Below are 115343 nucleotides of genomic sequence, written 5' to 3'. Positions count from 1 at the left end.
TTTTAGTTATCTTCAAAAATATCGGATTGCGGAGGTGACCCCCCATGTCCCGTCTTTCAGCAAACCCTTTTTTAATTCTTATCTTTGGCCTGGCGGCTTTGGGCTTTGGGTATCAGTTAATAACAAATCCTCTGGGGTTATTAACGTACTTAGCAGTTGGGGCTGCTGTAGCGGTCGGTATGTATTTTTTATTCACGAAAGTTATCTTAAAACGTATGGCGATGAGCCAATACAGACAATCAGCCCGACCCGGCCCCTCACCAAAGAAACCATCGTTTCAGAACAAAAACCTAAACACTAAAGCCAATAAACACAAACCACAACGCTCTCGTCAATCACCACTAAAAAAACGAACTTCCCGCCCTATTGCAAAGAAACGAACAGATCATAATCTTACTGTTATTGAAGGGAAAAAAAACCGCAAAAAGAACAGGGCTCTTTTTTAGATGGAGCCCAGTTCTTTTTCTTTGCACTGATTGGCCAAGTGAGTATGCCATCATCGACATCGTCAGCATGTCGTGAAAAGCTGTATACGTGCAGCGAAACCATCATCTGTACTTAAAGGCTTGGCATGCGGCCCAGTTTTCTTTATTTCATTTTCCAAAACGAAAGAAGGGAATACAGGATGGAATGGGCGATGAATACAGCAGCACTTATAAGTAATGATTGGTTCTTTTTACTCCTTATTGCCCTTGTTTTTTGGTCAGTGGATAAACATCTCAGCATCAAGCTGCTGATCATTTTTGCGTTATCCACATACACGAACCATTTTTTGCACCATACCATCCCCACGCCATCATCAGACGCAGTTAGTTCTGTTCTCCCTCCCAAAGACGTTCAAATTGCCACAGCATTTTGGGGATTTTTAATACCAGAAATATCTGACAAGCGTTATACGCTGCTTGCGTGTTTATTAATTGCCGCTCTTTCGTTTACGGAAATGCAATATGGAGGGTATTCCGTACAGGATGTTATCGTTGCCATCCTTTTAGGATCTTTCTTTGTTTATCTGATTTATCGTTCTGATTGGATTAGCAGCGTGCCTCAACCCATTATTTTCTCTTTTACGATGGTTATCCCTTCGGCTTTATTGCTTTTATTTCCAGAAGGAGCGTATTATGCCGGATTATTGTTAGGCGGGGGGATCGGCTACAACATGGAACTTATTAAAAACAGAATGCAATTTGCAACCGTTATGTGGAAGAGGGGGATCACCTGTATTATTGGAATTAGCGGGCTGTTTGTTATCGCTTATCTGAACATCTTTTTCGCTCCTACGACGTTGTTTTCATTTGTACACGCTATTTTGATTGGACTATGGCTGACATTGCTTTTGCCAATTCTTTCTGTAAAGACCGGTTTATACCGCCAATCCCATGTTACCAAACATCTCATGCATTGATTTGTTAACACTTCCACGTTTTTAAAAACTTTTTTGTTTCTGTCCGTCCAATGTTAATAAGCTTTTCTTTCTGCTCTATCGTTAAATCAAAATTTGTCGTTTTTACATCTTCAATGGGAAGAAAGACAACGTTTTGAGCGTCGTTCTCTGCCATATAACGCAAGTCATGTGCTTTTCGCATCGTATCAAATAATGATTGATATAACTCTACCGCATTGTTTATTTTGTGCTGTTCCATCTCTTTTAGTGATGGGGACAGCTGAAAACCGATAACAGGTCTTTTACATAAACCAGAAACTGGATCTCTGTAAAGCCATATAGGGAAATTGCTTAAAATACCACCGTCCACAATAATATGCTTTTTCCCTTGCCTGCTCTTTAGTTTAACTGGCTCAAAAAAATAAGGCAGCATACAGCTCATCCTTACAGCCAGCGCCACAGGAAACCTGTCTGGATTATAGCCGTAGTCTTCAAGGTCATCTGGCAAAACCATCATTTTTCCTGAAGAAATATCTGAGGCAACAATTCTTAAACTGCCTTTTGGTAAATCACGAAATGTATAAATGTTTTTTTCCGCCAACAGCCCTTTCACCCATTGTTCAAACGTATCGCCTTTGTACAATCCTAACTTCCAATACACAGACAGCCACGAAAGCCATGGAGCACGCCGCATCCATTTCGTTTTTTGCAGCAGGTCGCTAACTTCTAACGACAATAATATCGACTTTAGCTCTTCTGCTGTGTAACCTGCCTGCACAAGAGCAGCCATTAGTGCACCGGCACTGGTTCCTGCTGTCCGTTCAAATTGAAACCTCCGTTCTTCCATTACTTCCATTGCCCCTAAAAACGCAAACGCCTTCACACCACCACCAGCAAATACACCATCAATCCTCATAAACCCTCTCCCCACACCTATTGTTTCTTTATACTATGGCCTATATGGAATGGATGTGTTTGATTTTCCCAGCAGCTTTACCAATATGATTCGGATGATGAAGACACACATTTGTATCAGCCAATGGATACTCACTTTGTGATCAATGCTTGAACCGCTGAATGCAACAAGAAAACACTCAGCTGCTGCACGTATATTCTTTTTTCCTGTCTGCACATTTCCTTCTGATGAATCATAAGGCTCTCATACAAATGCGGGATGGATATAGGGGGGATTTTTTCCTCTTTGAGAAAGGATTATTTCAGAAAAAAAGAAAGGACGAGAAAAACGGCGGCTGCACTCTACGGACTTGGGGGATAGAGATTAAGAGAAGATGACAATAATTCCAACAAAAAACCTGCCTTTTTTGGCAGGTTACGTTTCTTCGATTTCGTTCCATTCATTCCGCTTTTGGATATCTCTTAATAGACGAATGCGCTCTTCTTTTTCTTGAAAAAATTGTACGACGTCTCCGATTCGATCAATGGCATCCCAGCTAAGATGATGCTCAATCCCTTCCACATCCTCATAAATATACGCTTTATCAACACCAATAATATGTAAAAAGTCTTCTAGCAGCTCATGCCGGTAAACTAAGCGTTTACCTACTTTTTTCCCTTTTGATGTTAAAACAAGCCCCCGGTATTTTTCATACACGAGATAATCTTTTTTATCGAGTTTCTGTACCATTTTTGTTACCGAAGAAGGGTGCACTTCTAACGCTTCGGCAATGTCAGATACTCTAGCATATCCCTTTTCTTCTATTAATTGATATATTCGTTCTAAGTAATCTTCCATACTTGGCGTAGGCATCCTGGTTCCTCCAATACGGGACTTACAAAAGTTCCTTTCTTTATCATCAATCGAATCATGCTTTATTCAGTGTACAATATATTCTGTTTTTCCACAATCACCAGAAGCTTCCTTTTCTCTGCAAAAAAAGAGAGGGATACCCCTCTCTTTAGCTCTTTCCATTACAATCCGCATTTTAATTGTGCTCCGCAATTCGTGCATGTATTACAGCCACCAATATCTTCTACCGTTCCTTCACGACATACTGGACACGTATCCCCAATTTCGTTACCAAAATTAATCGTGGTCGAACGCACATCTTTAATCGTATCAACAAGCACCACTTTGCTTTCTGTCGTATCCGCTTCTTTGGCTTCATCATATTGTTGGTGTTGTTGTGTATCATCCAAATCGTTCTCTTCGGCTTTCAGCGACAATACTTGGGCATCACGGCTGCCATCTACATATACCGTTCCGCCCTTGGCACCCCCGCGATACAAGCGCTCGTATACTTTTTGTACTTGTTCTACCGTATAACCACGCGGTGCATTCACTGTTTTAGAAAGAGAACTGTCTACCCATTTTTGGATGACACACTGTACATCTGCATGTGCTTCCGGAGGCAAATCCATCGCTGAGACAAAGAAATCCGGCAGATTGTTACTGTCTGTTTCTGGATGCTGCTGCAAATACTCCTCTACAATATCCGCATGTACTTCAATAAATTTACCGAGACGTCCGCTGCGGTAATACTTGAAGGAAAAGTACGGTTCAAGACCGGTGCTGACTCCGACCATCGTTCCTGTACTCCCGGTCGGTGCCACAGTAAGAAGATGAGAGTTGCGGATGCCATGCTTTAAGATAGACTCACGAATATCTTCTGGCATATTCTTCATATAACCCGTATTAATAAAGGCTTCACGCAGCTGTTTGGTCTCTTCTTCTGTGTCCCCTACTAAATAAGGGAAGCTGCCTTTTTCCTTCGCTAACTCTATACTCGTACGATAAGCAGTTGTAGCAATGGTTTTAAATATCTCATCAATCAGCTGACTGCCTTCTTTGGATCCGTATTTGGTTTGTGCATAAATCAGCAAATCATGAAGTCCCATCACACCCAGGCCGATGCGTCGTTCTCCTTTTGCTTGTTTGGTGTTTTCTTCCAAAAAGTAAGGAGTAGCATCAATGACGTTATCTTGCATCCGCACACCTGTTTCTACTGTTTGTTTCAGCTTGTCAAAATCGACGGTGTTATTTTGTTTATCTGCCATTTCTGCCAAGTTGACAGCGGCTAGGTTACAAACAGAATACGGGGCAAGCGGCTGCTCTCCGCATGGATTTGTAGCAACAACTTTTTGACCATAACTTTGCGCATTCGTTTTATCGTTGGCATTATCGATAAAGAAGATACCAGGCTCTGCTGAATACGTTGCACAAATATTGATAAGCTTCCACAGCTCTTTTGCTTTGATTGTCCGATATGTGCGAATTCCGTAGCCTTGCTTCTCCCATTCTCTTACATCACCGGTTTCCTGCCAATATTGGTTGTATACATCCATCTCTGCTTTCGTGTAATTTTCAACATCTGGAAACCGCAGCTCGTACTCTTCATCATTTTCTACCGCTTCCATAAAGTCATTAGTCAAGCAGACGGAAATATTAGCTCCAGTAAGAAATTCTGGTGAATTAACCGAATACGTACCACCGTTTCTTAATTTTTCTTCCGCTTCTTGAATGACTTTGGTGTCAAACCCGCCTTGTCCAGGAATATGTTTGTAGTTTAAAACACCTTGATACAGCGCTTCTTCTGTTTCCGTTAACGGCGTGAACTTTAACTTTTCCTTTACCAGCGACTTGATTTGTTCATCTTCTGTATTTTCCAGTAAAAACCGTAAGATGCGCGGATTTTGCATTTTAGAAATAATAAATTCAAGAATATCCGGGTGCCAGTCTGCAAGCATAATCATTTGCGCTCCGCGGCGTGATCCACCCTGCTCCACTAAATGAGTGAGTTTTGCAATATCATCAAGCCAAGACACGGAACCAGAGGATTTTCCGTTCACCCCACGTGCTAATGTATTACGCGGGCGAAGCGTGGATCCATTCGTACCAACACCGCCTCCACGGCTCATAATTTCCATTACTTGCTTACGATGTTCTGAGATTCCTTCTCTCGAATCTTCAATGAACGGCATCACGTAACAATTGAAATACGTTACGTCTGTCTTTGCGCCAGCCCCATATAACACACGTCCAGCCGGAATAAAGTTCATGCTTACTAATTCGTCATAAAAGCGTTCAAAGGACTGCTGCTGTTTTTCTTCGGTCGTTTCTACTTCCGCTAAACCTGTAGCATTACGTTTTGCAATTTGTTCGTAAAAGATTTCCAGCGGTTTTTCTATCACATCTAAAGAGCGGTTTACAACCCCGGACTCTCTTTCTTTCTCATCATCAAGTACGTGACGAAAACTTTCATCCACCAGTACTTCAGCCGCACTTGCATCCCAATTCAGTTCTTTAACAAACCCGTACCCGCGTGCTGGAAATTTTGGATCTTCTTTTACGGTAAGAACAACGAAGTCCCCTGCCTTGAGCGTTCTTTTCTCTGTGTCTTTAAATGTATAACGATCGAGCATGACTAAGCGTGATACGCCCTTTTTTGTCATGTGCATATCATCTGTTACTGGATGAACTTGGGGAAATAGTTCAATATCTCTATTCAACGATTCCTTATCTACTTTCATTTCCTTTTGTACGGTAGCACCCATATATTCTTCCTCCCCGTTCTTATGTTTGGTAATGTACAGCTTACCATAATTTTTTCTCTCAAATCAATATATTGTGTTTATATTTAAGTAAGTAATACTATATATGGATATATAGAAAACACGCAACTACCAGATTATGCGATAAAACGAGAATAATGAAGCAATGTTGTATCTGTTTTTTCTCACTGCTGAATTTGAAGTAATTTCTTTCTTGCTATTTCTTTTACTACCTGCGCTGTGTCTGTCCCTAGTATCGGCTTTACAGCAAATTCTATGTTACAGTTTAAAGCGGAGATAATAAAGTACAAAAAGGAGGTTATAAATGATGGAATATGTATGGTTAAAAAATCACATTTTGCCAAAAAGCGACGCATATGTCCACTTTGACGACCGAGGCTACTATTTTGGAGACGGTATTTATGAAGTCATCCGCATATATAACCACCAGCCGTTTTTACTGGATGCACATATGGAGCGTTTTGCCCGAAGCGCTCATGAGCTGGACATGCCGCTTCCATATTCGCTCTCTTCTATCAAAGACAAAACCAAGGAGCTAATAACAAAAAACGACATAAACAACGGATACGTCTATATCCAAATGACAAGGGGCGAACAGCCGAGAGATCACTTATACTCTCGGGACATCACGCCTGTCATGACAGGATTTACGAAAAAACGCGAAGACGGCAGCACACAAAAAGAAGGCATATCTTTGTGGACAACCAAAGATATACGCTGGTTACGTTGTGATATTAAAACCATCAATCTGCTTGGCAATGTGATGGCCAAGCGCCAGGCAGAAGATCATGCCTGCCAAGAAGCATTGCTGCATCGCGATGGCATCGTCACAGAAGGCTCCTCTTCAAATATATTCATGGTAAAACGAGGTGTGCTGTATACGCATCCAGCCAACCATTACATTTTAAATGGTATTACAAGACAATACACCATCGCACAGGCAAAACAATTAGACATTTGTGTGAACGAAACGGCCTTTTCTTTAGAACAGCTTCAAGAAGCGGATGAAGTATTTGCGACAAGTACATCCCTTGAAGTAACCCCTGTGCATCAAATAAAAGGAGATATCGACATGAAAATAAAAACCGGTCCTGTTACCGAACAGCTTCAACAAGGTTTTTCATTCAGCTGTTAACATCCATAACAAAGCGGTTCCATAGCAGAGGAACCGCTTTGTTATCGGCGAAAATTCCATTCATCGTTTCCATATTTCTTTTCCGCTAATTCCCAAACTTCTTGTTCTTGCTGCTGTGTTAATTGATACGGCTCCCAATCGACATTTAACCCCTTGGCAAAACCTTTGTGAAACGCAGCCGAGACTTGTTCGATGTCCACAGGGGTCTCTAGCAGCTCGTTAATAGCCACGGCTTTGCTTTTAAACGCACGCTGCATTCTTTGGCGAATACGCTCGTTTTTGTAAAGAAACAGATCAAACAGCTTATCCTCATCTATATCTAGTATGATAGAACCGTGCTGCAAAATGACACCTTTCTGTCTTGTTTGCGCGCTCCCTGCAATTTTTCTGCCTTCCACAACAAGCTCGTACCACGATGGTGCATCAAAACAAACGGCTGAACGCGGATTTTTCAATTCATTTTCCTCCGCTTTCGTGCGTGGCACAGAAAAATACGCATCCAGGCCCAGATAGCGAAATCCTTGTAAAATCCCTTCTGATATCACTCGATATGCCTCTGTCACCGTAGCAGGCATCTGCGGATGTTCTTCGGAAACAATGACGCTGTATGTTAACTCTTTGTCATGCAAAACGCCGCGCCCGCCGGTCGGTCTTCTCACAAAGCCTAAGCCATGTTTTTCTACTGCTTCTACATTAATTTCTTTATGTACTTTTTGAAAATATCCAATCGATAACGTTGGAGGATTCCAATCATAAAAACGAACAATTGGTGGTATTTCACCCTGACTGTGCCAGTGCAAAAGCATCTCATCCATTGCCATATTATAAGCCGGCGAACAATTTTTCGAATCAATAAAATACCACGTTTCCTTTTCCAAAGCATTCACCTTTCTTTCTGTGACTCCATACAAAATCGGAAAAACCAAACGTTCTTAACAAAAGTTAGTCTATCAAACCTTATCAAAAAACAAAAGTTTCGTGCCTCGACACTATCTTTTGATGAAAAGGTTTTGCGTACGAATAAAATCATGATTATAATACTTCATGTAGCCTAATAAAGGAGTGGAAACTTAGTATGCTGACATGGATTTTATGGGGAATACTCATGGCCGTTCTCGCTGTGATGATTGTACGGCGATTTGTAAATCCGAAATTTTTAACGGATCTCAACCAAGAAGAGTTTAAAAAAGGTTATCGCAAGGCACAGTTAATTGATGTACGCGAGCCACGGGAATATAATGGCGGTCATATTCTTGGGGCAAGAAATATTCCGCTGTCTCAGTTAAAGCAACGCGTCAATGAAGTTCGCGATGATCAACCTGTTTACTTGTATTGCCAGTCTGGTGCAAGAAGCCGTCAAGCAGCGCGTCTCATTAAAAAGCAGCGCGGTACCGAAGATATTTATCAGTTGAAAAAAGGCTTTAGAAAATGGACAGGTAAAATTAAAAAGAAATGAACAAAAGGCTGTAACGTTGACAGCCTTTTTTCTATGCCATTACGTTGAAATTTGATTAATAAGAAAGAATCCCTTTTCACAGAGCGTGTGTTTATTGCTCCCTTGTTTATATCTCTCCTCTACTTGCCTTCATCGTCTGTTTTTTCTTCCATGAGTGGAAAAGTTTTCAAATGATGCATAAAAGTATTTTCATGTAAGCCATACTATAATGACTGTGTTTATATGCTGTCATGAGGGTAATTACTTTTCGATTCTTTGACAAAAAGGGGCGAATACGATGGAGATTGATATCAACTTTCTTTCAGATTGGGAAATAAAAGACAATAAAAACTATGAAAATCGCTCAATATCCTCATGGGAACAATTTTGTCTAGCTTATGAGTCTGAACAATACACATCAAGTCCTTCTTTTGACGGCTTGCTGTGCCAACACCACCTGCCAAATTTAACACTCTATGATCATCAAGAAAAAACTGCCAAACGTGTCATTGAAGAAATGGATGGAAAAGCTATTCTTGCTGATGAAGTAGGACTAGGCAAGACCATTGAGGCAGGACTTATTTTAAAAGAATATATGGTTCGAGGTTTAGTCAAAAAAGTGTTGATTCTCGCTCCAGCCTCTCTTACTGGTCAATGGGCCAAAGAACTTAATGAAAAATTCTATATTCCGGCGGTCACACAGCGTAAAACATATGTATGGGAAGAAGCTGATATCGTCGTAGCATCGATTGACACTGCAAAACGCCCGCCTCACCGAGAAATTGTGCTGAATCAGCAATACGATATGATTATTTTTGATGAAGCCCATAAATTAAAAAATCCTAAAACAAAAAACTATGCTTTTGCCCGCCAGCTGCAAAAGAAATTTTGTTTGATGTTAACCGCAACCCCTGTTCAAAATAACCCCGGTGAGCTGTATCATTTAATTAATTTATTAAAACCAGGACTTTTAGGCAGCATGGATGAATTCAAAACTCTCTTTAAAGAAGAAGGCCAAGAAGCTGTGAAACATATTGTGCAAAAAGTCATGGTACGAAATCGGCGCGATCAAACCGGCTTAAAGTGGACAAAACGCAATGTGCATTCGACTTACGTGCATTTCACACCAGAAGAACAAGTTTTTTACGACACGCTGTTTGATTTGAAAAATGATCCTAAGAACATGATCCATGGTTTTACAGCCACCACCCTTTTACGCGAAGCCTGCAGCAGTAAAGAAGCTGCCTATATGACACTGCAGAACTTATACGAACGCAAAGATATTTCGCAGGCCACTTTTGAACATTTGGTTTCATGTATCCAATCAATGGCCGTCAACAGCAAAGCTGAACAAGCACTGGACATTATCAATGCAACAGACGAGAAAGTTGTGGTATTTACTGAATATCGCGCAACACAATTGTTTTTACAGTGGTACTTGCAGCAGCATGGCATTACGTCTGTGCCATTTCGCGGGGGATTTAAGCGCAGCAAAAAAGAATGGATGCAGCAGCTGTTTAAAAACCGTGCAAAAGTAATGATTGCAACCGAAGCCGCTGGAGAAGGAATTAATCTTCAATTCAGCAGCACAATTATTAACTACGATCTGCCTTGGAACCCGATGCGGCTAGAACAACGAATCGGACGTCTGCACCGCCTGGGGCAGACACGTGATGTAGAAGTGTATAACTTTGCAGTAAAAAACACAGTAGAAGAACATATCCTTTCATTACTGTATGAAAAAATAAAACTGTTCGAAAACGTCATCGGAGAGCTGGATGAGATTTTATCCAAAACAGCCTATTCCTCGTTAGAAGGATATATTACAGATGCCCTTCACACGTCCGACTCTGAACAAGAAATTGCCTTAAAGCTGCATCATTTATCCGCAATTATGGAAGAGACCAATGAAAAGGAAGGTGGGTAAGCATGGAGCAACATGCCCTTCACCAATTCGTCCGGCGATATTTCAGCGCAAATGACGCGGATATTCTTCACGATGACAACAAACGATTAACAGTTCAATTGACGGAAGAACTCGACCAACAACTCATGAACCGGCCGTTTTACTGGCAGTACATCAAAAAAACCGGCGGTGTGCCGCAGCCGATGACACTGACGTTTATAACAAAAGGAGAAAAAGAAAAGCAGGAAAAAGCTGAATATCTGCATTTCGGTTCTCCACGCTTGCACCAAATTTTCACTAGCGCCAAACAGAAAGGAACGTGGACAATTCTTTACGAAGAGACTGAGGCAGCCAAAGAGCCAACCCCTCTCTTTCCGTGGCTGCTGGCCAATGTGAAAGTTTCGTATGCATCACATCAGCGAAAAGACAGTATTTATTCTTTCGGCTTGCAGCTTATTCATGGGCAGATGGTGGATAACATGATGGAGAAACTAAAGCAAAAGTCACTTCACAATCTCACTCCAGCGCATTCATTTCCAATGCACTCACTCATCCAAACAACCAGCGGTTTGCAGCGAATGAAGCGCTATCTAGAGCAACAATTATCCGAAGAATCAGGGGATTGGGCAGAGAATGCCTGGAAAAGAATGAAAGAGGAGCTGCACATCCTAGAAGCCTATCATACCTCCTCTTCTCAGCCAAAAGAAGAGTACGAACAGGAAAAACAAGCCATCATCGAGCGCTATCAACCACAGATTAACGTAAGCATCATTAACTCCGGGCTGTTTTATTTAGGCGACTCTTCTCTTCCATCCGATATACAATAAAAGAGGCTGAAACAAACGAATAGGAACGACAGGATAATCCGGACGATTTATTACAATCAATCCGGATTATTTGTTTCCCATAGTAATTTCTATCATTGCTCCGTCAATATCCTCCGCTCTCCACGGGCGCCTCCGTATGCTGACAACACTTCGGCTGTACTTTCATACCTTATTGTTCGGCTTTGGAATAACCTGTTTTAGGTATGAGCCAGCCTTGATATACGATAAAAAACGAGGCTGTACAGCCTCGTTTTTATGTTAAAATCATGTGCTGTTTTTACATTTCCGGGGCTCCGCTGACAAAAATGGTCATAACAGAGAACCAACCGAAAACTAAAAACGATATCCCAGCAAAACCAACCGCAAGGAAGTTTCTTTCTTTCACTTCACGGATTACGGCAATAGCGCAAAGAATGGCAACAAAAAGCATCATAATGCCAAAAGCCATGGAGTTTTCCCCCCCTTTATGTAATCGTTCCATTTCAGCAAATTATGTCATTCTTATTATACCCTTTTTTATCGAGACATGCATCATTAATTTTCACTTATTCTTCGATACTGCTATAATGATACTAAAATATTTATAACAATTGGGGGATGCTTACCATGAATTGGAAACAAATACCTTTAGGACCATTACAAACAAATTGCTATGTGCTGTTTAACCATCAACGTGAAGCTGTTATTTTTGATCCAGGCGGCGACGCTCACGTTCTAAAGTCTTGGTTAAGTAAAAATGACATCACACCAGCTGCTATTCTTTTAACACACGCTCACTTTGATCACATCGGTGCTGTGAGTGATATAAGACAAACCTATAACATTGATGTATACATTCATGAAAAAGAACAAGATTGGCTGACAGATCCCGGTAAAAACGGATCCATTCACTTCCTGCCCGATTCTCCGATTCAAACAGAACCAGCTGATCACCTTTTACAAGGAAACAGCTCTCTTAACGTTGGAGGTTTTACGTTGGATATGTATGAAACACCTGGCCACTCGCCTGGCAGTATTTCCTTTTACCACAAAGAAACAGAAGTTGTTTTTTCTGGCGATGTCTTGTTTTCAGGCAGTATTGGCCGAACTGATTTGCCAGGAGGAAATCATCAAACCTTACTAACATCTATTCACCAGACATTGCTGGAATTGCCTGAAAATACAACCGTAGCCTGCGGGCATGGACCTGTGACTTCTATCGAAGCAGAAATGGACAGCAATCCATTTTTAAATGGATTTTCATAACGAGAGGCAAAAATAAAAAGAAAAATCTCCCCGGGGGAGGGAGATTTTCAAGGGGAGTAAATCGTATTGAAAATGAACTATGAGGGGGAGGGGGACTCCCATATCAATGTTCTTACAATATGCTTTCAGTATATTATAAGTAAACAGCAAGTGTCAATGGTTAACACAGTGTCATATATGTTTTCTCTACATATGGAAAAACAAGAGCATCCACTGCTCTTGTTTTTCCTTTTTTCTTTAGTATGTAGCTGTTTTCAAATGCCATAAATTAGTGAAAGCCTGGTTCCATAATAAAAGTCGTGTAATACGTAAATCCGACAAAGAATACAGTCAAATAAGCACCAAAAATATAAATATACATGCGCTCAGTAAGTCTCATGTAACCAAGTGCCAGGAAACCAGCTGTTTGTGCAAAGAATAAAATCGCCATGTTAAACATGTCACCTACAAAAAACAACACAGCAAACACAGCCGTCCAAAACCCCATCATGCGAAACATACGATCCATGTCACTACCCCCCTTGCTATTACGTAATACAGCTCGCAAGAACGTTAATGCCTTGCTTCTAGTATTGCTCCATAAAGGATAATAAATAACTATTTCTTATTATATATGAGTCCATCAATACTTGTAAATGTTTTAATGAACACTTCTTTTTTAGAGATACCGCTTGTAAACAGTTATACAGAAAGATTAACACACATTTCAGCTGCGTATTTTTTTCATTTTTCGCCATGTTATGCGCAGCGAATGGGGAAGCATGCCAAACCACCTTGTAGAAAAATTACCATGTTTATGTGAACGAGTATGCTTTGATGGCCGTTTAAAACGATTATCAAGAGCCTCTACAATTTGTTGTGTAATATATTTTACAAATGGATTCGGTTCCACAATAGACGATCCTTTCTCTTTTCATGCTATCCTTAGCATAGCCCGCCGTACCGACATTTATTCCATTTCTATGGCAGCTTCTTCTCTTTTGTCTGCATAAAAAGAATGCCTTCTGTCATTTCCTTTGTCATCTACCGCGCGCAAAGTCACTTGATACGTATCGTCTGAAACAACTGTGCTGCTGTAGTACACACTGCCGTCAGGAAATTGATACACTCCATTCTCCGTCTCTAAGTCTCCATGCTTCATCATTTTGGACTCCGCATTTCGAAGCAGCCATTCCAGCGTCAATACTATTTCTTCATTCGCTACATTTTCTTTTTGATTGAGATAGACACTAATGTAAAACAAAAGCATACCAGAAAATAACAAAACAATAATTAACACAAGCGGCATCATAGCTCCTTTTTCATTCACGTTTCTTCCCCCTTAAGTGGAGCAGCCCAATATCCAAGGGACGTATGCCACTTGCTGCCGTTTCGGTCCGTTATCATAATATCTGCTCCATATTGTTTCTCACTCGCTTTAATCCGGGAAATATCTTGCAATACAATTTCATATCCCCGGCCATCCTTTGTTCGAACCAAATTGGCATTAGATACATAATACCGGTAACGGTGCTTGTCATCTAAAATGTACAGCCCATTTCCGCTTGCTTCTATAGCAACAGCTTCTTTCATGTCTTCTTTCATTTGCTGAAAAAACATGTGAACTTCCTGCGGCTGATCTGGTTTCACCTGCAGCAGGGGAATGTACAACACAATGCTCGCTATGCAAACGAGGACAATTGCAAATGCCACTACTGCTTCTATCAAGGTCGTTCCTTTTGTATTACGGCAGTACATACATACATTTGTCATAAGACCGGCTGTTTTCTCCTTTCCACTCCACACAGATGTCAAGTCCTTCCCCTGTTTTTGTCGTATGAACCTCGAATGGACCACTATTGCGCAGGTTTTCGTCATTGCCATGCGTTTGCACAATTAAGGCACTTTTCTCTAATAAATGGAGCGCCTTTCTTTCCTGCATGAGTGTTTGTTGTTCTGTTTGCAAAACAAAAAGGAGAGGGAGCAGCGCACTCACAGAAAACATTAGTAAGCCTAAAGCTGCGATGGATTCGATTAACGTCATGCCGCGTTCATCGCTTTTCAATATAAAACCGCCCTTTCCCTAACTGAAATACCAGCTTGTAGTTTGCTTTTGGCGTATTGATTAATACCGTGCCAGGTTTTCTAATATTGCCGTTCGCATTATACGCAACATCGTGCAATGCTAACGTTCCTTCAAACGTTATGCCTTTTGGGATTTTTCTCTGTTTTAAAGGATCGACATTAAGATGGGTATCGCGAATATAATAATGGTTTTCTGTCGTTGTCACATATACATATTTTTGACGGGCATATGCATATTGCTGTGCGTATTGTAAATCCTCTGCGAGCGTATCTAAAAAGTAATCAATCTCGCGTTGGTCGCTGTAGGACTGAAATGATAGTAAGGGGATGCTGATTGCAACTGTCACAATGAGCAGTACAACCAGCATCTCAATGAGTGTGTAACCTTTATTCATTTTCTACTTTTTGAACAGACCCATCTGCTAAAGTTAAAGGTGTGTCATCAGGGCAAACTATTCGATCAACATAATCTTCTTCTACTAATGCTTCTAAGGATTCCGGCTGTTTATTAAATTCAATCGCATAAGCTCCAACCTGCGCATCTAACAATTGCATAGTAGCTTCACACCCTTTAGATTGGGCTAAATGATTGTTCGTCACAATATTGGGCACAGCAATCAACAACAGCACCGTAATAATAAGCAGCACAATCATCATCTCAATCATCGTAAAGCCTTGTTTACGCCAAATGGAACTGCTCATTCAAACCTCTCCCTTTTATTTTTTTCACGTGCAGTCAATTGAAGGAGACTGACAATATCCTTTTCCTTTGTTTCTTCTAAAGCATGGATGCGCAGTTCCATCTGCTCGAGTTGATATGCTACTTTCTCCTGCCATATTTCCTTTTTTGAATAAGACATTTTGTCCTCCTTTTATATCGTGGTCATCAATTGAAACATTGGCAAAAACACAGACAAAAACATCGCCAAAATCACAATTCCAATCGCACAGAACATAATTGGCTGCATCGTCATCATCCATTTTTTCGTCTTTTCTTCCAGAACATTCAGTACCTTTTCGCTGTAAAAATACAAATCGTATCCGAGCTTTCCCGATGCTTGTCCGTGCTGGATAACATGCGTTAAATCTTTTCGGTAATAGTCTGCCTTAGCAAGTGCTTCGTTAAGAGAATAACCGTCTTTTAACTGCTGTTTGAGCACACGGCCTTCATCTTGAAAAAATGGAAAATGGTGTTGTTTTTCAAATACTTGCAATGCTTCATACACAGACAGGCCGCCTTTCAACATGCTGCCAAACTGCAAGGCAAAGTAGTAGGTAAGAAAAAGGCGGACACTTGAACGCACAAATGGAACCTGCAAAAGCAAGTGAACTTGTTTTTGAGAAGAGTAATGTCGAAACCTTTTAAAGTAGTATAAAAAACAGACGCCAAGTAAACAAAAAAGCACGAGAAAAAGAAGTGGAGCATATTGAAATAGTTGCAGCATGATTAAGGTTAATAAGGGAAAATCCATGTGGAGAGAGTCAAACAATGCGCGGAATTGAGGAAACAAAAAATGCACCATGACCATGGCTACAAACACAAGCAGCCATAATAAAAGAAGTGGGTAACTCATAAGTTTTTTTATACTCTGCCATGCATGTATTCTTTTTAAATAAAGCTCCCCCGCACCATACAGTCCTTGCTCTAGGGAGCCAAATTGCTCCGAAAAATATACATAGGCAGTAACATCAGAAGGAAAGAGCTGCTCTTTTAATACTTCATGAAGCGGAATTCCTGCTCGAAGTGCAAGACGCATTTGATACAGCCTTTCCTTCATATCATCGTTCTGTTCAAAACTAACAAGTTGTAATACTTCATCAAGCGGGTAACCTTGTCCTAACAGCTCACTTGATTTGATTAAAACATCTGCAGCAGTTTGTTTAGGCCATTTCGTTTTCATACATTATTGCTTCTTCCTTTCTTCATCACTTTTAAACAACCCAAGCGCTGTTCCTTTTTTCATTTGTCCTCCCATAGAAAAAGAAAGAGACATATGGTTTGGTTCATCTATACTATGTTGTAATAGTGTTTCACTTAAAATATCAAACAAAGCGATACGGGATGAACTGCCTAAATGGGTGCAAAAAGGGGATACATTTTCCTGTTGGCATAAAGGACAGTAACGTTGTTTTAGCGTTTGTGAGGCAATACATCGAAGCGTTTCTTTTAAATCCTGTGGAGTAAAACCAAAATCAAACAGCCGTTGAATCGCTCCTTGTGGAGAATGAGCATGCATCGTCGTTAACACAAGATGTCCCGTTAATGCTGCACGTATCGCAAGCTCCGCTGTTTCTTTATCTCTAATTTCTCCTACCATTAAAAGATCAGGATCATGACGAAGAGATGCTTTTAACATTTCCGCATAGGTCAATCCAGCTTTATTATTTACCTGTGTTTGAATAAAGTCCGCACTTCGTATTTCTATAGGGTCTTCAATACTAATAACACGTGAGTGGTACATGCGCTGATGCGTTTTCATCAACGTATACAATGTTGTTGTTTTTCCTGAACCAGTCGGTCCAGTGACAATGATTAACCCATGGGAATATCCGAGCAGTTGTTTGAAATGGTTAATAACAGGACGTACAAAAGATAACGAAGATAATGTGAGAAAAGAAGTTTGTGGGAGAATACGGATGGATAAACTTTCATGGAAATATGAGGGCACCGTCGAAAAACGCAGGTTAACAGGAAGAGATGTATGCTTCATCGTCATTGATCCGCTTTGAGGACGCCTTTGCTCGCCAATGTCCATTCCTGCCCTGAATTTAAAATGAGCAATTAATCGCTCGGCTTCTCGTTTTTTCAACGTCTGCATTAGCTGCAGCTTCCCTCGGAGGCGAAAAAACAGTGAAGTATATTTTTCATGAGGATGAAAGTGAATATCTGTTGCATAAAGAGCCAGGGCACGTTCAATTAATGTTGTACTTTCCCATTCAATATTCGACAATAAACCACCTCTCTTTCTATTTCATAATACATATTCGTTGTTGTTTTTGAAATTCCTTCAAAAAAAGATATTTTTTTGCATAAAAAATTGCCACGCGGCTATAATAAAAAATGTCGATGGGATGTAGCCAAGTGGTAAGGCAACGGATTTTGATTCCGTGATGCGCAGGTTCGAACCCTGCCATCCCAGCCAACTGTGACATACTTATCTTATTATAAAGAAAATATGGCCACCGCCGATACCTGAGGACTTGGCGGTGGCCATATTTTCTTTATATGTTAACGACACCGCTGCCTCACCTATGCTAACGCGGCTCATATAAGAAACACGCAAGTACTTTAAAAGAAAGAAGCTCAGGTCAAGTAAAGGCAAGGAACTTTTAAACAAAGCCAGCGCATGTTTCCCTTAACAGCGCTGGCTTTTTAAGCAGCTTTGTATTTTTCTCATCTACTACATACAACAAATCAAGCTTTAATCTTGTTTTTGTTTGTTTTTTACTGACTGCATCTTCTCTTTCATTCCTTTTCTGCCTTTATCTCTTCGATCATCAATACGAATGTTTGTCGCTACCCTGTCCACCCCTTTTTGAAATGGAACTTCATGCAGCTCTTTTGTAATTGCAAATAAATCGTCTAAGTTCCCTTCAATAATAGTACTCATCGGTGTGAGTTCATAATCCACCCTGGCTTCATACCGTTTCAACACTTCTTGCATTTCAGCGACATTCTCGCTCATCCCGGGTGAGTTTGTGCCTACCGGAACAATTGTTACATCCATAATTGCCATTTGTTTTTCCTCCTTTTTTGGTTTGTTCGTCTGCAATAAATGAGGAAACTCTTTTTGGCTGAGAGCTCGGTAAGCATCAACTGCTGTTAACAGATGAATTCTTTCTGGGGGAGCACACGTTATATAACGTTGCAAAAAATATGAAACCACAAGCACCGGTTTTCGTAAAAAACCCATTTTCTTTGTTTGCAACACACGGTGAACAATCGGCACAACAAATAGAGCACCATATGACACAAAAGGTAAAAGCCTATCAAGAGAAAACCATGGAAACAGGGCACAAACAGCCATCATCACAATTAAAAAATACAGAACGACAATATTTGTTGAACAGTAACGATTGGTGATTGCTGCTTTTTTTATACGCGGCCAGCTGCTTCTTTTTTTGGGACCTCGATAGCTAAAGACTTTGTGTTCTGCTCCGTGAAATTTTTTTAACTGTTCTGGGAAAATAAAATGGGTTCCTAACAGAAAATAAATAAACGTGTAAAAAGGGATACGAACATGTTCAATATTTAACCCATCCAGCACCGCCGACACAAACACACCGGCTGTCCATAGAAAAAACAAAACTAAATACCAAAGCGGCATCGACAGGAAAACGTGCCAAACAATCGTCCATACTGTTTTCCCATTTAAAGGAAGAACGAATGATTCAGGTTTTTGGTGCCGATTCAATCTGCCCCAGCCAATATATTCATTTCCAAAGAAAATAACTCCATTTTGATAAGAGAGGCCTTTCATTTGTTTGCAGAGCTTCCTTTCTCATTAACATCAACAAAACGCTCCGACACCCAGTAAAAAGATTCATCACTAGTCTCTTTACCCACAAATTGCGGTTCAAAAAACCTAGCATCTTCCGACTGTAACCCTTCATGGCTTTCCCATGTGTGTAAATGACTGATCACTGCACGTGTTGGCGATGTATTCGAAATATCCACTGTGAAAGAGCCGCTTTTACCCAACACTTGATTTTCATGAACTTCATTTGGAAAGGAAAAAACAATACCATTATCCACCGTTTTCCCCTCCATATCTTCTCCGCCTTCTAGCTTCAGCTGATAATGATCAATGTCATCAGGGGACAGCGTTTCACCATTTTCTCCAATAAACGTCACACCAATATAATCATTGCCCTGCACACCATCATCAGGAGTAGCGTTCCAGTTCCACGCAGCTGTTAGCCTAGACACTTTTTCTGTCTGTTCAAGTGACGTTTCCCACTCAATTTCCTCATCCAAATTATCGTTTTGAACCACTTCTGCCTGTTGTATGTAAAAGCTACCTCCTGCAAACAGGAATACCACTAAAACAGCTGGCAAAATAATTACTAATTTATTTCCGTGCAGCATGAAACGTCCCTTTCTCCTCTATTATTTTTTAAAAAAGCACAACGCTGTGTGCTGTATTTGTAAAGGATTTGTTCCGTAAATCGGGGTGGCCTTATTTTTGATGAACATCAGCCGCCATACACTTCGCTTTCCATAAGCAGCGCTTCAGCTTCTTCTTGAGCAAAAACGGTTCACTGCGGGATTTTCAGCTGTTGCTGTTCCCGCAGGATTCTACGTACATTTCAGCTATGAAAAACCTTTTGGGACAGCTCTGTTTTCATTAAGATCCGAATAAAAATTTTGCCCCTGCAATACCAGGATTAGTCATTTCTTTTGTATCAAGTATTTCATCTAACTCTTCTCCGCTTAAAATATCACGTTCTAAGCAAATTTCTCTCACGCTTCTTCCTGTCTCGATGGCTTCTTTGGCAATACGAGAAGCTGTTTCGTAGCCAACGTGCGGGTTAACAGCCGTAATAATGCCTACACTATGCTCTACCATCTCCCGGCAGTGCTCTATATTCGCACTGATGCCAACAATCGCATGCTCCCTGAACACTTGCAGCCCGTTTTGCAGAACAGACAGCGACTGTAACAAATTAAACACTAACACCGGTTCCATTACATTCAACTCAAGCTGGCCTGCTTCTGATGCCATGCTGATCGTTTGATCATTCCCAATTACTTGAAACGATACTTGATTCATGACTTCACACATAACTGGATTGACTTTTCCAGGCATGATAGAAGAGCCTGGCTGTCTTGGCGGGAGATTGATTTCATTTAACCCTGTTCTTGGTCCGGAACTCATTAAACGCAGATCATTAGCAATTTTTGAGAGATTAATGGCATGCACTTTTAAAGCAGCTGACAGTTCCGTATAAGCATCCGTGTTTTGCGTAGCATCGACTAAATTTTCAGCGCTGTACAAAGGAAGCCCCGTCAGGTCTCTTAAATACTCTGCTACTTTTTCAATATATTCTGGTTTAGCGTTCAGCCCCGTTCCGACGGCTGTAGCCCCCATGTTAATTTCATGAAGATGGTCTACAGAACCTTTAATACGGTTTAAGTCTCTTTGCAGCACACGGCTGTATGCACCAAACTCCTGCCCTAGTCTAATAGGCACCGCATCCTGCAAATGAGTTCTTCCCATTTTTATTACTTGGTCAAATTCTCGTTCTTTATCTTTTAACGCAGCAATAACTTGCTCTAACGACTTCATTAAGCCTTTTGCCAAGTTTAGGGAGGCAATATGAATCGCTGTTGGAAAAGAATCGTTCGTAGATTGCGCCATATTGACGTGTGTATTAGGGCTGACCGTTAAATAATGCCCCTTACTGCCTCCTAATATCTCTATTGCCCTGTTGGCGATTACTTCATTGGCATTCATATTAAATGATGTGCCGGCACCGCCTTGTATCGCATCAACAATAAACTGTTCATTAAGAGCACCTTCTATCACTTCTGTCGCAGCTTCAATAACCGCTTTTGCAATGTTTTTATTTAAAACTCCAACATCTCTATTGGCCATCGCAGCTGCTTTTTTTACATAGCCAAACGCCTTGATTAATTCTGGATGCGGCGGATATCCAGTTATTGGAAAATTTTCCTTTGCTCGAATGGTTTGAATACCGTAGTAGGCGTCTTTTGGAACTTGTTTTTCACCCAAAAAATCTCTTTCCGTACGAAATTCACTCATGTTTGTTCTCTCCTTCTTCTCACTTCAATTTTTCACCGAACAATGAGCCCATTAATGCTACAGCTGCTTCTGCCGTTCTGTTTTTCTCATCTAAAATCGGATTTACTTCCACAAACTCACAAGATGTAATGAAATCGGATTCTGCCAGCATTTCCATTGCCAAATGGCTCTCACGATAGCTTAACCCGCCTATGACTGGTGTTCCAACACCTGGAGCATCGTGCGGGTCTAAGCCGTCTAAATCAAGACTTAGATGCACTCCATCACATTTGTCTTCTAAATATGTAATGGCCCGCCGCATTACTTCTGACATACCAAGCCGGTCGACTTCATGCATCGTGTATACGGGCATCTTGGATTGGCGTATATAATCTTTTTCCCCTGCATCAAGCTCTCGAGCACCGATAATCACAACATTTTCTGGTTTTATTTTTGGCTTGCTTGTTTGTATGTTCGTTAACGACGGATGTCCCATCCCAAGCGATACAGCAAGCGGCATCCCATGAATATTACCAGAAGGAGAAGTTTGTGCCGTGTTCAAGTCACCGTGCGCATCGTACCAAATGACCCCGAGATTCTCAAAATACCCCGAAGCCCCTGCAATTGTACCAATAGCAATGCTATGGTCTCCTCCAATAACTAATGGAAAAGCGTTTTTTTCATAAATAGAAGCAACTGTTTCAGCTAATTTTTCATTTGCTTTTGTCACCGCGTATAGATTACTTAAATTTTTAGGTGACGCTTTCACAGCATCTTTTTTTTCAATTGCAATATCCCCTTTGTCTTCAACACGGTATCCTAGTGCTTCGAGTCTCTCGATAACTCCTGCATAGCGAATCGCACTAGGTCCCATATCAACACCGCGCCTATTTTGACCTAAGTCCATCGGCACCCCAACCATTGAAATGTTTTGATTCACCTTCTCCTCTCCTTTCCTATTTTTATATCTCAACAAAGAAAAGCGCAAGCGCCTTGAAAGAAGGAACGGCTCATGGCAAGCTGACCTTTAGCTTTCCATGCCCGGATCGAAGAATTCTCGAGCGGGCAGGCGCTTGCGCTGAACCATGAAAACGCCAAGCTTTTATACTTTCCTATCTGTTTAGAAAAACTCGGCTTGTCGCCGAGTCCTTATGGCGGAAGCCGCATTTTTTCTTATCCTTTCACAAAGATAAACGTTCTGAAGTGTAAAGAAAACTTAGCTGGCACCAAGCCTGTTAGATGCCGGCGGTTGTCTTATTGTTTTTCTGCTGTTTCCCCAATATGCTGACAGTCTCAATGACTCACCTATGCTGACATGTTAAAATTTTTTGTCAGTGTAAAAAACCGGCTGCCAAATGACAGCCGCTCGTTCATTTCTTTCCTGCTGCATACGTTTTAGCAAGCCATGCAGCTCCAGTGACTCCCGCATCATTTCCTAACTCTGCTAACGTGAACGCCGTATCGTTATATACGTTTTCAAGCGCAAACGTGCGGTAATGACGGCGCAAAGGCGCGAGTAATTGTTCTCCTGCTTGGGCTACTCCTCCGCCAATCACAATTTTCTCTGGATTTAATACATTGGCTATATTAGCAGCCGCTAATCCTAAATAGTATATCGATTCGTCAATAACGCTTTCCGCTGCGCTGTCACCAGAAGCTGCTGCCTCAAAAACTGCCTTAGCTGTAAGAGTTTCTTGTTCTTTTTTTGCATATAACAGTGACTGCTTATGTTTTTCTGCTTGCTCTTTTGCTAGACGTACGATTCCCGTTGCAGAAGCAACCGTCTCTAAACAACCTGTCTTATGGCAATTGCAAGGCGCGCCGCCTTCCGGTATGACCGTCACATGTCCCACTTCACCGCCCATACCGCTTGATCCGTGGACGATGTCGCCTTTCACAATGACACCACCGCCAACCCCTGTTCCTAAAGTAAACAGGACGATGTTTTCTGCTCCAACACCCGCTCCTTGCCAATACTCACCTGCAGCTGCTAAATTTGCATCATTATCTACAGCCGTTGGTATTCCCAAAGAATCTGATAGAATATCAACGATAGGATAGTCTTTCCAGCCGATGTTCACTGCAAAATCGACACATCCATTTTCTATGTCTACAAAACCTGGCACGCCAACGCCCGCTCCTATACATTGTGTCTGCTTAATTCCTTCTGCCGCCAGCTGTTCACGAACAGACGCTGCAATATCACGGACAATAAAGGCACCTTTTTTGCTTTTATCTGTAGGTATCGACCATTTGTTCACTAATTGGCCTGTTTGCGTAAACAAACCTAATTTTACTGATGTTCCTCCTATATCAATTCCTAGTAAGTATTGATGCTGCATATATTCTATGATCGCTCCTTCTTCATGTATAACCGGCTCCATCAATGCAAGGAGGACTTTTCACGCCGTAAAACGAGCAGAGCCTGTTGATACGTGTACTGGTCTAATAACCCTGATTGATAGGCCTCTTTTATTTCACCTTCCATTAATTCAAGGTCTGTCCGTTTATCTTTCGTATAAACAACAATATTAAATTGCATTAACCATTTTCGTATATCTGCTATGGAATGGAATGTTGTGTACATATTCTTATTATAGCAACAGAAGAATAGAAAAGAAAAGCAAAACCACGAAAGGGAGAAAAGAAACGTATGGGTTTTGCCTTAACCGCATATGAACCATTCCTTGAAACGTGTTGCCTGCTACGTAGCAAGCAGTAAATAGTACAATAATGCCAATGAACATATACCACGAACCAAACCAGTGTCCAGCGTGCCAGCCGACAAAGAAAAATAACAGCGCAACAGAAAGCCAAATATATTTACTGTACGAATGAAAGAAGCCATACACCGGCATGAATGAAAATACTGCTGCTGCCATGATAGCCAGCACAATAATCATTCGCAGCACATCCACAATCCAATGAAGCTGATGAAAATAGATAATCTCTGCGCTCGATAAAAGGAAACCCAGATACGAAAAAGCAGCAAACATTAATATAAACAAAACCGACAGTGTCGTTTGCTTGTTTTTCGTATATACAGACGCCGCTCCCACTACAGCCGCTGCCAAAACTATTTCTATCATTGACGCAAACATGCTTGTAGCCCCCATTAGTGTTGAGATGATTATTACAATCTATGTGCTTGCGTCCAAAACATAACCACACAAAAACAGCAGATAAAAATTCATGATTTGAGCACTTATCACATACGTTGAAAATAGCAAAAAGGACAGGGGTTCTTAATATGGCGAAAACTTTTTTTATATGGACAATTCTTATACTAATATTATTCAATCTGTATCAAGTGTCTTTTGCAACCCACAACCCAAAAACTAACCTGTCTGTTTCTTTTACAGAACCGGACAACATCTTTTCCGAGTTATCCAGCAGTGTAGAAATACTCCATATCAGTGATGATGATGAATACTTGCTGGAGTGGGAGGCTAACGCTGACACATTAAACAATGTCAGCCTGCTGCAAGAGTTCTCCCTGCTTTTTGAAGATGGGTATTTAAAAGATGCCTCTTCTTCTTGGACGGAAGAACATGATGAGATCACGATAACAAAAAAAACAACGGCTGAAGAAAGCAGCCGCTATCATCTCATCACTTTTCATTCTGCTAAAACAGATGACACCTTTACTTTTGACTGGAGTGAAGACACACTATACGTTTTAGACACACCAATGACCGACATGCACTCCTTTAAAAAACCAAAAACAAAAGACGATGAAAAATCAAAAAAGATACTAGACGCAGTCATCAATCAACAAAAAGACCATATCAAACGAATTATCCGAGAAGAGGCAAATCTACATCAAGACGTGTTATTATTTCCACTTGAAGACATTGCCGCTTGGAAGAAACTGACAAACCCGGACTCTCCCAGCCACCTTCCTCTCGCAAAACTAGAGGACATGTGGGGAAACATCTATGCCACCTTGCTGCATGTGAGCAAAAACCAGCCAAAGAGCAAAAAAGGCATGCCATTTCTCAGCTGGGATGAGAAGCAGCAAAAAATGGCTCTATACATTCATTACAGTCATTTTTAAGAAGACTCATTTTGTCCTGCTTCATTAATTAATTCCTGTACATGGTCAAAATCCAGCCGATCATCAGACGATGCCCCATCGATTGAACGGGCACGTTCTAGTGAAAGCTCTGCTTTATCAAACTCCTGCAACTCAACATACACAAGGGCAAGATTATAATGGGCTTCGATGAAATCATCCTCCATAGATGCTGCTTTTTCTAAGTGCATGCCCGCGCTGTGATAATCCTCTTCCTTAATAGCGATGCTGCCAAGGAGAAAGTAAGCATGGGCATTATCGTGATCGTTTAGCAGAGATTCTAATATGCTTTCTGCTGCTGCCAGTTCTTCTTGCTCGATAAGCTCTTGTGCCACTTGCAAGTCAACTAGAGGGGATTCAGCCTTTCCTTCATTAGCATGACCGTACCAAAACAAGCCAGCACCTAAAGCTAATGAAACAGTAAATATCAGTGCCTGCCGTAAATGAACACCGTGTTTTGGCAGATGCAGCACACCAGACGCAAGAAAGCCGCCGATTAAACCACCAATGTGAGCACCATTGTCGACAGCCGGCACCATAAAACCAAATGCGAGATTGACCGCCAAAATAAGAATGACATTCATTCCCATGCTGCGAAAAAATAACTTGCGATGAATGAAACCAAAATACAACAAAGCTCCAAAACAGCCAAATATAGCACCAGAGGCACCAGCGGATATTTGTTCATTAAACGCAAAACTTGCCAGTGAACCAAACAGGCCTGCGGTAAAGTAAATAAAGATGAACCGAAATGTTCCATATATCCGTTCCACAGCCGTCCCTAAATAAAACAGTGCTAATGAATTCATGAATAAATGAAAAAAGCCAATATGAAGAAACATTGCTGAAAACAACCGCCACCATTCGCCTTCTAAAATGGCAGGGTTATATTTTGCTCCAAATTCAATTAAGGTTAATATATCGGTGCTGCTTCCTGCTTGCTCGATGAGAAAAAACATCAGCAAAATAGCTGTGAGCAATATATACGTGAACCTCGTTTTGCCAAACAGCAATAGGTTCTTATCTTGCCTTTCTAACTGCTCTTGTTTTCGTGAAACTTCCCTGCTGTAGGCTCTGGCATACTGCTGATGCTCTTGTGCTGTCCGTTCTGGAATGTCTTCCCAAACGCTTTCAAATCCCATGACTTTCAGCACATCGCCTGGCTCATCTACTGTCCACTGGGCAGATTCTGAGGCCATAAAAAAAGATTGCATATTCTCTTCGTTCACCCAGTATTCATTTAGCCTACTACTTAAATCTACAGGCGGGTACGTTGATACATAAACATTGTAAAAATCAAGACGCCTGGAAGGAATAAGCGTCTTTATTTTTTTAAACATGCGCTTTGCCGTTGCTTTATCGGCTTCTAAATCTTTCATCCAATCGTGCTCTACTTTTACGATGCGAATAATAGCTTTGTCTTCTTTTTCAATCCACACCTGTTTTTTATCAGGGCTGATATCAATCATTCGCAAATGTTCATTTATAATTAAGTAAAAGATAAACTTCCAAAATAAATGGTTGGCACTCACATTTCGTCATCCTTTCACATCGAGCGAACCATAGAGAAACCGAGCTGTTTCTGTGAAGTAATAATGATGCGCAACAGGAGGATATCCATCTGTTTTATGTTCTTTTCGGGTATCTAAAAAGACAGCGTCCCATCCGGCTGCTATTGCTCCCTGTACATCTTGTTCCCACGAATCCCCAATAAATAATGCATGTTCTCTATCACCATTTATCGTCTCAAGCGCTATGTCAAAAATGCTCTTTTCTGGCTTTTTTACTCCAATCTCATTCGAGACAATGAGGTGTTGAATGGGAATATACTGTGTAATACCCAGCTGCTGCATTTTTTCTGATTGTATCCGCCGTTTTCCATTGGTAATAACCCCTATGCTGACTTTTTGTTTTTTTAGCCACAACAACAGAGCATGAACCCCTTCAAAAGGAGTGCTGTAACGCGCGACAACGTTTTCATATTGATTATGAAAAGTTTTTGCTGCATTCTCTTCACATGGAAGCTGATAATATTCCATCGTTTTATTAAATCGCTTTTCCCTGTACTCTTCTCGAGTTAAACGTTTGTCTTCATAATCATTCCAATAAAAATCACTATAATGCTTAAACGTCTGAAACCATTCATTTATGTCTACATGGGGCAAGTGTGTATATGTTTCCTGTAACGTGTGTAACGTTGCTTTAAATGTATGCATAATAGCATGTTCGAATGCTTTTTCATGGTCAAACAACGTATTATCTAAATCAAAACAGATCGTATTCCAGCGCATAGGCAGCTCCTCCCCCCATCGCTTCATTATAACAAGGCTGTGCCTTTGCCGCGACTATTTTCGCCTTTAGCAAGTCAACATCATCGTTCATTACTATAAACCAAATTCATCATTCTTATCGAAACTAATTCGGTTAGCAGTGAAAAAAAGGTCCCTGTCTATAGAAAGACGGTGACCTTTTTCAAACCTTTTATGAAGTTCTAGAAAACGGTGCCAGCATATACTTACGTACCATAGGAATACGCAAAGCAATCGTTACCGCAACTCGGCGCAGCGGCCGATTAAACAAAAAGAAATGAAGCAAACGTCGTCGGAATTGCATAAACAAAAAAACAATCAAAAATACAACGATCATTGTCAACCAATTTTTACCCATAACTCGCCCTCTTTTTTTCTTGTATGGTTTGCGGGCTGGCTTCATTTTATACAATATTAATATTAATAAACAATTTCAGCTTCTGTTATTAGAGCTGTTAACGCGATATCATGCTCTTCTTTTGGTATCGTTTCAAATACTTGAAAATCAAGAGCAAGACCGCATGTTGTTACAGAGGTGCCGGCTAAGAAACGGTCATAAAATCCTCCGCCAAAACCAATTCGGTATTTTTCCTTATCAAATGCGAGTCCTGGCACAATAACCAAGTCAAAATATTCCGCAGAAATCCGTGAAGTAACCTCTGGGTCAGGTGCCATAATGCCAGCATAGTCGCTGTGCGTTTGCTGAAATGATGAAATTTGATAAAATTCCATCGTTCGCTTGTCCGGAATAACTTTTGGACACGCAATTGTCTTCCCTTGTTCCCAGCCTTTTTCAATAATGGGCTTTGTATCTATTTCATGCTGACTTGCGATCGTTACAGCCACACTAGCAGCTTTTTTCCAGCAATCCCATAAAAACAAGTTCTCATATATTTGATTACTTTTTTGTTTAATATCAGATATTGAATGTTTTTCAAACTGCTGTTTTGTATGTATACGAAAATCACGCTTTGTTTCCATATGCTCCCTCTTCTATCCTTTTCTATGATATTGGCTTGCTGCCAAGTATAGACAGCGAACTGATACTGTCACCTTTAACAGCTTGAAACATTTCTGAAGGTCAAAAAACAAGCAGAAGACAGTCCAGCTGCCCTCATGATGATTTTCTAACACGTGGACCATCTCGGTGATTCATCTTTGCCAAGCTCCCTGTCAGTGTAAGAAAAACGGTGGTTGAGAAACCCGCTCAACCACCGTCCTTGTCACCCGTAGAAGCTGCTGCTTTCGAACGCATCTGCTACAGACGGGACGCTTTCCACAGACATGGCCTTCGTATCCTCGAACGGCCCCGTTCTGCAGATTCTTCACCTCATGCTGTTCCCGCTGAAGCCGTCCGTCTTCCGCTCCCGCTTCGGATGGCTTATAGACGAAACACCTTTAAAATAGCAATAAACACATATACTTTCTTACCTTCTAAAAAAAGCAGAGGAGCATGCTCCTTCTGCTTATTTTGTTTCGCGATGCAAAGTGTATTTGTTCAATCGCGGACTAAATTTTCTTAGTTCAATGCGTTCTGGGTTTTTACGTTTGTTTTTTGACGTAATATAATTTCGATCGCCTGTCTCTGTGCAAGCTAACGTTACTTGTACACGCATGACGCATTCCCTCCCCATCTTTCATCTTCATTCATACTTAACAATAATAGCAAATACACGTACTGCTATCAAGTTTTTCATACAAAAACCTTGTTTTCTTCAATTGAATATTCTTCTTGAGCCCTAAAAAATGTATAATGTCGATAGGAAATTGTTCACAGTTCACACAATATTTGGAGGAATCAAGATGGAGTGGCTACTCATTACCTTATTTGGCGTCAGCCTTTTCTTATTTGGTATATCCTTTTTACTAAAAACCCCAGCAACAAAAGAAGACATTGAAGAAGTATCGCTTCATACAATGGGAGAAATGTACCAGTTAAAACAAAGAATCAACCGCTTAGAGGAAGAATTATTAACCTCTGCTCAAGTACCTGTTTCATTTCATTCGCACGAATCATTAAAAAAGGAAGCCAGTCAATACTACCAGCAGAACATGAGTATTCAAGACATTGCTGAAATCATGCACATAACCGAAGATGAGGCAAGACATTTGTTAAAACCATACCTTAAAGGTGGTGGGGCGAATGAATAAATACGGCATACGGATGTTTGCCGCAGGCTGGTTTACCGCAGCTTGTATTGTATTAATATACCAATGGCTTTTCGCTGTTGACCAAGGGAAGACCTCTGCTTCCACTCATCCTGCTCCACAAGAAAACGCTGGTTCAGCTGCAGCAGATATGAGCGAAGACAATATGATTTCTTTGCTGGAACAAGGGGGGTATGTCGTAGCAGAAAAAACAAATACAGCGTCAACATCGAGTAACAGCGATACAGACGAAAAATACGAAGAACCCCCTTATCAAGCTGTCCTGCACATCGAAAGCGGCATGACAAGCAGTGAGACAGCAGCCATATTACAGAGGCTGAAGCTGATTGATGATGTCGCAGCTTTTGAAAACAGCTTACGCGAACAAGAAGCAGCAACTTCCATTCAAGCAGGATTTTATGATTTACATAGTAATATGACAGCAGAAGAAATCATTACCAGCATTACGAATTAAAAAAGCTGCAACAGCGTGAAAATACGCTGGCAGCTTTCTTTTTGCCGCTTTTTCTTATTCAGATGTTTCCTCTCCTGCCGGTTCAATGTCTGGACGCTCCTCTTTCAAATCAAAATAGGCATCAAGCGAACTCCGCGCGATTCTATTAGCAATCCCGCTCGTTCCGCTTACGTATACATTAGGGACAATGACAGCAATGGCAACTTCAGGATCGTCATATGGGGCATAACCGATGAATGCCTGATTGTTTCCATCTACATAGTTATCAGTACCTTCCCTGCGAACTGTTATTTCGGCAGTCCCCGTTTTTCCAGCAGCCACATAATCTGTATTATTAAAATAGGACCTGGCTGTTCCCCTGCTGCCATTTACTACACGCCACATCCCTTGTTGGGCCATATGAATATAGCGCTCATCAATATCAACTTTATTTAAAACAGTTGGTTCAAATTGCTGGCGTACTGCGCCAAGCTCTGATTTATCCGCGTTTGGTTCACGGATTTGTTTGACTAGCTGCGGTTTCATGCGATACCCATCGTTTGCAATAGCCGCTGTGTATTGAGCAAGCTGCATCGGGGTGTAGGTATCAAACTGTCCAAAACTTAAATAAAGCAAGTTACCAGGACTTTGATTCCCTCCATTGATTCCTGTTGTTTCATAAGGGAGATCAATACCGGTCTCCACTCCTAAACCAAATTGTTCGTAATAATAACGAAATGTATCATATGCTTTGTTGTATTGCGCCACATTCCATGTTTGACTAACACCGTACTGATAACCAGCCATCTCCATAGCTATGTGTGCCATATAAACATTGGATGAGCGTTCGAGTGCAGATAAATAATTAACAGGCCCTAAGGCAGATACCGAGCTGATTGGCGGTGTCGATGGCAAATTGATCGTTCTGTCGTATACAACCGTATGTTCACTAATAACACCTGTTTCAAGCCCTAGCAGTACTGTCGCAGGTTTGACGGTCGAACCCATTTCAAAGGAGCTGGCAATCGTTCCAATTTGATCAGAATATCCGGCAACAGCTAACAATTCTCCCGTGTCTGGCTCCATCATGACCACATATGCACTTTTGTCATTAATAAAGCTCCCGGCTGCGCTGTCGACTTCGTTATCAATAATCGTTTCAACTTCTTGCTGCAGCGCCATATCAACAGACAGAACAAGATCGTGCCCTCGGCTGCCGCTGCTTTCCTCCCGGCTGTCATTAGAAACTTCGCCTTTCTGTCCGCGGAGTGCTTCTTCATAGTATTGTTCTAAAAAACTCGTCCCTACCTCATCAGAACGGTCATAGCCTTTAGCTAAATATTGATCTACACTCTCTCTTGGAATGGAACCAATCCGTCCAAAAAACCGCGGAAATGCATCCTCATACAAATAGTTCCGGTTGGCATCTCGTAAAATATCGACCCCCGGCAAATCATCTAAACGCTCACTAATTCGGTGCGCTTCTTCTTGGGCCAGCCCTTTTTTTATTCGTTGTGGAGAATCGTAATATCCGCTCGTCATCTCCCGCCAAATGGCTATAATTTCTCGCTGCGGATCTAATTCCTGCAACTGTTCGTCTGAAATTCGATCCAGCTGGATCTGATACAACTCTTCATCTTCTTCGACGCTATCTCGATCTTCTTGTGTAATAAGGGATAGCGCTTCATCAGGATGAGTAACAAGCCAATAATCTTTTAAATCTCGTTCTGGAATATTTTCTATGTCATCGTCGTCCACTTCAATAATTTCACTTAACTCTGTCGCAATTCGAATTCGTTCTTCATCGGAAACACTTTGTTCGTTCGTATATGTAAGCGTTAAAACAAGTTCATTGTCTACGACAAGTTCACCGTTTCTATCGTACATAAGTCCGCGTGGTGCATCAATGCGCACTGCTTCACTGCTTGTTTGTTCCTGTTCCCGTTCGAACTCATCACCCTGTACAATTTGGATAAATCCAAGCCGTAAAATCAACGCTGAAAATAAGATAAAGACAGCAAAAAACAAAACATTCAACCGGAAAGGTATGCCATTCTTTTCCGTTGTTCCATTCTTTTTCTTTTTCACACTTTTCCTCTCCCTTGTCTCTTATGAACTCACCTATGCTGTCATTTATATTATGTAATGTGCGGTTACCGGCTTAGCTAAACATACAGCCGAAAACAACACTGTTATATTTTAGCACATATTAAAACGTACAAAAAAGAGAAGAACCTCTCAGTTGAGAGAATCTCCTCCTCCGTTTTCTGGCATGCCGCTGTTAGCATCTTTTTTGTTTCGCATGCTTTTCATTTTAATGCCTCTAATTAAAAAGTATATAAAAAAGTGTCCGGATCCACAGATAACCATTAACAATGGAATAATCTGCTTATCATCCCAAATAGCAATTCCCAAGAGCAGCAGTATAATAGACGCTGCCCGGCCGCCATTAATAAACCACTCTTTTGTGATTAAATATTCAACTCTCATTGCTCCAGCGCTTGTTGCCTGTCCTAATACATCATAAGTTAATGACACATACGGCACGAGCAGCAATGGATAAGCTGCGGAGACAATAATTCCATACGTCATCAACAACGGGTACGAAAGATTAAACACAATTAAAAAGACCGCGCCGAACAACAAAATACCGCCAATAAAAATAGCTCGTTTGCGCTGAAACGGTTTCAAAAAACGGCTAACAAGAAAATAACCAGCAAATGATACAGCAGACGTCACAAGACCGTAACTTCCCAATGCAAGCTCACTGTTCGTTGCCATATAAACCCATAAAACAATGACAAACACAAAGATACCTTCACGTAAACCTTGTATAAAATGCGAGTACAACACTTTTCGCCAGGCTGTATTTTCCTTTATTTCTGCAACAGCTTTATTTACTCTTAACGGACCCTCTGCATGGCGGTGTTTCATTTTGAAGCTGAGTAGCACTGCCGTAATAAACAGAACAAAAGATATAAAAAAGATAGCTTCATATCCACGCGTATCCGGCAACCAGGTAATAATTGCCCCTGCACTAATTGGTCCAATCATACCGGCAAAAGATGTTAATAAACCTGCAAACCCATTAAAAAAATCACGAGTATCAGGTTCAGTGATTTCAAAGGTAAGCACATTATATCCAAGCCAGTAAAACCCAAACCCCATACCGAGTAAAATACCTAATAACACCAAAATATTATCTGCTTTGTCACCTGCAAACAGAACAGTTAAATAAAAGGCGGTTAATATAAACACGCCTAACCGCAAAGAGATAATTCGGTCTGCTTTTTTTGATATATATCCTGCAATTAAAAATGCAACCGGCTGGGTTGCCACCGAAGCTAACTGATATAGCGCAATATCGCTTACTTCTCCCGATTGTTTCCATAAAAAAATATTAACAAAGGTATTCGACAAAGCTATCGATATGGCATATAATCCACCAATAACTAATAACAACACTAAATTTTTTGTTACATGAACATCTCCAAGAAATATTTTTGCAATTGACTTCGCCATCGTGCCCCACCCGCCTTGACCATATTGTGCCGCAAAGCCAAGCGGGCTATGCACTGCAATATTCGCTGCAACTATTCGCAATTTTTTAAATAAAAAATCTCCCGGCCCCTGTATTGCCACGTGAGTACCTTAGCAAAGACTTCTCTCTGTTCAATTACCGCAAGCAAAAGCCTCTTCCTGTGAAACCTCCATCTGCTGTCATTCCGGCAGGAAGACACGAGTGTTTCTATTGAAACACCTGACTAGAAAATTCGACTGCCTGCTAAGCTCTTATGGCAGAAGCCACCATGTTTCTCTTCTTTATCCTTTAACAAAGGTAAATTTGCCCCAGAGTATACCAAAAGCTTGGTCAGCGCCGAGCTTTTCGGTACAGATGAGTGCCTCATTGTGCTCATGCTGCATGTTAAAAAATTTCAACAACGTCGACAATTCATCCGTACTGACATGATATATTTTCCTATCAGTGTAAAAAGGAGCTGTCCACACAGAAAAGCGACAAGTCCTGGAGGGCCGGCACATGGAAAGCTGATCTTTGCTTTCCATCGTGGGATCGAAGGAACTTCGAGCGAGCAGGCACTTGCGCTGAACAATGAAAACGCCAAACTTTTATATTTTCTTACCTTACAAAAAACCCGCCGCTTGAAAGCGGCGGGTGAATTGTCATTATTTAGCTTCGCTGTAACGCTTTGCTACTTCGTCCCAATTTACAACATTCCAGAATGCTTCTACGTAATCTGGACGACGGTTTTGATATTTTAAGTAATACGCATGCTCCCATACATCGATACCAAGAATTGGTGTTTTTCCTTCCATAAGTGGGGAATCTTGGTTCAGTGTATCTTGCACTTCAAGCTCCCCATTGTTTACAACAAGCCAAGCCCAGCCGGAACCAAAACGGCCTAGTGCAGTGTTTTTAAATTCTTCTTTGAACTTATCAACGCTGCCAAATTTGCTGGCGATAGCATCAGCAAGCTCTCCGCTAGGTTCGCCGCCGCCATTCGGGCTTAGAATTTGCCAGAATAGAGAGTGGTTAGAGTGACCGCCTCCGTTATTGCGTACAGCAGTACGGATGCTGTCTGGAAGTGCATTCAAATCACTAATAAGTTCATCTACATCTTTGGCAGCCAAGTCATCATGACCTTCTAACGCTGCGTTTAATTTTGTTACATACGTGTTGTGGTGTTTTCCATGGTGAATGTTCATGGTTTCTTCATCAATATGAGGCTCAAGAGCATTTGGTGCATAAGGTAATTCTGGTAGTTGATGATTTGCCATAGTATAACTCCTCCTTCAAAATAATTGTTGGTGTTTGTTCTTGGCTGCGTAACTCTTGATTTAAAGCGATCACTTATAAAACGTCTCCGCTTCACAAGTCTGCCATTTTTTACGTTACCAAATTCTATAAGTCTTTTCAAGAAATACGAAATTCCTTGAAACAACACCAGTTTTCTCTTACCCCTCCGCAGCATGTTTTAAACATCGACACAAAAAAATGACATATATTCTTCAGCAGAGACAGAGGTTTTCCAACAAGAAAAACGGGGGTGGAGAAACCCGCTCAACCACTGTCCTTGCCACCGCAGAAGCTGCTGTTTTCGAACGCATCGCTGCAGACGGGACGCTTTCTTCGGACATGGCCTCAGTCTCTTGATGGGTGTCTCATAATTAAGCAAGGCTCGAAATTTTAAATTTTGGCGTGTTTTACATGAATCCCTAACCGAAAAACATCGTCTCATGTATCAATTGCTTCATCCCGTAAGACAGGCCTTTGTTTTCGCACAGTCTTCCGCCCTGTTCGCTTATCCGGTTTTCACACATACAAAAGCCCTTCTAGATATGCCTAGAAGGGCTTGATAGCTTCGTATATAGTTTGCGGTAATTTATACGAACGATTTACCGAAAAGCGCGTAACGGACTAACATTTATGCGCAACGGTCTTATTCGGTTTCAACCGAAAACCGCTTAGCACTTCCCGGGTCATATCCCGCCTTTGTTTATCGCCTAAAAATCACTGTATGTACTGTTATATAGGGATGTTATGTATGGCGGAGGAAGAGGGATTCGAACCCCCGCGAGCCCGTAAAGACTCCTGGCGGTTTTCGAGACCGCTCCCTTCAGCCGGACTTGGGTATTCCTCCAACAATTCAACAAAAAGCAAAAAAAGCACGTATTCATGCTTTTTAAAATGGTGGACCCTGTAGGACTCGAACCTACGACCGGACGGTTATGAGCCGTCAGCTCTGACCAACTGAGCTAAGGGTCCGTATTGATTTTTTATTCACTTATTTATGCAATACATGGGGCGGCTGATGGGAATCGAACCCATGAATGCCGGAGCCACAATCCGGTGCGTTAACCACTTCGCCACAACCGCCATGTAGACTGTTTTCCACATAGAAAATAAAATGGTAGCGGCGGAGGGAATCGAACCCCCGACCTCACGGGTATGAACCGTACGCTCTAGCCAGCTGAGCTACACCGCCGCTTAAAATGGCTCCACAGGCAGGATTCGAACCTGCGACCGATCGGTTAACAGCCGATAGCTCTACCACTGAGCTACTGTGGAATGTGTGGTGAAATATGTAATGTTTTTCAACGACAATGATTATACTATCACGCTTCCATATACTAGTCAACACCTTCTAATTATTTTTATTATAAAATAATTGCAATGACATACACCAAATTAGCAACCAATAATCCTCCCTTTATAACAACACTTGCTAAAAAACCGGCTGCTGAACCAATACCAATTTTCCCCAGACGTCGTATGGAAGTCTCCCCTGATATCATCTGCCCAACCACAGCACCTAATAGTGCTCCGATTAATATACCCACTCCCGGAATAATAAATGGACCAATGACTGTCCCAATCAAACTTCCCCAAGCTGCCGCCTTCGTTCCTCCGCTTTTTTGAATGCCAAAATAATTGGCCACGTAATCAACCGCAATTAAAAATAAAGCAATCAAGCCTTGTACTATCCAAAAAAGCATTCCAAAACTGCTAAACCCTTCGGCAAAACCGATTATGATAATAGCAGCGCCGTAAAAAATTCCACCGGGAATAATCGGATATATTACACCAATAAAAGCAAGTATATAACACACAGCTGCTACAATGTATAAAAGCACGTCCATACGAAAAACCTCCTCATAACAATAAAGAAAACTTGGCTGATATCCTGAAAGAAGGAAGTTCAGCCGGGGTGAAAGAACTTCTGCAATATACTCCTGCCAAGTTCGCGTACATCCTGTACTAAGGACAAAAACCAACGCCTCCTGTGAAAGTAAGCTCTGTACTAACCCCAAATGTGAATACCCTCACTGCATGTATATGGATCTGCTCAGCATATTAATAACATCAATGGCTTATCCAGGCCAACAAGCTGTATTTTCCTGTCTATGCAAAGAAAGAAGGCGTTCTTTGTAAGAACCCCTTCTTTCATTATACACTATTCTTCTTCTAATACGACTTCTGCGATGTTAACAGAATGGTCGCCCACTCTTTCAAGGTTGCTGACAATGTCTACAAATATAATCCCAGCAGATCCGGAACATTTCCCTTGATTTAAGCGGAGAATGTGCTTTTTGCGAAGTTTTCTTTCCATCTTATTAATTTCTTGTTCTTGTTTAGCTACTGCTTTTGCTTCTTCTAAATCATCATTTTCGAGCGCGCTGATTGCATTTTTCAACGTCTTGACCGTTAAGTCAAACATCTCTTCTAAATCGGCATATGCTTCATCAGAAAGAGTCACTTTGTTCGTTAACTGGTAATCGACTAACTCAACAAGATTTTCCATATGATCTCCAACACGCTCTAAGTCACGGACAGTATCCATTAACAGCGAGTGCATTCTTGAATTTTCATCTGACAATGAACGTTCAGAAATCAAGACAAGATAATCTGTAATTTTTCTATCTAAATTATTGATCGCTTCTTCATACTGCACGGTTAATTCTGCATGCTTTTTTTGATTGGTTTTCAAGTAATCTCTAGCTTCCATTAATCCTTTTTCAGCAAACCAAGCCATTCTTAATGTTTCCGTCTTTGCTTGTCCTAATGCAATCGAAGGCGAACGGTCAATGAATGACGTATCAAGATGCTTAGCCCGATATTCAATTTCGTTTTCATCACCTGGTATGAGCTTTGTCACTAATATTGCTAACAGCCCGACAAACGGCAGCTGAATCAATGTGTTTGATGCGTTAAAGATACCGTGAGCAAACGCAATTGTCATTGGTTTATTTAAGTTCAGCCATCCTTGCAAGTTCTCAATAAATGCTGTGTAAGGCACTAGTAAAATAATAATAATGGTTGCACCAATTAAGTTAAAGATAACGTGTGTCAACGCTGCACGTTTTGCTGCCAGTGACGCTCCAAGTGCGGCTAAAACAGCAGTAATGGTTGTCCCGATATTATCACCAAACAATACAGGAAGCGCTGCATCTAACGCTAATGACCCTTGGGTATAGAGTTCTTGGAGCAGGCCGATAGAGGCTGATGAACTTTGTACCGATACCGTAAACAATGCCCCGATAATAACACCAAGTAAAGGATTTTCACTCATACTGACTGTTAAATCACGAAATGCTGGCAAGCCCTCTAACGGCTCAAGACCATCACCCATTAAAGAAAGACCAAAGAATAATGCACCGAATCCGAAGATAACTTGGCCGTAATTGTTAACTTTTTTATTTTTAAAGAAAAAGATGAGAACAGTTCCAAGAAAGAGAATTGGCAGTGCGTAATCCTCAATTTTAATACCGATAATAAAAGCGGTGACAGTTGTTCCTATGTTTGCCCCCATAATTACGCCAATTGCTTGCTGCAAAGTCATAAAACCTGCATTAACAAGACCGACTGTTAATACAGTGGAACCGCTGCTTGACTGGATTAATACTGTAACAATGATACCAGCCAAAACACCCATTAATGGGTTGCTTGTATACTTGTCCAAAATTTCCCTAAGTCTATCTCCGGCAATTTTCTGAAGGCCATCCCCCATAAATTTTATCCCAAATAAGAAAACACCGAGACCTCCAAAAAACGTAAATAATATCGTTTGTAGATCCACACCGATTCATCCCTTCGATAATATTTTATCCCCTTTTTTCGACAATCCTCCTACATGGTACCGATACTATATTGAGCAATTATTTATTTTTTGTAAAGATTTTATTAAGATTTTTTACGAAAAATTAATGTAAACAAATGAATTAACATAGAAGCATCACAGCACTTTTCTTCTATATAGTTTCCAACTTTTTTTCTGCTATCAGCAAAACCACATAAGCACCAACTATTAAAGGTGCAGCCCCTGCCTGTTACAAACATACTGAAATACCGCAAAAGTTAAACATTATAGGATAATAAATACTATCTGCGGTTATACCGTACACACACGTGCTGACTTCTGAACGAGATGCTGTTACATTTTATCTGTTATTTTTCCACACCGCGGTCGATGAATGTTTACTGTTCCTGCGGTGTGCTTGCCTTTGTAAAACTTATTACGAAGTCCGCCTTATCCAATTGTAAATTTTTTCTCCTGCCAATATCTCCAATTTTTACATTTCACACTAAGAACCATAAAAAAGGAGCTGATATTACGTATCCAGCTCCTCTTCCTTTTCTTTTACTTGCTCTTTTCTTTTGACTAGTATCCGCGTACCGTCTACATCAGTTACAACTACCTCTTCGTCTGCTTCAAGCCACTGTCCTCCGCTAGTTGCACTATATTCATTACCGTCTATCATTATCGTTCCAATAGGTCGAAACGGCGTTAAAGTCTTGCCTTCCCTGCCTTTTAACTCTGTATACGTTTCATTCATTGAATTATACCCAAGATCTCCGCTCATCCGGTCGCGAAGTGTTATTTTAGACCACAACTTCCTGCGCGGGAACACCTTTAAAAACAATCCAGCAGCAAACATGCCTAAAATAAACCCGAATACAACAAGAATAGCATACGTAATGGAAGGAGTTGGCACAGCAAGCCCTAATCCCATTAACAATGCACCCAGCAAGGCAATTGTTCCGTCGCTAATCACTTTTCCGTCTACGATAATCAGCGATAAGCCGACTCCATATAATATGAGAATCCACAAACCTGCAGAGGAATCGATATGATAGGAAAAATATAAACTCATAAACGCTATGCCTAAAACCGCAAACAATCCTTTTGCCTTTACGAGCAGCTCTCCTGTTAAAAAAACAGTTCCAAAGAATACAATAAAAAAACCAATACTGGCGTGCTGCAAAAGTTCCATATCATCAAGCTCCTTTTTTTGAGCATCTTTATCTATATACGTCCTATTTCTTTTCCCGTTTCATATCCATTTTATCGCTTTCCCATGAATATTTCACTGTATAATTTCTATATTCACCATATAATTATTATGTAAACAAAACAATGAGGATAAAAATATAAGAACCATATAAGAAAAACGGTAGTTGAGAAACCTACCCAACTACCGTCCTCGTCACTGTAGACGTTGCTGCTTTTGAACACATCTGCTGCAGGCGGGACGCTTTCCGCAGGCACAGCCTCATGCTATTCCCGCTGGATCCGCCCGCCTTCCGCACCTGCTTCCGGATAGCATATGGGCGAAAAATCCTTAAAATAACAATCAAAACATATACTTTCCCGCTTTCTAAGAAAAGCGCAAACGCCTCGAAAAGCCGCGGCAGGTTCTGCAAAGCAGAGGACGTTCGGCTACGGGGAAGGAATTTCTGTTCTGTACGGTGCTTCTATAAGGAAGTTCTGCTGAAAACGTACACGTCCTGCAGCAACGCTGAACCGGCTCGCGCCATGTGCGCCTGAGCGGCTGGACTCTTGTGCTAAACGCGAGAAGCACCGGTTTTTATATTTTCTTGCCTTTGAACAAACCGAACTAATTTGGCTAACATTAGTTCGGCTGTTAAGCAGCCTGCTGCAAATTTCATTCTGTTTCTTGTTAACTGATTTAAGCTGATTCGGTCTCTTCGCCAAACCATCCTTTTACAGCTTCAATCAGGCTGTTTAAAAAATCCAGAAAACTGTCAATAAACGATTGCGTATCTTCCCGATTTAAAAACTCATCGAGATTGTCCCGTATTTGCGTAATTTGGTTTTGTACTTGATCCCAATTAATATTCAAGTCCTTCATGCGATCAAATAAAGAAACAATGCCGTTTAATTCTTCCTCTGTCAATTCAATCCCCATCTCATTTGCAATTCGCTGCACCAGCTCGCGCAAATCTTCTTCTGACTCTACGGATGTCTCGCTGATTTCTTCTTTGACTCTCGTCATTAGTTCGGCTGCTTCTTCCATCCCGATACGCTCGCCTAACTCTGATGTCTTCACCATTTCTTCATTTGCTACCTTTTTTTGTTCTTCTGGAATATCGATGTCGTTTTGTATTTCATATGCTTTAATAATACCTGTTAGAGCAGCTGTTCCGGATACATCAAATGGTGCAGTAATATAGACTTCCGCATCTCCCACCCCTGCTGTTATTAATGTGTTTGCGTAAATAGCTTCTGTTATTTTTGTAATGTTGTTAGTTTCCACATGAATGCCGTCCCCTTCTTGTCCAGCTGTTATCTTAGAAGAAGAAATGGCTCGTTCTCCGATATCCGATGCACTCATATACTCCCCTAAGTAATTGTGCTCTTCTTCATTGGTCACCGTAATAATTTCCGCACTGTCCCCTGCGTTCATCTCTTCTAACACATTGTTTTTTTGCGCTTCTGTTAAGTCTTCTCCTAGTGTGACTGTTACATCACCGCTGGACGTATCGGCCATTGCTGCTTGAGGAAGAACAGTGATAATAAACGCTAAAAGTAATGCCGCGATAAATTTGTTTTGAATCATGTATGATCAACTCTCCTTTACTGCTTGTCCAATCCATATGCATAACTGTTTTTTTTATTCATACACATATATTATACCTTGAAACATGTCCGGAGGATGTCAAAAAATGAAAAAATTGCTGTTGTTTTTATTATTTCTCCTTATCTGTGCATCACTTTATTACGATATGACAGAAGGCACACTTACGCCATCGTCTGTGAATAATGACTCATCATCAAACATAGAAGTGCCCACAGAGACCTCCGCCCCTGCCTCTAATGCTCTAGAAGGAAAGGAAAAAACTGAAGTAATTGTTGAGCCTGGACAAACTGTCCTTTCCATCGTTGAACAACTTCACGATGGACCGGTGCCAGCATCCATCGCTGACATTAGTACAGATTTTCAACAATTAAACAACGGCATTGCGCCAGAGGATATCCAAGTTGATGAATCCTATTACTTTCCAGTTTACAACACTCCCTAATGGCATCTCGAAGCCTTTGCTTGCCAAATGAAATAAAACGCTGATACAATGAGACGTGAACTTTTCCAAATCGTACAAATGAATGATTACACTATGACCATAAAGGGGCGAATGGATTCATGAGCCGTATCACTCACCGCACAGAAACCAGACCTGTAAAAGTAGGAAATCTGGTTATCGGCGGCAATGACGAAGTAGTTGTGCAAAGTATGACCACCACCAAAACTCATGATGTAGAAGCAACCGTAAGTGAAATAAAACGCTTAGAAGAAGCAGGTTGTCAAATTGTACGTGTGGCTTGTCCTGATATGCAGGCTGCTGAAGCAATTCCTGCCATAAAAAAACAAATTAATATCCCGCTCGTTGTGGATATACATTTCGATTACCGTCTTGCCTTAAAAGCAATTGAAGGCGGTGCTGATAAAATCCGGATTAATCCGGGTAATATCGGAAAACGAGAAAAAGTAGAAGCTGTGGTAAAAGCAGCAAAAGAAAAACGTATCCCTATTCGCATCGGCGTGAATGCAGGCTCTCTTGAAAGACGCATTCTAGAAAAGTATGGCTATCCCACTGCGGATGGAATGGTAGAAAGTGCATTGCACCATATAAAAATCCTGGAAGACTTGGATTTTTATGATATTATCGTTTCCATGAAAGCATCTGATGTAAACCTTGCTATTGAAGCATACGAAAAGGCTGCACAAGCGTTTTCTTATCCGCTTCACTTAGGTATTACAGAGTCAGGTACTCAGTTTGCCGGAACCGTAAAAAGTGCCGCCGGGCTTGGTGCTATTTTAAGCAAAGGTATTGGAAGCACCCTCCGCATTTCTCTTAGTGCCGACCCGGTTGAAGAAGTAAAAGTCGGCAGAGAATTGTTAAAAACCTTCGGACTTGCATCAAATGCTGCAACGTTAATTTCTTGCCCAACATGCGGCCGAATTGAAATTGACCTTATCAGCATTGCAAATGAAGTAGAAGAATATATTTCCTCCATTCAAGCTCCAATTAAAGTAGCTGTCTTGGGCTGTGCGGTCAATGGACCAGGTGAAGCCCGGGAAGCAGACATCGGTATCGCTGGTGCTAAAGGAGAAGGGCTGCTGTTTAGGCACGGAGAAATTATTCGCAAAGTACCAGAAGAAACGATGGTAGAGGAATTAAAAAAAGAAGTAGATAAAATCGCCGAAGAACATTATAAAAAAGAAACAACTACCACATAAGAAAAAAGAGCTGTCTTTCAACAGAATTGTTGAAGACAGCTCTTTTTTGTTTATAAAAGGATTACTTAAGCGGCTAAAAGAACGGTGCAAAAAATACAGTCATTGCAATCGAGAATGCCCCTAAACCAATGGACCAATAACCTAAGGCATTAGCTCCTTTACGCGCGGCAAATATACCCAGTACAATTCCCGCACCACCAGTAATAACAGGTAAGAAGAATAAGGAACAAATGCTTAGAATGAGAGCTGTAATACCAAGCCCTTTCCCCATTGACTCATCATCAACATTGGCCTCCATTGTAGCCTCTTGCTCTTCTTCTTCTCTTTGCGGCTCTGACATATTATCCCGGCTGCCGATACCGGGCGAAGCAACTTCTGAAGCTGTTTCCATATTATAGTCATTATCTTGAGCATTATCTACTGGATATTCTTCTTCGTTGGCAAGCAAGTTCGCTTCATCCTGCAAATCATTACGCTGCTTATCTTCATCCATCGTTGCTGCCCCCTCCCTGCTCTTTTTACTAACGATTAGAAAGAAGAGCATTCTTATTATCTCTCGAGAGGGACTTTTCAAACTGCCAATTTAAAACAACTTATACAGAAAGCATCTGACAATCATAACAATGTCCATAAATTTCAAACTTATGACCAGTTACTTCAAAATCACTTTCCATTCTTTCTTCCAGCCACTCCATCGGACATGTTTCAATCTGCCTGGTTTTTCCGCAGTCTAAACATATTAAGTGGTGATGATGCTTCGTCGTCGAACACGAGAACCGGAAGCGCTTTTCCCCTTCCAATTCTGTCATTTCAAGGATATCCATTTCTTCAAATAACGACAAATTACGATACACGGTATCAAAGCTGACGTTGGGGTACAATTTCTGCATAGATGCTAGTACTTCTTTTGCCGATAAATACCGTTTCTCTTCTGCAAAAAGACGGAGAAGCTGCTCTCGTTTTCCAGTGAATTTAAACCCTTCTTTTTTTAATTTATCCAATGCTTGTTTCACGTTCATCACTGTTTCCTCCTATTTACAAACAACTGAACATAATTCTGCATTAATACCATCAACAAAATGACAGAAGAAGCCACCACAATTGTTCCGCCTGTTGCAATATTAAAATGGTACGAAAAATACACACCTGTTAATACTGCTGTTTCCGCCAATACAATTCCCCAAATAAGCGTTTTTTTAAAGCTTTTGGCAATTTGCAGGGCGCTTGCTACCGGCAAGGATACAAGAGCGCCAACCAGTAATATTCCAACCACTTTCATTGACATCGAAATAACAAGTGCCACCAGCAGTGAAAATACAAAGTTAATGTGTTTGATGGAGATGCCAGAAACGCTGGCATACTCTTGATCGAACGAAACCGAAATCAATTCTTTATAAAACAAAAAGAAGATAAGGATAACTGTTATGGATGTGATAACAATAAACATCAAGTCTGCTTCTGTAACAGAAACGACACTTCCAAATAAATAATCGTACCATTCACTATATCCTGACTTTGATGCGCTCATAATCACCGCACTAAGCCCCACCCCAGCAGATAAAATAATCGGGGCGGCCAGCTCTTGGAAGTGGTGATACGTTTGCCTTAATTTTTCAATGACTAATGAACCAATAAGGGCAAAAATAAATCCAGTGTATAACGGATTAATCGTTATAATATTCCACGTTTGTCCAAGCAGTACACCGGCTGAGATTCCCGTTAATGTTACATGAGAAAGGGAATCGGATATAATGGATGAACGACGAACTGCCAAAAACGACCCCACCATCGGGGCAATAAAACCAATTAATATGGCGGCAATGACACCGCGCTCAATAAAAGATAATTCCATCACTACATCATCTCATTTTTTATTACTTTTCATTTTACATCTTCTTAAAATAATACACAATTACATGTTGGGCGTTCTTCTAACCGTCTGTATAGCAAATCCAGCTGCCTTTCTATATAAAAGTACTGTCACTAGAATCAACAGGGCAGTAACAACAATCATTCCCCCAGGAGCCAAATTCAAATAAAAAGCCGAAATTAAACCAAGCACAACAGAAGTTTCGCCAAACAAAACAGCATATAAAAACATTTGTTTAAAGCTTTTGGCCAGTTGTATCGAAGCTGCCGCGGGCAGAACCATTAAGGACGATACAAGCATAATCCCAACAATACGCATGGAAGAAGCAATCACTAATGCGGTAATGACAATAAATACAATGTTAATCCATTTACTGGGAAGACCGCTTACTTTCGCTTGTTCTTCGTCAAAAGATAAAAACAGCAGTTCTTTATAAAAAAATATCAGTATTGCTGTAATAAGCACCGTAATAATACCTATTGTCCATAAATCATTTCTCGTTACTGCAATAACACTGCCAAACAAATAATTAAACAAATCATTATTAAAACCGTCTGCAAGCGAGATAAAAACAACACCAAGGCCGATACTCGATGACAAAATAATTGGAACTGCTAACTCTTGATACGCCGAATACACGTTGCGAAGTTTTTCCATCATTAAAGAGCCAGCAACGGAAAAAGCCATCCCCATATACAAAGGATTGAAAGACGCAAGCCACGCTGCACTTTGTGCTGCAAACAGGTGAAACGCAATACCAGTAAGTGTAATGTGTGACAAAGCATCTGTAATCAATGCCAGCTTTCTGACAACAATAAAAACGCCAAGTACCGGCGCTAAAAAACCAATCATTATTCCTACAAAAAACGCATTCTGCAAAAATTCGTACGTAAAAAACACATCCAGCATCTTAGCGGGCACCCCCGTGATCATGTGTAATCACCTGAACATCATGACCATATAACGAGGATAAGTCACTGTTCTCAAAATCTTGTGACGTACCATGAAAATGGAGGGTTTTATTTAAACAAGCAACGTCGGATACATATTTTGTCATCACACCAACGTCATGAGTGACCAATAACAAGGTTATGTTTTTTTCGCGGTTTAATTGAGATAATAAAGAGTAAAACTGCTGGACAGACGCAGTGTCTACTCCTACTGTCGGTTCATCTAAAATTAACAAATCAGGATTGCTGACTAAAGCTCGTGCAATAAAAACACGCTGCTGCTGTCCGCCTGACAGCTCACCGATATTGCGGCTGCTGTATTCGCTCATCCCTACTCTTTCTAACGACTCAAAAATTTGTTTTTTATGTTTGCGGCTTAAAAACTTCAGCAAACCAACTTTTCCATACAATCCCATGGAGACCACTTCGAAAACTGTTACCGGAAACCCTGCATTAAAACTGTTCGCTTTTTGCGAAACATATCCTATCTTTTCCCAGCTTTTAAACTTGGCCACAGGAGCATCAAACACCTGCACCCTGCCATGTGTTGGCTTTAACAAGCCCAGAAGTATTTTTACTAAAGTAGATTTACCTGAACCATTTGGTCCCACTAATCCTAAAAAAGATCCTTTTTTAATGGAAAGACTAATATTTTCAAGGACCATCTGGCTGCCATATCGAAATGATACATCATCTATTTGAACAACAGTATCATCTTGGTTACTCTTATACATAAAGTCACCTTCTCGTACCTGATTTTATAGAAACTTCTACTTAGAACGCACACGTCCTGTGTTGGGCGTAGAAGTCACCACATCCTGTGGAAGTAGGAATGATTACGATTTATATTTTTTGAGTATACAGGAAGAACATATCGTTGTAAATCCTTATGCTTGGCTTTGTCTAAACACCCCCATCGACACAGGAGGAATTCGATGAACCAACAAAAAGAAAAAGTTGCTGTTATTGATATAGGTTCTAACTCTATTCGCCTTGTCATACATGAACTTGACGCAAAAAGAGGAGCAAGAGAAATACATAACTTAAAAAAATCAGCACGGCTAAGTAACTACATCGATGAACACAACTGTCTCACTACCGAAGGATTTACCATCTTGCTGCAATCGCTCCAGCAACTAGAAGAAGTCATTGAGTATCATCAGGTGAAAAACGTGAAGGCGGTGGCTACAGCAGCCATTCGCAATGCCTCGAACCGTGAAAAAATCTTATCGTATATCCATAAGGAAACGTCGTTAACGGTGCGGGTGCTAACGGAAGCAGAAGAAGCACGTTACGGATATTTAGCCGTTGTCAACTCTACTTATGTTACGGACGGCATAACCATTGATATCGGCGGTGGAAGCACGGAAATAACGCTTTTTCAAAATCGGGAGCTTCTTTATTCTCACAGCTTTCCATTTGGTGCGCTCACCTTAAAAAAACAATTTTTCCCTGACAGCGAACCTGAAAAAAACGATATTCAACAGCTTTTAACTTTTATTCATCAGCAATTTGCTGCGCTGCCATGGCTGAAACAAACCGCTAATCTCCCTGTTGTTGGCATTGGAGGCAGTGCCAGGAACATGTCGCTGGTTCACCAGGCGCAAATGAATTACGCTTTATCCGGCCTCCATCAATATACCATGACACCCCAAGACGTAAAGGCAACCCTTGCGTTGTTTGAAAAATTATCGTTGAAAGAAAGAGAAGAATTAGACGGCCTCTCCAAAGACAGAGCTGATGTAATTATTCCTGCTGCAGCCGTCATTTATCAGCTGATTGACTATGTTCATGCCAATTATTTTTTAATGAGCCACAAAGGTTTGCGAGACGGCCTCTTATTTGAAGAAGTGCTGCGGGACACCTCACAACAATATTTTCCAAGTGTGGCTGAAGAAAGCTTTTTTCAATTAAGCCGTGAATTTGAAATAAATGAACACGATGTCAAAGCAGTTGGTGCTATTGCAGGAAGCCTTTATCAGTCACTTGTTCCATATTTACCGAGCAGCTTGAAAAAGGAGAATAATCTGTATTTACTGGAACAAAGTGCCAGGGTTTTATACATGGGAGAATTTATTAACCATGAAGCAAGCAGCCAGCACACCTTTTATGTACTAACGAACCGATCTATTGATGGAATATCTCACCAGAACAGATTAGCGCTGGCTTCTATCGCCTCCTTTAAATCAAAATCATGGTTCAAACGGCTTATCCGCCCTTTTCGTTCGATGCTCACTAAACAAGAGTTAAAGCGTTATGAACTGCTTGGCAGTATCCTTAAACTGTCCTATTCTCTTGACCGTACCAAGCGTCGCGTCGTTGAACATATTGCAGTGGAAAAACAAAACAGAGGTCTTTCCGTCTATATATACTGTCGAAATCATGTCAGCTTCCATTTTGAAGAATTAAAAAGCAAAAAGTATAAGAAACACATTGAAAAAGTCATCAAAAAACCGGTCCATCTTTACTTTCTTTATACAAATTTTACAAAAAATTAATAGTAAAATGGTAGTATAGGACTACAACTTAGAAATGGTACGTAGAAAGGTGTCTTGATAAAATGTGCGAGCAAACATCATTACCTGATTTACATCACCCGGCTCATTATAACAATCGTGAATTAAGCTGGCTCGCTTTTAATGAGCGTGTACTGCAAGAAGCATTAGACAGTAACAACCCTCTGCTTGAACGCTTAAAATTTCTAGGCATTTTCAGCTCCAACTTGGATGAATTTTTTATGGTGCGTGTTGCTGGCTTAAAAGACCAAGTAAAAGCCGGTTTTAACAAGCCTGAAAACAAAGCCGGACTGACCCCAAAGCAGCAGTTAAGCGCGATTACGAAAAAAAACCGGTCACTCGTCGGTCTCCAGGACAATTATTATACGGACGTCCTGCTCCCTCTGCTTGCTAAGGAAGGAATAAAATTTTTAACCATCAGAGAACTAAACGACGAGCAAATGCAATATTTAACCTACTATTTTAAAGAGTACGTTTTTCCTGTGTTAACACCGATGGCCATTGATGCGTATCACCCATTTCCTATGCTGTTAAACAAATCTATTAATTTAGCGGTGCTGTTACATAAAGGTGGCTCAACAGAGCAACGAAGTTTAGCCATCGTACAAGTACCTTCTGTATTAAATCGTGTGGTTGAATTGCCTGCAGCTAATCACCAGAAACATTTTATTATGCTAGAACAAGTAATCAGCGAATTTATTAATGACCTTTTTCAAGGATACGAAGTAATGTCGGTTTCTCCATTCCGTATTACGCGCAATGCTGATTTAAGCATTCATGAAGAAGGCGCTCGTGATTTATTAAGCGAAATCGAAAAAGAACTTAAAAAACGCAAATGGGGAGCAGCGGTGCGCTTAGAATACCAGCAGGGATTAATGGATTCTCAGCTGTTAAGGTATTTAACAACAGAGCTTGAAGTACATGAGAAAGATGTTTACTATTTCAAAGGGGCGCTGGACCTTACGTTTTTGACATCGCTTAGAAACCACCTCGCCAGCGAGTATGAACACTTAGTCGATGAAACGATTATCCCGCAGCCTCCTCAAGATTTAACCGATGAGGACGATATTTTCTCGGCCGTTTCCAAAAAGGATGTATTACTTCACCATCCTTATGAATCTTTTTATCCTGTTATTGAATTTGTTAATAAAGCAGCAGAAGATAAAGACGTATTAGCTATTAAACAAACATTATACAGAGTAAGCGGCGATTCTCCTATTATCAAGGCTCTTGAAAAAGCCGCCGGTAACGGCAAACAAGTAACTGTGCTCGTCGAACTAAAAGCACGATTTGACGAAGAGAACAATATTCAATGGGCCAAAAAGCTAGAAAAAGCTGGTGTACATGTTATTTACGGCATAACTGGTTTAAAAACCCACAGTAAGATCACCCTTATCGTTAAAAAACAACATGGCAAAATCAAACGATTTGTTCACCTGGGCACTGGAAACTACAACGATTCTACAGCAAAACTCTATACGGATATGGGTTATATGACGTGCAAACAGGAATTTGGTGAAGACGCCACAAACTTTTTTAATTACCTAAGCGGCTATCGAGAAAAGCCTGATTGGAATCAAATTTGCGCCTCTCCCGGTGAAATCAGAGAGTGTTTATTACAACATATTGATGACGAAATCGCCTGTCACAAAGACCGTGGCGGAGGCAAGATTATTGCCAAAATGAACTCTCTCACAGACAAGCCGCTCATTTTAAAATTATACGAAGCATCAATTGCTGGTGTCTCCATTGACTTAATTGTGCGCGGAATCTGCTGTCTGCGTCCAGGTATTGAAGGCATAAGTGACAATATTCGGGTCATAAGCATTGTCGGTCAATACTTAGAACACACGCGTATCTTCTATTTTCATCATCATGGCCAAGAAAAATTATTCCTATCATCTGCCGACTGGATGACCCGTAATATGGACAAGCGTATTGAAATTATGTTCCCAATTCTAGAACGTTCCTTAAAAGACAGACTGTGTGATACATTACAAATGATTCTAAGCGACAACGTAAAAGCACGTATTCAAGATAAACATGGTAATTACGAATATGTGCAGCGCAATCCGAAAGAACTTCCGCTAAACAGCCAAATGACGTTTGTCGAATTAGCTTCCAAATGGAAAACACATCATGATGAATAAATAAAGGTGCCCGAAGAAGACGGGCACCTATTGTTGCGCTTTTTGCTGTATTTCCACAGCATACCAGCTTTTGGCATCGCCATGTTTTTCTTCGTAATCCTCTAATCCCCCGACCCCGCGATGATACGCGGTTAATGTTTTATCCCAGTTACCAAACTTATCCTGTAAATAATCTAAATACTCAATAGACAATTGAATGGAATAGTAAGGATCAAACAGCATCGTATGACTGTAAGGCAAATCGCTTTTCTCCGCAATCCACGGCCCTGTATTTTTCATAAATTGTGCCAGCCCGTATGCTTGTCCATATTTCGTTGGCGGACCAACGAGAGAAGGATCAAACTTACCGCCTGTTTCCACGTTTAACAACTCAAATACAATATTTGGATCTATCCCTTTTTGCTTTGCTTGATATATTAAATAAATGCCCCAATGCACATTGAATCTTCCATTACTTTTTTCGTTCAACTGTTCTGCTTGTTTTTTCAGTTCATTGTATTCAAAGTAATCAATATCCCAATCGACCTGCGAAGATTCTTTTACAAAAGACAGATGTGCTTTCATATCTTGTGCTTTCTCTAACTCAGAACTTTTTTCTTGCAATCGATCAAGGTGTTCTTGGACATTTTCTTCGTAATCTTTATCATCAAAGCCGGTTAACATAATAACTGCAGTTAATAGAATAAACATCCGTCCGTTTTTCACATTCACACCTCCGCTGTCTTAAACAAACATGTTTTATCGCGCCAGCAAATAAAACCACATTGTATACGTTTGTAACAGACCGATAAAGCGAAGGTCAATGCAGATGCGTAAACTGGCTGAAACTTACAAAAACTGCCTGAATTTGTTCTCAGGCAGTTTTTGTTCATTACATGTTTTTTTTCAGCGGAAACGCCAATGTAATAATTGTTCCTTTATTTACTTTACTTTTGATATCAAATGTACCGTTGTGTTCTTCCATAATCTTTTTACAGAGCGGAATTCCTACCCCAGTTCCTTTATCTTTCGTTGTAAAAAACGGCTTTCCGATATTCATTAATACATCTTCTGGAATACCGCCGCCATTGTCGCTCAGCTTTATGACTAAATGTCCATCTTCAGCATAGCTTCTCAAGGTAAATTCATTGCTTGTACTATCATCAGGATACGCTTCAATAGAGTTTCTGAGCGCGTTCAAAATAATTTGTTTAAACGATGATTCATTCACTTCAATCTTATCGCTAACCGGGGCAACCTCATAATGAAAACGAATGCCTTGCATGAGACATTCTGATCGGATAATGTCAATCACACCATCTAATAAACATTTTGGTGTGAGTAATTCTTTTTTAGCTTTTTTCCTGGCAACCGACAAGAAATTATCAATGATTTCGTTCATGCGCTCTGTTTCTGATAAAATTGTTTGCGAATATTTATCAAAACTGTTTGTTAAAGCTGACAGTTGTAAAAATCCTTTAATGACAGACAACGGGTTTCGCAGCTCATGCGCAACCCCTGCAGATAAATGGGACACCGATTCCATTTGATCTTGATAAGTGAGTAAGTGTGTATATTTGCGCTCATACGACAAATCGTAAATCATTAATAAAACTCGATTGGTGTCTTGTAAATAAATTCCTTTTAGATTAAGCCATTCACCACTATGGTCATTTTTTACTTCTAACTGAAGAGACGTTTGTTTCTCCAACACATCTCTAACAAGACGTGCAGCTACAATCAACCCTTCATTTCCTTCTGATACAAACTGGAAATTCAATTTCTTCTCTGTATGTGAATGTTCTCCACTAAGATAACGCGAAAAAGCATCATTTACTTGTTCAATGTCCAGATCTGGTCCGATAATAGCGTACGCGTGGTCAAACTGAGATAATAAGTCATCTAAGTCTAACGCTGGCGGCGGACTGACCATTTCCGTGCCTGTTAATAAAATAAATCCATTTTTCAACACACCGCTGTATTGTACATATACGTCTTTGTCTGCAAAGCGGTGAAGCAAGGTGAAATCTCTGCACATTCCTTTTTCACGTATTTTGTTAATATAGTAAAGAGCTTGCTCCCCATGATATGGCGTAAAATAATCATAAAAATACCGGCTGTCCTGAAAAAATTCTTCCCCTGTTTTGTTTAAAGAAATAATATAACCATCCTTGCTTAATACTAACTCAGCATCAGACCGCAATTTTTCAAATTCTTTTTTAAAATCAATTGTACTTAATGTACGTAATGATTCGTACATATAACCCCTCCTTGTTTAACCAAACCCCCATTAGTTGCTGCTTGTTCTCAGCATTTCATTTATGATTAAACAAATGATCATCTATGCTGCAGTTTTTCCAATACTTACCTCCCCTCTGATTATACTAAAAATGTTCAAAGAATGCATACTTTTTTTAGTTATTGACTGAGTATTTTCATTTGTGCGACGTTTTTTATCACGCTTTTTTTATATGCACATAAGATGTGAACGATATTTCGATCTTGATTATCATAAGGGGCGATGAATATGAACCACTTTAAAGAACAATGGATAAAATATAAGTTATCCGAACTTCATCCAAATGACCTTATCCACTACGGAAAACTGTATGGTATCACGGTTTCCTATGAAGAAGCCGCTAAGCTGCTGGAACTTGTCCAAACAAGCAGCTGGTCTATTGACGACAAGCAATCGTTGCATAACTTATTAGAGAAAGCAGAAAAAATTGTCGCTCCACAAACATATGCGCTGATGCAAGAATTATTCAATCATTTCATAGGAGACTTGTAGAATAAGCGAGAAAAACCAGCAGGTTTCTGGAACAGAAACCTGCTGGTTTAATTCGACTTATGTCAACAGTTCTTCTTTTAATTGATTATTAAATGTTTGATTGCTGAACATATCAATTTCATGCTTATACGGTGGTTTTTTATTTTTCTTATCCGTACCGACATATGGGGTTTCTAAAATTTTTGGAACGTGTTCCATGGAAGGATGATGGACGACATAATTCAATGCATCAAAACCGATATATCCAAAGCCAATATTTTCGTGACGGTCTTTTCCGGCTCCGCGCTCATTTTTACTGTCATTGACATGCAGGACTTTTAACCGATCGATGCCAATCACTTTATCAAATGCATTTAAGACTCCATCAAAATCGCTTACGATATCATAGCCAGCATCGTGTGTATGACATGTATCAAAGCAGACAGAAAGCTTATCGTTATGCGTTACACCATCCATAATCTTTGCAATCTCTTCAAAGGTACGACCACATTCCGATCCCTTACCGGCCATCGTTTCTAGAGCAATTTGCACTGTTTGTTTGTCGTCAATCACTTCATTTAATCCTTCAATAATTTTGGCGATGCCTTTTTCGGCTCCTTCGCCAACGTGTGATCCCGGATGAAGAACAATTTGAGCCGCACCAATAGCTTCACTTCGTTCTATTTCTGAGCGTAAAAAGTCTACACCAAGCTGAAAAGTGGCTGGCTTGGTGGTATTGGCAATATTAATAATGTATGGAGCATGAACGACAACGTCTTTAATTCCATTCTCTTCCATATGTTGTCTGCCCGCCTCAATATTTAACTCTTCAATCGGCTTGCGGCGTGTATTTTGCGGGGCACCAGTATAAACCATCATTGCTGTCGCCCCATATGAAGCCGCTTCTTCACTTGAACCTAATAGCATTTTCTTGCCGTTCATGGATACGTGTGAACCTAATAACATAAGGATAACTCCCCCGTTTTTATCTTTGTCTCTTTTTTAATTTTTTCTGTCGTTTTTGTTGTTTTTCGGCTTGCAGCCGAGCTTTCTTTTTATAACCAGGCTTTACTTTTTTTGGTTTTGGCTTATGAAAGGCTGGTGTTTTCTTTAGATCGGGTCTGTTATTTTGTAACGGATTGGCAACAGCTTGCAGCTCCTGCTGCTTCCATTCAAAGAACTGTGCCGTAATTCCTTGGTTCTGCAGCTTTTGCACCGCTGGATACTCGTCTTTATCTATATACGTATATGCCTCTCCCGTTTCTCCTGCACGAGCAGTTCTGCCCACTCTGTGTACATAATACTCCAGCTCTTTAGGAAGCGAATGATTAATAACATGAGACACACCTTTAATATCCATGCCTCGGGCCGCTAAGTCCGTTGCGACGAGATACTGGATATCAAGTCCATTAATTTTTCTCATCACCTGTTTGCGCTGGCGCGGTGGAAGCCCGCCATGCAATACATCCGCGTGAAGTCCTGCTTGCAGCAGAGCATCAAATACAATATCAGCGTCTTCTTTTGTTGATGTAAACACAATAGCAAAGTATGGACGCAGACGTTCAGCAAGTGTCACTGTCATCTCTGTTCTGTCTCTATATTTTAATAAGATAAATTTATGATCAATCTTGGCCGGTGTGCTCTCTTTTGGTTTTACATGCACGTGTCTTGGATTTTGCATATATTTTCTCAAAAACGGCTGCAACTGTTCTGGAATGGTTGCTGAAAACACCAGCATCTGCAAGTCATCGGGCATCAGAGCAGCTACTGGATCGATTTCTTCAATAAAACCCATATCAAGCATTTGATCAGCCTCATCAACAACAAACATTTCTGTTTTGTGTACATCAATTGCCTGCGTGTTCGCCATATCTTTCAGACGCCCGGGTGTAGCAACAACGATGTGCGGCTGCTGGTTCAATTTTTCCATCGTGCGGATTCGGTCGGTTCCGCCTGTTAACTGCTTTGCCTTTATCAGATGCTCTGTTGGCTGGTCCTCAAGCAATCTTTTTAGTTCATTATAAATCTGCCCAGCTAATTCTCTTGTCGGTGCTGTGATCACTGCCTGAACGCATTCCAGTTCTGGTTTTACTTTCGCTATAATCGGCAGTAAAAAAGCAAATGTCTTTCCAGAACCTGTTTGTGACTGTCCAATCACATCACGTCCATTTAAAATAGCTGGTATTAATCGTTCTTGTATTTCCATTGGCTTTTCAATTTGCTGCTCTTGTAATGATTGAATGAGAAACGAGGGCAAGTCAAATCGTTGAAATCCATTCATGTTCACACCGCCTTTTAGCTAGATGGTCTTCTATTTTATCACGTACCAGTCTCTCCTTGCACATCTAGGCAGATGCTATCATATTTTATCATAAACAACATAAAAAAACAGCTTCCATAAATCTATGTTTTGACACATTTATTGAAAGGATGATGACGTTGTATCCACCTTATCCGCCGTACATGGGAGGACCGCCGCCGATGCCGCCTGAGTACCGGTCTTTTCCTGACACGCAGCACATGCCAGCCATGAATAGAATGCAGCCTCCAGCAAATGCACCAACAGAGAGGGCTAGTACACCTTTTGCACAAAGGTCTTCTGCCAGTGTCCCTTTTGCCGGGAGATCACTCGCTCCTCTGGCATCTCTTGCCACACAGCAAGGAGGTTTATCAAATATTGTACCGTCTGTCCAAAAAATGATTAATGTCGCACAGACGGTCACACCGATGGTCAAACAATATTATCCTTTAGTCAAACAGCTCCCGGCACTGTGGAGTATGCTTTCATCAACAACAAACGATTCTTCACATATAGACACAAATTATCAGGATAACCCCGGCAAGGAAGAGATTAGTGAACCATTCCCTGAACCTGCTGCCGAGTCAGACAATAAAAAAGCAGAATCCTATTTTGCCGAAGCTCCGCCGCCAAAACTATACGTATAATCGACCATAACGCCTTCTCTTCCAGCACGTTCTTTTACATTTTACAGCACAGATAGTATAATGACTCTAGCATTTCACACACGACTAACTGAAATGCTGTATTTGTCGAATGGAACCAGTTTCAGAGGAGGCTGTTATGGAAGTTATTAAGATTTCCCCAAGGGGCTATTGTTACGGCGTTGTTGATGCGATGGTTCTGGCAAAACAAGCTGCAAGCAACTTGGATTTGCCACGCCCTATTTATATTTTGGGAATGATTGTTCACAATAAACATGTCACAGAAGCATTTGAAGATGAGGGAATTATTTCCTTGGACGGGCCTAACCGTTTAGAAATATTAAAAGAAGTCGATAAAGGGACTGTTATTTTTACTGCACACGGTGTTTCACCTGAAGTCCGCAAACTTGCTAAAGAAAAGGGCTTAACGACTGTGGATGCTACATGTCCTGACGTTACACGCACCCATGACCTTATTCGTGAGAAAAAAGAAGAAGGCTACCATGTTATTTACATCGGGAAAAAAGGGCATCCAGAACCCGAAGGAGCGATTGGTGTCGCGCCGGATATCGTTCATTTGGTGGAGTCAATGGAAGACGTACAGAACCTTGACATCGATGCGGACAAAATCATTATTACGAACCAAACAACCATGAGTCAGTGGGATGTTTCTGACATCATGAATGAAGCGATGAAACGTTATCCACATGCTGAAATTCATAACGAAATCTGCATGGCAACCCAGGTAAGACAAGAAGCTGTCGCAGAACAAGCAAAAGAAGCTGACTTAATGCTGGTTGTTGGTGACCCTAAAAGCAACAACTCCAACCGTCTTGCCCAAGTATCAGAAAAAATTGCAGGAACCCCTGCTCACCGCATAGCTGATATTACCGAATTACATTTGGAATGGCTGCAAGGGTTGCATACGATTGCTGTAACAGCAGGAGCTTCGACCCCAACACCGATTACCAAAGAAGTTATTCAATTTTTACAGCAATACGATGAGAACGATCCATCAACATGGCATACCGAACGAAAAGTAAATAATTCTAAAATATTACCGAAAGTAAAAGCGAAAAAATAAGCATAATAAAAAACCGCGCTTGTTGAAATGAGCGCGGTTTTTTTATTATCCTCACTGCCTTTGGTTCTTACAAGAAAGTGAACGGATCAGTTGATACAGAAGAAGCAATAAACGATGTGCTGTATTTTTTCATATCTATCAGCTCTTCCATTTTCTTCTTCACACCGTTTTTCATGATTTTTTCCACGTTATGGCCGGGGTCAATCATGTTTAAGCCGTCCATTTTTGCATCGTGTGCTACATGATAATACAAGTCACCTGTCACATAGACATCTGCTCCTTGACGCTTCGCATGCATCCAATATTTGTTGCCATCGCCGCCTAGCACAGCTACTTTTTTGACTGGCTGTGCTAACGATCCAACTGCGCGCACATGTTCCACATCAAATGCTGTTTTTACTTGGCTTACAAATTCCTCCAATGAAACTGTTTCTTCCAGCGTTCCAATTCGCCCAAGTCCCATTGTTTCTCCTTCTAAATCAAGCGGATAAATATCATAAGCCGGTTCTTCATATGGATGTGCCTTTTCTAAGGCACGCACGACACGTTTTAACAAATTTTCCGGCACAACCGTTTCGATTCGCTTCTCTGATGCAAATTCCATTTCTCCCTGTTTTCCAAGGTACGGGTTGGTTCCTTCTCCTGGAATAAATGTTCCAGTCCCTTCCGCCGAAAACGTACAATGGCTGTAGTCACCAATATAGCCGGCTCCTGCGTCTCCCAGTGCTTGTCTGACTTGATCGACGTGGCTAAGAGGTGTGAATGCAACTAATTTTTTAAGCGGGGCTTCTTGTGTCGGCACAAGCACATCCGTGTCTTGCAGTTGTAATGCTTCTGCCATCATATCATTCACACCGCCCTTTGCTATGTCTAAGTTGGTATGAGCCGCATAAACGGTAATGTCATGTTTTATGCATTTCTCAATAATAGGCCCTTGCCCTTTCGATGTGTCAATGTGTTTTAACGGTTTAAAAATTAGTGGGTGATGGGCAATAATTAAATCTGCCTCTTTTTCAATTGCTTCATCAATCACTTCTTCGAGTACGTCTAGTGCAATCATTACTTTATGGACAGGCTTATTTAAAGTTCCGACCATTAGCCCGATTTTATCTCCGTCAACGGCTAAAGATTTCGGTGAAAATTGCTCAAATTGCTGAATAATCATTTGTCCATTAGCTGGTTTCATGTTGTAATACCTCCTCTAACAAGTTTATTTTACGCTCTAATTCGCTCTGTTTGCGAGACACCAAGGCTGGATCAGCTGCATGTTCTAACTGCTGCAGCACCCGCTTCCAATTTTCTTTTTCCCGTTTCCATTTTTTTAAAAAGGGAGCAGGCTGTTTTTTTATTAAGTATGGACCAAACAACACACCAGCTTCTCGTTGTGCCTCCAATGCCCCATAAGGAGACAACGGATCGCCTTTTTCAGCTGTGAGAATCTCATATATCCGTCCGTCTTCTTCCACAATCTGTTCATTTATTAACTGCCAGCCGTGACGAAGCATCCACGTTCTAACGTCGCATGCCTTGAGATTGGGCTGAAGGACTAAACGTTTCACTTTATTCAATACCGGCAGTCCTTCTTCAAGAATGTTGGCGATTAGAACCCCTCCCATGCCTGCAATCACAACGACATCGATTTCGTCTTCTTCTTCAATAACAGTTAAACCAGACCCAACTCTTGTTTCTATGTGACTCATGAGCCCCTCTGCTTGAACATGATTTGCTGCTGTTTGCAAAGGGCCGTCATTGACATCAGCTGCTAAGACCCATTCAGCACGATGATTTTTCACAAGATGAATAGGCAGATATCCATGGTCTGTGCCAATATCTGCAACGCGTGTCTGTTGCGGAATTTCGCTTGCTATTGCCTGCAACCGTTTTGATACACTCTCTGTACTCATAAACTGTGGTCCTCTCTTCATCCATGTTCCCGATGTTTACAAATAAAAATCTTCTTTTTCATGCATAAATGCCTGACATACCCTGTCGCTAAAACATTTATTGTGATGTAAAAAGAGGAGGCAGCCAACAGCGCTCCCTCCTCCAGTGCCATTATTCTTCCGACAACGACATCAAGTATTCTGCAATTGCTTGTGACTCTTCTGGATTCGCAATACCGCCCGGCATGTCTCCAATACCGTTTTGGGCAATATCAGCTAGCTCTTCAGCGGAATACTGCTCTCCCGAATCGTTAATAGCTGGATAATCTCCTTGTCCTTCAAGGTTTTCTCCGTGACAAGAAATACAGTTTTCATTGACTAATTCTTCTCCATACTCTACTGGGTCCTGTTGCTCTGCATCTTCTCCATCTTCACCAGCTTGCTGCTGATTTACTCCGACAAGAGATAATCCGAGCATTAACAATAAACCAGCAACCGCAGTAATCAAAAATGGAATGAGCGGCTTATTTTTCACGCTTTATCCCCCTTCTACTATGTATACTATCATTCGCGATATGAATCCGCATTCCTTATATATTTTACTGTATTATTCCTCATTAGAAAAGATAAAAAGGAGACATTTATAGTTTTTGTCACTTCCTGTTCAATTATACCGTTTTAAAGGGAAGTAATGATGTATACACCGGCTAATAACACACCACCTGCTCCAGACCACTGCAAATAAGCCAGTTTCCAATACAACCCAGCTGCCATCCAGGCACTCAAGTTGATGAAGATTGTAGTAATCAATACCCCGCTATTTTCTGTGAAAAATGCCACATTGGTCGTTGTAACAAATAATAATAATGCAGCTGCAGCGATGAAAATATGAAAAGCCATTCGCTCTCGGTTTCTCAGCCATAAAGCAAGTAAGAAAACAGCAATGGTCAACATCCCACTTGCTCCCGCCTTTATCCCTATGGATGTGTCCGTTGCGTAGTGGAGAAAAAAGACTAGAGCCATTCCAATAAAAACAAACAGCAGAACAGCGGTATAAAACAATGGTATTCTGTTATTCGCACGCACTTCACCTTGTGTATACAACATTAATAAAAAGTTACAGTAATGCTCCGGCAAGAGTTTATTTGCTCTCCAGTAATGAATTTCATCAATAATGACCCTTTTTCTTTCCTCTGACATAAAAATCTCCTTTCACGATCATGGAAAGGATAAAGAAAAGGATTGCCCCGCATGCACGTGAGACAATCCATCTTTTTTGACATCACATTAATCAAGAAAGTCTTTTAAGCGTTTGCTGCGGCTTGGATGACGTAATTTCCGCAAAGCCTTGGCTTCAATTTGACGGATTCTCTCTCTTGTAACCCCAAAAACTTTTCCTACTTCTTCCAACGTGCGCGTTCTTCCGTCATCAAGCCCGAAACGAAGCCGCAACACATTTTCTTCTCTATCTGTCAGTGTATCTAACACATCTTCTAATTGTTCTTTTAACAGCTCATATGCCGCAGCATCTGAAGGTGCCAGTGCTTCCTGGTCTTCAATAAAATCACCAAGATGGGAATCGTCTTCTTCACCAATTGGTGTTTCTAATGATACCGGCTCTTGAGCAATTTTAAGAATTTCCCGGACTTTATCAGGAGTTAAATCCATTTCTTTCGACACTTCTTCTGGAGTCGGCTCACGCCCTAAATCTTGAAGAAGCTGCCGCTGTACCCTGATCAGCTTATTAATTGTTTCCACCATATGAACTGGAATACGAATAGTACGGGCCTGGTCGGCAATCGCGCGCGTAATCGCTTGGCGAATCCACCACGTCGCATACGTACTAAATTTATACCCTTTATTGTAATCAAACTTTTCTACAGCTTTGATGAGGCCCATATTACCTTCTTGGATTAAATCTAAAAACAGCATGCCGCGTCCAACATATCTCTTTGCAATAGACACGACGAGTCGAAGGTTTGCTTCCGCTAAACGGCGCTTTGCTTCTTCATCGCCTTCTTCAATCTGCTTGGCATATGTGATTTCCTCTTCTGCAGACAACAGAGGAACTCTGCCGATTTCTTTTAGATACATTCGCACAGGGTCATTTATTTTGATACCTGGCGGGACGCTTAAATCGTTTAAATCCAGCTCCTCCTCTTCTTTCTCTACTTGTTCCATGCTAGGGACTTCTTCCCCTTCATTCAGCAAATCAATCCCTTGCTCTCCCAAATACTCAAAAAACTCGTCCATTTGTTCCGAATCTTGGTCATAAGGGGCTAGTTTTTCCGTAATTTCAGCATAGGATAAAACTCCTCGCTTTTTCCCGCTCTCCACTAGTTGTTCTTTGACTTGATCGATAGACATTTCACCTTCCGCCAACGGGCGTGTTGGTTTCTCAGCCATTCGATCCCCTCCTTCCATTCTTCACACCACTTATCTATACACATCCATCTGTTTATCACAGAGGCTTCCTCGTTCATTGTTTAAATGAAAAGGGCTTCGCTTGCGCATCAGGTCATGCCTGACTTTTACACGTACTTTAACGATTTTATTTTTTTAAAGCTTTTTTCATGTCAACAATTTCTGTGGCAAGCTTCACAGCTAATTGATAATCGTGTTTTTTCTCAGCTTCTTTCATTTTTTGTTCTATTTCTTCTATTTCTACCCATTTTGGATAATTCTTAATCTGTTGAATGTAGTCAGCCAATTCATTTTCTGACAGCTGTCTATTTATGTCAAGCATTGCGATTTCTGACGCCTTTTGTATTAAATCAGCATCTTGCAGCTGATTAATAAATTGACTAGGATCAGATTCGTATCCTTTCGTGTAGTATGCATATAAATGAGCAGCAATAGCAATATGGGAATCAACGTTAAAATCCCCGCCAACCTTTTCCTGCACCATCTCACATACATCAGCATTCCTCATCATATGATGAAGCAAGATTCGTTCTGCGTTTTCATAAGCAGGGAGCAGCCGCTTGTTTTGGTATGACTCCAGTCCCCAGCGTTTTCTCATGTCACTTTGCTGTGACTGATTGCGTCTCTTTTTGTAATCGCGCTCCGACTCTTTGTAAATCCGGAACTGTTCTTGTTTTAGTGCATCGAATGATAATGAAAACTCTTCTGCTAGTTGTCTCAAGTAAACATCGCGCTCGATTGCTTTTGGCAAATTCGTTACTTCTTTTAATACTTCTTCGATGTATTGTAGTTTTTCTCCTTCATCTTGAAGGTTTCTGCCCCTTTTTAAAAAACGCATTTTAAAAGTCATCAAAGGAAAAGCGCCATCGATGATCTCCGTTTTAAATTGATCTGCTCCATACGTTTTCAAATAATCATCAGGATCCAATTGATCTGGCAAAAGTGCAACATAAACCGTTAATCCTTGCTGTTCTAAAATATCTGCCGCTTTTCTAGCCGCTTGCTGTCCAGCATTATCACCATCGAAACAAAGAATAACACGTTCGGTGTGCCGGCGAATGATCTTAGCTTGTCTTTCCGTTAATGAAGTACCCAATGACCCGATGGCATTTAAAATACCTGCGTTTGCTGCGGCAATCACATCTGCATACCCTTCAAACAAAACAGCTTCATTTCGTTTACGAATGTGCTGGCGTGCCAAATGCAGCCCGTATAATGTTTCATTTTTTTTAAACACTGGGGTTTCCGGACTGTTTAAATACTTTGGCTCTCCATCACCAAGTACCCTTCCGCCAAATCCAATTACCTGACCTTGCACATCATGGATAGGAAACATGATTCTATTTACAAATCTGTCTTTTAGCTCCCAATTGGACTCTTGCCGCAAAAGCAGTCCGGCTTCTTCCATTTCTTCGAGGTTGTACCCTCTTTTATCCAGTAAACCTTTCATTACCTGAGGCTGGTCCGGAGAAAAACCAAGTTGAAAACGCTCAAGCATATCATGAGAAAATCCACGTGCAATTAAATAATCATAAGCTGCTTTTCCCTGTTCCGTATTTATTAAGAGGTGGTGATAAAACCTTGCAGCAAGATGGTGTCCCTCTTTTTGTCTGTTTTCGCTCGAAGAACGCGTTTTTCCCGCATTAGAATAACCTATTTCCGGGACAGCTATTCCCGCTTTTTTTGCCAGAGTACTTGCCGCCTCTACAAACGTAATACTTTCCATTTCCATAACAAAGGTAAACACGTTTCCGCCTGCTCCGCAGCCAAAACAATGATACAGTTGTTTATCGGGGGTGACAGAAAAGGAGGGCGTTTTTTCCCCATGAAACGGGCACAACCCCGTATAATGCTTTCCTTGTTTTTTTAACTGCATGTATTCACTGATAATATCTACAATATCAAGAGACTGACGGATTTCAGCAACCGTTTCATCTGGTATATGTGGTGCCAAGCAGCTGAACCCCCTCTTTGATTGAGATGTTTAACTATACGTTTGTTAAACATGTTGTTAGCGCATGGACAAACCTTTCTCTGTCTTTGCGTGAAAACGAAGATGTGCTTTTTCTCTTTACTTTTCCTCTTTTCATTTGAATCCCCTCGTATCTACTCAGTAAAAGTCCATCAATTTCATGGCTTTGAAATTGCCGGCCTCTTGGCGATAAGACAACGGCCTCTTTTTGCAACGCCACTGCCGCAAGACCATTATCCTGGGTAATAACAACATCACCAGCTTTTACATGATTAATAATATACATATCAACAGCTTCTGGTTCAGCATCCAACATGATGCTTTTTGAATAATACTCTGCTGATGAGATATGAGAAAAAGTAAACACAAAATATGACGCTATTTGATACGATTGCGCAATCCGGTCAATATCTGCCTTAACCGGGCATGCGTCTGCATCTGTAAAAATAACGATAACGGTTCGTCCTTTCCTTACCATTCGACAACATTAAACAAAATCCTGCTATTTCATTGGATGTTTTTACATCAAATTCGAGCCTATTCAATTTTTTCACACAATACTTCATTATAAACCATCTTTTTTTAAAAAACCATAAAGAAAACTTGGCCAGCGCCAAGCCTTTAAGCGCAGACAGTTACCTAGCTGCACTTATACTGATTTTCTCAACATGTTGACAACACTAATGATTCACCCATGCTAATTGATATTTTCCTGCCAGTGCAATAAAAGCTGCCCTTTGCATCGAGCAGCTTCTCTATTAATTTTTTTGAAACATATTGGAAATAAGGTTAGCGGTCTCTTCTACTGCTTTGCTGGAAACATCAATAATGGTGCATCCGATTTTTTCCATCACCTTTTCGGAGTATTCGAGCTCTTCTTTAATACGTTCCAGCTTTGCATAATTGGCTTCTGCTTTCAGTCCCAATGCTTTTAATCGTTCTGTCCGAATATCGTTCAACTTCTCCGGACTAATACGCAGCCCAATACATTTCTTAGGAGATATTTTGAACAATTCTTCTGGAGGTTCTACCTCCGGAACAAGCGGAACATTTGCCACCTTCAAGCGTTTATGCGCTAAGTATTGTGACAAAGGCGTTTTCGATGTGCGAGAAACGCCGATTAAAACAATATCTGCACGAATAATCCCGCTTGGATCTCTGCCATCGTCGTATTTCACAGCAAACTCAATGGCTTCAACTTTTCTAAAGTAATCCTCATCCAAGCGATACACTAAACCAGGTTCATATTTTGGCTGTTTTCCAGTGGCCTTGACCATTTTATTAAGCACTGGCCCAATAATATCTACGGTTTCAACCCCAGCCTCCTTAGCTTTTGCTAACAGATACTGGCTTTTTTCCGGAATAACAAGAGTGTAAGCAATCATTGCCTGTACTTCTTTCGCCAGTTCCACTACTTCATTAATCGTATGTTCATCTTCCACATATGGAATGCGCCGAATTTCCATTCCTTGTTCGCCAAATTGGCTGGCAGCAGCCTTAACTACTAATTCTGCTGTTTCTCCAACAGAATCAGACACAACGTATACAATGGGACGCTGAATGCTCACGTTCGCCATCCCCCTCCTTCTCCAAGTCATTATCTACAGGAGTTGATCGTGTGATAAATCTACTAGCACTTTTGTTATATTTGTTTTTGTGATTCTGCCGACCACTTCTAAGTGGTTAGCAGAATCTTTCTTCTTTACTACAGGTAATGCATCAATTTGCTTTTCAATGAGTTTATTGGCAACTTCAATCACAAGATCATCTTTTTCACAAACCGTAATATTAGGCATCCTTGTCATAATGATGCTTACAGGCATCGATTCAAGGTCCTGTTTTCCAATACTTGCTCGTAACAAGTCTTTCCTGGATAAAATACCTGTTAAATATGCATTTTTATCCACAACAAACAGTGTACCAACGTCTTCTAAAAACATCGTGCATATCGCATCATAAACAGAACTCGATTCATTGACGACAATTGGAATCGATTGATAATCCTGAACGGTTAATTTTTTAACTTTTTCTGTTAACAGCTGAGATCCAGTTTTTCCTGTATAAAAGTACCCGACACGCGGACGTGCATCCAAAAATCCGGCCATTGTTAAAATGGCTAGATCTGGTCTTAACGTGGCTCTTGTTAAAGACAGCTTTTCTGCAATCTTCTCACCAGTAATCGGTCCGCTGTCTTTGACAATCCCTAAAATTTCTTCTTGTCTTCCTGTAAGTTCGATCGTCACCACCGCCTTACGATCTCTCCCTGCAGTGAGAACATCATATGAATGCGCTGGTCAGAAAGGAGAGATTCTACTTATTCTTTCTTTCATTATATCTTATTACATCAACGCATGACCATCGATTTACTTATCAGGAGGAGAACACGATCTGTTGGAAGTCAGCAAAACGATGTATTTCCACAGACAATTGTTTCATTTGTGCCAAGCGGTTTTCTTTTACTTGCTTATCGTCACTCATTACCATGACGTGATCAAAATACTCGTTAATGGTTCCTTGCAGCTCATCAAGCAGAGCAAATGCCCCACGCACATCAACCTCTGTTAACTTCTGAGGGAGCTCTTTCTGCAATGCCGCATATGCATCATACAATTGCCGCTCTTTGGGCTCTTGAAACAAATCTGTATCAATACGGTTTGAGAAATTGGCTTGCTTTTTAGCAATATTTGTTACCCTGCTTAACGCTTCTACCGTCTCTTTAAAGTGCTCATCTGCTAATTTTTGCTGCAGAAATTCCGCTTTTTTTACTGTTAATACAACTGGCTCTCCAACGTTTTCTAAAACGGCATCTCCCACATCATAGCGAACCTTGCGTTCTGACAGAATGTTTTTCAGACGTAATTCAAAAAAGGCCAGCATATCTGTCATCACTTCTGATTTGTTTCGACTGAGTATACCCGCGTTTTCAAGGCAATCAAGCGATGTCTTTATTAATTCTTTTAAGCTGGCATAAACGTTATGTTCGAATAAAATGTGGACAATACCAGCAGCTTGTCTTCTTAATCCATGGGGGTCTTGTGAACCGGTTGGAATTAAGCCGATGCTAAAGCATGCCGCAATGGTATCCAGCTTTTCAGCTAAAGCCAGTACCGCGCCAGTAACGGATTGCGGCACATGATCTTTTGCATGACGAGGCTGATAATGTTCTTTTATCGCAGCAGCTACCGTTTCATTTTCACCAGCCATCCGTGCATATTTTTCCCCCATAATTCCTTGCAGCTCGGAAAATTCATCTACCATTAACGTCACTAAATCAAACTTGGACAGATACGCTGCTCTCTTCACATCCTGCTTTTCTTTTTCATCAAGGTTCAGCTTGTCAGCAAAATCAGGAGCAACCTCTGTAAGACGGCGTACTTTATCACCAATCGTGCCGAGCTCCTCCTGGAACACAATGTGATTCAGCTTTTCAACTGCATCGTCCAATTTTAACTGCTGATCTTCTTGATAGAAAAAGTCTGCATCCGATAAGCGGGCTCTTAGTACTTTTTCATTCCCTTTGCGAACGTTATCCAAATGCGCTTCGTTTCCATTTCGCACACCGATAAAGTATGGAAGCAAGGTGCCCGAAGTATCTGCAACTGGAAAATATCGTTGGTGTTCACGCATAGAGGTGATTAACACTTCTTCTGGAATACGCAAAAACTCTTCATCAAACGCCCCATAAAATACTGTTGGATACTCGACTAAGTTGTTGACTTCCTCTAGCAGCTCTTCCTCTACTTTCACGTGCCAGTTTTTTTGGCTCGCAACTTCTTCTATTTGCTGGCGGATCATTTGTTTTCTCTCATCTGGACGAACAACCACGTATTGGTTTAATAGCTGTTCTTCATAATTGGCAGGAGCCGTAAGGTCTGCAGCACTTCCTAAAAACCTGTGTCCATAAGATTGACGTCCGCTCTTCACATCAGTAATGTCTATTTGAATCACTTCCTCACCAAACAGAGCGACAATCCAATGAATCGGACGTACATATTTTAATGAATAAGAACCCCAGCGCATATTCTTCGGGAAGTGCAAGTGGGTAATTAGTGACTCCATGCCTGTCAACAGCTCTGCAGCTGTCTTTCCTTTAATTTCTTTGTTGGCAAACACGTATTCTGTTCCTTTTACTTCTTTAACATATAAGTCATCGACATTAATATTCTGCCCTTTTGCAAATCCACGTGCAGCTTTTGTCCATTCCCCGTTTTCATCCATAGCAATATTCTTTGCAGGCCCTTTTGCTTCCTCGGTAATATCCGGTTGTTTTTCTGTCAATTCATTCACACGAATTGCCAAACGACGAGGGGTAGAGAAAGCTTCAATGGACGAAAAAGGAAGGCGGTTATCGTCGAGCCACTTGCTTAATGAATCTTTCAACTGATTCATTGCATCGGTCACAAACCGAGCCGGCATTTCCTCAAGCCCTATCTCTAATAAAAAGTCTCTATTGCTCAAGATGTTTCGCCTCCTTTTTATTTAACATTGGAAAACCAAGCTGTTCTCGTTTTTCATAGTATGCAGACGCACACTTTCTAGCCAGATTCCGTACGCGCCCAATGTAGCCTGTCCGTTCTGTCACAGAAATAGCACCACCTGCATCGAGCAAATTAAAAACGTGAGAGCATTTTAACACGTAATCGTACGCAGGAAAGACTAATTGTTGTTCAATGGCTCTTTCTGCTTCTTTTTCATACGTGCTGAATTCTTCAAATAGCATATGGTGGTCTGCTGTTTCAAACGTATACTTCGAATGTTCATATTCGGGCTGTCCAAACACATCCCCATACGTGAAATCGTCTACCCAGATTAAATCAAACACATTTTCTTTATCTTGAATATACGATGCAAGCCGTTCAATTCCGTATGTAATTTCTACGGCAACAGGATTGGCGTCAATGCCGCCCACTTGCTGGAAGTACGTAAACTGGGTGATTTCCATGCCATCAAGCCATACTTCCCAGCCAAGTCCCCATGCACTTAGTGTCGGAGCTTCCCAGTTATCTTCGACAAAACGAATATCATGTTCATCAGGGTTAATGCCCAGCTCTTTCAAACTCTCCAAATACAACTCCTGAATATTTTTAGGAGACGGTTTCATAATCACTTGGAACTGATGGTGCTGATACAGCCGGTTTGGGTTTTCACCATACCTTCCATCAGCCGGGCGCCTGGACGGCTCCACATATGCCACATTCCAAGGCTCCGGTCCGATACTTCTTAAAAACGTCATCGGATTCATCGTCCCGGCGCCTTTTTCTACATCATAAGCCTGCATAATTAAACAATTCTGTTTCGCCCAAAAATTTTGGAGCGTTAATATCATTTCTTGTATATTCATACAATCCCTCCTTAATAAACGTCCCTCAAACAAAAATCCCGTCCCTATACTAGTATCTAACTAGTATAGGGACGGGAATCACCCGCGGTTCCACCCTATTTGCTTGACCGTAACAAGCCAAGCCGCTTTGTTATTGTTGCTCCGGAACGCCTTCATTACCTTGTTTAACGCAGCTTTCACCATCCTGCGTTCGCTAAATAAACATGGGGGCAACTACTACTTTCCATCGCCGCATCTTATTTTATTTGACACTTCTGGATGTTGACATTTATATTAGCATGATACTCAATCATCATACACGTGTCAAGGTTTGTCGTCTGTCTTCATGCTCCAGTTTTCCATCTGTTCGAGAAACCTTCTTGACTTCAGAAAGATCCCCGTGTATTCATCATAGTATGTTTGTAATACCTGCCTCAACTCTGTTTTGGTGGATTGTTTTAAGGCAACATTTCCAAGACGCTTCATATCCATGTAGAAAAACGTCCGCAACAGCTGCACCGTTTTTTGATGGATATCAAACCGGTATTCATCTATGCCTTTACAGTGATGACATAAAAATCCTGCCTCTTTAACAGAAAAACTAAAAGTTCCTTCTTTTCGCTTACAACGCACACATTGATTTAATTCAGGCGTAATTCCGGCTTGCTGCATCATTTTTGTTTCAAATATTCTCGTTAACACCTCAGGATCATCATCTTCGTTCATTTTTTGCAGCAATTGCAAAAACAACTCAAATAAATAAGGGTTTCTTTCTTTCTCATCCGTTAGTTTGTCTAACAGTTCAGACATATACGAGGCATACGCTGTTTTCACAATATCATCTCGAATAATACGAAACGAATCGATGTTATCACCTTGGCTTAACGTACTCATCCCCGAACCCTTATAATAAAGAAACATCCCATATACAAAGGGCTGGGCAGCAGCTGAAAGTTTATTTTTAGGCTTTTTGGCCCCACGAGCCATTACCGAGATTTTCCCAGCTTCCCGGGTATATATTCGCAGTATCACGTTGTTTTCCCCATAAGCAATTGTCCGCAAAACAATTCCTTCTGCTTTTTCGAGCATGGCTTTCATTCCTTACAAGCATCGCATTGTCTACTCCTCTTCCTCCTGATGAAGACGCATCTCTTCTTCATCCATATGCTCTGCCTGTTCTTGTGCTTTAGTTAAAAGATATGCATGAATATTTCCTGTCATAAAAAAATAATTCCAAGAAAAATTACGGTCTTCAAACATGGTAAGCCACCCTTTCCCCAGCATAATTGCTGTTATTATTAGAATGGCATTTTTTCATTAAAGCATGACCTGTAATTTTTGCCTTTCTGTCTTGGCATCATCAAAGGCAATTCCGATGTGCTGTATGTTTCACAGTTAATAATCTTCTTCTGTATATCCGTGTTCGTTCAACTGACGCTGGCTGTTTCTCCAATCTTTTTGAACTTTCACCCATACATCTAAAAAAACATTCGAACCCAGCAAGTTTTGGATGTCTTCCCGTGCCCTCTGTCCAATCTCTTTTAACATCCGGCCTTGCTTTCCAATAATAATCCCTTTTTGAGAAGAGCGTTCTACAACAATCACACAGCCGATATAGACAGCTCCATTTTCCCGTTCTTTCATTTGTTCTACGCTAACAGCAATCGAGTGAGGAACTTCTTGCGTCGTTAGGTGCAGAACTTTTTCACGTACTAATTCGCTAATAACAAAACGTTCTGGATGGTCAGTTATTTGATCTTCTGGGTAATATTGCGGCCCTTCTTCCAAATAGCCAGTCACTTGCTCTAAAAGAGTCGATACATTATTCCCATTGAGAGCAGAAACAGGTATAATCTCAGCAAATTCATGCCGCTTCCGATATTCTTCAATCTTTTCAAGCAGTGCATCAGGATGCACTTGATCCACTTTGTTTATAACCAAAAAAACCGGGGTCGACGTTTCTTTTAATTTATTAACGATGAATTCTTCGCCTGGACCGTATTTTTCTGATGCGTCCACGAGAAACAAAACGATATCCACTTCTTCTAACGACTGAATAGCTGACCTAACCATAAAATCGCCGAGTTTATGTTTTGGCTTATGTATGCCAGGAGTATCAATAAATACGACCTGCGCGGTATTACTCGTGTAAACTCCCTGGATTTTATTTCTCGTTGTTTGCGGCTTGTCACTCATAATTGCGATTTTTTCACCGATAATGTGGTTCAATAACGTTGATTTTCCTGCATTCGGACGACCAATCAACGCAGCAAATCCTGATTTAAATGTATTATTACTCATCTTGAAAATCCTCCGCTTGAAATGCTCCAGGCAATAGTTCATGTACCGTAACTATCTTCATATCCCCTTTCATATTCCCTAGTATGACTTTCGCAGACGGAGCTAAAAATTCCGATAATACTTGCCGGCAAGCTCCGCAAGGTGAAACAGGATCATCTGTATCAGCGACAACAGCAAGTGTTTGTACATTCTGGTTCCCTTCACTTACCGCCTTAAAAATGGCTGTTCTCTCGGCACAATTAGAAAGACCGTACGAAGCATTCTCAATATTACAGCCTGTGAAAACGTCATTTGTTCCACTGACTGCAGCCGCTCCTACGGGAAAATTCGAATAAGGCACGTATGCTTGGTTTCGTGCGTCCACTGCTGCTTTAAGCAGCTCTTTTTCGGTCATTGCTTTTGTGTCCCCTTTCCATATTTACGTTGCAAACAAAGATATCAATGGTTCATAAAAAATTAACATTCCAATAATAACTGCGGCAATACTAAACACGAAAACCGCTGCAGCAGCAATATCTTTCGCCTGTTCTGCCAGCGGATGGTATTCGTCTGTCACCAGATCTACTGTTCTCTCAAGCGCTGTGTTGATAAGCTCTAGCGCAAACACCACACCAATAACTGCGATGAGCACCAGCCAATGTGTTAGTGGAACCTTCAACACGAAAGCCATGCCAATCACAATCACAGCAAATACAACGTGCAGCTTCATGTTTTGTTCTTGTTTTACAGCACAAATGAATCCGCGAGAAGCATATCGAAACGATTGAATAAACCGCCTCCAATAAATCTGCTTTTTAGCGTTCAAGGCCACACTCACTCAGTATTGTTTCTTGGCGGCTGAACATATCTTTTTCTGCTTCCGCGGTATCATGGGTATAACCTAACAAATGCAAACAACCGTGAACAGCTAGAAACCCAAGCTCCCGCTCTACACTATGTCCATAGGACTCTGCTTGTTCCTTTGCTTTATCTATACTGATAACAATATCACCAAGCAAGTTAGGAACTTCTATATCATCCGGAAGCTCTTCTTCATCATTTAAAGCAAAAGAAATAACATCTGTTGGTTTATCGACATCGCGGTATTGGTTATTCATTTCATGTATTGTTTCGTTATCAACAACGGTTACGGATAACTCAGAGTCCTCCGCTACATCTTCGTGTCTGCAAGCTGCTTGAAGAACTTGTTTCATTAAGGCTGTATCTTGATCACTAAGCGTATTTGTTTCATCGTTAAAATCAATTATGACACTCATTCTTTTCCTCCAGATGCCAAAAGTCTTCCCTATGGCTTATCATTTTTATTTGGAAAACGAGTTGGCTGCGCTTGATCATAGGCATCGAGTATTTGTTGGACAAGCGTATGCCGAACAACATCCGTTGGCTGCAAATAAACAAATCCAATTGTTGGAATCGTTTTTAAAATATCAACGGCATTTTTCAACCCGGACTGCTGGCCTTTTGGCAGGTCTACTTGTGTTAAATCGCCATTTACAACCATTTTGGAACCAAAGCCAAGACGGGTTAAAAACATCTTGATTTGTTCTTTTGTTGTGTTTTGAGCCTCATCTAAAATAACAAAAGCATCTTCTAACGTCCGGCCCCGCATATAAGCTAGTGGGGCGATTTCAATCGTTCCCCGCTCCATTAACCTCGCTGTGTGCTCTACTCCAAAAATATCGTGGAGTGCATCATACAGCGGCCTTAAGTAAGGATCTACTTTTTCTTTCAAATCACCGGGCAGGAAACCAAGGCTTTCACCTGCTTCTACAGCCGGCCGTGTTAGCACAATACGCTTCACGCGGCCATCTTTTAGAGCATTCACTGCCATAATAACCGCCAAATACGTTTTCCCTGTACCAGCTGGGCCAATACCAAAAATCAAATCTTTGTTTCGTATGGTATCTATATATTCCTTTTGTCCAAGTGTTTTCACAACAATGGGTTTGCCTTTTGTATTTACTGCAATTGTTTCTTGATACAACTCTTCCAGCATGTCCAGCTTATCTTCTTCGGCCAGCTGAATTGCATAAATAATATCTCTTTCTGAAATTTTCATCCCATTTCGAAGCATCTTTATTAAAGCTGCTAAGACGTCTTCTATTAACTGAGCCGTTTCTTTCGAACCAGACACAATGAGCGATTCTCCTCTGGTAATAATAGAAACGTCCAGCTTTTCTTCCATTCGCTTTAAGTGTACATCGTTGGGACCAAATAACATTTGTGTTTCGTTTGTGTCGCTTACCTGAAGTGAAATAACTTGCTTTTCTGTCAATTATCTCATTCTCCTTGGATGATCGGTACTTCCGATGTAATCTCTTCTATTACTTGATAGTGCAGCACTATTTTTACTTTACCATTATGCGACTCCTCGTGCAAAATTTTCCCTTCCTTTATATCAGCTTTTCCAGTTAACTGACTTTTTATTTTATTTTCAGCTGCTTTTTTTGCTTGTTTTATAACATCGTTTTTGGATCCTGCCTGATTCACCAGCCTGCTCTCTTGGTACGTTTCAACATTCCAGGCAATGGGAAGGGTATAACCAAAAACCGCAGCATCATGGGTATTTTTTGTTTTTTTAAAAATATCAAATGCTTCATCCGCATCCATTCCCCACAAAGGCAGCTCAAAGCCAAATATGTCCAGGATATACTTCCTTTCTGAGCGTCCGGTTAGTGTGTCTGCTTTCGGCTTAACTGGTATATCAACCGTTACTTTATACCATGTTTCCCCTAATACTTCCCCTTTTGCTGCGACTGTCCTGGCGTGTTTCCCTTTGCCGATAAATCCTGATATTAAAATGTCTCCTTCATGCACTAATTGATTTCTATCTACTAAGACTTGTCCTTGCTCTGCATAGATGGAATGAATAACTGCTGTTTTATTCGCGGTAATGTGTCTTGGAGGCGGTACTTCCGCTTCTTCTGGCAGCGTTTGTTCCACAACTTCAAAATGATAGGTTGTCCCTCTTTTTTCGACGCCTATCCACGTTGTGCCGTCTGTCCTCTCTAATATTTCTTTTTGGATTTGTTCAGGGGAAGGCAGCAAAAATGCAAATGCTCCTTTAGAAACCCCCATATCCGTTAAATTCTTTTCAATTTCGTGCTGCAACACCGGCTGCGCTCCTTCAATTTCTACTTTCCACACCATTTGCGACAGAAGAATTAATGCTGCTGTGAAAAGGAGTATACCAGCTACAAAGCCTGCTCGTTTTTTCATAAGGATCGCGCATTTTTCCAAAAGTGATATTCGAATAACTTCTACGCTGCAATCGTGATCTGCTGCTATTTGCTCTAATCTCGGTAAATCAGCTGATGTAATAAAGCATTCGATGGTTTGCGCACTTGACTTGGTAATGTTTTTTAATATTAACTCTTCACGAAGACTGTCGTTTATTACCGATTCCGGGCGTTTTCCAGTAACCTGCACAAAAATATCAGAAGGTCCATGTTGTTTACTCATGTATTCCTCCCGCTTCCTTGTCATTTAAATAGCTAACTTCATCAATCGTGCCTTCTAGCAGTAATTCGTTAGGAAGTATCGTTTTTATAACAAAGTCATGACCCTTTATTGCTAATTCTCCATACGTTAACTTTAACCGTACCAGCTCTTTTGAAAAATGAAGAACTCCCCGATGATTCTCCACATGCAGGTGAAGCTGTCCAATCATCGTAAGACGAGGCACGTCTAAGAGTACATCTTCTGGCAAATTCATTTTACCGGTTACCCAATATTTAGCGTTTTGTTTAAAGCGGTCAAACATCGGCATGCCCCCTCTCTCATTCTATTCATATGACAGAGAAGAAATGTGTATCACCTTTATCGTGAAACCTCTCTCAAGCAAGCCATGCAAATTACTGATTTCATGATTTTATTCGCTCAGAACGTGTTCATAGCTTATGATAAAGACTTTGCAACATTTCCGTATTTTAGAAAACAGAAATGTTTTAAAAAACTTCTGCTAAGAACACATATATCTTGTGCGCAACGCAGAAGCCATCACATGCTGTGGAAGTGCGTCCCGTGACAACGCCCGAACAGAACAGATCTCGAACTGCCTTGTCTCACGTATACAGATTGCCTCAACGTCTCGACGGCATCGTTAACTCACCCATGCTGGCATGTTTTCCCTTCTCTATTAGTTAACATAAAAAAAGAAGCCGAATCATGATGATTCAGCTTCTTTTCATGTACGCTTTTGATACGGCCTTTTTCTGCAGCCGGCGGGCTTTAGGCTCTCCTAATACTTCTGACCAAATCACGCCATTCATAACGTCTCGTTTGGACATCGCTAAAACACGGGAAGCATGACTTTCATTCGAAGAGGAGGATTCTGAGGAACTGTTACCAATTCCTGCATCGGTGACAACAGAAGTATCGATATTTTTTATCTTTTCTTCTGCCTCTAATTTCCTCTGTCTTAACTCCTCCATTTGTTGCTGATACTGCTCATGAGCCTGGCTGGTTTGTTCATTTTTCATTGTTTCGGCCGGCTGAGATGCTGCCTCTGGTACAGGTGTAGTCGGGCGCCTCTGATCTGTTTTTGTGTCGTCTTCTTGTTGAAAAATACTTTTCCAATCAATTTCTCTCTCATCTTGCGGCTTTCGTTGTTCTCTCCCTTGTTGCTGTTCACCTTGATCTTTGTTTCGATTGAAAACAGAAATCAGTCCCCCGACTAATAAGGCAATCCAAAAGATATTACTAAGTACTAACTCCAAAATAGCTTCCAAGGGTGACTTCCCCCTTCCTTCAAGCTACATTACATGTTCTTTGTAGGTCCTGGATTGTTGTATCCATCATCGTTGTTTTTTGTTTCTTTTCCAATGGACTCTCTCATATCAGTATCGGCGCTGACGTTTTGAATATTCATGTAATCCATAACGCCAAGATTTCCTGATTTTAGAGCTTCAGCCATTGCCATCGGTACTTCTGCTTCTGCTTCTACAACTTTCGCACGCATTTCTTCTACTTTCGCTTTCATTTCTTGTTCGTGTGCAACAGCCATTGCACGACGTTCTTCGGCTTTTGCTTGAGCAATTTTCTTGTCAGCTTCTGCTTGATCTGTCTGCAAGCCTGCACCAATGTTTTTCCCAATATCAATATCAGCAATATCAATAGAAAGTATTTCAAATGCTGTGCCAGAATCCAATCCTTTTTTCAAGACAGTTTGTGAAATCATATCGGGATTTTCAAGTACTGCCTTATGATCTTCAGATGAACCAATGGTGGAAACAATCCCTTCCCCAACTCTTGCGATAACAGTGTCTTCTCCAGCACCACCGACAAGCCGGTCAATGTTGGCTCGGACGGTAATTCGTGCTTTTGCCTTTACTTCAATACCATCCATTGCCACACCAGCAATAAAAGGCGTCTCAATAACTTTAGGGTTAACACTCATCTGCACTGCCTCTAAAACGTCACGACCTGCCAAATCAATCGCCGCGCAGCGTTCAAATGTTAATGCAATATTAGCACGCTGAGCAGCAATAAGGGCATTGACAACTCTGTCAACGTTACCGCCCGCTAAGTAATGGCCTTCTAGCTTATTTAATTCAATATCAAGCCCTGCTTTTTCCGCTTTAATCAACGGATTAACTACTCTTGCCGGGATAACGCGGCGAAGCCTCATTCCTACTAATTGAAAAATACCAATCTTTACGCCAGCAGCCAGCGCAGAAATCCACAGCATGACCGGCACAAACGTAAACAGTACCGCTAATGCAATCAATACTAGCGCTAACACAATAATTAATGTTAAATCAATGGACATACTCTTTTCATTCCTCCCTTAATCTGCTTCCACTTTCCTTACAATAATTCGTGAACCTTCTACATCGACAACGGTGACCTGTTCTCCTTGATCAACATATCCTCCTTCCGTTACGACATCAAGCCGTTCTTCGTCTACATTAATAGAACCAGATGGACGTAAAGGTGTCAACGTTATCCCTGTTTTACCTATAAGTTCTTTTCGGCTGACATTTGATATATATCCTTCATCTGTCGTAACAGAGTCTTCAAGGACAAGACGTTTCATCGGACCTCTCATTCCAAACGTCTTAAACAGTATTGCTGCTGCAGCAATGGAAACAACCGCAGCAATTAAAATCGATAAGACGATATTTAACGTAGAGAAAGAAGCTAGAATCATACTGCCAATCATCGCGCCAATACCCAGGAATCCAAACACTCCAAAACCTGGGACAAAGATTTCAATTGCTAGCAGTATAAGTCCTGCTACAAAAAGAACAATGGATTCCAAACCTGCAAACCCGGCAATGGCGTGGCCAAAGAAAAACAAGAATAAGCTCAAAGCCCCAAGTATGCCTGGAATACCAAACCCTGGTGAATATAATTCCAGAATCAACCCTAAACTGCCAACACTTAAAAGAATAGGGATAATCACAGGATGTGTCACAAACCGTGCAATATGCTCAGCTAGAGAGATGTCTGCTTCCACTACTTCAGCACCTTCTAAACCCAGCTCCAGCAGCAGTTCTTCCCTGTCATCAACAACGTATTCTGCATAGCCAACTTCCACTGCTTCGCTTGCTGTCAATGATAGCAGACTCCCCTCCCCAGCCCGGTACTCTTCCAATTCTATTGAAGGGTCAGCCATCGCAATAGCATATACAGGATTGCGTTCATTTAGTTCCGCTGCATTTTTCATATTTGCTATCCAGGCTGATTGTGCTTTATCATCCGCTGCATTGCCAGACCCATCTATTACTTGGGCAGCTCCCATCTCCGTTCCGGGAGCCATCGCAATTTTATTCGCATTTAATGCAATAAAAGCCCCTGCAGACATCGCTTCCTCTGTCACGAACGCGGTTGTTGGCACCGAGGCATTCGTTATAATGGAAGCAATATTCCCAGCTGCATCTACAGCCCCGCCAGGTGTATCAATTTCAAAAATAATGTGATCGGCATTTGTCTTTTCAGCCTCATTTACGGAGCGCTCAAGAAATGCTTCCAATCCTCTCTCTACTGTCTGCTCTACAGGAACGACATATACAGTTTGCTCCTGTGGTGACTGAGATAAAACCACCGGCTGCAAGCTGACAAATAATACTGAAAACCATAATAATATCCAAGCTGTTCTTAAACGATGTTTACCCATGGCACACCCTCGTTTCCTTTTTCGTTCATATGTATATAGTCTCTTATTACGAAGGGTATATCAAACGACAAAAAGGCACCCAGCTGCTCTTAGAACGGCTTCTTCTTCATATACGAAATAACGCCAGCTTGGTTTCACGTTTATTTTCGTTAATTATATTTTTCACAAATACTAGTGACACAGCCATAAACGATAATGAAGCGTAGAAAACAATCAGACAGTTAAGAAATGTCCCCTCCTTTATTTACAAAGGACAAGCCAGTACGCTTAAGGGCGTAAATGGCTGAATAAAAAAGAGAAAAACAAAAATGTACAAAATATTCATACCTCTCCTGCCTATTAAAAAGAGCATCTCAACTCAGGAGATGCTCTTCATTTTAAGAAGATAAATGCTTTTTTACAAGTTGGTTCACTTGTGCTCCATCTGCTTTACCTTTTACTTTTGGCATTAAAGCAGACATCACTTTTCCCATATCGCTTTTTGAAGATGCTCCAACTTCTTGAATCGTTTGTTTTACTAACGTCTCCAATTCGTCTTGCGCGAGCTGTTCCGGTAAATATTCAGAGAGAATACGTAATTCCTCTTCCACCTCATTCTTCAAGTCCTCCCGGCCAGCTTTCTTAAACTCATGGAGGGAATCCTTCCTCTGCTTTTGTTCACGATGAAGTACATGTACTGCTTCTTCTTCATTCAATGAACGTCCTTTTTGAATGGACTCATTTTGAAGGGAAGATTTAACTCCGCGAATTACAGAAAGCCGCTTCTTATCTCTAGCCTTCAGAGCACTTTTCATATCTTCATTTAAACGATCGATGAGTTCCAGTGTACAAGCATCCTCTCTTAGAATTTTCGTTTACGTGCCGCTTCTGACTTCTTCTTACGCTTTACGCTCGGCTTTTCGTAATGCTTGCGCTTACGAACTTCTTGGAGCGTTCCTTCTTTGGAAAGCGAACGCTTAAAACGGCGAAGAGCGGCGTCAATGTTTTCGTTCTTACGAACACGGGTCTCAGCCATATGATTCCCTCCCTCCGAACAACCAGTACAGCCAAACGTCTATCTCCATACCAGCATAAGTGAATCACGCTTATTTAATCATACTGGAGGCATAACGACAAAAGGTGTATGCTTTAAGACATATTGGCCATTTTATCAAAGTATAAAACAAAACCGGCAAAAAATCAATAAATCACTTATGTTTTCCCTGTTTTATTTAATATTCGCTGCTCCCGGTTTCGCCTGCAGCAATGGACGTGCCGGAGCTCGTACCAATACGCTCTGCGCCCGCCTCTATCATTTTCAAAGCTGTCTCTTTATCGCGCACACCGCCGCTGGCTTTCACTTTTGCTTTGTCACCAACTGTTTGTTTCATTAATTGGACGTCTTCCACTGCTGCTCCGCCGCCAGCAAATCCTGTGGATGTTTTTACAAAATCTGCGCCTGCCTCTACTGCGATACGACATGCCCTTTGTTTTTCTTCATCTGTCAGCAGTGCTGTTTCAATAATCACTTTTACAAGCGCTTTATCTTTTGCAGCTTCTGCCACCGCTTCTATATCCGATTTTACGAGCTTGTCATCACCGCTTTTCAAGGCTCCGATATTAATCACCATATCTACTTCCCTGGCGCCATTTTCAATGACGGCTTTCGTTTCAAAAGCTTTGACTTCAGGCAATGTAGCGCCTAAAGGAAATCCTATCACTGTGCATACTTTTACATCTGAGTCGTGTAATATCTCATATGCAGCTTCTACCATCGAAGGTTGGATACAAACAGACGCAAATCCAAACTCTTTTGCTTCTTTTGATAATGCAGCAACCTGCTCAGCCGTAGCCTCTGGTTTTAGCAATGTGTGATCAATGAAACGTGCTACATCCATGGGCGCAAATTCCTTTCTATACAAATTTTAGGCTAGTAACATTTCTTCGTGGTCATCTGCCACTCGAACAAATTCCCCTCGGCTATACGGATACCCAGGTTCCGCTACTTTTACCTTTATAATTTTTCCTATCATGTCTTCTGTTCCTGCAAATTGAACCTTCATGTAGTTGGATGTGTATCCTGTTAATAAACCGGAGTCCTTATCTTTTTCTTCCGGAATAACGTCTAAAACACTTCCTTCATAATGAGAAGCATATTCTTTTGCCAGCTGGTTGGAAAGCTCTATTAAGCGGTGCACACGTTCTTGCTTGACGTCATCACTTACTTGGTTATCCATGCGCGCTGCCGGTGTACCCGTCCGCTTTGAATAAGGGAATACGTGTAATTCGGAAAATTTATTTTCTGCAATAAAACGGTAGGTTTCTTGGAACTCTTCTTCCGTCTCACCAGGAAATCCAACAATAACATCAGACGTCACAGCTAAACCAGGAAGAGCTTCTTTTAGTTTTTGCACACGCTTTGCAAAAAACTCAGTCGTATATTTCCTTCTCATCCGCTTTAACACAGTGTTTGATCCTGATTGCAGCGGGATATGAAGGTGGTTTACAATTTTTTTGGACTTATCGATAACATCAATGACTTCATCAGTTATCTGGCTTGCTTCAATCGACGAAATGCGGATACGTTTTAAACCTTCTACGTTCTCTAGTTCCACTAATAAATCAGCTAAACTGTAGCCTTTCATATCCTCGCCATATCCGCCTGTATGAATACCGGTCAGAACAATTTCTTTATAACCAGCGTCCACGAGCTGCCTTGCTTGTGCCAGTACATCCTCTGGATTTCTCGAACGTAAAAGCCCGCGCGCCCACGGAATAATACAAAATGTACAGAAATTGTTGCACCCTTCTTGAATTTTTAGAGAAGCCCTGGTTCGATCTGTGAAGTGAGGCACATCTAATTCTTCATAAACACGCGTTTTCATAATGTTTTTCACACCATTAATAGGTGTGCGCTCTTTTTGAAATTGTTCAATGTACCCAATCATCTTAGAGCGGTCCTGTGTTCCGACAACAACATCAACACCTGGTATGTCCATAATTTCTGCAGGAGAAGTTTGTGCATAACACCCCGTCACACAAACAACAGCATCTGGATTTTTCCGCACGGCTCTTCGAATCACTTGACGGCTTTTCTTATCACCAGTGTTCGTGACGGTACACGTATTGATAACATAAACATCTGCCCGTTTGTTAAAGTCGGTTTTTTCGTAGCCTTCTTTTTCAAAAAGCTGCCAAATTGCTTCCGTTTCATAGTGGTTCACTTTACAGCCAAGTGTATGGAAAGCAACTGTTGCCATAACATTCACCTCAATAATTCAAATTGATAAGATAAGCAAGCGAGAAAGTAAAGCGAAGCAGATTCACTTCGTAAGATTCTCGGACCTAAGCTAATATTTTTTATGCCTTCCCTTTTTAAATCATTTACTTCCTTTTCGCTCACGCCGCCTTCAGGGCCAATCACCGCCATAATAGACTCAGGCGAAGATTGCAGCACATCTTTTAAACCGCCGTGGCTTTGTGTTTTTGCATCTTCTTCATAAAACAGCACACTGGTACTATAATTTTTAGTCTGCTGTAACACTTCTTTCCAAGAAGGAACATAATAAATAGAAGGAATATACAGCCGTCCTGACTGTTCTGCTGCTTCTTTTGCTATCTTTTTTAAGCGATCTACTTTCTTTTGAACTTTTTTGCCATCCCATTTTACCACAGAACGATCTGCTGCAAAGAGATAAAAGGCTGCAGCCCCAAATTCTGTACCTTTTTGAATGACAAGGTCGAGTTTATCTCCTTTAATTAAACTTTGTGCGACCGCCACCGAAACGGGCAGTTCATTATAATTGTCCAGGGTTTCTAGAATGTCTGCTTGCACTTCATTCTGTGTCATTTCACTAATCTGGCACAGCACTTGTTTCCCTTGGTTATCCAAACAGATAATGTGAGAGCCCGTTTCCATTCTCATAACCTTTGTCATATGCTTTACATCTTCACCTGTCACCAGCACGTAAGAATCTGTTATATTTTCCGGTTCTACAAAATATCTTTGCATCCCAAGCCACTCCAGCAAGGTTTTATTTTTTTTGTGCGACCAAAGCCACCCAATCATCAATCATCTGCTCTTCCACAATGGCAAAACCGCTCTGCAGCAATGCCTTTTTTACTTCATCTTTTTTACTTGCAATAATCCCAGAGGTAATAAAGCAGCCATTCGTATTTAAGCGCTCATAAGCTTCATCGACCATACGAAGAATAATATCAGCTAAAATATTAGCGGCAATCACATCAGCTTTCATTTTAGTATTTTCCAGCAGGTTGTTTTGTCTGACTGTTACCGCCGCTTCCGTATGATTATAGGAGGAATTAGAACGTGCACTTTCCACAGCTGTTTCATCCACATCAAGAGCCTCCACTTTTTTTGCTCCAAGTTTTGCAGCTGCAATTGCCAAAATTCCAGAGCCTGTTCCAACGTCTATAACATACTCGCCGCCTTTTATGAGTTTTTCCAACAACTGCAGACATAGAACAGTGGACGGATGTGTGCCCGTTCCAAATGCCATACCCGGATCCAGTTCAATCACAAGCTCATCATCTGCAGCGGCTTGATAATTCTCCCAACTGGGAGCAATCGTTATAAAGTTGGACACTTTCACCGGCTTATAGTACTTTTTCCAAGCTTGTGCCCAATCTTCTTCGTGAACTTCTGTTAACGTCACTTCATTTCGGCCGACATCAATATTATGTTGAAGCAAATCATTTATGGACTGTTTTACTTCCTCTACTGTTTCTTTTAAAAAGCTGTTCAACGGAAAATACGCTTTTACTAGTACCCCGTCGTCCGGATAATCTTCTTGAGAAAGCTCAAAAATTTCGTCTTCGGCTCCATTCCACTCTCTTACAAGGTCATTGGAGTCTTCAATCACTACACCACTCGCCCCGGATTCATGCAAAATGTTTGATATTGGTTCCACTGCTTCCTGTGCTGTATGCACACTAAACTCCATCCACTTCACGTTTTCACCTGCTCTATTCAAAAAATACGTAAGTCTCTTTGGCCGCACCTACAGATAGAAAGAGGACACTGCTTATGCGCCTTGCCACAACAAGCTGATTATTCTCCCTTAAAAGCCCGTTTTACTTTATCAAAGAAATTATGACTTTGTTCGTCCACTTGTTCATCGCCGCTTAGCTCAGCAAATTCCCGGATAAGCTCTTTTTGTCTCTCACTTAATGTCTTCGGCGTAATGATACGCACTTTTACATGTTGATCTCCCTGCCCCCGGCCATGAACATTAGGAATACCTTTTCCACGTAAACGGAAACTTGTTTCTGTCTGTGTACCTGCCGGTATCTTTAGTTTCACTTTACCGCGAAGCGTCGGAACCTCAATTTCATCTCCTAACGCTGCCTGTGCAAAAGTAATTGGCATTTCACAATATACATCATCACCATCGCGTTCAAAGAACTCATGCGACTTCACATTAAAGACAACATACAAATCACCATGTGGGCCGCCGTTTACACCAGGCTCTCCTTGGCCTGCAACACGGATTTGCTGGCCATAATCCACACCAGCAGGTACTTTAATGCTGATTTTTTTATTTTTGCGGACTTTGCCATCTCCGCCACAAGTGCTGCACCGTTCTTTGACCATTTGGCCAGTACCTTGGCAGCGATCACACACACGCCGGTTAACAACACGTCCAAATGGTGTGTTTTGTTCAATATTTAACTGTCCAGCGCCTCCACATTTACTGCATGTTTCAGGAGTTGTGCCAGGCTTTGCACCATTACCGTGACACGTTCCGCATGTTTCTTCTCTAGGAATGTTGATTTCCGTTTCTTTTCCAAAAGCAGCTTCTTTAAACGTAATTGTCATGGTGTACTGCAAATCCGAGCCTTGACGCGGGGCATTAGGGTCTCTTCTTGCGCCGCCTCCAAAGAACATATCAAAAATATCACCAAATCCACCGAAATCACCGGCGCCTCCAGCACCGCCAAATCCACCTTGGTTTGGATCAGCGTGTCCAAATCTGTCATAATTAGCCTTTTTCTGCGGGTCGCTTAATGTATCATACGCATCTTTTACTTCTTTAAACTTCTCTTCGGCGCCTTCCTCTTTGTTGACATCAGGGTGATACTTCCGCGCTAGTTTTCTATAGGCTTTCTTTATTTCATCGGTAGAAGCATTTTCATCTACCCCTAATATCTCATAATAATCACGTTTACTCATTTTCTTCACTCCCGTTCCCTTATCCATAACGATTATCATATCATTCTAAATGAGCGTTCAGCAACTGCACGCAAGAAATAACCGCCGTTTATTTCAGTCTGTTCTCTCTTTTGTCTGTTTCTAAACCCGTCCCTGCTTTTTGCTGTTGATGACGCGCACATGGCAAAAAGGAGCTGACCCGGAATGTAGCACAACTTACTTTCCATTGGGACAGCCCCTTTTACCGACACATGTTATTCTATTCCTATATTTCCTGTAAGTCCCTTAACAGGGGGGGAGAGACGGTAAGTTTATCGAAGAAGGTTCTCCCCAAACACATCAACTATATTAATCTTTTTTCTCGTCATCTTCCACTTCTTCATAATCTGCATCCACAACGTCGTCGTTCGCACTGCCTTGTGCGTTGCCATCTGCAGCGCCTTGTGCTTGCTGTGCTTGCTGCGCAGCCTGCTCATACAACTTCGTAGACAATTGCTGGACGATTTCTTGCAGTTCATCTTTTGCCGTTCTGATAGCTTCAATGTCGTCGCCTTCTAACGCTTCTTTTACTTTACTTTTCGCTTCTTCGGCTTTATCCTTTTCGGCTTGGTCCACACTGTCACCAAGATCTTCCAGCGTTTTTTCGGTTGTAAAGACAAGTTGGTCTGCTTCATTGCGCACTTCCACTGCTTCTTTACGCTTTTTATCTTCTTCAGCATTTTCTTCTGCATCTTTTACCATTTGGTCAATCTCTTCTTCAGAAAGACCAGAAGAAGAAGTAATCGTAATAGATTGCTCTTTGTTTGTTCCTAAGTCTTTAGCACGTACATTTACAATACCGTTCGCATCAATATCAAATGTTACTTCAATTTGCGGTACACCGCGTGGAGCTGGTGGAATATCTGTCAATTGGAAACGGCCCAATGTCTTATTATCAGCTGCCATCTCGCGCTCCCCTTGAAGTACATGAATATCCACTGACGGCTGATTATCCGCTGCGGTTGAGAACACTTGTGATTTACTTGTTGGGATTGTTGTATTACGCTCAATTAGCTTCGTTGTTACACCGCCCATTGTTTCAATACCAAGGGAAAGCGGGGTAACGTCAAGAAGAACAACATCTTTTACATCACCGGAAAGTACACCTGCTTGAACCGCTGCACCAAGTGCTACAACCTCATCAGGGTTTACCCCTTTATGCGGATCTTTTCCGGTTAATTTTTTAATTGCTTCTTGCACAGCTGGGATACGAGTCGAACCACCAACGAGGATAACTTTATCAATTTCACTCGCACTTAAGCTGGCATCTTGCAACGCACGGCGTGTTGGCTGCATTGTTTTCTCTACCAGATGAGCAGACAACTCATCAAATTTAGCTCGTGTCAACGTCAGCTCAAGGTGTTTTGGACCACTGGAGTCCGCTGTAATAAATGGCAGGGAAATTTGTGTTTGCGCTACACCAGAAAGATCTTTTTTCGCTTTCTCCGCTGCATCTTTCAAACGCTGTATTGCCATATTATCTTGAGATAAGTCGATGCCGTTTTCTTTTTTGAATTCAGATACAAGATGATCGATGATGACTTGGTCAAAATCGTCCCCACCTAGCTCGTTGTCACCAGAAGTTGATTTCACTTCAAAAAATCCATCTCCAAGCTCAAGGATAGATACGTCAAATGTTCCACCGCCAAGGTCATAGACTAAGATTGTTTGGTCATCCTCTTTATCCAAGCCGTATGCAAGAGAGGCAGCAGTTGGCTCATTGACGATACGCTCGACTTCTAGACCTGCAATTTTCCCAGCATCTTTGGTTGCTTGGCGTTGGGAGTCATTAAAATAAGCAGGCACAGTAATGACAGCTTTAGAAACGTCTTCTCCTAAGTAACTTTCTGCATCGCTTTTTAGCTTTTGCAGAATGATTGCGGAAATTTCTTGCGGTGTATATTCTTTTCCTTCAATTTCTACTTTATGGTCAGTTCCCATGTAACGCTTGATGGATTGTACAGTATTTGGGTTTGTGATAGATTGACGCTTCGCTACTTCCCCTACTTGGCGTTCGCCATCTTTAAACGCTACAACGGAAGGTGTGGTTCTATTGCCTTCAGGATTTGGAATAACCTGTGCTTCCCCACCTTCCATTACTGCTACACAAGAATTTGTTGTTCCAAGGTCGATACCAATAACTCTGCTCATTGTCTTGTCAGCCTCCTATTATATTCAACTATGTAGTTATGCATTCACCTTTACCATAGCTGGTCTAATCACTTTATCTTTTAGTTGATAGCCCTTTTGTAATTCTTCCACGATCTGATTAGAGTCAAACCCTTCTTCTTCGACTTGCATGACAGCCTGGTGCTTTTCAGGGTCAAATACCTGGCCTTCTGTTTCAATCACTTCCAGCCCTTCTTTTTGTACAGCCTCAAAGAGCTGTGTATACACCATATTTACTCCTTCATGCAAAGAAACTGCTTCCTCTGTTTCCGGCTTAACACTAATAGCACGCTCAAAATTATCTAACACAGGAAGAAGTGACTCTATTAAATCTTGGGCTCGATATTTTGCAGCTTTTTCTTTTTCTTCTTTTGTGCGGCGGCGAACATTGTCAAGATCGGCTTGAGCCCGTAATGAGCGATTTTTCCATTCTTCCACTTCTTGTTTGAGCTTTTCAATTTCTTCTTGCTCCTCGCTCACATTCTTTCCATCGACTTGTTCATCGTCTTCTGCCGCTGTTTCTTCTTGTGCGGTTTCCTCTAATTCATCTGCTTCAGTATTGTCTTTTACTTCAGCTTCTTGATCCATGAATTGGTTTTCTTCTTTCATCCCTTTCACCTCCTGTGTTTACTTGGTTTTCCTCTGTTATACCGATTGGTAGGATACGCACAACGCCTTATTTTATACATCGCCATCCTTATATGCATAAAGACATAGAGAGAGGAGAGTGAGCTCCTCTCCCGCTGCCAAATGTACATATTATCATTACTTTCCGTTGTTATACAAGTTAGTCAATGTGTCCGATAACCCGTCTGACAAAAGTTGGATTAAACCAATCACTCGAGGGTACTCCATTCTTGTTGGCCCAACGATACCAACTGTTCCAACCGGCTTGCCATCAAACGTGTATGCAGCTGAAATGATACTGCAGTCTTCAAAAGCTTCATAATCATTTTCCTGACCGATTTTAATAACAAGTCCATCCTGATCTGGCTTTAATAAATCATGAACGGTGTCATCTTGCTCAAGCAGCTCAAAGATAGATTTTACTTTATCAATGTCTTTAAACTCCGGCTGAGACAGCAAGTTTGTTTTTCCGCCATAAAACACTTTTTCGTGTTTACTTTTTTGCAGTGTATCAAGTGTAAAGCGCAAGGCATCATGGAAGCTTGACACATGCCGTTTCAGCAAACCTGCCACTTCTTTATAAATTTCTTCTTGCAGTTTATACAGCGGCACTCCTTCTAAGCGGTCGTTTAGTATGTTGGTAATCTTTTCAAGGTCTGAGCCGTCTAATGATTCCGGCAGTGTCACTGTATGATTTTCTACATGTCCCGTATCCGTCACTAAAATAGCTACAGCAGCGCGCATGTTTAACGGTATAATTTGAATTTGCTTCAATTTAGACTCAAAAATTTCTGGTCCTAATACAATCGAAGCATAACTTGTTAAACTTGATAAAATGGTTGCTGATTGTTTCACAACCTCTTCTGTCTCCATCACTTTTTCTGCAAAAAGCGACTTCACATTTTTTATTTCTTTTTCCGACAATCGGTGAGGTAACAACATATGGTCAACATAGTGACGATACCCTTTTTCTGATGGGATTCTTCCAGAGGAACTATGCGGCTTTTCCAAGTATCCGAGTTCTTCCAAATCTGCCATTTCATTCCTAATCGTAGCTGGGCTGTAACTTATGCCTTCGCTTTTAGAAATACTTCTCGAACCAATTGGTTCCGCTGACTGAATATAGTTATCAATAATCGCTTGTAAAATAAACAATTGGCGGTCTGTAAGCATGCCAACATCACCTCTGTTAGCACTCTTTTAATACGAGTGCTAAATCTAATGTAAAGTTATCAAACGGCACCGCGTTTGTCAATCCACCAACACAATATTTTCATGCGTTTTCCCATCTGCCTTTTCAATCCAATAAAAACTGTTCAAACACCTCATTGCCAAGCAAACGTCCTTTTTCAGTTAAACGTAAAGACCCTTCTGTATTAATCAAGAGCCCTTGCTTGATTAAAGCGGGTACAGCGTTCTCAAACACTTCCAAATAAGAACAGCCGTATTTTTCTTTAAAGCGTTTGTCGTCTACTCCTTTTTTCATACGCAGTCCCATAAACATTTCTTCTTCCATTTTTTCTTTCAATGACACACTGTGCCGCTCTTTCACTGCTGTTTTTTCATGCTGCACTGCTTTTATATAATGGTTTAACGGAGCGGTATTCATGTAACGTTCACCATCAAGGTAACCATGAGCCCCTGCACCAAATCCAAAATACTCTTCATTTTTCCAATAGACTTGATTGTGCTGGCTTTCGTAGCCTTTTTTAGCAAAATTGCTGATTTCATAAGCATCATAACCGGCATCAAAAAGCAAAGAAGTGAGCTTTTCATACATTTGCGCTTCTTCATCTTCTGGCATTGGCTCTAGCGCCCCTTGCCGATACCAATTATAAAACATCGTTTTCTCTTCAATTTTTAGTGAGTATGCAGACACATGAGGAATATCCAACGCAAGCATCGTTTGAATGGTTTCTTCCCACATCTCCATCGTTTGACCCGGCAGGCCAAACATCAAATCGATAGAGATGTTTTCAAAACCGGCTTTTTTTGCTAATGCAATTGTCTCTTGTGCTTCTTCTGCCGAGTGGGTTCGGCCGATCTTGCTTAATAAGCTGTTTTGAAAAGCCTGCACGCCAATACTTAATCGGTTCACGCCCAATTTTTTCATCATCAGCAATTTATCTGCATCTGCTTCACCGGGATTTACTTCTACGGTGAATTCCCCGCCCTTATCAAGACGCGTGTTTTCGTGAATATCAGTAAGAACCGTCTCCAAGTCTTCGATAGACAGCGCTGTAGGTGTTCCTCCTCCAATATATATAGAGGAAAGAGGCAGTACTTTATCCTGAAAAGCATAGGTCATTTCTTGTTTTAACGCTTGAACATACTCTGTGACCGGTTGGTTATCTATATAAAACTTATTAAAATCACAGTAATAACATATTTGTTTACAAAATGGAATATGAACATACATTGCTGTTGGAGCCATGTCATCACCTACTTCGTTAAAAATGGCAGAAAGAACAAAAAGAGAGGTTCCCCCAAAACAGAGAGACCTGTCGCCGAAGCAAAGGACTCTCTTTGTCGCTGGGACAACCTCTTCAAAACAATCAGTCATCATTGTCCATTCGCAGAACAGACATAAATGCTTCTTGGGGGATGTCTACTTTCCCGACGCTCTTCATCCGCTTTTTTCCTTCTTTTTGTTTTTCTAACAGCTTTCTTTTACGTGTAATGTCGCCGCCGTAACATTTAGACAAGACGTTTTTGCGGATTGCTTTAATGGTAGAACGAGCGATAATTTTTTGTCCAATACTTGCTTGCACTGGCACTTCAAACTGCTGCCGCGGAATTAAATCTTTTAACTTTTCCACGATAGCTTTGCCGCGTTCATAAGCCGATTCCCTGTGGACAATGACCGACAGCGCATCTACCGATTCTCCATTTAACAAAATGTCCATTTTCACCAAATTAGACTCTTTATATCCAATAAATTCATAGTCAAACGAAGCGTAGCCTTTTGTATTAGATTTCAGTTGATCAAAGAAATCATAAACAATTTCCGTTAATGGCAGGTTATACACGATATTCACGCGGTTTTCATCCATGTACTGCATATCGACAAACTCACCGCGCTTTTTCTGGCACAATTCCATAATCGCACCGACAAAATCGTTTGGCACCATTACCGTTGCCTTTACAAATGGTTCTTCTACAGAGGCTACTTTTTGCGGATTCGGCATATTAGACGGGTTGTCAATCTCTAATACCTCATCATCGGTTAAATACACATTATAGACAACACTTGGCGCTGTCGTAATAAGTTCAATGCCATACTCACGTTCGATTCTTTCCTGCAATATTTCCATATGAAGAAGCCCTAAAAACCCACAGCGAAAACCGAATCCTAACGCTTGAGATGTCTCCGCTTCATACTGCAAAGAGCTGTCATTTAACTCCAGTCTTTCTAAGGCATCGCGCAGCGAATTATAATCATTAGCATCCACTGGGAACATGCCGCAAAAGACCATTGGGTTCATCTTTTTATAACCAGGCAGCGGATGCTCAGCTGGATTTTTCGCACTGGTAATTGTATCCCCTACGCGCGAATCACTAACATTTTTAATAGATGCTGTTAAAAAGCCAACATCTCCAACTGTCAGTTCATCACAAGCAACAGGCTTTGGCGTAAATACCCCAACTTCTGAGACTTCAAACTCTTTTCCCGTTGCCATCATTTTGATTTTCTGTCCCGGTTTAATTGTGCCTTCCTTTACTCTAATGTAGGCAATAACCCCTCGATATGTATCGTACAGCGAGTCAAAGATAAGGGCTTGCAGCGGAGCATCCGGGTCACCATTTGGTGCCGGTATCTTTTCTACAATCTGGTTTAGTATTTCTTCTGTTCCAATACCGCTTTTTGCTGATGCATAAATCGCCTCGGAAGCATCTAAACCTATCACATCTTCAATTTCCTGCTTAACACGTTCCGGCTCTGCACTCGGAAGGTCAATTTTATTAATGACCGGAATGATTTCTAAGTCATTGTCCAATGCCAAGTAGACGTTTGCAAGCGTCTGTGCTTCAATGCCTTGTGCAGCATCAACAATGAGCAGCGCCCCTTCGCATGCTGCTAAACTCCTTGATACTTCATAGGAGAAATCGACATGCCCCGGTGTGTCAATTAAATGAAAAATGTATTCGTCACCATCGCTGTGCTTATGCTTTAGCTGCACAGAATTCAGCTTAATCGTGATTCCTCTTTCTCTTTCTAAATCCATAGCATCCAGCATTTGGTCTTTCATTTCTCTTTGCGTTAAAGCACTGGTAGATTCGAGTATTCGGTCTGCTAGTGTTGATTTGCCATGGTCAATATGGGCAATGATAGAGAAATTTCGAATGTTCGTTTGTCGTTCTTTTCTTTCCTTGTTATTCACTCTATATTCACTCCTATTAAGAAACGCGCAAGCATTTGAACGGTTGCAGCCAACAATATAGTAAGAGGACTCGCCGTTCCCCCTGCCTACTATCTTGTTTATCATGCGCACAATCTTTGGTTCAAAACAGTATAAAGCAGCATAAACTGCTGCCATCTTCCGCACTCATACACTGCTGTACATTATATCAATCGTCAAGAAGTTATTCAATCATTACTCTGTCAGCTGTTTCTATATTTATTGGACACTGTCACTCGGATGAAAAATATCAAAGGATTGGCCAATGCTCGAAAATAAATTATCTGCCCCTTTTTCTTGCAAACGCTCTTGTTTTTCCAGCAGATCTTCAGAAAGCTTCTTCTCGTTTGCGCCTGGCTGCTCTTTCTTTTTAGAGGGCTCTTGTTCTGTCACAGCGGCTGTTGTCGGTTCATCCTCCATCCAATGAGTGTGTGCATAATGATATCCGGTAATGATTCCTGATAAAAACAACACTCCGGCTGCAAGCATTAAAGAAATACCTTTCACTTTATTCTCCTCCCTCTACCGATTGCGCATCAAAATATTGTTCACTAATTACTTCCGCTAAAATATCAGCCGTTCTGTAGGCTTCCTCTAAGTTATTTTCAATACCGCCCATTTCAATAAGCACAGACTTTTCCGACAAATCTTGATTGTAACGTCCGTTCGCTCCGCCGCCTCCTTTTGTAATAACACCGCGGCTTAGTCCCGGATAACTTTCTTCTAATCTATTGTGCATGTCTGTTGCCATCTCTAAATTTTTTTCATAATGTGGGTTGTTTTCTCCAATCACAAACATTGTTCGCGCCATTGTTTCCCCATTGATTGTAACAGTAGTTATGTCACGTGTTTGCGAATCACGATGCAAATCAAAAAACAGTTCCAGCTGTTCATGTTCTGCCATCGCGTCTTGTAAGACTTCACGTGATACATCGTAAGACCTTGGAAAATCCCAGCCATTTTCGTGCAGTTTTTGCTCAATATCCGTCTTATCCACTTTTGTGCTGATCCCGTGTTCTTCCAGCTTTTGTCCAAGCCGGTCACCGACAAGTGTGATATTCACTTCAGGGTGAAAAGCAACCGTTGTACCGTCTTTTAATTCGGGTAAGTATGATTCTCTGCTGTGAGAATGAATAATATGGGCGACAGGGGCCTGTCCTGTTGTCTGCTGCTCTTGATTTCTTTCATCCTCTTCTGCCAGTTCTAATCGTTTCGATGTTGCTTCTCTTTCTTCCATTAAAACTTCCATCGGCGGCGCCGACTCTACAGGCATGTTCGTAAAATCTGTGCCGTCACCTGCAACGACAATTTTTCCATCAAAAGAAGCAAAACCGGGCAGTTCTCTGCCTAATAATGTTCTTGGATCCTGCATATCCAGCCTCGTGGCAAATTCAAATATCACCTGAGATAAAGCGGGAGGATTGTTGATATCTTCAGCACTCAAATAATGTCGATTTTCATATACAAAAAAGGATGTCAGCCATTCATGCTGTATTTGCGTACTCCACGTATGCAAGTTCCGAGAAGAGAAATACCGATCGTGTTCAACGGAAGTAAGGACGGCAATGAAAAACATAATAAACAAATAGCCGCTCAGCCCAACTGCTGCTATTTGCTTAATGCTCAACCGGTTTTGAGTTGTTTTTTTCTTTTTTACGTGATAGGTCATTGTCTCTTCCTCCTTGCTCCAATCTATGAACAGAACCTGCTAGATTAGAACCTTGATACAAGGAAGACACAAAAATCCGCCTGCAAAACTTGCTTTGCAGACGGAAAATAGTTATTTCGTATAGGTCCCTGTGCTGTTTTGTGAAATGCTTTCATGCAATGCTGCATTGAGCCCCTCTGCAACCACATTTGCCATATCTTTCATAAACACATCCACTTCTTTAGGAGTAACCATTAAGTTATGTCCTAAAGGTGCAAGCACTTCTTGAATCAGCTGACGCTTTTCTCTTTCCTCCAGGCCGCCAACCATACCAAGCATCGCTTTTCGTTTCTCTTCATCTGGCATATCTTCTTCCGTTAATTCCTTTTTCTCTCCAAATGTCATTCCAGCAGGTGTCAGGGCACGCCCCGCGGAGTCTTCGCTTTTCATTTCTTTTCCCAGATGCTTTAAAATGAAGTCAATGGTATCGCTAGTAATAGATACCGCATCAACGACCGTTGGAATACCAATCGCAATCACTGGAATACCAAGTGTGTCCATGCTGAGTTCTTTCCGTTTATTCCCAACCCCAGAACCTGGATGAATCCCTGTATCTGAAATTTGAATCGTTGTATTGACTCGTTCAATAGACCGTGAAGCTAATGCATCAATTGCTAGCACAAAATCTGGTTTCGTTTGATCAATGACAGCGGAAATAATATCACTCGTCTCTACTCCCGTCATTCCCATCACGCCAGGAGCAAACGCACTGACAGGACGAAAACCTTCCTCAACATGTTCCGGTGCTTCTTTGAACAAATGTCTTGTAATGACTAATTTATCAACGACCATTGGCCCTAATGCATCAGGCGTTACATTCCAATTGCCAAGCCCTGTGACAAGACAAGAGGCATCTTTTGCAATATTCAGCTGCTCTAAAAAAGCGGAAAATTCACGAGCAAAAAGACCTTCTAAGTGTTTTTGCAATTCTGTATCCTGTTTTCTAATTCCTTGTGCTTCAAATGTTAAATATTCTCCGGGTTTTTTTCCTGTTTGTTCTGCGCCTTTTTCTTTGATTTTTACACGGGTAATTTTCACATCATCTTCTTCTTTTTCTTGTATCCAAATGCCATTTTCTGTTTTTTTCGCCTGTCCTTGCAGTTCTTTTTCCTCTAGTAACTCTTTCTCCTCTATCGCTAAATCAGTGCGCACTGAAAAAGGGGACAAATCTAATTCTTCTTTCATATATCCACCTGCTTTCTTCAAACATCAAAGGTGATTTTAATGTTATTATGAATCAGTGCACATAAATTATTCTTATCTTGCACGGTTACCTGTTTTTTGTTAGAATCCTGTTTAGTTCACATTGCTTAGACAGGACAGCGTGAACTCGATAAGGAGGTGACAGACATGCCAAATATTAAATCTGCAAAGAAACGCGTACTTATAAATGAAACTCAACGCGAAAAGCAGCAAGCATTTAAAACTGCGATGCGTTCTGCTATTAAAGAGTTCAACAAAAAAGCTGACAACAAAGACGTTGAAGGTGCTAAAGAACTCTTTCAATTAGCAGTTAAAAAAGTAGATAAGGCTGCTGGCAAAAACATGATTCATAAAAACACGGCAGCTCGTGTAAAATCTGATATGCAGCAGCGCTTAAATGACATTGCCCAATAACGAAACAAAACGACTCCTTAACGAGTCGTTTTTTGTATATCTGTATAAAATGCGGCTATTTTTGTAATTGCCATTTCTACTCGAAGCGACTTATCCATTTTCCCAGTTTTGACTTCATAGTCTGCTTGCGCTAACTCTTTTAAAATACTTGCCAGCATTTGATTGGTAAAAGCGTTCATCTGGCCTTCTGCCACTTTGACAGCAAACGGATGTACTTTTAGCTGGGAGGCAATTTTCTGGCGTGTATATCCACGCTTTTTTAGCTGCTGCACATGCATAATCAGGCGGAACTGCCTGGCTAAAAGAACCAGCAGCTTAATAGGTTCTTCGTTTTGTTTCATTAAATCAAAATAAATACTAAGTGCATGCTCTGTCCGTCCCCGCACCACGCAGTCAACCAATTCAAACACGTTATCTTCTAACGTTCGAGACACAAGTTTATCAACTGCTTCTCCGGTGATTTGATTGCTGTTTGTCACATATAAAGATAATTTATCCATTTCCGAAGCAAGCATCATCATATCTTTTCCCGCTCGGTGCACCATTAACTCTTTGGCGTCTTTAGTCATCTCCATCTCTTTTTCGTGCAAATATGTATCCATCCATTGGTGTACTTTGCGCTCATCGTAGGGAGAAGCTTCGAGAACGATGCCTTGTTTTTTTAATTTCTTGACAACTTTTTTCCGCTCATCGAGTTTATCTTGAGATACCGTGACAATGATAACCGTTTCATTTGCCGGCTTCTCTATATATTTTTCAAAAGAGGGTAAATGATGTTCAATTTTATCTTTATCTTTCACCCCGGTAAGAAAATAACTATTTTTCATTAAGATGACTCGCTTTTCACCAAAGAAAGGCAGTGTTTCTCCTTCTTCTACAACCATTTCAACAGGAGTTTCTTTCATGTCATACACCGAATAGTTAAAATCTCGCTCTTCCTCTGTCAAAACAGCAGATACAATTTTTTCCGTAATATTTTTGATGAAAAACTCTTCTTTGCCGTATAATAAATATAAAGGCTCTACATTTCCTTTTTGCAGTTGTTGTGTTAGTTCTAAATAATCCATACGATAGCACTCCATTATGGCCAGGTGATATTTTCACCTCTATCATACCATAATTAGCAAACAAACATCGGATATTGGAAAAGGAAAGTGCCGCCAGGACACTTTCCATTTATGATAAACGTTGATAAAAAGGCCTAGGAACCCTTTCCATCAACGATGTTCATTTTCTCTCTTTTAGGTTATCCTATGTATGCCGCGCTTATAGGTGACAACTCTTTACAGCAGGGCCAATCTCCTCCTTTCTTTAAGAAGCAACATAAATTCAGCATCGATATGGATTTTTGCAGAACCTTGTCTTATACTAGGAAAAGAGTGCACTGTCAAGGAGGGGTTCATGATGAACGAATTTGAAAAGGACGTACAAAGCAAACGGAATGATTTTAACGATTCCGTCGTTGCTTTTATTTATTCCTTTGTATTCTTTTCGCTGATTTTTATCATTGCAACCGTCGTAGACGTAGCAAGCAAGTTCTAAAACGTGTATGAAAAGCGCACAGCCAGCCGTGAAAGATTCGAACGCTTAGACAGGACAGTTTACCTAAAAGAAAAGTAAAGAAATCTGAACGGCTGGGCGCTCATCACAGTTAAAACATGTTAAAATGATGCTCTGTCGTCTATGGAAAAACCTTGTTAAGAAACAAGGTTTTTTATTTACACTCATCTATGGGTGCATCATTGGCGCTGCGTTTATGCTCAAGATGAACAGGAGCGTGGTTGTCAAATGTTACTTTAATCGCTCCTTGTGTATCAGTTCGAAACGTTTTGATGCGATGTGCTTGTAACGTATTAATGGTTTCTGTATGAGGATGTCCAAAATGATTACATCTGCCTGCAGTAATAAAAGCCATTTTTGGCTGTACTTGAGATATAAACGGCTCCGTTGTTGAAGTGCTGCTTCCATGGTGGGCAATTTTTATCATATCTGCTTTTAGAGACGGAAATGTCTCAAGCAGCGTATGCTCGCCTTCTTTCTCCAAGTCCCCTGTAAACAGCCACGTCACTCCACCAAATGCTGCTTTTAATACAATAGAACGATGATTGCCACTTTCTTCTGTCCCTTTTGGAGATAATACGTGAAAAACGGCGCTTCTCTCTTTCCATCCATCTCCTTGTTTCACAAACTGTATCGGAATATTCTGATGATGGATGTTAGACAATAATTCCTGCTCTTCTTCAGAAAACGCACGTCCATGTCCATACATCACTTGACGAACAACTATATTATCTGCTACAGCTAATACTCCGCCATAATGATCGACATGTCCATGTGTAATGATCAATTTATCAATAGTTGATATTCCCTTCGCTTTAAGATAAGGAACTACCACACTCTTTCCGGGATTATACGGTACCTTTCTCTCTTCCCACGCCTCTTGTTCATATGAAATAGCACCGCCTGTATCAATGACATATACTGCTTGCCTGAAAGGTAATTCGATTACAATACTGTCTCCTTGTCCCACATCAAGAAACGTAACATATCCATATTTATCAAAAAAAGGCTCTATCCACTGCACGCCAAGCACCGCCATCCATAACACACCAGGCAGCACTGCTTTTTTATGATACCTGTACCGGTCAAATCGATAAAATAACCATAAAGCAGAAAAAGCTAAACCGGCGGAAATGAATATTGAAGGCTTTCCCAAAATAAGTTGAAACGCCTTCCACTGCGCCGCGGCAAGCAAGAGGGAATGGGTGTGTTCTACTATAAGCGAGAGAGGAATGGAAAGGACTTCAGCCACTTCTGGCAGCAACAAGAAGGAAAAATACAGTATAAAAACGGAAGGCAGTACGACAAATGAAATAAATGGAATAAAGAAGAAGTTGAACACTAAACTAAGCAGAGAAAATTCATAAAAATGATATAAAATAATTGGCAGTGCTGCTATTTGAGCGATGCCAGTAATCGTCAAACTTATCAACACGCGGGGAGTTTTTTGGATAACCTGTCCCGACAATAAAAGAGCAGCGCTCACGATAAATGAAAGCTGAAATCCAACGTGTACCAAGTAGTAGGGGGAGTAGAACAACAAACATAATGCAAAAAATACAAGCACGTCCAATGCATAATGGTGTTTCTTCCATTTCTTTAAAAGTATATACAACATTACCATTGACGCTGCTCTTACAACAGACGGAGCAGCACCGGCTAAAATGATATACACCGGCAGGATAATAAGCAGTATATTTTCTGCCGTTTCTTTCGTCACCCCGCAGCGAAGTAAAAGGTAGTACAAGCTGCCAGATATAAGCCCCACATGCAGACCCGATACAGCTAATAAGTGAATGAGGCCGAGCTGTTGATAGGCTTCTTCAACCGTTGTATCGAGCAAATGCCGCTCTCCAAAAATAAGTGCAGCCGCAATGCCTTGCAGTTCATGATTAAAAGCAGTTTGTATTTTTTGAATGCCGGCATGACGCCATTTTTTTATGATATCTGATGGATACCAACTGCTGCCTGTACGGCACGACAAATCGCGGAGGCTCGTTTCTAAAATCCAGTGGATACCTTGTGTGTTTAAGTAATGGGAATAATCAAATGCGTAGAAATTACTTGAAGGATGAGGGGAGGTAAGCTGTCCGTTTACGTGGCAAAATGCAGCGGGAGAAAGTGTTTGAAGCTTTTCAACATCGGTACGTTCCTCAAGCGAAATGCGTACGAGCAATGATTCGCCGTGAGACAGGCGCATTGTCATGTCCGCTTGGCTGCCGTCTCGCAACGGTCCATCTACGACTGTTCCTGTTACCACAGACTCTCCGCCTGTTAACATCGTTTCATTTGACATGATCACCATTTCTGTACGGACAAATAATAAAATACTGATCAGCGTTACAAAAATAGCGGTTTGACGATGTCGAACAAAACAGAAGTAATAGAGAACAACCATACACAAAAACAGCATGGACCCGGAAGAAAAATCGCTTATTGCCAGACTTGTACTTGCAAGCGGGCCTAAAAGCCATGTCAAACTGTGTTTGTACAAAGGCATCACACCTATCGCAAAATATGGGGCCGCTTATGTGCATATATGTTAAATATAGGGCGGAAACTGCTCCGCCCCGTTTTTCTTATCTTCGGCTCTTTTCCAGCGCTTGCTCAATATCAGCAATAATATCATCTGCGTGTTCAATGCCTACCGATAAGCGAATTAATTCCGGATACACCCCTGCTGATAATTGGGCTTCTTCCGTTAATTGCTGATGTGTCGTACTAGCCGGATGGATTACTAATGACTTAGCGTCACCAACGTTAGCAACATGGGAATGTAATTGACACGCGTTAATAAAGGCTTTCCCCTCTTCTGTACCACCTTTAATACCAAACGTTAGTATAGCCCCTTTGCCGTTTGACAAATATTTTTCGGCTTTATCATATGTTTTATGAGAGGAAAGGCCTGGGTAGCTTACCCATTCAACAAGAGGATGGCCATTGAGATAATCCGCTATCTTTTCTGCGTTTTCACAATGACGTTCCATTCGTAAATGAAGAGTCTCAAGTCCCTGCAGTAACAAAAAAGAGTTCATAGGAGCAATCGCAGGACCTAAATCTCTTAACAGCTGTACTCGTGCTTTGATAATATAGGCAAGTTCACCTACAGCTTCTGTGTATACAATCCCATGATAGCTTGGGTCTGGCTCTGTTAGTTGTGGAAACTTGCCATTGTCCCAATTAAACCTGCCAGCATCTACAATTACTCCGCCAATCGATGTTCCATGACCGCCGATAAACTTCGTAGCTGAGTGTACAACAATATCAGCGCCATAATCTATTGGACGGCATAATGCCGGAGTGACCAATGTTGCATCGACGATTAGTGGAATATCATGATTATGGGCAACGCTTGCAATCGCCTCTATATCTAATACTTCTCCGTTTGGATTACCAATCATTTCTCCAAAAATCACTTTTGTTCGGTCATTTATTTTTTCCTTGAATGCTTCCGGATTTGTCCCATCCACTAAATGAACGTTAATTCCTAATTTGGGCAGTGTATGTACAAAGAGATTATACGTCCCCCCATACAACCCATTAGATGCTACGACTTCATCACCTGCTTGACAAATGTTTAAAATGGCAAGGTGAATAGCGGAACTTCCACTTGCTGTTGCTAATGCACCGACTCCTCCTTCTAACTCTGCCATTCTCTTTTCAAACACATCTTGGGTAGGATTCATGATTCTCGTATAAATATTTCCGTTTTCGGTTAACGAAAATAAATTTGCAGCATGGTCTGTGTCTTTAAACCCATAAGAGGTTGTTTGGTAAATTGGGACAGCCCGCGCTTGCGTAGCTGAATCAATTTCTTGGCCTCCATGAACCGCAATGGTTTCTAAACTCCAGTTTTCTTTTGACATCATCACAACTCCTTTTTCATCTTTCTTTTACATTATCAAAAATTAAAAATATTTTAAACAAAAATCCCTTCCTAATCCACCCTGACTTCTTCTTTTAACTGTTCTAATGATTTTTCTCCGATTCCTGATACATGTAATAAATCTTCCACCTGTTGAAAATCTCCATGTTCTTCTCGGTAAGAAATAATGGCTTCTGCTTTTTTTGGCCCAATCCCAGGCAGCTGCTCCAAGTCTGCTGCCCCGGCACTATTTAACCGTAATTTATCGTCATCCGGGGCAGCACTTATTGCTGCTGGCGTTGGATTTTCCCCTTTGACTGGGACATAAATAACCATCTCATCATAAATGCGTTCTGCAAAGTTTACCTGAGCTTCATCACTATTATCCATTAGACCGCCAGCAGCGTCGACAGCATCCATTACTCTGTTATCAGCTTCTAACTCATACACCCCTGGGTGCTTCACTGCCCCTTTCACATCAACAAGCAACTTCATTTCTGCTTCTTCTTGCTCTGAATGTTCGGTAGAAACTTCTGAATATTCTTCAGCATGCTCTTGAAAAAATTCATCTTCTAAGAGGTCACCCGTTTGAATACTATCTGTCTGGTTATGTTTTGCGTAAAACACAATAAAAATTACTGAAAACACCAGCACAATGCCTCCTAATGACAAAAACAGCGGATGTTTAGAGAACATCAACATGACTCCTTTCTCATAGCATGATTATTATCGTTCAGGCATACACATTGAATGGGGAAGTGATTTTATGAACGGAAAATCAGGGAGGGATTCCTGCATGAAAAACATAGGTATTGTTGGTATCGGCAACATGGGTGGGATGCTCGCAGAAGTCATGATGGAACGTGGTGGTATTGAGGCAAAAGACATGTACATTTTCAATCGTACAACAGAAAAAAGTTATCATTTCAAAGAAAGTTTTCCACAATTAAATATAGCAAGCAGTTTACCCGAATTACTGCAAAAAACAGATGTTGTCTTCCTGTGTATTCGGCCTGGACAATATAAAGACATTCTTGATGATTTAAAACACCATTTGCGAGAAGATCATATTTTAGCTACGATTACAAGCCCAGTTAAGCTGGACGATTTAGAAGTATTCCCAGTTCGGAGAGTCGTCAGAACGGTGCCGAGCATTGTGAATAAAACAGGCAAAGGACCGCTGCTTTTAACTTTTGGGGAAAATTGGAAAGAAGCAGAGCGGCATTCCTTCCAACAGTGGCTTCGTTCCTTCTCTGATCCAGTTACTGTTTCTGATGACGTTTTACGCATCTCAAGCGATATTGTCAGCTGCGGTCCAGCGTTTATCAGCTTCTTAGTAGAACGATTCATCTACTCTGCTGTGACAGAAACATCTATTTCTCTAAATGACGCCGAACAACTTGCAGAAAAGATGTTAATCGCCTATGGATATCTGCTGCAGCAAGGCCACTACGACTTAAGAAGTCTTAGGGAAAAAGTTAATGTTCCTGGCGGGATAACCGGAGAAGGGTTAAAAGTGTTAGATAAATACAGCGAGGGGATGTTTGAAGAAGTCGTTCAACAAACACATCAAAAGTTTGCAGACGATAAAAAAGAAATGAAAAAAGCGCTTGGTGTATTAAAACATTAATCACATAATAAAGGTTCAAACGCCCCCGGAAAGCCGCAACAGGTTCTGGACCTTTCGTGCAGGGTCGCCTGTGACCTGGAGTCGAAAGGGCAGACAGAGGACGTTCAGCTAAACCGCCACGTCGTGTGCGCCTAAACGGGTGGACGCTTGAGCCAGACATGAAAAACGCCAACTTTTATACTTTCTTACCTTTTATAAAAAGACGGGTTGCCCGTCTTTTTATTGTATCCTTTTTTCTTATGATTGGAAAGTTTTTTTGCAACAAAAAAAACTCGATCGCTATCTTCATCCGGAGGATGAAATGAAAAGTCGGCAAAAACACCCAATGTTATAAAGCTTGATTCAGACAGCCACGCTTTATAATGTTCCACAGGGAAAGTACGCTGAAGATGATATTCATCAAATCGTTCATAGAGCGCCTCTTCCCGTTCAACAAAAAACGTCAATTCCTGTTCTACCTCTCCACGAGCTTGACCGGCGAATGTATTCCAAATATACGACACGTTCTCAGCAGCATCCGCAAAGGATACACCTTGTAACGTGTTTTCCACATAGTTCATAGAATGAACATCGAAAACGAGCAGTCCGCCTTCATCAAGATGTTGATAACAAGAACGAAAGGCTTGAAGAATGTCTTCTTCGGTCACAAGATAATTCAATGTATCACAAAACAGATATATGACCTCATAGCTGCTGGTCAGCTCTAAGTAACGCATGTCCTGACACAGCAATAACGGATGAAATCCTTGTTTATTCAGCTTGTGCTGAGCTACAGCAAGCATATTCTCTGAACGGTCAATGCCTTGTACGTCATATCCTTTTGTTAACAAATGAGACAAAATTGTTCCAGTACCACAGCCTACATCTAATATTTTCGGATAAGGCGAGTTCGCATATTCATCAATGGCTTCCAATAGCCAGCGGCTCCACTCTTCATATGGAGCATTCTCCATTAAATCATCATAGAGGCTTGCAAAATGCTTATACGTTGTCATGCTACGACAACACAGCCTCTAACTCGACTTGCGAAGCATCGCCCCAAAGTTTTTCTAAATTATAGTAGTGTCTTTCATCTTTATGGAAAATATGAACAATGATGTCACCCAAATCAATTAATACCCACTTTGCTTCATCAAAACCTTCCAAGCGCTTGACGTCTTGTCCTTCTTCTTGAGCTTTGTTTTTTATTTCCCGGGCAATGGACTGTACCTGTTTATGCGAATTGCCATGGCCAATTAAAAAATAATCAGCAATTAATGAAATCCCTCTCATGTCCAGAGCAACTAGCTGCTCTGCTTTCTTTTCATCAGCTGCTTTAGCTGCAAGTTCTAACAATGCATTTCCTTGCATGTTTTGCATCATCCTCCTCTATTTGCTTTGCGTTTTATTTTATAAACCATGTCATTGTAAGCATAAAGCGTTTTTGGAAAAACGCTTTGTTGTTTTTTCATAAGAAACGTAATGGTGTTTCTTAGCGCCATCACTACCGCTTCATCAATATTTTCATCAGCAGTGCGGCGAACTTCTTCCACTCCAGGGAAAATACGATTTGGCTCGATATAGTCAGCAAGAAACAATACTTTCTCAAGATTGTTCATATCTTCTTTACCTGTAGTATGCCAAAAAATCGCCGACAATATCTCTTCATTATCAATCCCAATTTCCGTTTTCACCAAATATGCACCAGCTGGGGCATGAAGCAGTTCATCACCATAATCAATAAACTTTTTATCGTATTCTTGTTGACGGATAATGCTTCTCATTTCCTCTTTATCACGGAACTTTGCATAATCATGGAAAATAGCTGCTAATTCCACTTCATTTTGATGAAGGTTTCCTATTTTATCTGCAAGGTAAACCGCTGTTTCCATCACACCAACAGTATGAATATAGCGGTGTTCTGTTAGATGTGGTTTGACTATTTCTAATGCTGCTGTTTTATCCATAGAGATCTCTCTCCTTTATAAACCGCCATACTTCATCTGCAACATAGTAGCGAATGTTTTTTCCTGCTGCATACCGTTTTCGAATCATGGTAGAAGAAATATCCATCTGCGGAACGTGAACATGAACACTTTCATTTTCCCTGTGAGCAGAGTGACTGGAAAAACCTGGGCGGTCTGCAATGACAAAAGTTACCATGCTTTTCAGCTCGTGAATATCTTTCCAACGGTCCAGCTGCTCCGCCATGTCGCCGCCAATAATAAAATAAAATTCCGTATCTGTTGTTTGTTTTTTTAACGTCTTTACTGTTTCAATTGTATAAGACGGTCCTTTTCGTGTCAGTTCAATATCTGAAACGTTGAACTTATCGTTATGCTGCGTTGCTTTTTGTGTCATAATAAAGCGTTCCTCCGGAGAAGCCATTTGCTCTCTCGTCTTATGCGGCGGTGTGTGTACAGGTATAAACCACACTTCACTCAATCCTAACGTCATTAACGCTTCTTGCGCAATAACCAAGTGAGCTGTATGGGGAGGATTAAATGTCCCGCCTAACAGACCTATTTTTGTCATCACGTTCTTTCTCCTTTTTGTGTTAAGGCAATTCTATTTGCTTACTTTCTTGCGATTCTTTATATAGAACAATTGTATTTCCAATAATTTGCACGACATGTGCATCAGCACCACTCGCCAGTTCTTCTGCAATCGTGTGTTTATCGTATGCACAATTTTGCAGTATGTTGATTTTTATCAACTCTCTTGCTTCCAAGACATCTTCGGTTTGTTTTATTAAGTTTTCATTTACCCCTGCTTTTCCTACTTGAAAAACAGGCTTTAACGAGTGTGTTTTGCTGCGCAAATACCGTTTTTGTTTTCCAGTCAACATGTTATTTCCTCCTAAGCTGGTCTAACACCACTTCTGTCATTCTTTCTGTGTCCGGCCAAATGCCTGTCCACAATTCAAAGGCTACAGCCCCTTGCCCAACAAACATCCCAATTCCATTTAATGTTTGTGCCCCGTAACTTTTTCCTTGTTGCAACCACTTTGTCTCCAGTGGATTGTAAATCAAGTCGCTTAACAAAGCATTGTCTTTTAGAGCCGTCACTTCTAAAGGTACGTTGTCTTGCTGCGGAGGCATTCCAACAGAAGTTGTATTAATAATAACGTCAAATTGATCCAACTTATCTTTGGCCTCATTCATTTCCATGATGCGCATGGTCGGATTCACTCTATCTTTTATCGTTTCAGCCTTTGATGGTGTCCGGTTTGTCACAGCCAATTGTTTGACGCCATAATTGTTCAGCGCTGTAATAACAGCACGAGCAGCTCCTCCTGCACCAATGACAAGCACCCGGTTATCATGTAATTTCTCGCCGACTGTTTGTAATAATGAGGTTAAATATCCTTTGCCGTCCGTATTATATCCAATCAGTCTTCCATCTTGACTAACAACAGTATTTACCGCCCCAATCGTTTGTGCATCATCTTCAATATCATCTAAATATTGCATGACCTCTACTTTGTGTGGAACCGTTACGTTAAATCCTGATACACCAAGTCTTTTCATTCCCTCAATCGCATGTTTTAAATCGAGAGAGTCCACATCAAACGCATGATAAAAGTAAGGAAGCCCTTGATGTTGAAACTGATCATTATGTATAGCAGGGGACATAGAATGTCCGATTGGATGTCCAATAACCCCAAACAATTTCTCGGCTTTTAGTAGATAATCCCCCATTATATAACCGCCTCTCTCAATGATACTCCAACTCCTTCAGGCGCATAAACCTCTACTTCTGCTCCAGGCTCAATGACCGAAATCCAGCCAAACCCGGAAATAACGATATCTGTTTTTTCTTTCTTGATTTTAAATGAGTGTTTCACAAACGCCGGCATTCGCTCCAGCGTTTCTTTACTAGGCGGAGACAGCATTTCGCCTGCGTGATTGCTGTACAGCTGCTCTGCTTTCTCTTGCTTGGTTCGATGTATGTGCAAGTTATTGGCAAAATATGCTACAAAGGAGTTAGGATCCCCTCGCAAAAAGTCCACACGCAAAAAACCGGCTACAAATAACGTTTGCTGGCTGTTTAATTGAAAGATTCTTGGCTTGATTTCTTTTACAGGGAGAAGCTGTTTTAAATCTTGCTTCGTTACATAATGAGCCATTTGCTTGTTATTCATAATACCAGGAGTGTCATACAACCTGCTCCCATCATCCAATGGCAAATCAATTGTATCCAGTGTGGTCCCTGGAAAATGAGACGTTGTAATCAGCTGCTCTTCATCTCCATCAAACTCTTGAATTAGTTTATTAATGAACGTGGACTTTCCAACGTTGGTACATCCTGTTACATACACATCTTTGCCATTCCGATAGGCATCCATCGCCTGAGCAGCTTCGACAACACCGATATTTTTTTCAGCGCTCATAAACAAAATGTCTTTTACATAAAGACCATGTTCTTTTGCCGTTCTGTAAATCCAATTTTTGAGCTTGTTTTTATTCGTTGACTTTGGAAGCAAATCAACCTTATTCGCTAAAAGAATAACATCATTTTCCCCAATATAGCGATGGAAACCAGAAATCCAGCTGCCTTCAAAATCAAAGAGATCCACCACTTTGACAATTAATGCATTTCGCTTTCCTAACTCGTGGAGCTTGTCTGTAAAATCTGTATTATCCAAATCTATATCTTGTACTTCGTTATAATGCTTCAGCCGAAAACAGCGCTGACAAATAATTACATTTCTTTTTAATGCAGACGATGGAACGTAACCAGATGAAGACGGATCTTCTGTTTGTATTCGGGCTCCGCATCCTGCACATATTAACGACTTCTCTTCGTTCACTTAGAATCCTCCTCCCAGTGGATATATCCTTTTCCTTTTAACCTTTTTAACACTCTTCGTTCGACTTTACGATTAATTTTTGTCCACGCTCCATCTGACTCAGCTACAGGGACTACTAATATTGTGTAGAAGCCGGCTCGGTTTCCTCCAAATACATCAGTCATCACTTGATCTCCAATAACTACAACTTCACTTTTACGCAGCCCCATTTGTTTGCAAGCCTTGTTGAATGCTTTTGCCATCGGCTTTTTTGCAGAATGAATAAACTTAATGCCGGTTGGTTCGCAAAACGCACTGACACGTGCTTTATTGTTATTAGATACGATGGTTACCTGAAAACCTTGCTGCTTTACAAAATACATCCAGTCTAGAAGTTCAGGTGTCGCTTCTGGCCGATTCCACTCCACCAATGTATTATCTAAGTCGGTAATAATTCCTTTAATATTTCGCTTTTGTAAATGATCAAGATTTAAATCAAACACGGAAGGTAAGTATTCATTTGGCATAAAATGTTTTAGCACCGTGCACACCCTTTTATATGTTTTTCCGTACATAACCACTGCTAAACTGAAAGTATATCGTTAAACGTGTTTTTTTTCAAACAACCATCCTATGCTGTTTTGTCCATTTGCTAGCACAAAAACTTTTCGACAAATTCTTTCATCCCCAAAACTGTGGATAACTTTCTCAACAAACAACTCCCTTTAACTACAACTTTTCATAAATTTATCCAGTGTTTATAAACAGATTATCCACTGGTGGCTGTGGACAAACGAACGGTTGTTCTCTATTATGTATCATGCTAAACTAAATTTACATTCAATTGGAAATCTTTACTTTTTCACCGCAGCTAACAGATAAGCGATATTATATCGTTTAAGGAGGTGCCGGGCCTTTGAAGCAGCTATCCGACGATTTATTAATTGAAGCGTATGAAAAGGCATTAGATCTACAGTTAAATGATGATTTTATTTTATTAATAGAAAAAGAAATGACTCGACGTTCATTATTAAAACAACCACAACAACAATACATCTCATATACACAGTAGCACAACAGCAAGTCATCGTCCGCCGCATAACAACATTACATTACTGTGTACATGCCTATGTATGTTTTCCCTTTATATGAAAACAAGCCTTTCCATTACTGACTGGAAAGGCTTTTTATTTTTACGTATTCTCTCGGTTCAAATACTTCTCTCTCAAATTCCTCGTCATTTGATAACGGAAGAAGATCTGGACGCGAGTAGAATTTTTCAAGGCGTTTTTGTTCAACATAATCATTAGCAGCTGCTCCACCTGCAACAAAGACACTAAATATAGTCAAAAATATGATGGTATTTCGTGTTGTCATACCCTATCCATCCTTTTTTATATTTAGTGTCGGTTTTCGACAAAATGTTTATTCAATAAATTTTTAAAATCGCGTTTCTTCCTATTTATAACTTTTGTGTATTGCCTGAAAACTCAGGATTCTAGAGATGCAAGGCTAGTTGATATAAGTTATAATGTGAAAAGATTGTGCCTAAATCGACAAGGAGGTTCTATATGCTAACTGCACTACATATTGCAATTGTTGCACCATTTATTGCTGCTGTATTTGTTCCATTTTTGTATAAAAAACTACCTAAAATACATACTGGCTGGTTTGTTTTAACAATACCCGCCATATTGTTCGTTTACTTTTTGCAGTATCTCCCTGTTACTTCCAGCAAACAAACAGTAACAGCTGTCTGGGATTGGATTCCCTCATTGGGGATACACTTTACTGCACATGTAGACGGACTTGGTCTTTTATTTGCTCTTCTCATTACAGGTATTGGAATGCTTGTCGTTTTATATTCCATTTACTACTTGTCTAAAGAAAGAGAAGCTTTAAATAATTTTTATACCTTCTTACTGATGTTTATGGGGGCAATGCTTGGTGTTGTTTTATCTGACAATTTAATTGTTTTATACACTTTTTGGGAAATTACAAGCTTATCATCTTTTTTGCTCATATCCTATTGGTATGAAAGAGAAAAGTCCCGGTATGGCGCTTTAAAGTCCATGCTTATCACAGTGATGGGCGGTTTTTCTATGCTTGTTGGCTTTGTTATGCTTTATGCCATGACAGGGACCTTCAGTATTCAGGAAATCATTGCTTCAGCTGGTGACATCACATCACATGATTTGTTTATTCCAGCCATGCTCACTATTTTGTTAGGTGCTTTTACAAAATCGGCACAATTTCCATTTCACATTTGGCTACCAGACGCGATGGAAGCGCCTACTCCAGTTAGTGCATATTTACACTCTGCAACGATGGTTAAAGCCGGAATTTACTTAGTAGCCAGATTAAGTCCCGTATTTGCCTTTAGCGGAGAATGGATGTGGATTGTCGCAGGCTTTGGTATTGTCACCCTGTTTTGGGGATCATTCTCTGCAGTTCAGCAGACAGATTTAAAAGGGATATTAGCTTTTTCCACCGTGAGTCAGCTCGGAATGATTCTATCCATGCTGGGGGTCGGTGCAGCTGCTATCCATTTTGACAGTATGGACGACAACTTATATATCGGCGCGACAACGGCCGCCATTTTTCATTTAATTAACCATGCGACCTTTAAAGGGAGTCTGTTTATGATGGCTGGTATTGTCGACCACGAAACAGGTACACGGGATATCCGGCGTTTAGGCGGTCTTATGACTGTAATGCCTATTACGTTTACGATAGCAGTTATCGGAAGCTTTTCCATGGCCGGTCTGCCGCCATTTAACGGCTTTTTAAGTAAAGAAATGTTTTTTACCGCCATGGTAGATATTACCTCATTCCAAGCGTTTAACATGGACAGCTTCGGGGTCTTGTTCCCTGTTGTAGCGTGGGTCGCCAGTATCTTTACGTTTATTTACAGCATGATGCTCGTATTTAAAACATTTACTGGAAAAATGCAGCCTGAAAAGCTTGATGTTAAACCTCATGAAGCTCCTTTTGGCATGCTGCTTTCACCAATTATATTGGTATCTTTAGTCATTGTATTTGGCTTTTTCCCAAATATCTTGGCTTATACAGTCATTGAACCAGCTATGGCATCTATTCTGCCTTCTTTGTTAGGAGAAGGGGAGCAATTCTACGTCGATATATACTTTTGGCACGGATGGACGATTGAACTTTATATGACAATGGGAGTTATTGGTATCGGTACTCTTTTATATTTAAGCTTAAGAAAATGGGTAGCCGTATACGATGTGTTTCCAAGCTCCTTAACGCTAAACCATATATATGATCAGACAGTAGCTGGCGTTGAAAAAGTATCCAGTCAGTTAACAGGAGCTTATATGACAAGTTCTATCCGGCACTATTTGTTATATATCTTTTCATTTTTTGTCGTTGCACTTGTTTTTGTTTTATTTAACAAAGATGCGTTTTCGGTCGATGGCGCAACTGCTCCAATCAGTGTGTACGAAGGTGTGTTAGCGGCTGTTTTAGTAACCACTGCCCTTGTCGTTATGTTTACACGCTCACGTCTAAAGGCCATCATAGGCTTAGGGGTGCTGGGGTATACGATTGCACTGTTCTTCGTTATTTTCCGAGCACCTGATCTGGCACTTACGCAGCTGATTATTGAAACGGTTTCGGTTGCACTGTTTTTACTTTGCTTTTACCATCTGCCGCAAATTTCGAGAAAGCTTGAAAACATGCGTTTTCGTGCTGGAAACTTCATCGTCTCTCTGGCAGTTGGTCTTACCGTCACCTTGATTGGCATTTCAGCAAACAGCAGCCGTTTATTTGAATCCATCGCTGGCTTTTTCCCTGAAGCAAGCTATGATGAAGCCGGTGGAAAAAACATGGTTAACGTGATTTTAGTGGACTTCCGAGGATTTGATACACTGCTTGAAATTCTCGTACTGGCTATAGCAGCCGCGGGGATATTTACAATGATTAAACTGCGATTAGCGGGGAGGAATGACTTGTGAAATCGAATGACGTTATTTTACAAACAGCAACCAAGTTTGTACTATTTATTATCCTCGCTTTCTCTGTATACATGTTCTTTAATGGACACCATGAACCAGGGGGCGGATTTATCGGCGGATTGATGACAGCTTCCGCCCTCGTCTTATTACTTCTCGCTTACGATATTGAAATGGTAAGAAACATTTTACCCGTTGATTTTAAACTCGTAACAGCTGCAGGACTGTTAACAGCTGTCGGAACAGGGCTTGGATCTTTTTTGTTTGGTGTGCCTTTTTTATCACAGACATTTGATTACTTCACATTTCCTGTGTTAGGCGAACTTGAACTTGCAACCGCCTTATTATTTGATGTCGGTGTATACTTAGTGGTTATAGGTGTCACTCTCACGATTATCCAGACCATAGGAGAGGATCAATAATGGAAATACTAATGTCAATTCTCGCTGGCGTGCTGTTTATGGCTGGCACGTACATGGTGCTGTCCAGAAGTTTTATACGAATTATTATTGGGACATCCATCATCAGCCATGGGGCACATGTTCTCTTGCTCACGATGGCCGGACTAAAGACGGGAGCCCCTCCTTTACTGGGGTTGGAGGCTGGTACCTATTCGGATCCTCTCCCCCAAGCTTTAATTTTAACGGCCATTGTTATTAGCTTTGGTGTAACATCTTTTTTCATGGTTCTCGGTTATAGAGCTTATAAAGAAACAGGAACGGATGACACCGACAGATTGAGAGGAACTGATTCATATGACTAATTTTGTAATTCTGCCTATCCTTATTCCTTTACTAACAGGGATTATTCTTTTGTTTTTCCCGAAAAAAGTAACGTTTCAAAAAGTACTAAGTTTTATTGCGAGTGTGCTGTTAGTTATTGTTAGTGTAATGCTTGTCTTTCAAGTACATAATAACGGCATCCAAACACTTGAATTAGGCGGCTGGCAGCCACCATTTGGCATTGTGCTTGTGGCAGACATGCTTGCTATTTTATTAGTGTCTACCACTTCCATTGTTAGTTTGGCTGTCTTATTGTATTCGTTTTATTCCATTGATGCTGAACGCGAAAAATACTATTACTATCCGTTCTTTCAGTTTTTAATAACTGGTGTCGTCGGTGCTTTTTTAACCGGTGATATCTTTAACTTATTTGTGTTTTTTGAAGTAATGCTGATTGCCTCCTATATTCTCATTGTACACGGGGGAACAAAAGTACAGCTGCGTGAATCATTTAAATATGTGCTTGTTAATGTTATTTCTTCTGCATTATTCGTCGCTGGTGTCGCTTACCTTTATGCTGTCGCTGGCACGTTAAATATGGCTCACCTTTCCGAGAGAATTGGCAGCTTGGAAACACAAGCTCCCATTCTTACGGTTATTGCCGTATTATTTTTAATTGTATTCGGCTTAAAAGGAGCATTGTTTCCTTTATATTTTTGGCTGCCTGCCTCATATGCAGCGCCGCCATCCGCTATCGCTGCTATCTTTGGTGCGCTGCTCACTAAAGTTGGTATTTATTCCATCTTTCGCACCTATTCCGTCGTTTTCGTACACGACACAGGATATACTCATCAAATATTGGCGGTACTAGCTGCACTAACCATGATTTTTGGTGTTGTTGGGGCAGTTGCTCACCAAGATGTCAAAAAGATCCTCGTTTACAATGTCATTGTAGCAGTCGGCTTTGTTTTATTTGGGGTATCTACCTTAACAGAAGAAGGCTTTATGGGTGCTATTTTCTACCTCATGCATGATATGGTCATTAAAGGTGCACTTTTCCTTTTAATCGGTGCGATGGTTGTTGTCGCCGGCACGAGCCATCTCAAAGATATGGGGGGATTGATCAAACATCACGCTCAGTTGGGCTGGATGTTTTTCACCGCTGTCATGGCCTTGGTTGGTATCCCTCCGCTAAGTGGTTTCATTGGCAAGCTGCTTTTAGTACAAGGCGGGGTCAGTGCCGGTCAGTACTGGATTGTTGCTGCTATGATGGTATCCAGCTTGCTTGTTTTGTACTCCATGATTCGTATATTCTTAAACGGCTTTTACGGAAAAATTCAGCTCGAGCATGCGAACCAATATGGTTCAACAAAAGGACTCTTACTGCCTAGTGCCATTTTGATTGCCGTTTCTGCAGGCATTGGCTTAGGTGCCGAGATGCTGTACCCATTTGTTGCTACAGCGGCCGAAACGCTGCTTCATCCTGAAATTTATATTGATGCCGTACTAAAGGAGTAGTGAATATGTCTGTTCAAATAATGATTAACCTTACGATTGCGATTATTTGGATGTTTTTAAACAATGCTTGGACTTTTTCCGGCTTTGTAAGCGGCTTTATTATCGGGCTGGGAATTGTTTATTTACTACGGAATTTCTTCCCTGACCGTTTTTATTTTCTAGGTGTCATCGCTATCGTAAAGTTAGTAGTCATCTTTTTAAGAGAACTTGTTTTATCAAGCGTCGAGGTTATAGGACAAATTTTGCAGCCATCTTTAAAAATACAGCCTGGTATTTTTGCGATGGATATTGAATTAAAAAAAGACTGGGAAGTGACTGTGTTATCATGCTTGATCACTTTGACTCCTGGTACACTGGTCGTAGATGTATCACCGAATAATAAAACACTGTATATTCACGCAATGCACTTAGGCAATGTAGAAGAAGCTAAGTCAGATATCAAAAATACGTTTGAAAAAGCGATAAAAGGGGTGAGCCGGTCGTGACTGATCTATTATTGCAAATCTCTGCTGTTATCCTCGCTGTTTCCATCTTCATAGCCGTGTACCGGGTAGCAAAAGGGCCATCCATGCCGGACCGGGTCATTGCCCTTGATAATATAGGGATTAATTTAATTAGCTTGGTTGCTGTCGTTTCCCTTATTTTAGAAACAACAGCTTTCTTAGAAGTTATGTTACTACTGGGAATTTTAGCTTTTATCGGAACCGTTGCGTTTTCTAAATTCATTGAAAAGGGTGTTGTCATTGAGCGGAAACGAGATTAGCACCTTAGTGATTAGTATCATTGTTCTATTAGGCGCTTTACTCAGTTTAGTCAGTGCCATTGGTCTGGTTCGCCTTCCAGATATATACACGCGCTCACATGCTGCTACCAAGTCAGCTACTTTAAGCGTGCTCTGTATTTTGTTTGGATTGTTTCTTTATTTTGCCTTGGTTGATGGGTATGTCAGTGCTCGTATTTTATTAGGAATTGTATTTGTGTTTATTACAGCCCCGGTTGGCGGTCATTTAATTGCGCGGGCCGCTTATCATTCAGGTGTGTCTTTATGGGAGTCAAGCATACAAGATGAACTGCATACAAAAAAGAAAAATCAGCATTCATCTTCATAACGTGACATTTGTTTTCCTTTCATCCATGTAAATGATTGTTACCAGATGGTATGCGATAAAGCTTGGGAGGTTTGAATCGTTTCTTTTTTGGCTAAAATAATGTCAAATCAACATGGATTTGTCTTAAATTGCCGTCAATACTTGACATATCAAGGATTTCATGAGTAAATTTGTATTGTACAGGCTTCGATATTATTAGGAATGAAAGGGAGTTTTTTCATGAACAAAACCGATTTAATCAACGCTGTAGCAGAACAAGCCGACATCTCCAAAAAAGATGCTTCAAAAGCTGTAGACGCGGTTTTCGACAGCATTACAGAAACCTTGAAAAAAGGAGACAAAATTCAGCTTGTTGGCTTCGGAAGTTTCGAGGTTCGCGAGCGTGCTGCACGTAAAGGACGCAATCCTCAAACAGGTGAAGAAATTGAAATTCCAGCTACCAAGAACCCTGCTTTCCGTCCAGGAAAACAATTGAAGGATGCAGTTAATTAAGAAGTACAAAAACATAAAAACAGAAGCTTTTCTACAGCATGCTGTGGAAAAGCTTCTTTTCTCTTTCATCGGTCTATTTTGTTTAACGGAATTGATGGCATATCACCGCTTACTTGTTTTTGCTGTTTATAAAATTCTTGAAAGAGTTTGAGTAATGCTCGCTTTTCGATACGTGAAACATAACTTCTTGAAATCCCCAGTTCTTTAGCAATTTCACGCTGGGTTTTCTCTTTTTCGTGCTCTAAGCCAAAACGGTAAATAATTACCTCTTTCTCACGCTCATCAAGCACATTCATAAATCCATATACTTGCTTCTTTTCCATTTTTAACTGAATAAGATCAGCAATGTCTGGCCCATCTTCTTGCAGCACATCCAATAAAGAAATCTCATTCCC

At 40.9% G+C, this 115343-nt stretch carries 124 protein-coding genes, 6 tRNA genes and 1 other annotated feature; of the genes, 30 read left to right on the top strand and 100 right to left on the bottom strand.

What is annotated here, in order from left to right; all coding sequences use genetic code 11:
* The first annotated feature begins 44 nt into the window (after nt 1-44).
* Both BLT18_RS18750 and BLT18_RS07100 read left to right on the top strand, forming a co-directional pair.
* The gene (locus tag BLT18_RS18750) at nt 45-446 is read left to right on the top strand and encodes an SA1362 family protein (RefSeq protein WP_091272491.1); all 402 of its coding nucleotides are present in this window, start codon (nt 45-47) and stop codon (nt 444-446) included.
* Between the two features lie 179 nt (nt 447-625).
* On the top strand, nt 626-1402 hold the full coding sequence (locus tag BLT18_RS07100; protein ID WP_091272490.1) for a phosphatase PAP2 family protein: 777 nt from the start codon (nt 626-628) through the stop codon (nt 1400-1402).
* Nucleotides 1403-1406: 4 nt separating this feature from the next.
* On the opposite strand, the gene BLT18_RS07095 is transcribed toward BLT18_RS07100, so the two are convergent.
* The 3 genes from BLT18_RS07095 to BLT18_RS07080 all read right to left on the bottom strand — a co-directional run bounded on the left by BLT18_RS07095 (nt 1407) and on the right by BLT18_RS07080 (nt 5893).
* Nucleotides 1407-2297, bottom strand: coding sequence for a patatin-like phospholipase family protein (locus BLT18_RS07095; protein WP_091272487.1), 891 nt, complete (start codon nt 2295-2297; stop codon nt 1407-1409).
* 414 nt (nt 2298-2711) lie between these two features.
* Entirely contained in the window at nt 2712-3149 is a 438-nt protein-coding gene (gene mntR / locus BLT18_RS07085) for a transcriptional regulator MntR (protein WP_091272483.1), read from the bottom strand.
* A gap of 161 nt (nt 3150-3310) precedes the next feature.
* Nucleotides 3311-5893, bottom strand: coding sequence for a vitamin B12-dependent ribonucleotide reductase (locus BLT18_RS07080; RefSeq protein WP_091272481.1), 2583 nt, complete (start codon nt 5891-5893; stop codon nt 3311-3313).
* Nucleotides 5894-6215: 322 nt separating this feature from the next.
* On the opposite strand from BLT18_RS07080, the gene dat reads away from it, so the two are divergent.
* On the top strand, nt 6216-7046 hold the full coding sequence (gene dat, locus BLT18_RS07075) for a D-amino-acid transaminase (protein WP_245705205.1): 831 nt from the start codon (nt 6216-6218) through the stop codon (nt 7044-7046).
* A gap of 41 nt (nt 7047-7087) precedes the next feature.
* Here the strand turns inward: dat and BLT18_RS07070 are convergent, their stop codons facing one another.
* The gene (locus BLT18_RS07070) at nt 7088-7924 is read right to left on the bottom strand and encodes a lipoate--protein ligase family protein (protein WP_091272584.1); all 837 of its coding nucleotides are present in this window, start codon (nt 7922-7924) and stop codon (nt 7088-7090) included.
* Between the two features lie 197 nt (nt 7925-8121).
* Between BLT18_RS07070 and BLT18_RS07065 the strand changes: the two genes are divergently transcribed.
* From BLT18_RS07065 to BLT18_RS07055, 3 genes are all read left to right on the top strand, one after another.
* Nucleotides 8122-8502 (top strand): rhodanese-like domain-containing protein, encoded by a 381-nt coding sequence (locus BLT18_RS07065; protein ID WP_091272479.1) that lies wholly within the window; start codon nt 8122-8124, stop codon nt 8500-8502.
* 277 nt (nt 8503-8779) lie between these two features.
* Entirely contained in the window at nt 8780-10408 is a 1629-nt protein-coding gene (locus tag BLT18_RS07060) for a DEAD/DEAH box helicase (RefSeq protein WP_091272477.1), read from the top strand.
* 2 nt (nt 10409-10410) lie between these two features.
* Nucleotides 10411-11214 (top strand): YqhG family protein, encoded by an 804-nt coding sequence (locus BLT18_RS07055; RefSeq protein ID WP_091272476.1) that lies wholly within the window; start codon nt 10411-10413, stop codon nt 11212-11214.
* A gap of 277 nt (nt 11215-11491) precedes the next feature.
* On the opposite strand, the gene BLT18_RS07050 is transcribed toward BLT18_RS07055, so the two are convergent.
* A complete protein-coding gene (locus tag BLT18_RS07050; protein WP_091272474.1) occupies nt 11492-11662 on the bottom strand; it encodes a DUF2759 domain-containing protein in 171 nt (56 codons plus the stop codon).
* Between the two features lie 158 nt (nt 11663-11820).
* On the opposite strand from BLT18_RS07050, the gene BLT18_RS07045 reads away from it, so the two are divergent.
* Nucleotides 11821-12459 (top strand): MBL fold metallo-hydrolase, encoded by a 639-nt coding sequence (locus tag BLT18_RS07045; RefSeq protein ID WP_091272472.1) that lies wholly within the window; start codon nt 11821-11823, stop codon nt 12457-12459.
* 268 nt (nt 12460-12727) lie between these two features.
* On the opposite strand, the gene BLT18_RS07040 is transcribed toward BLT18_RS07045, so the two are convergent.
* The 10 genes from BLT18_RS07040 to comGA form a co-directional block, all read right to left on the bottom strand.
* Nucleotides 12728-12967 (bottom strand): DUF2626 domain-containing protein, encoded by a 240-nt coding sequence (locus BLT18_RS07040; RefSeq protein WP_091272471.1) that lies wholly within the window; start codon nt 12965-12967, stop codon nt 12728-12730.
* Between the two features lie 198 nt (nt 12968-13165).
* Nucleotides 13166-13351, bottom strand: a complete 186-nt coding sequence (locus BLT18_RS18745) for a YqzE family protein (RefSeq protein WP_175487404.1) — start codon at nt 13349-13351, stop codon at nt 13166-13168.
* A gap of 57 nt (nt 13352-13408) precedes the next feature.
* A complete protein-coding gene (gene comGG / locus BLT18_RS07035) occupies nt 13409-13768 on the bottom strand; it encodes a competence type IV pilus minor pilin ComGG (RefSeq protein ID WP_091272469.1) in 360 nt (119 codons plus the stop codon).
* Entirely contained in the window at nt 13765-14211 is a 447-nt protein-coding gene (locus BLT18_RS07030; protein ID WP_175487403.1) for a ComGF family competence protein, read from the bottom strand. Before BLT18_RS07030 ends, comGG begins: the two co-directional genes overlap by 4 nt.
* Nucleotides 14183-14503, bottom strand: coding sequence for a type II secretion system protein (locus tag BLT18_RS18130; protein WP_175487402.1), 321 nt, complete (start codon nt 14501-14503; stop codon nt 14183-14185). Before BLT18_RS18130 ends, BLT18_RS07030 begins: the two co-directional genes overlap by 29 nt.
* Entirely contained in the window at nt 14490-14918 is a 429-nt protein-coding gene (gene comGD / locus BLT18_RS07025; protein ID WP_091272466.1) for a competence type IV pilus minor pilin ComGD, read from the bottom strand. Before comGD ends, BLT18_RS18130 begins: the two co-directional genes overlap by 14 nt.
* On the bottom strand, nt 14911-15225 hold the full coding sequence (gene comGC, locus BLT18_RS07020; RefSeq protein WP_091272465.1) for a competence type IV pilus major pilin ComGC: 315 nt from the start codon (nt 15223-15225) through the stop codon (nt 14911-14913). The genes comGD and comGC overlap by 8 nt, the downstream gene beginning before the upstream one ends.
* The gene (locus tag BLT18_RS18125; RefSeq protein ID WP_175487401.1) at nt 15222-15383 is read right to left on the bottom strand and encodes a hypothetical protein; all 162 of its coding nucleotides are present in this window, start codon (nt 15381-15383) and stop codon (nt 15222-15224) included. Before BLT18_RS18125 ends, comGC begins: the two co-directional genes overlap by 4 nt.
* A 12-nt stretch (nt 15384-15395) precedes the next feature.
* Nucleotides 15396-16424, bottom strand: a complete 1029-nt coding sequence (gene comGB, locus BLT18_RS07015; RefSeq protein WP_091272464.1) for a competence type IV pilus assembly protein ComGB — start codon at nt 16422-16424, stop codon at nt 15396-15398.
* 3 nt (nt 16425-16427) lie between these two features.
* Nucleotides 16428-17474, bottom strand: a complete 1047-nt coding sequence (gene comGA, locus BLT18_RS07010; protein ID WP_091272463.1) for a competence type IV pilus ATPase ComGA — start codon at nt 17472-17474, stop codon at nt 16428-16430.
* Nucleotides 17475-17591: 117 nt separating this feature from the next.
* On the opposite strand from comGA, the gene BLT18_RS07005 reads away from it, so the two are divergent.
* Nucleotides 17592-17666, top strand: a tRNA-Gln gene (locus tag BLT18_RS07005).
* 279 nt (nt 17667-17945) lie between these two features.
* Here BLT18_RS07005 and BLT18_RS07000 read toward each other — a convergent pair.
* From BLT18_RS07000 to BLT18_RS06970, 7 genes are all read right to left on the bottom strand, one after another.
* A complete protein-coding gene (locus tag BLT18_RS07000) occupies nt 17946-19004 on the bottom strand; it encodes an MTH1187 family thiamine-binding protein (RefSeq protein WP_091272462.1) in 1059 nt (352 codons plus the stop codon).
* Nucleotides 19001-19612: a hypothetical protein gene (locus tag BLT18_RS06995; protein WP_091272461.1), complete on the bottom strand. Its 612-nt coding sequence runs from the start codon at nt 19610-19612 to the stop codon at nt 19001-19003. The genes BLT18_RS07000 and BLT18_RS06995 overlap by 4 nt, the downstream gene beginning before the upstream one ends.
* 259 nt (nt 19613-19871) lie before the next feature.
* Nucleotides 19872-21290: an aspartate ammonia-lyase gene (gene aspA / locus BLT18_RS06990; RefSeq protein WP_091272458.1), complete on the bottom strand. Its 1419-nt coding sequence runs from the start codon at nt 21288-21290 to the stop codon at nt 19872-19874.
* Nucleotides 21291-21309: 19 nt separating this feature from the next.
* Nucleotides 21310-22209 (bottom strand): arginase, encoded by a 900-nt coding sequence (rocF, locus tag BLT18_RS06985; protein ID WP_175487400.1) that lies wholly within the window; start codon nt 22207-22209, stop codon nt 21310-21312.
* Between the two features lie 430 nt (nt 22210-22639).
* A complete protein-coding gene (locus tag BLT18_RS06980) occupies nt 22640-23611 on the bottom strand; it encodes an ROK family glucokinase (protein WP_091272580.1) in 972 nt (323 codons plus the stop codon).
* Between the two features lie 41 nt (nt 23612-23652).
* On the bottom strand, nt 23653-23856 hold the full coding sequence (locus BLT18_RS06975; protein WP_091272456.1) for a YqgQ family protein: 204 nt from the start codon (nt 23854-23856) through the stop codon (nt 23653-23655).
* A gap of 7 nt (nt 23857-23863) precedes the next feature.
* Entirely contained in the window at nt 23864-24370 is a 507-nt protein-coding gene (locus BLT18_RS06970) for a hypothetical protein (RefSeq protein ID WP_091272454.1), read from the bottom strand.
* Between the two features lie 149 nt (nt 24371-24519).
* Here BLT18_RS06970 and BLT18_RS06965 point away from each other — a divergent pair, with 149 nt between their 5' ends.
* Entirely contained in the window at nt 24520-25326 is an 807-nt protein-coding gene (locus BLT18_RS06965; RefSeq protein ID WP_091272452.1) for a hypothetical protein, read from the top strand.
* Here the strand turns inward: BLT18_RS06965 and BLT18_RS06960 are convergent.
* The 5 genes from BLT18_RS06960 to rpmG form a co-directional block, all read right to left on the bottom strand.
* Entirely contained in the window at nt 25323-26876 is a 1554-nt protein-coding gene (locus tag BLT18_RS06960) for a rhomboid family intramembrane serine protease (protein ID WP_091272450.1), read from the bottom strand. The two genes, BLT18_RS06965 and BLT18_RS06960, sit on opposite strands and share 4 nt — an antisense overlap.
* Nucleotides 26877-26882: 6 nt before the next feature.
* Nucleotides 26883-27635 carry an HAD family hydrolase gene (locus BLT18_RS06955; RefSeq protein WP_175487399.1) on the bottom strand — a complete coding sequence of 251 codons (753 nt, stop codon included), beginning with the start codon at nt 27633-27635 and terminating at the stop codon, nt 26883-26885.
* Between the two features lie 190 nt (nt 27636-27825).
* The gene (locus BLT18_RS06950) at nt 27826-28011 is read right to left on the bottom strand and encodes a hypothetical protein (protein ID WP_091272447.1); all 186 of its coding nucleotides are present in this window, start codon (nt 28009-28011) and stop codon (nt 27826-27828) included.
* A 62-nt stretch (nt 28012-28073) separates the two neighbouring features.
* A complete protein-coding gene (locus tag BLT18_RS06945) occupies nt 28074-28634 on the bottom strand; it encodes a 5-formyltetrahydrofolate cyclo-ligase (RefSeq protein WP_091272445.1) in 561 nt (186 codons plus the stop codon).
* A gap of 485 nt (nt 28635-29119) precedes the next feature.
* Complete coding sequence (gene rpmG / locus BLT18_RS06940) at nt 29120-29269, bottom strand: 50S ribosomal protein L33 (RefSeq protein ID WP_091272443.1); 150 nt, start codon at nt 29267-29269, stop codon at nt 29120-29122.
* Between the two features lie 187 nt (nt 29270-29456).
* On the opposite strand from rpmG, the gene BLT18_RS06935 reads away from it, so the two are divergent.
* Nucleotides 29457-29804, top strand: a complete 348-nt coding sequence (locus BLT18_RS06935) for a helix-turn-helix domain-containing protein (protein WP_091272441.1) — start codon at nt 29457-29459, stop codon at nt 29802-29804.
* Complete coding sequence (locus BLT18_RS06930) at nt 29797-30276, top strand: endolytic transglycosylase MltG (protein WP_091272439.1); 480 nt, start codon at nt 29797-29799, stop codon at nt 30274-30276. The genes BLT18_RS06935 and BLT18_RS06930 overlap by 8 nt, the downstream gene beginning before the upstream one ends.
* 54 nt (nt 30277-30330) lie before the next feature.
* On the opposite strand, the gene BLT18_RS06925 is transcribed toward BLT18_RS06930, so the two are convergent.
* The 12 genes from BLT18_RS06925 to BLT18_RS06870 form a co-directional block, all read right to left on the bottom strand.
* Nucleotides 30331-32343 carry a peptidoglycan D,D-transpeptidase FtsI family protein gene (locus BLT18_RS06925; RefSeq protein ID WP_091272437.1) on the bottom strand — a complete coding sequence of 671 codons (2013 nt, stop codon included), beginning with the start codon at nt 32341-32343 and terminating at the stop codon, nt 30331-30333.
* A gap of 150 nt (nt 32344-32493) precedes the next feature.
* Nucleotides 32494-33777, bottom strand: coding sequence for an MFS transporter (locus tag BLT18_RS06920; RefSeq protein ID WP_091272578.1), 1284 nt, complete (start codon nt 33775-33777; stop codon nt 32494-32496).
* Nucleotides 33778-34440: 663 nt separating this feature from the next.
* The gene (locus BLT18_RS06915) at nt 34441-35052 is read right to left on the bottom strand and encodes a superoxide dismutase (protein ID WP_091272435.1); all 612 of its coding nucleotides are present in this window, start codon (nt 35050-35052) and stop codon (nt 34441-34443) included.
* Nucleotides 35053-35820: 768 nt separating this feature from the next.
* Nucleotides 35821-35915, bottom strand: a tRNA-Ser gene (locus BLT18_RS06910).
* Nucleotides 35916-35963: 48 nt separating this feature from the next.
* Nucleotides 35964-36040, bottom strand: a tRNA-Ile gene (locus tag BLT18_RS06905).
* Nucleotides 36041-36075: 35 nt separating this feature from the next.
* A tRNA-His gene (locus BLT18_RS06900) sits at nt 36076-36151 on the bottom strand.
* Nucleotides 36152-36183: 32 nt separating this feature from the next.
* Nucleotides 36184-36260, bottom strand: a tRNA-Met gene (locus BLT18_RS06895).
* An 8-nt stretch (nt 36261-36268) separates the two neighbouring features.
* Nucleotides 36269-36343: transfer RNA gene (locus BLT18_RS06890), tRNA-Asn, on the bottom strand.
* A gap of 89 nt (nt 36344-36432) precedes the next feature.
* The gene (locus tag BLT18_RS06885) at nt 36433-36915 is read right to left on the bottom strand and encodes a DUF456 domain-containing protein (protein WP_091272433.1); all 483 of its coding nucleotides are present in this window, start codon (nt 36913-36915) and stop codon (nt 36433-36435) included.
* Nucleotides 36916-37229: 314 nt separating this feature from the next.
* A complete protein-coding gene (locus BLT18_RS06880) occupies nt 37230-38852 on the bottom strand; it encodes a Na/Pi cotransporter family protein (RefSeq protein ID WP_091272431.1) in 1623 nt (540 codons plus the stop codon).
* A gap of 532 nt (nt 38853-39384) precedes the next feature.
* On the bottom strand, nt 39385-40047 hold the full coding sequence (locus tag BLT18_RS06875) for an NfeD family protein (protein WP_091272430.1): 663 nt from the start codon (nt 40045-40047) through the stop codon (nt 39385-39387).
* 696 nt (nt 40048-40743) lie between these two features.
* Nucleotides 40744-41634: a DUF1002 domain-containing protein gene (locus BLT18_RS06870; protein WP_091272428.1), complete on the bottom strand. Its 891-nt coding sequence runs from the start codon at nt 41632-41634 to the stop codon at nt 40744-40746.
* Nucleotides 41635-41740: 106 nt separating this feature from the next.
* Here BLT18_RS06870 and BLT18_RS06865 point away from each other — a divergent pair, with 106 nt between their 5' ends.
* Nucleotides 41741-42097 (top strand): hypothetical protein, encoded by a 357-nt coding sequence (locus tag BLT18_RS06865; protein ID WP_091272427.1) that lies wholly within the window; start codon nt 41741-41743, stop codon nt 42095-42097.
* A 128-nt stretch (nt 42098-42225) separates the two neighbouring features.
* Complete coding sequence (ispG, locus tag BLT18_RS06860) at nt 42226-43314, top strand: flavodoxin-dependent (E)-4-hydroxy-3-methylbut-2-enyl-diphosphate synthase (RefSeq protein WP_175487409.1); 1089 nt, start codon at nt 42226-42228, stop codon at nt 43312-43314.
* 73 nt (nt 43315-43387) lie between these two features.
* On the opposite strand, the gene BLT18_RS06855 is transcribed toward ispG, so the two are convergent.
* From BLT18_RS06855 to BLT18_RS06835, 5 genes are all read right to left on the bottom strand, one after another.
* Entirely contained in the window at nt 43388-43807 is a 420-nt protein-coding gene (locus BLT18_RS06855; RefSeq protein WP_245705203.1) for a DUF4190 domain-containing protein, read from the bottom strand.
* A 100-nt stretch (nt 43808-43907) separates the two neighbouring features.
* On the bottom strand, nt 43908-44333 hold the full coding sequence (locus BLT18_RS06850; RefSeq protein WP_091272424.1) for a Fur family transcriptional regulator: 426 nt from the start codon (nt 44331-44333) through the stop codon (nt 43908-43910).
* A complete protein-coding gene (locus BLT18_RS06845) occupies nt 44333-45166 on the bottom strand; it encodes a metal ABC transporter permease (RefSeq protein ID WP_091272422.1) in 834 nt (277 codons plus the stop codon). Before BLT18_RS06845 ends, BLT18_RS06850 begins: the two co-directional genes overlap by 1 nt.
* Nucleotides 45167-45226: 60 nt before the next feature.
* Nucleotides 45227-46093 carry a metal ABC transporter permease gene (locus BLT18_RS06840; protein WP_091272421.1) on the bottom strand — a complete coding sequence of 289 codons (867 nt, stop codon included), beginning with the start codon at nt 46091-46093 and terminating at the stop codon, nt 45227-45229.
* Between the two features lies 1 nt (nt 46094).
* The gene (locus BLT18_RS06835; RefSeq protein WP_091272419.1) at nt 46095-46868 is read right to left on the bottom strand and encodes a metal ABC transporter ATP-binding protein; all 774 of its coding nucleotides are present in this window, start codon (nt 46866-46868) and stop codon (nt 46095-46097) included.
* 201 nt (nt 46869-47069) lie between these two features.
* On the opposite strand from BLT18_RS06835, the gene ppx reads away from it, so the two are divergent.
* Nucleotides 47070-48632: an exopolyphosphatase gene (gene ppx, locus BLT18_RS06830; protein ID WP_091272418.1), complete on the top strand. Its 1563-nt coding sequence runs from the start codon at nt 47070-47072 to the stop codon at nt 48630-48632.
* Nucleotides 48633-48694: 62 nt separating this feature from the next.
* Nucleotides 48695-50800: an RNA degradosome polyphosphate kinase gene (locus tag BLT18_RS06825; protein WP_091272416.1), complete on the top strand. Its 2106-nt coding sequence runs from the start codon at nt 48695-48697 to the stop codon at nt 50798-50800.
* 27 nt (nt 50801-50827) lie between these two features.
* On the opposite strand, the gene BLT18_RS06820 is transcribed toward BLT18_RS06825, so the two are convergent.
* The gene (locus tag BLT18_RS06820; RefSeq protein ID WP_245705202.1) at nt 50828-51505 is read right to left on the bottom strand and encodes a lytic transglycosylase domain-containing protein; all 678 of its coding nucleotides are present in this window, start codon (nt 51503-51505) and stop codon (nt 50828-50830) included.
* A 166-nt stretch (nt 51506-51671) separates the two neighbouring features.
* Nucleotides 51672-53039, bottom strand: a complete 1368-nt coding sequence (locus tag BLT18_RS06815) for a two-component system sensor histidine kinase NtrB (RefSeq protein ID WP_091272415.1) — start codon at nt 53037-53039, stop codon at nt 51672-51674.
* A gap of 267 nt (nt 53040-53306) precedes the next feature.
* Between BLT18_RS06815 and BLT18_RS06810 the strand changes: the two genes are divergently transcribed.
* A complete protein-coding gene (locus BLT18_RS06810) occupies nt 53307-53570 on the top strand; it encodes a DUF2624 family protein (RefSeq protein ID WP_175487398.1) in 264 nt (87 codons plus the stop codon).
* Nucleotides 53571-53627: 57 nt separating this feature from the next.
* Here BLT18_RS06810 and BLT18_RS06805 read toward each other — a convergent pair whose 3' ends face one another.
* Nucleotides 53628-54515: a deoxyribonuclease IV gene (locus BLT18_RS06805; protein WP_091272412.1), complete on the bottom strand. Its 888-nt coding sequence runs from the start codon at nt 54513-54515 to the stop codon at nt 53628-53630.
* Between the two features lie 19 nt (nt 54516-54534).
* On the bottom strand, nt 54535-55830 hold the full coding sequence (locus BLT18_RS06800; RefSeq protein WP_091272410.1) for a DEAD/DEAH box helicase: 1296 nt from the start codon (nt 55828-55830) through the stop codon (nt 54535-54537).
* A 158-nt stretch (nt 55831-55988) separates the two neighbouring features.
* Here BLT18_RS06800 and vrrA point away from each other — a divergent pair, with 158 nt between their 5' ends.
* Nucleotides 55989-56495 (top strand): VrrA/YqfQ family protein, encoded by a 507-nt coding sequence (gene vrrA / locus BLT18_RS06795; protein WP_175487397.1) that lies wholly within the window; start codon nt 55989-55991, stop codon nt 56493-56495.
* A gap of 136 nt (nt 56496-56631) precedes the next feature.
* Nucleotides 56632-57576 carry a 4-hydroxy-3-methylbut-2-enyl diphosphate reductase gene (locus tag BLT18_RS06790; RefSeq protein WP_091272406.1) on the top strand — a complete coding sequence of 315 codons (945 nt, stop codon included), beginning with the start codon at nt 56632-56634 and terminating at the stop codon, nt 57574-57576.
* 67 nt (nt 57577-57643) lie between these two features.
* On the opposite strand, the gene BLT18_RS06785 is transcribed toward BLT18_RS06790, so the two are convergent.
* The 38 genes from BLT18_RS06785 to gpr form a co-directional block, all read right to left on the bottom strand.
* On the bottom strand, nt 57644-58762 hold the full coding sequence (locus BLT18_RS06785) for a Nif3-like dinuclear metal center hexameric protein (protein ID WP_091272405.1): 1119 nt from the start codon (nt 58760-58762) through the stop codon (nt 57644-57646).
* On the bottom strand, nt 58749-59480 hold the full coding sequence (locus BLT18_RS06780) for a tRNA (adenine(22)-N(1))-methyltransferase (protein ID WP_091272403.1): 732 nt from the start codon (nt 59478-59480) through the stop codon (nt 58749-58751). The genes BLT18_RS06785 and BLT18_RS06780 overlap by 14 nt, the downstream gene beginning before the upstream one ends.
* 151 nt (nt 59481-59631) lie before the next feature.
* The gene (locus BLT18_RS06775; RefSeq protein WP_091272402.1) at nt 59632-59994 is read right to left on the bottom strand and encodes a c-type cytochrome; all 363 of its coding nucleotides are present in this window, start codon (nt 59992-59994) and stop codon (nt 59632-59634) included.
* Between the two features lie 143 nt (nt 59995-60137).
* Entirely contained in the window at nt 60138-60659 is a 522-nt protein-coding gene (locus tag BLT18_RS06770) for a hypothetical protein (RefSeq protein ID WP_091272400.1), read from the bottom strand.
* 87 nt (nt 60660-60746) lie between these two features.
* The gene (gene rpoD / locus BLT18_RS06765; RefSeq protein WP_091272398.1) at nt 60747-61865 is read right to left on the bottom strand and encodes an RNA polymerase sigma factor RpoD; all 1119 of its coding nucleotides are present in this window, start codon (nt 61863-61865) and stop codon (nt 60747-60749) included.
* Between the two features lie 145 nt (nt 61866-62010).
* Complete coding sequence (gene dnaG / locus BLT18_RS06760) at nt 62011-63837, bottom strand: DNA primase (RefSeq protein ID WP_091272397.1); 1827 nt, start codon at nt 63835-63837, stop codon at nt 62011-62013.
* A 34-nt stretch (nt 63838-63871) separates the two neighbouring features.
* Nucleotides 63872-64333, bottom strand: coding sequence for a YaiI/YqxD family protein (locus tag BLT18_RS06755; RefSeq protein WP_091272395.1), 462 nt, complete (start codon nt 64331-64333; stop codon nt 63872-63874).
* Between the two features lie 280 nt (nt 64334-64613).
* Nucleotides 64614-65417, bottom strand: coding sequence for a pyruvate, water dikinase regulatory protein (locus BLT18_RS06750; protein ID WP_407639922.1), 804 nt, complete (start codon nt 65415-65417; stop codon nt 64614-64616).
* A gap of 39 nt (nt 65418-65456) precedes the next feature.
* Nucleotides 65457-66101: a helix-turn-helix transcriptional regulator gene (locus tag BLT18_RS06745; protein WP_091272392.1), complete on the bottom strand. Its 645-nt coding sequence runs from the start codon at nt 66099-66101 to the stop codon at nt 65457-65459.
* Nucleotides 66102-66225: 124 nt separating this feature from the next.
* Nucleotides 66226-68313, bottom strand: a complete 2088-nt coding sequence (gene glyS / locus BLT18_RS06740; protein ID WP_091272391.1) for a glycine--tRNA ligase subunit beta — start codon at nt 68311-68313, stop codon at nt 66226-66228.
* Nucleotides 68303-69196, bottom strand: coding sequence for a glycine--tRNA ligase subunit alpha (glyQ, locus tag BLT18_RS06735; RefSeq protein ID WP_091272389.1), 894 nt, complete (start codon nt 69194-69196; stop codon nt 68303-68305). The genes glyS and glyQ overlap by 11 nt, the downstream gene beginning before the upstream one ends.
* A gap of 64 nt (nt 69197-69260) precedes the next feature.
* Nucleotides 69261-69435 (bottom strand) — a binding site (T-box leader).
* Nucleotides 69436-69499: 64 nt separating this feature from the next.
* Complete coding sequence (gene recO / locus BLT18_RS06730; protein WP_091272573.1) at nt 69500-70264, bottom strand: DNA repair protein RecO; 765 nt, start codon at nt 70262-70264, stop codon at nt 69500-69502.
* A 30-nt stretch (nt 70265-70294) separates the two neighbouring features.
* Nucleotides 70295-70435, bottom strand: coding sequence for a YqzL family protein (locus BLT18_RS06725; protein ID WP_139184717.1), 141 nt, complete (start codon nt 70433-70435; stop codon nt 70295-70297).
* Nucleotides 70436-70570: 135 nt separating this feature from the next.
* Nucleotides 70571-71476 (bottom strand): GTPase Era, encoded by a 906-nt coding sequence (gene era / locus BLT18_RS06720; RefSeq protein ID WP_091272386.1) that lies wholly within the window; start codon nt 71474-71476, stop codon nt 70571-70573.
* Entirely contained in the window at nt 71469-71870 is a 402-nt protein-coding gene (locus BLT18_RS06715) for a cytidine deaminase (protein WP_091272385.1), read from the bottom strand. The genes era and BLT18_RS06715 overlap by 8 nt, the downstream gene beginning before the upstream one ends.
* A 24-nt stretch (nt 71871-71894) precedes the next feature.
* The gene (locus tag BLT18_RS06710) at nt 71895-72287 is read right to left on the bottom strand and encodes a diacylglycerol kinase family protein (protein ID WP_322787559.1); all 393 of its coding nucleotides are present in this window, start codon (nt 72285-72287) and stop codon (nt 71895-71897) included.
* The gene (gene ybeY, locus BLT18_RS06705) at nt 72271-72732 is read right to left on the bottom strand and encodes an rRNA maturation RNase YbeY (protein WP_091272383.1); all 462 of its coding nucleotides are present in this window, start codon (nt 72730-72732) and stop codon (nt 72271-72273) included. The genes BLT18_RS06710 and ybeY overlap by 17 nt, the downstream gene beginning before the upstream one ends.
* Nucleotides 72733-72761: 29 nt before the next feature.
* Nucleotides 72762-73751, bottom strand: coding sequence for a PhoH family protein (locus BLT18_RS06700; RefSeq protein WP_091272381.1), 990 nt, complete (start codon nt 73749-73751; stop codon nt 72762-72764).
* 5 nt (nt 73752-73756) lie between these two features.
* Nucleotides 73757-74938 carry a sporulation protein YqfD gene (yqfD, locus tag BLT18_RS06695; protein WP_175487396.1) on the bottom strand — a complete coding sequence of 394 codons (1182 nt, stop codon included), beginning with the start codon at nt 74936-74938 and terminating at the stop codon, nt 73757-73759.
* Nucleotides 74931-75239 carry a sporulation protein YqfC gene (gene yqfC / locus BLT18_RS06690; RefSeq protein ID WP_091272378.1) on the bottom strand — a complete coding sequence of 103 codons (309 nt, stop codon included), beginning with the start codon at nt 75237-75239 and terminating at the stop codon, nt 74931-74933. Before yqfC ends, yqfD begins: the two co-directional genes overlap by 8 nt.
* A gap of 412 nt (nt 75240-75651) precedes the next feature.
* Entirely contained in the window at nt 75652-76206 is a 555-nt protein-coding gene (locus tag BLT18_RS06685; protein ID WP_091272377.1) for a hypothetical protein, read from the bottom strand.
* A 29-nt stretch (nt 76207-76235) separates the two neighbouring features.
* Entirely contained in the window at nt 76236-77246 is a 1011-nt protein-coding gene (gene floA, locus BLT18_RS06680) for a flotillin-like protein FloA (RefSeq protein WP_091272375.1), read from the bottom strand.
* Nucleotides 77247-77264: 18 nt separating this feature from the next.
* Nucleotides 77265-78596, bottom strand: coding sequence for an NfeD family protein (locus tag BLT18_RS06675; protein WP_091272374.1), 1332 nt, complete (start codon nt 78594-78596; stop codon nt 77265-77267).
* 377 nt (nt 78597-78973) lie between these two features.
* Nucleotides 78974-79420 (bottom strand): GatB/YqeY domain-containing protein, encoded by a 447-nt coding sequence (locus tag BLT18_RS06670; RefSeq protein WP_091272372.1) that lies wholly within the window; start codon nt 79418-79420, stop codon nt 78974-78976.
* A gap of 17 nt (nt 79421-79437) precedes the next feature.
* Entirely contained in the window at nt 79438-79611 is a 174-nt protein-coding gene (gene rpsU / locus BLT18_RS06665; RefSeq protein ID WP_091272371.1) for a 30S ribosomal protein S21, read from the bottom strand.
* A gap of 196 nt (nt 79612-79807) precedes the next feature.
* Nucleotides 79808-80473 (bottom strand): deoxyribose-phosphate aldolase, encoded by a 666-nt coding sequence (gene deoC / locus BLT18_RS06660; RefSeq protein ID WP_091272369.1) that lies wholly within the window; start codon nt 80471-80473, stop codon nt 79808-79810.
* A gap of 27 nt (nt 80474-80500) precedes the next feature.
* Nucleotides 80501-81835 carry a tRNA (N(6)-L-threonylcarbamoyladenosine(37)-C(2))-methylthiotransferase MtaB gene (mtaB, locus tag BLT18_RS06655; RefSeq protein WP_091272367.1) on the bottom strand — a complete coding sequence of 445 codons (1335 nt, stop codon included), beginning with the start codon at nt 81833-81835 and terminating at the stop codon, nt 80501-80503.
* Between the two features lie 5 nt (nt 81836-81840).
* The gene (locus tag BLT18_RS06650) at nt 81841-82587 is read right to left on the bottom strand and encodes a 16S rRNA (uracil(1498)-N(3))-methyltransferase (protein ID WP_091272569.1); all 747 of its coding nucleotides are present in this window, start codon (nt 82585-82587) and stop codon (nt 81841-81843) included.
* Nucleotides 82588-82609: 22 nt separating this feature from the next.
* Nucleotides 82610-83548 (bottom strand): 50S ribosomal protein L11 methyltransferase, encoded by a 939-nt coding sequence (prmA, locus tag BLT18_RS06645; RefSeq protein ID WP_091272366.1) that lies wholly within the window; start codon nt 83546-83548, stop codon nt 82610-82612.
* Nucleotides 83549-83646: 98 nt separating this feature from the next.
* Nucleotides 83647-84768 (bottom strand): molecular chaperone DnaJ, encoded by a 1122-nt coding sequence (gene dnaJ, locus BLT18_RS06640; protein WP_091272364.1) that lies wholly within the window; start codon nt 84766-84768, stop codon nt 83647-83649.
* A 327-nt stretch (nt 84769-85095) separates the two neighbouring features.
* Complete coding sequence (gene dnaK, locus BLT18_RS06635; RefSeq protein WP_091272363.1) at nt 85096-86937, bottom strand: molecular chaperone DnaK; 1842 nt, start codon at nt 86935-86937, stop codon at nt 85096-85098.
* Nucleotides 86938-86973: 36 nt separating this feature from the next.
* Complete coding sequence (grpE, locus tag BLT18_RS06630) at nt 86974-87564, bottom strand: nucleotide exchange factor GrpE (RefSeq protein WP_091272361.1); 591 nt, start codon at nt 87562-87564, stop codon at nt 86974-86976.
* Nucleotides 87565-87720: 156 nt separating this feature from the next.
* Nucleotides 87721-88755: a heat-inducible transcriptional repressor HrcA gene (hrcA, locus tag BLT18_RS06625; RefSeq protein WP_091272359.1), complete on the bottom strand. Its 1035-nt coding sequence runs from the start codon at nt 88753-88755 to the stop codon at nt 87721-87723.
* A 124-nt stretch (nt 88756-88879) separates the two neighbouring features.
* Nucleotides 88880-90016 (bottom strand): radical SAM family heme chaperone HemW, encoded by a 1137-nt coding sequence (gene hemW, locus BLT18_RS06620; RefSeq protein ID WP_091272357.1) that lies wholly within the window; start codon nt 90014-90016, stop codon nt 88880-88882.
* 121 nt (nt 90017-90137) lie between these two features.
* Nucleotides 90138-91964 (bottom strand): translation elongation factor 4, encoded by a 1827-nt coding sequence (lepA, locus tag BLT18_RS06615; protein WP_245705200.1) that lies wholly within the window; start codon nt 91962-91964, stop codon nt 90138-90140.
* 237 nt (nt 91965-92201) lie between these two features.
* Entirely contained in the window at nt 92202-92489 is a 288-nt protein-coding gene (locus BLT18_RS06610) for a hypothetical protein (RefSeq protein ID WP_091272355.1), read from the bottom strand.
* A 1-nt stretch (nt 92490) separates the two neighbouring features.
* A complete protein-coding gene (spoIIP, locus tag BLT18_RS06605) occupies nt 92491-93651 on the bottom strand; it encodes a stage II sporulation protein P (protein WP_245705199.1) in 1161 nt (386 codons plus the stop codon).
* A 111-nt stretch (nt 93652-93762) separates the two neighbouring features.
* Nucleotides 93763-94875: a GPR endopeptidase gene (gene gpr / locus BLT18_RS06600; RefSeq protein ID WP_091272353.1), complete on the bottom strand. Its 1113-nt coding sequence runs from the start codon at nt 94873-94875 to the stop codon at nt 93763-93765.
* A gap of 165 nt (nt 94876-95040) precedes the next feature.
* On the opposite strand from gpr, the gene rpsT reads away from it, so the two are divergent.
* The gene (rpsT, locus tag BLT18_RS06595) at nt 95041-95307 is read left to right on the top strand and encodes a 30S ribosomal protein S20 (protein ID WP_091272351.1); all 267 of its coding nucleotides are present in this window, start codon (nt 95041-95043) and stop codon (nt 95305-95307) included.
* 17 nt (nt 95308-95324) lie between these two features.
* Here the strand turns inward: rpsT and holA are convergent, their stop codons facing one another.
* Nucleotides 95325-96374, bottom strand: coding sequence for a DNA polymerase III subunit delta (gene holA / locus BLT18_RS06590; protein ID WP_175487395.1), 1050 nt, complete (start codon nt 96372-96374; stop codon nt 95325-95327).
* Nucleotides 96375-96711: 337 nt separating this feature from the next.
* Between holA and BLT18_RS06585 the strand changes: the two genes are divergently transcribed.
* Entirely contained in the window at nt 96712-96849 is a 138-nt protein-coding gene (locus BLT18_RS06585; RefSeq protein ID WP_091272348.1) for a YqzM family protein, read from the top strand.
* Between the two features lie 172 nt (nt 96850-97021).
* Here BLT18_RS06585 and BLT18_RS06580 read toward each other — a convergent pair whose 3' ends face one another.
* The 3 genes from BLT18_RS06580 to BLT18_RS06570 all read right to left on the bottom strand — a co-directional run bounded on the left by BLT18_RS06580 (nt 97022) and on the right by BLT18_RS06570 (nt 101428).
* Nucleotides 97022-99361, bottom strand: a complete 2340-nt coding sequence (locus BLT18_RS06580) for a DNA internalization-related competence protein ComEC/Rec2 (RefSeq protein ID WP_175487394.1) — start codon at nt 99359-99361, stop codon at nt 97022-97024.
* Between the two features lie 85 nt (nt 99362-99446).
* Nucleotides 99447-100736 (bottom strand): homocysteine synthase, encoded by a 1290-nt coding sequence (locus BLT18_RS06575; RefSeq protein ID WP_091272344.1) that lies wholly within the window; start codon nt 100734-100736, stop codon nt 99447-99449.
* 68 nt (nt 100737-100804) lie between these two features.
* Complete coding sequence (locus BLT18_RS06570) at nt 100805-101428, bottom strand: helix-hairpin-helix domain-containing protein (RefSeq protein ID WP_175487393.1); 624 nt, start codon at nt 101426-101428, stop codon at nt 100805-100807.
* Nucleotides 101429-101528: 100 nt separating this feature from the next.
* On the opposite strand from BLT18_RS06570, the gene comER reads away from it, so the two are divergent.
* Nucleotides 101529-102362, top strand: a complete 834-nt coding sequence (gene comER, locus BLT18_RS06565; protein WP_175487392.1) for a late competence protein ComER — start codon at nt 101529-101531, stop codon at nt 102360-102362.
* 185 nt (nt 102363-102547) lie between these two features.
* Here comER and BLT18_RS06560 read toward each other — a convergent pair whose 3' ends face one another.
* From BLT18_RS06560 to BLT18_RS06525, 8 genes are read right to left on the bottom strand one after another with little or no spacing between them, the layout of a single operon-like run.
* Nucleotides 102548-103357 (bottom strand): class I SAM-dependent DNA methyltransferase, encoded by an 810-nt coding sequence (locus BLT18_RS06560; protein ID WP_091272338.1) that lies wholly within the window; start codon nt 103355-103357, stop codon nt 102548-102550.
* 1 nt (nt 103358) lies between these two features.
* A complete protein-coding gene (gene rsfS / locus BLT18_RS06555; RefSeq protein ID WP_091272562.1) occupies nt 103359-103712 on the bottom strand; it encodes a ribosome silencing factor in 354 nt (117 codons plus the stop codon).
* Between the two features lie 8 nt (nt 103713-103720).
* On the bottom strand, nt 103721-104308 hold the full coding sequence (yqeK, locus tag BLT18_RS06550; protein ID WP_091272336.1) for a bis(5'-nucleosyl)-tetraphosphatase (symmetrical) YqeK: 588 nt from the start codon (nt 104306-104308) through the stop codon (nt 103721-103723).
* A complete protein-coding gene (locus BLT18_RS06545; RefSeq protein WP_091272335.1) occupies nt 104301-104876 on the bottom strand; it encodes a nicotinate-nucleotide adenylyltransferase in 576 nt (191 codons plus the stop codon). The genes yqeK and BLT18_RS06545 overlap by 8 nt, the downstream gene beginning before the upstream one ends.
* Before the next feature lie 22 nt (nt 104877-104898).
* Nucleotides 104899-105189, bottom strand: a complete 291-nt coding sequence (gene yhbY / locus BLT18_RS06540; protein ID WP_091272334.1) for a ribosome assembly RNA-binding protein YhbY — start codon at nt 105187-105189, stop codon at nt 104899-104901.
* A 1-nt stretch (nt 105190) separates the two neighbouring features.
* Nucleotides 105191-106042 (bottom strand): shikimate dehydrogenase, encoded by an 852-nt coding sequence (gene aroE / locus BLT18_RS06535; protein WP_091272332.1) that lies wholly within the window; start codon nt 106040-106042, stop codon nt 105191-105193.
* Nucleotides 106042-107154: a ribosome biogenesis GTPase YqeH gene (yqeH, locus tag BLT18_RS06530; RefSeq protein WP_091272330.1), complete on the bottom strand. Its 1113-nt coding sequence runs from the start codon at nt 107152-107154 to the stop codon at nt 106042-106044. The genes aroE and yqeH overlap by 1 nt, the downstream gene beginning before the upstream one ends.
* Nucleotides 107151-107708 (bottom strand): YqeG family HAD IIIA-type phosphatase, encoded by a 558-nt coding sequence (locus tag BLT18_RS06525; RefSeq protein WP_091272328.1) that lies wholly within the window; start codon nt 107706-107708, stop codon nt 107151-107153. The genes yqeH and BLT18_RS06525 overlap by 4 nt, the downstream gene beginning before the upstream one ends.
* A gap of 341 nt (nt 107709-108049) precedes the next feature.
* On the opposite strand from BLT18_RS06525, the gene BLT18_RS06520 reads away from it, so the two are divergent.
* On the top strand, nt 108050-108205 hold the full coding sequence (locus tag BLT18_RS06520) for a sporulation histidine kinase inhibitor Sda (RefSeq protein WP_091272327.1): 156 nt from the start codon (nt 108050-108052) through the stop codon (nt 108203-108205).
* A 95-nt stretch (nt 108206-108300) separates the two neighbouring features.
* On the opposite strand, the gene BLT18_RS06515 is transcribed toward BLT18_RS06520, so the two are convergent.
* Nucleotides 108301-108510 carry a hypothetical protein gene (locus BLT18_RS06515; protein ID WP_091272325.1) on the bottom strand — a complete coding sequence of 70 codons (210 nt, stop codon included), beginning with the start codon at nt 108508-108510 and terminating at the stop codon, nt 108301-108303.
* Nucleotides 108511-108704: 194 nt separating this feature from the next.
* Between BLT18_RS06515 and BLT18_RS06510 the strand changes: the two genes are divergently transcribed.
* The 8 genes from BLT18_RS06510 (at nt 108705) to BLT18_RS06475 (ending at nt 114948) form a co-directional block, all read left to right on the top strand.
* A complete protein-coding gene (locus BLT18_RS06510; protein WP_091272323.1) occupies nt 108705-111110 on the top strand; it encodes a Na+/H+ antiporter subunit A in 2406 nt (801 codons plus the stop codon).
* Nucleotides 111107-111529 (top strand): Na(+)/H(+) antiporter subunit B, encoded by a 423-nt coding sequence (locus BLT18_RS06505; RefSeq protein WP_091272321.1) that lies wholly within the window; start codon nt 111107-111109, stop codon nt 111527-111529. Before BLT18_RS06510 ends, BLT18_RS06505 begins: the two co-directional genes overlap by 4 nt.
* A complete protein-coding gene (locus tag BLT18_RS06500) occupies nt 111529-111870 on the top strand; it encodes a Na(+)/H(+) antiporter subunit C (protein ID WP_091272319.1) in 342 nt (113 codons plus the stop codon). Before BLT18_RS06505 ends, BLT18_RS06500 begins: the two co-directional genes overlap by 1 nt.
* The gene (locus BLT18_RS06495; RefSeq protein ID WP_091272317.1) at nt 111863-113347 is read left to right on the top strand and encodes a Na+/H+ antiporter subunit D; all 1485 of its coding nucleotides are present in this window, start codon (nt 111863-111865) and stop codon (nt 113345-113347) included. The genes BLT18_RS06500 and BLT18_RS06495 overlap by 8 nt, the downstream gene beginning before the upstream one ends.
* 5 nt (nt 113348-113352) lie before the next feature.
* On the top strand, nt 113353-113832 hold the full coding sequence (locus BLT18_RS06490) for a Na+/H+ antiporter subunit E (RefSeq protein ID WP_091272315.1): 480 nt from the start codon (nt 113353-113355) through the stop codon (nt 113830-113832).
* A complete protein-coding gene (locus BLT18_RS06485; RefSeq protein WP_091272313.1) occupies nt 113829-114110 on the top strand; it encodes a Na(+)/H(+) antiporter subunit F1 in 282 nt (93 codons plus the stop codon). Before BLT18_RS06490 ends, BLT18_RS06485 begins: the two co-directional genes overlap by 4 nt.
* Nucleotides 114091-114456 carry a monovalent cation/H(+) antiporter subunit G gene (mnhG, locus tag BLT18_RS06480; RefSeq protein ID WP_245705198.1) on the top strand — a complete coding sequence of 122 codons (366 nt, stop codon included), beginning with the start codon at nt 114091-114093 and terminating at the stop codon, nt 114454-114456. The genes BLT18_RS06485 and mnhG overlap by 20 nt, the downstream gene beginning before the upstream one ends.
* Before the next feature lie 219 nt (nt 114457-114675).
* Nucleotides 114676-114948 (top strand): HU family DNA-binding protein, encoded by a 273-nt coding sequence (locus BLT18_RS06475; protein WP_091272311.1) that lies wholly within the window; start codon nt 114676-114678, stop codon nt 114946-114948.
* A 65-nt stretch (nt 114949-115013) separates the two neighbouring features.
* Here the strand turns inward: BLT18_RS06475 and BLT18_RS06470 are convergent.
* Nucleotides 115014-115343: sigma-70 family RNA polymerase sigma factor (locus BLT18_RS06470; protein ID WP_139184716.1), on the bottom strand; the 330-nt coding region annotated here is incomplete at its 5' end.

The sequence above is a fragment of the Alteribacillus persepolensis genome (assembly GCF_900099605.1).
Classification (GTDB): Bacteria; Bacillota; Bacilli; order Bacillales; family Marinococcaceae; genus Alteribacillus; species Alteribacillus persepolensis.
Note: the sequence above shows the minus strand (reverse complement) of the source record. Positions and strands in the feature narration are given on the sequence as shown.

Bases quoted from the DNA above. Each gene is read 5' to 3' on its own strand.
- BLT18_RS18750 (WP_091272491.1), top strand. From the start codon at position 45: ATGTCCCGTCTTTCAGCAAACCCTTTTTTAATTCTTATCTTTGGCCTG.
- BLT18_RS07100 (WP_091272490.1), top strand. From the start codon at position 626: ATGGAATGGGCGATGAATACAGCAGCACTTATAAGTAATGATTGGTTC.
- BLT18_RS07095 (WP_091272487.1), bottom strand. From the start codon at position 2,297: ATGAGGATTGATGGTGTATTTGCTGGTGGTGGTGTGAAGGCGTTTGCG.
- mntR (WP_091272483.1), bottom strand. From the start codon at position 3,149: ATGCCTACGCCAAGTATGGAAGATTACTTAGAACGAATATATCAATTA.
- BLT18_RS07080 (WP_091272481.1), bottom strand. From the start codon at position 5,893: ATGGGTGCTACCGTACAAAAGGAAATGAAAGTAGATAAGGAATCGTTG.
- dat (WP_245705205.1), top strand. From the start codon at position 6,216: ATGATGGAATATGTATGGTTAAAAAATCACATTTTGCCAAAAAGCGAC.
- BLT18_RS07065 (WP_091272479.1), top strand. From the start codon at position 8,122: ATGCTGACATGGATTTTATGGGGAATACTCATGGCCGTTCTCGCTGTG.
- BLT18_RS07060 (WP_091272477.1), top strand. From the start codon at position 8,780: ATGGAGATTGATATCAACTTTCTTTCAGATTGGGAAATAAAAGACAAT.
- BLT18_RS07055 (WP_091272476.1), top strand. From the start codon at position 10,411: ATGGAGCAACATGCCCTTCACCAATTCGTCCGGCGATATTTCAGCGCA.
- BLT18_RS07050 (WP_091272474.1), bottom strand. From the start codon at position 11,662: ATGGCTTTTGGCATTATGATGCTTTTTGTTGCCATTCTTTGCGCTATT.
- BLT18_RS07045 (WP_091272472.1), top strand. From the start codon at position 11,821: ATGAATTGGAAACAAATACCTTTAGGACCATTACAAACAAATTGCTAT.
- BLT18_RS07040 (WP_091272471.1), bottom strand. From the start codon at position 12,967: ATGGATCGTATGTTTCGCATGATGGGGTTTTGGACGGCTGTGTTTGCT.
- BLT18_RS07030 (WP_175487403.1), bottom strand. From the start codon at position 14,211: ATGACAAATGTATGTATGTACTGCCGTAATACAAAAGGAACGACCTTG.
- comGD (WP_091272466.1), bottom strand. From the start codon at position 14,918: ATGAATAAAGGTTACACACTCATTGAGATGCTGGTTGTACTGCTCATT.
- comGC (WP_091272465.1), bottom strand. From the start codon at position 15,225: ATGAGCAGTTCCATTTGGCGTAAACAAGGCTTTACGATGATTGAGATG.
- BLT18_RS18125 (WP_175487401.1), bottom strand. From the start codon at position 15,383: ATGTCTTATTCAAAAAAGGAAATATGGCAGGAGAAAGTAGCATATCAA.
- comGB (WP_091272464.1), bottom strand. From the start codon at position 16,424: ATGAAAACGAAATGGCCTAAACAAACTGCTGCAGATGTTTTAATCAAA.
- BLT18_RS07000 (WP_091272462.1), bottom strand. From the start codon at position 19,004: ATGAAAGGCCTCTCTTATCAAAATGGAGTTATTTTCTTTGGAAATGAA.
- BLT18_RS06995 (WP_091272461.1), bottom strand. From the start codon at position 19,612: ATGCTGCACGGAAATAAATTAGTAATTATTTTGCCAGCTGTTTTAGTG.
- aspA (WP_091272458.1), bottom strand. From the start codon at position 21,290: ATGAGTGAATTTCGTACGGAAAGAGATTTTTTGGGTGAAAAACAAGTT.
- BLT18_RS06980 (WP_091272580.1), bottom strand. From the start codon at position 23,611: ATGCAGCATCAATACTTACTAGGAATTGATATAGGAGGAACATCAGTA.
- BLT18_RS06975 (WP_091272456.1), bottom strand. From the start codon at position 23,856: ATGTACACAACATTCCATTCCATAGCAGATATACGAAAATGGTTAATG.
- BLT18_RS06970 (WP_091272454.1), bottom strand. From the start codon at position 24,370: ATGTTTGCGTCAATGATAGAAATAGTTTTGGCAGCGGCTGTAGTGGGA.
- BLT18_RS06965 (WP_091272452.1), top strand. From the start codon at position 24,520: ATGGCGAAAACTTTTTTTATATGGACAATTCTTATACTAATATTATTC.
- BLT18_RS06955 (WP_175487399.1), bottom strand. From the start codon at position 27,635: ATGCGCTGGAATACGATCTGTTTTGATTTAGATAATACGTTGTTTGAC.
- BLT18_RS06950 (WP_091272447.1), bottom strand. From the start codon at position 28,011: ATGGGTAAAAATTGGTTGACAATGATCGTTGTATTTTTGATTGTTTTT.
- BLT18_RS06945 (WP_091272445.1), bottom strand. From the start codon at position 28,634: ATGGAAACAAAGCGTGATTTTCGTATACATACAAAACAGCAGTTTGAA.
- rpmG (WP_091272443.1), bottom strand. From the start codon at position 29,269: ATGCGTGTACAAGTAACGTTAGCTTGCACAGAGACAGGCGATCGAAAT.
- BLT18_RS06935 (WP_091272441.1), top strand. From the start codon at position 29,457: ATGGAGTGGCTACTCATTACCTTATTTGGCGTCAGCCTTTTCTTATTT.
- BLT18_RS06930 (WP_091272439.1), top strand. From the start codon at position 29,797: ATGAATAAATACGGCATACGGATGTTTGCCGCAGGCTGGTTTACCGCA.
- BLT18_RS06920 (WP_091272578.1), bottom strand. From the start codon at position 33,777: ATGGCGAAGTCAATTGCAAAAATATTTCTTGGAGATGTTCATGTAACA.
- BLT18_RS06915 (WP_091272435.1), bottom strand. From the start codon at position 35,052: ATGGCAAATCATCAACTACCAGAATTACCTTATGCACCAAATGCTCTT.
- BLT18_RS06885 (WP_091272433.1), bottom strand. From the start codon at position 36,915: ATGGACGTGCTTTTATACATTGTAGCAGCTGTGTGTTATATACTTGCT.
- BLT18_RS06875 (WP_091272430.1), bottom strand. From the start codon at position 40,047: ATGGAACTTTTGCAGCACGCCAGTATTGGTTTTTTTATTGTATTCTTT.
- BLT18_RS06870 (WP_091272428.1), bottom strand. From the start codon at position 41,634: ATGATTCAAAACAAATTTATCGCGGCATTACTTTTAGCGTTTATTATC.
- BLT18_RS06865 (WP_091272427.1), top strand. From the start codon at position 41,741: ATGAAAAAATTGCTGTTGTTTTTATTATTTCTCCTTATCTGTGCATCA.
- BLT18_RS06855 (WP_245705203.1), bottom strand. From the start codon at position 43,807: ATGGATGAAGATAAGCAGCGTAATGATTTGCAGGATGAAGCGAACTTG.
- BLT18_RS06850 (WP_091272424.1), bottom strand. From the start codon at position 44,333: ATGAACGTGAAACAAGCATTGGATAAATTAAAAAAAGAAGGGTTTAAA.
- BLT18_RS06845 (WP_091272422.1), bottom strand. From the start codon at position 45,166: ATGGAATTATCTTTTATTGAGCGCGGTGTCATTGCCGCCATATTAATT.
- BLT18_RS06840 (WP_091272421.1), bottom strand. From the start codon at position 46,093: ATGCTGGATGTGTTTTTTACGTACGAATTTTTGCAGAATGCGTTTTTT.
- BLT18_RS06835 (WP_091272419.1), bottom strand. From the start codon at position 46,868: ATGTATAAGAGTAACCAAGATGATACTGTTGTTCAAATAGATGATGTA.
- ppx (WP_091272418.1), top strand. From the start codon at position 47,070: ATGAACCAACAAAAAGAAAAAGTTGCTGTTATTGATATAGGTTCTAAC.
- BLT18_RS06825 (WP_091272416.1), top strand. From the start codon at position 48,695: ATGTGCGAGCAAACATCATTACCTGATTTACATCACCCGGCTCATTAT.
- BLT18_RS06815 (WP_091272415.1), bottom strand. From the start codon at position 53,039: ATGTACGAATCATTACGTACATTAAGTACAATTGATTTTAAAAAAGAA.
- BLT18_RS06810 (WP_175487398.1), top strand. From the start codon at position 53,307: ATGAACCACTTTAAAGAACAATGGATAAAATATAAGTTATCCGAACTT.
- BLT18_RS06805 (WP_091272412.1), bottom strand. From the start codon at position 54,515: ATGTTATTAGGTTCACACGTATCCATGAACGGCAAGAAAATGCTATTA.
- BLT18_RS06800 (WP_091272410.1), bottom strand. From the start codon at position 55,830: ATGAATGGATTTCAACGATTTGACTTGCCCTCGTTTCTCATTCAATCA.
- BLT18_RS06790 (WP_091272406.1), top strand. From the start codon at position 56,632: ATGGAAGTTATTAAGATTTCCCCAAGGGGCTATTGTTACGGCGTTGTT.
- BLT18_RS06785 (WP_091272405.1), bottom strand. From the start codon at position 58,762: ATGAAACCAGCTAATGGACAAATGATTATTCAGCAATTTGAGCAATTT.
- BLT18_RS06780 (WP_091272403.1), bottom strand. From the start codon at position 59,480: ATGAGTACAGAGAGTGTATCAAAACGGTTGCAGGCAATAGCAAGCGAA.
- BLT18_RS06770 (WP_091272400.1), bottom strand. From the start codon at position 60,659: ATGTCAGAGGAAAGAAAAAGGGTCATTATTGATGAAATTCATTACTGG.
- rpoD (WP_091272398.1), bottom strand. From the start codon at position 61,865: ATGGCTGAGAAACCAACACGCCCGTTGGCGGAAGGTGAAATGTCTATC.
- BLT18_RS06755 (WP_091272395.1), bottom strand. From the start codon at position 64,333: ATGGTAAGGAAAGGACGAACCGTTATCGTTATTTTTACAGATGCAGAC.
- glyQ (WP_091272389.1), bottom strand. From the start codon at position 69,196: ATGAATATACAAGAAATGATATTAACGCTCCAAAATTTTTGGGCGAAA.
- recO (WP_091272573.1), bottom strand. From the start codon at position 70,264: ATGCTCGAAAAAGCAGAAGGAATTGTTTTGCGGACAATTGCTTATGGG.
- BLT18_RS06725 (WP_139184717.1), bottom strand. From the start codon at position 70,435: ATGTTTGAAGACCGTAATTTTTCTTGGAATTATTTTTTTATGACAGGA.
- era (WP_091272386.1), bottom strand. From the start codon at position 71,476: ATGAGTAATAATACATTTAAATCAGGATTTGCTGCGTTGATTGGTCGT.
- BLT18_RS06715 (WP_091272385.1), bottom strand. From the start codon at position 71,870: ATGACCGAAAAAGAGCTGCTTAAAGCAGCAGTGGACGCACGAAACCAA.
- ybeY (WP_091272383.1), bottom strand. From the start codon at position 72,732: ATGAGTGTCATAATTGATTTTAACGATGAAACAAATACGCTTAGTGAT.
- yqfD (WP_175487396.1), bottom strand. From the start codon at position 74,938: ATGAGTAAACAACATGGACCTTCTGATATTTTTGTGCAGGTTACTGGA.
- yqfC (WP_091272378.1), bottom strand. From the start codon at position 75,239: ATGTTTGACCGCTTTAAACAAAACGCTAAATATTGGGTAACCGGTAAA.
- floA (WP_091272375.1), bottom strand. From the start codon at position 77,246: ATGTCCATTGATTTAACATTAATTATTGTGTTAGCGCTAGTATTGATT.
- BLT18_RS06675 (WP_091272374.1), bottom strand. From the start codon at position 78,596: ATGGGTAAACATCGTTTAAGAACAGCTTGGATATTATTATGGTTTTCA.
- rpsU (WP_091272371.1), bottom strand. From the start codon at position 79,611: ATGGCTGAGACCCGTGTTCGTAAGAACGAAAACATTGACGCCGCTCTT.
- deoC (WP_091272369.1), bottom strand. From the start codon at position 80,473: ATGGATGTAGCACGTTTCATTGATCACACATTGCTAAAACCAGAGGCT.
- mtaB (WP_091272367.1), bottom strand. From the start codon at position 81,835: ATGGCAACAGTTGCTTTCCATACACTTGGCTGTAAAGTGAACCACTAT.
- BLT18_RS06650 (WP_091272569.1), bottom strand. From the start codon at position 82,587: ATGCAAAGATATTTTGTAGAACCGGAAAATATAACAGATTCTTACGTG.
- dnaJ (WP_091272364.1), bottom strand. From the start codon at position 84,768: ATGAGTAAACGTGATTATTATGAGATATTAGGGGTAGATGAAAATGCT.
- dnaK (WP_091272363.1), bottom strand. From the start codon at position 86,937: ATGAGCAGAGTTATTGGTATCGACCTTGGAACAACAAATTCTTGTGTA.
- grpE (WP_091272361.1), bottom strand. From the start codon at position 87,564: ATGAAAGAAGAAAACCAATTCATGGATCAAGAAGCTGAAGTAAAAGAC.
- hrcA (WP_091272359.1), bottom strand. From the start codon at position 88,755: ATGCTTACAGACCGCCAATTGTTTATTTTACAAGCGATTATTGATAAC.
- hemW (WP_091272357.1), bottom strand. From the start codon at position 90,016: ATGGCTCCAACAGCAATGTATGTTCATATTCCATTTTGTAAACAAATA.
- spoIIP (WP_245705199.1), bottom strand. From the start codon at position 93,651: ATGACCTATCACGTAAAAAAGAAAAAAACAACTCAAAACCGGTTGAGC.
- gpr (WP_091272353.1), bottom strand. From the start codon at position 94,875: ATGAAAGAAGAATTAGATTTGTCCCCTTTTTCAGTGCGCACTGATTTA.
- rpsT (WP_091272351.1), top strand. From the start codon at position 95,041: ATGCCAAATATTAAATCTGCAAAGAAACGCGTACTTATAAATGAAACT.
- holA (WP_175487395.1), bottom strand. From the start codon at position 96,374: ATGGATTATTTAGAACTAACACAACAACTGCAAAAAGGAAATGTAGAG.
- BLT18_RS06585 (WP_091272348.1), top strand. From the start codon at position 96,712: ATGAACGAATTTGAAAAGGACGTACAAAGCAAACGGAATGATTTTAAC.
- BLT18_RS06575 (WP_091272344.1), bottom strand. From the start codon at position 100,736: ATGATGTCAAAAGAAAACTGGAGTTTAGAAACCATTGCGGTTCATGGA.
- BLT18_RS06570 (WP_175487393.1), bottom strand. From the start codon at position 101,428: ATGTTCTCTAAACATCCGCTGTTTTTGTCATTAGGAGGCATTGTGCTG.
- comER (WP_175487392.1), top strand. From the start codon at position 101,529: ATGAAAAACATAGGTATTGTTGGTATCGGCAACATGGGTGGGATGCTC.
- BLT18_RS06560 (WP_091272338.1), bottom strand. From the start codon at position 103,357: ATGACAACGTATAAGCATTTTGCAAGCCTCTATGATGATTTAATGGAG.
- rsfS (WP_091272562.1), bottom strand. From the start codon at position 103,712: ATGCAAGGAAATGCATTGTTAGAACTTGCAGCTAAAGCAGCTGATGAA.
- yqeK (WP_091272336.1), bottom strand. From the start codon at position 104,308: ATGGATAAAACAGCAGCATTAGAAATAGTCAAACCACATCTAACAGAA.
- BLT18_RS06545 (WP_091272335.1), bottom strand. From the start codon at position 104,876: ATGACAAAAATAGGTCTGTTAGGCGGGACATTTAATCCTCCCCATACA.
- yhbY (WP_091272334.1), bottom strand. From the start codon at position 105,189: ATGTTGACTGGAAAACAAAAACGGTATTTGCGCAGCAAAACACACTCG.
- aroE (WP_091272332.1), bottom strand. From the start codon at position 106,042: ATGGGGGATTATCTACTAAAAGCCGAGAAATTGTTTGGGGTTATTGGA.
- BLT18_RS06525 (WP_091272328.1), bottom strand. From the start codon at position 107,708: ATGTACGGAAAAACATATAAAAGGGTGTGCACGGTGCTAAAACATTTT.
- BLT18_RS06515 (WP_091272325.1), bottom strand. From the start codon at position 108,510: ATGACAACACGAAATACCATCATATTTTTGACTATATTTAGTGTCTTT.
- BLT18_RS06510 (WP_091272323.1), top strand. From the start codon at position 108,705: ATGCTAACTGCACTACATATTGCAATTGTTGCACCATTTATTGCTGCT.
- BLT18_RS06500 (WP_091272319.1), top strand. From the start codon at position 111,529: ATGGAAATACTAATGTCAATTCTCGCTGGCGTGCTGTTTATGGCTGGC.
- BLT18_RS06495 (WP_091272317.1), top strand. From the start codon at position 111,863: ATGACTAATTTTGTAATTCTGCCTATCCTTATTCCTTTACTAACAGGG.
- BLT18_RS06490 (WP_091272315.1), top strand. From the start codon at position 113,353: ATGTCTGTTCAAATAATGATTAACCTTACGATTGCGATTATTTGGATG.
- BLT18_RS06475 (WP_091272311.1), top strand. From the start codon at position 114,676: ATGAACAAAACCGATTTAATCAACGCTGTAGCAGAACAAGCCGACATC.